General features: G+C 69.9%; 108 protein-coding genes and 4 tRNA genes (2 of these 112 running past the window's edge). 31 read left to right on the forward strand and 81 right to left on the reverse strand.

Annotated elements, in window-relative coordinates; genetic code table 11:
- From rplE to rpsL, 18 genes are all read right to left on the reverse strand, one after another.
- Window positions 1-43, reverse strand: partial view of a 50S ribosomal protein L5 gene (rplE, locus tag QIS99_RS05900; protein ID WP_053661885.1) — the 5' end (the start) only. The gene continues 515 nt to the left of window position 1, outside the view; the window shows 43 of its 558 coding nt (coding positions 1-43); the start codon lies at window positions 41-43; the stop codon falls past the left edge of the window.
- The gene (gene rplX / locus QIS99_RS05905) at window positions 43-366 is read right to left on the reverse strand and encodes a 50S ribosomal protein L24 (RefSeq protein ID WP_018543913.1); all 324 of its coding nucleotides are present in this window, start codon (window positions 364-366) and stop codon (window positions 43-45) included. Before rplX ends, rplE begins: the two co-directional genes overlap by 1 nt.
- A 2-nt stretch (window positions 367-368) precedes the next feature.
- The gene (gene rplN, locus QIS99_RS05910; protein ID WP_093613756.1) at window positions 369-737 is read right to left on the reverse strand and encodes a 50S ribosomal protein L14; all 369 of its coding nucleotides are present in this window, start codon (window positions 735-737) and stop codon (window positions 369-371) included.
- Between the two features lie 100 nt (window positions 738-837).
- Window positions 838-1,122 carry a 30S ribosomal protein S17 gene (rpsQ, locus tag QIS99_RS05915; protein WP_282511164.1) on the reverse strand — a complete coding sequence of 95 codons (285 nt, stop codon included), beginning with the start codon at window positions 1,120-1,122 and terminating at the stop codon, window positions 838-840.
- A complete protein-coding gene (gene rpmC / locus QIS99_RS05920) occupies window positions 1,122-1,346 on the reverse strand; it encodes a 50S ribosomal protein L29 (RefSeq protein ID WP_161692945.1) in 225 nt (74 codons plus the stop codon). Before rpmC ends, rpsQ begins: the two co-directional genes overlap by 1 nt.
- Window positions 1,346-1,765: a 50S ribosomal protein L16 gene (rplP, locus tag QIS99_RS05925; RefSeq protein WP_282511168.1), complete on the reverse strand. Its 420-nt coding sequence runs from the start codon at window positions 1,763-1,765 to the stop codon at window positions 1,346-1,348. Before rplP ends, rpmC begins: the two co-directional genes overlap by 1 nt.
- A 5-nt stretch (window positions 1,766-1,770) precedes the next feature.
- The gene (gene rpsC, locus QIS99_RS05930) at window positions 1,771-2,625 is read right to left on the reverse strand and encodes a 30S ribosomal protein S3 (protein ID WP_282511170.1); all 855 of its coding nucleotides are present in this window, start codon (window positions 2,623-2,625) and stop codon (window positions 1,771-1,773) included.
- On the reverse strand, window positions 2,625-2,972 hold the full coding sequence (gene rplV, locus QIS99_RS05935) for a 50S ribosomal protein L22 (protein WP_004571827.1): 348 nt from the start codon (window positions 2,970-2,972) through the stop codon (window positions 2,625-2,627). The genes rpsC and rplV overlap by 1 nt, the downstream gene beginning before the upstream one ends.
- Window positions 2,973-3,016: 44 nt before the next feature.
- Window positions 3,017-3,298, reverse strand: coding sequence for a 30S ribosomal protein S19 (rpsS, locus tag QIS99_RS05940; RefSeq protein WP_282511172.1), 282 nt, complete (start codon window positions 3,296-3,298; stop codon window positions 3,017-3,019).
- Window positions 3,299-3,310: 12 nt separating this feature from the next.
- Window positions 3,311-4,147, reverse strand: coding sequence for a 50S ribosomal protein L2 (gene rplB / locus QIS99_RS05945; RefSeq protein ID WP_161692948.1), 837 nt, complete (start codon window positions 4,145-4,147; stop codon window positions 3,311-3,313).
- 38 nt (window positions 4,148-4,185) lie between these two features.
- Window positions 4,186-4,506 (reverse strand): 50S ribosomal protein L23, encoded by a 321-nt coding sequence (rplW, locus tag QIS99_RS05950; protein WP_282511177.1) that lies wholly within the window; start codon window positions 4,504-4,506, stop codon window positions 4,186-4,188.
- The gene (rplD, locus tag QIS99_RS05955; protein WP_282511178.1) at window positions 4,506-5,156 is read right to left on the reverse strand and encodes a 50S ribosomal protein L4; all 651 of its coding nucleotides are present in this window, start codon (window positions 5,154-5,156) and stop codon (window positions 4,506-4,508) included. Before rplD ends, rplW begins: the two co-directional genes overlap by 1 nt.
- An 8-nt stretch (window positions 5,157-5,164) precedes the next feature.
- Window positions 5,165-5,809: a 50S ribosomal protein L3 gene (gene rplC, locus QIS99_RS05960; RefSeq protein WP_282511180.1), complete on the reverse strand. Its 645-nt coding sequence runs from the start codon at window positions 5,807-5,809 to the stop codon at window positions 5,165-5,167.
- 18 nt (window positions 5,810-5,827) lie between these two features.
- A complete protein-coding gene (gene rpsJ / locus QIS99_RS05965; protein ID WP_004571821.1) occupies window positions 5,828-6,136 on the reverse strand; it encodes a 30S ribosomal protein S10 in 309 nt (102 codons plus the stop codon).
- A 535-nt stretch (window positions 6,137-6,671) separates the two neighbouring features.
- Window positions 6,672-7,865 (reverse strand): elongation factor Tu, encoded by a 1,194-nt coding sequence (gene tuf / locus QIS99_RS05970; RefSeq protein ID WP_282511187.1) that lies wholly within the window; start codon window positions 7,863-7,865, stop codon window positions 6,672-6,674.
- 153 nt (window positions 7,866-8,018) lie between these two features.
- Entirely contained in the window at window positions 8,019-10,145 is a 2,127-nt protein-coding gene (fusA, locus tag QIS99_RS05975) for an elongation factor G (RefSeq protein WP_282511189.1), read from the reverse strand.
- A gap of 39 nt (window positions 10,146-10,184) precedes the next feature.
- Window positions 10,185-10,655, reverse strand: coding sequence for a 30S ribosomal protein S7 (rpsG, locus tag QIS99_RS05980; protein WP_282511190.1), 471 nt, complete (start codon window positions 10,653-10,655; stop codon window positions 10,185-10,187).
- A gap of 2 nt (window positions 10,656-10,657) precedes the next feature.
- Window positions 10,658-11,029: a 30S ribosomal protein S12 gene (gene rpsL / locus QIS99_RS05985; RefSeq protein WP_007265893.1), complete on the reverse strand. Its 372-nt coding sequence runs from the start codon at window positions 11,027-11,029 to the stop codon at window positions 10,658-10,660.
- Window positions 11,030-11,414: 385 nt separating this feature from the next.
- Here rpsL and QIS99_RS05990 point away from each other — a divergent pair, with 385 nt between their 5' ends.
- The 6 genes from QIS99_RS05990 (at window position 11,415) to QIS99_RS06015 (ending at window position 18,460) form a co-directional block, all read left to right on the forward strand.
- Window positions 11,415-12,119, forward strand: coding sequence for a Crp/Fnr family transcriptional regulator (locus QIS99_RS05990; protein WP_282511192.1), 705 nt, complete (start codon window positions 11,415-11,417; stop codon window positions 12,117-12,119).
- A gap of 113 nt (window positions 12,120-12,232) precedes the next feature.
- On the forward strand, window positions 12,233-13,072 hold the full coding sequence (locus tag QIS99_RS05995; RefSeq protein ID WP_282511193.1) for a hypothetical protein: 840 nt from the start codon (window positions 12,233-12,235) through the stop codon (window positions 13,070-13,072).
- Complete coding sequence (locus tag QIS99_RS06000; RefSeq protein ID WP_282511196.1) at window positions 13,069-15,384, forward strand: hypothetical protein; 2,316 nt, start codon at window positions 13,069-13,071, stop codon at window positions 15,382-15,384. The genes QIS99_RS05995 and QIS99_RS06000 overlap by 4 nt, the downstream gene beginning before the upstream one ends.
- A 6-nt stretch (window positions 15,385-15,390) precedes the next feature.
- Window positions 15,391-16,632, forward strand: coding sequence for a PE-PGRS family protein (locus QIS99_RS06005; protein ID WP_282511197.1), 1,242 nt, complete (start codon window positions 15,391-15,393; stop codon window positions 16,630-16,632).
- Window positions 16,629-17,174, forward strand: coding sequence for a Pycsar system effector family protein (locus QIS99_RS06010; RefSeq protein WP_408909490.1), 546 nt, complete (start codon window positions 16,629-16,631; stop codon window positions 17,172-17,174). Before QIS99_RS06005 ends, QIS99_RS06010 begins: the two co-directional genes overlap by 4 nt.
- A gap of 368 nt (window positions 17,175-17,542) precedes the next feature.
- Window positions 17,543-18,460: a M48 family metalloprotease gene (locus tag QIS99_RS06015; RefSeq protein ID WP_349017271.1), complete on the forward strand. Its 918-nt coding sequence runs from the start codon at window positions 17,543-17,545 to the stop codon at window positions 18,458-18,460.
- A 58-nt stretch (window positions 18,461-18,518) separates the two neighbouring features.
- On the opposite strand, the gene QIS99_RS06020 is transcribed toward QIS99_RS06015, so the two are convergent.
- From QIS99_RS06020 to QIS99_RS06065, 10 genes are all read right to left on the reverse strand, one after another.
- A complete protein-coding gene (locus QIS99_RS06020; RefSeq protein ID WP_282511199.1) occupies window positions 18,519-22,418 on the reverse strand; it encodes a DNA-directed RNA polymerase subunit beta' in 3,900 nt (1,299 codons plus the stop codon).
- Window positions 22,419-22,546: 128 nt separating this feature from the next.
- Window positions 22,547-26,029 carry a DNA-directed RNA polymerase subunit beta gene (gene rpoB / locus QIS99_RS06025; protein WP_282511200.1) on the reverse strand — a complete coding sequence of 1,161 codons (3,483 nt, stop codon included), beginning with the start codon at window positions 26,027-26,029 and terminating at the stop codon, window positions 22,547-22,549.
- A 592-nt stretch (window positions 26,030-26,621) separates the two neighbouring features.
- Complete coding sequence (rplL, locus tag QIS99_RS06030; RefSeq protein WP_282511202.1) at window positions 26,622-27,011, reverse strand: 50S ribosomal protein L7/L12; 390 nt, start codon at window positions 27,009-27,011, stop codon at window positions 26,622-26,624.
- 124 nt (window positions 27,012-27,135) lie between these two features.
- Window positions 27,136-27,663 carry a 50S ribosomal protein L10 gene (gene rplJ, locus QIS99_RS06035; RefSeq protein WP_282511204.1) on the reverse strand — a complete coding sequence of 176 codons (528 nt, stop codon included), beginning with the start codon at window positions 27,661-27,663 and terminating at the stop codon, window positions 27,136-27,138.
- A 350-nt stretch (window positions 27,664-28,013) separates the two neighbouring features.
- Window positions 28,014-28,928, reverse strand: a complete 915-nt coding sequence (locus QIS99_RS06040) for a hypothetical protein (protein WP_282511206.1) — start codon at window positions 28,926-28,928, stop codon at window positions 28,014-28,016.
- Window positions 28,929-29,073: 145 nt separating this feature from the next.
- On the reverse strand, window positions 29,074-29,796 hold the full coding sequence (gene rplA / locus QIS99_RS06045) for a 50S ribosomal protein L1 (RefSeq protein WP_282511208.1): 723 nt from the start codon (window positions 29,794-29,796) through the stop codon (window positions 29,074-29,076).
- An 80-nt stretch (window positions 29,797-29,876) separates the two neighbouring features.
- Window positions 29,877-30,311, reverse strand: a complete 435-nt coding sequence (gene rplK, locus QIS99_RS06050) for a 50S ribosomal protein L11 (protein ID WP_040252631.1) — start codon at window positions 30,309-30,311, stop codon at window positions 29,877-29,879.
- 166 nt (window positions 30,312-30,477) lie between these two features.
- On the reverse strand, window positions 30,478-31,362 hold the full coding sequence (gene nusG, locus QIS99_RS06055) for a transcription termination/antitermination protein NusG (protein WP_282511216.1): 885 nt from the start codon (window positions 31,360-31,362) through the stop codon (window positions 30,478-30,480).
- Between the two features lie 77 nt (window positions 31,363-31,439).
- Complete coding sequence (secE, locus tag QIS99_RS06060) at window positions 31,440-31,727, reverse strand: preprotein translocase subunit SecE (protein ID WP_282511218.1); 288 nt, start codon at window positions 31,725-31,727, stop codon at window positions 31,440-31,442.
- A gap of 108 nt (window positions 31,728-31,835) precedes the next feature.
- A tRNA-Trp gene (locus tag QIS99_RS06065) sits at window positions 31,836-31,908 on the reverse strand.
- Between the two features lie 184 nt (window positions 31,909-32,092).
- Between QIS99_RS06065 and QIS99_RS06070 the strand changes: the two genes are divergently transcribed.
- Both QIS99_RS06070 and QIS99_RS06075 read left to right on the forward strand, forming a co-directional pair.
- Window positions 32,093-33,316, forward strand: coding sequence for a pyridoxal phosphate-dependent aminotransferase (locus QIS99_RS06070; RefSeq protein WP_282511220.1), 1,224 nt, complete (start codon window positions 32,093-32,095; stop codon window positions 33,314-33,316).
- Window positions 33,317-33,510: 194 nt separating this feature from the next.
- A complete protein-coding gene (locus QIS99_RS06075; RefSeq protein WP_282511222.1) occupies window positions 33,511-34,527 on the forward strand; it encodes an adenosine deaminase in 1,017 nt (338 codons plus the stop codon).
- Window positions 34,528-34,536: 9 nt separating this feature from the next.
- On the opposite strand, the gene QIS99_RS06080 is transcribed toward QIS99_RS06075, so the two are convergent.
- The gene (locus tag QIS99_RS06080) at window positions 34,537-34,671 is read right to left on the reverse strand and encodes a hypothetical protein (protein WP_282511224.1); all 135 of its coding nucleotides are present in this window, start codon (window positions 34,669-34,671) and stop codon (window positions 34,537-34,539) included.
- 63 nt (window positions 34,672-34,734) lie between these two features.
- On the opposite strand from QIS99_RS06080, the gene QIS99_RS06085 reads away from it, so the two are divergent.
- A complete protein-coding gene (locus QIS99_RS06085; RefSeq protein ID WP_282511226.1) occupies window positions 34,735-34,890 on the forward strand; it encodes a hypothetical protein in 156 nt (51 codons plus the stop codon).
- 65 nt (window positions 34,891-34,955) lie between these two features.
- Here QIS99_RS06085 and QIS99_RS06090 read toward each other — a convergent pair whose 3' ends face one another.
- Window positions 34,956-35,570: a TetR/AcrR family transcriptional regulator gene (locus QIS99_RS06090; protein WP_282511228.1), complete on the reverse strand. Its 615-nt coding sequence runs from the start codon at window positions 35,568-35,570 to the stop codon at window positions 34,956-34,958.
- A gap of 88 nt (window positions 35,571-35,658) precedes the next feature.
- Between QIS99_RS06090 and QIS99_RS06095 the strand changes: the two genes are divergently transcribed.
- Window positions 35,659-36,300, forward strand: a complete 642-nt coding sequence (locus tag QIS99_RS06095) for an NAD(P)-dependent oxidoreductase (protein ID WP_282511230.1) — start codon at window positions 35,659-35,661, stop codon at window positions 36,298-36,300.
- Window positions 36,301-36,389: 89 nt separating this feature from the next.
- Here QIS99_RS06095 and QIS99_RS06100 read toward each other — a convergent pair whose 3' ends face one another.
- The 6 genes from QIS99_RS06100 to QIS99_RS06125 all read right to left on the reverse strand — a co-directional run bounded on the left by QIS99_RS06100 (window position 36,390) and on the right by QIS99_RS06125 (window position 39,053).
- On the reverse strand, window positions 36,390-37,445 hold the full coding sequence (locus QIS99_RS06100) for a UDP-N-acetylmuramate dehydrogenase (protein ID WP_282511232.1): 1,056 nt from the start codon (window positions 37,443-37,445) through the stop codon (window positions 36,390-36,392).
- Window positions 37,446-37,567: 122 nt separating this feature from the next.
- On the reverse strand, window positions 37,568-38,017 hold the full coding sequence (locus tag QIS99_RS06105; protein WP_282511233.1) for a MaoC family dehydratase: 450 nt from the start codon (window positions 38,015-38,017) through the stop codon (window positions 37,568-37,570).
- Between the two features lie 2 nt (window positions 38,018-38,019).
- A complete protein-coding gene (locus tag QIS99_RS06110; protein WP_282511234.1) occupies window positions 38,020-38,472 on the reverse strand; it encodes a MaoC family dehydratase N-terminal domain-containing protein in 453 nt (150 codons plus the stop codon).
- Window positions 38,473-38,601: 129 nt separating this feature from the next.
- A complete protein-coding gene (rpmG, locus tag QIS99_RS06115; RefSeq protein WP_003956487.1) occupies window positions 38,602-38,766 on the reverse strand; it encodes a 50S ribosomal protein L33 in 165 nt (54 codons plus the stop codon).
- A gap of 97 nt (window positions 38,767-38,863) precedes the next feature.
- Window positions 38,864-38,936 (reverse strand) — tRNA-Met (locus QIS99_RS06120).
- Window positions 38,937-38,980: 44 nt separating this feature from the next.
- Window positions 38,981-39,053: transfer RNA gene (locus tag QIS99_RS06125), tRNA-Thr, on the reverse strand.
- A 238-nt stretch (window positions 39,054-39,291) separates the two neighbouring features.
- Between QIS99_RS06125 and QIS99_RS06130 the strand changes: the two genes are divergently transcribed.
- A complete protein-coding gene (locus QIS99_RS06130; RefSeq protein WP_282511235.1) occupies window positions 39,292-40,545 on the forward strand; it encodes an amidohydrolase family protein in 1,254 nt (417 codons plus the stop codon).
- Window positions 40,546-40,635: 90 nt separating this feature from the next.
- On the opposite strand, the gene QIS99_RS06135 is transcribed toward QIS99_RS06130, so the two are convergent.
- A complete protein-coding gene (locus QIS99_RS06135) occupies window positions 40,636-41,682 on the reverse strand; it encodes a hypothetical protein (protein ID WP_282511236.1) in 1,047 nt (348 codons plus the stop codon).
- 92 nt (window positions 41,683-41,774) lie between these two features.
- Here QIS99_RS06135 and QIS99_RS06140 point away from each other — a divergent pair, with 92 nt between their 5' ends.
- Window positions 41,775-42,431: an SDR family oxidoreductase gene (locus tag QIS99_RS06140; protein ID WP_282511237.1), complete on the forward strand. Its 657-nt coding sequence runs from the start codon at window positions 41,775-41,777 to the stop codon at window positions 42,429-42,431.
- A gap of 66 nt (window positions 42,432-42,497) precedes the next feature.
- Here QIS99_RS06140 and QIS99_RS06145 read toward each other — a convergent pair.
- Window positions 42,498-42,579 (reverse strand) — tRNA-Tyr (locus QIS99_RS06145).
- A gap of 194 nt (window positions 42,580-42,773) precedes the next feature.
- Between QIS99_RS06145 and QIS99_RS06150 the strand changes: the two genes are divergently transcribed.
- The 3 genes from QIS99_RS06150 (at window position 42,774) to QIS99_RS06160 (ending at window position 45,131) form a co-directional block, all read left to right on the forward strand.
- Window positions 42,774-43,262, forward strand: a complete 489-nt coding sequence (locus tag QIS99_RS06150; RefSeq protein ID WP_282511238.1) for a YajQ family cyclic di-GMP-binding protein — start codon at window positions 42,774-42,776, stop codon at window positions 43,260-43,262.
- A gap of 337 nt (window positions 43,263-43,599) precedes the next feature.
- Window positions 43,600-43,938, forward strand: coding sequence for an ArsR/SmtB family transcription factor (locus QIS99_RS06155; RefSeq protein WP_282511239.1), 339 nt, complete (start codon window positions 43,600-43,602; stop codon window positions 43,936-43,938).
- Window positions 43,935-45,131: an MFS transporter gene (locus QIS99_RS06160; RefSeq protein ID WP_282511240.1), complete on the forward strand. Its 1,197-nt coding sequence runs from the start codon at window positions 43,935-43,937 to the stop codon at window positions 45,129-45,131. The genes QIS99_RS06155 and QIS99_RS06160 overlap by 4 nt, the downstream gene beginning before the upstream one ends.
- A 178-nt stretch (window positions 45,132-45,309) precedes the next feature.
- Here the strand turns inward: QIS99_RS06160 and QIS99_RS06165 are convergent, their stop codons facing one another.
- The 13 genes from QIS99_RS06165 to QIS99_RS06225 form a co-directional block, all read right to left on the reverse strand.
- On the reverse strand, window positions 45,310-45,579 hold the full coding sequence (locus QIS99_RS06165) for a GlsB/YeaQ/YmgE family stress response membrane protein (protein ID WP_282511241.1): 270 nt from the start codon (window positions 45,577-45,579) through the stop codon (window positions 45,310-45,312).
- A gap of 225 nt (window positions 45,580-45,804) precedes the next feature.
- Window positions 45,805-46,197 carry a YccF domain-containing protein gene (locus QIS99_RS06170; RefSeq protein WP_282511242.1) on the reverse strand — a complete coding sequence of 131 codons (393 nt, stop codon included), beginning with the start codon at window positions 46,195-46,197 and terminating at the stop codon, window positions 45,805-45,807.
- The gene (htpX, locus tag QIS99_RS06175) at window positions 46,194-47,054 is read right to left on the reverse strand and encodes a zinc metalloprotease HtpX (RefSeq protein ID WP_282511243.1); all 861 of its coding nucleotides are present in this window, start codon (window positions 47,052-47,054) and stop codon (window positions 46,194-46,196) included. The genes QIS99_RS06170 and htpX overlap by 4 nt, the downstream gene beginning before the upstream one ends.
- Window positions 47,055-47,221: 167 nt before the next feature.
- On the reverse strand, window positions 47,222-48,784 hold the full coding sequence (locus QIS99_RS06180) for an NADH-quinone oxidoreductase subunit N (protein WP_282511244.1): 1,563 nt from the start codon (window positions 48,782-48,784) through the stop codon (window positions 47,222-47,224).
- The gene (locus QIS99_RS06185) at window positions 48,781-50,358 is read right to left on the reverse strand and encodes an NADH-quinone oxidoreductase subunit M (RefSeq protein ID WP_282511245.1); all 1,578 of its coding nucleotides are present in this window, start codon (window positions 50,356-50,358) and stop codon (window positions 48,781-48,783) included. The genes QIS99_RS06180 and QIS99_RS06185 overlap by 4 nt, the downstream gene beginning before the upstream one ends.
- 3 nt (window positions 50,359-50,361) lie before the next feature.
- Window positions 50,362-52,473, reverse strand: coding sequence for an NADH-quinone oxidoreductase subunit 5 family protein (locus QIS99_RS06190; RefSeq protein ID WP_282511246.1), 2,112 nt, complete (start codon window positions 52,471-52,473; stop codon window positions 50,362-50,364).
- Window positions 52,470-52,874, reverse strand: a complete 405-nt coding sequence (gene nuoK / locus QIS99_RS06195; RefSeq protein ID WP_282511247.1) for an NADH-quinone oxidoreductase subunit NuoK — start codon at window positions 52,872-52,874, stop codon at window positions 52,470-52,472. Before nuoK (QIS99_RS06195) ends, QIS99_RS06190 begins: the two co-directional genes overlap by 4 nt.
- Entirely contained in the window at window positions 52,874-53,488 is a 615-nt protein-coding gene (locus tag QIS99_RS06200) for an NADH-quinone oxidoreductase subunit J family protein (protein WP_282511248.1), read from the reverse strand. Before QIS99_RS06200 ends, nuoK (QIS99_RS06195) begins: the two co-directional genes overlap by 1 nt.
- Window positions 53,485-54,096, reverse strand: a complete 612-nt coding sequence (locus QIS99_RS06205; RefSeq protein WP_282511249.1) for a NuoI/complex I 23 kDa subunit family protein — start codon at window positions 54,094-54,096, stop codon at window positions 53,485-53,487. Before QIS99_RS06205 ends, QIS99_RS06200 begins: the two co-directional genes overlap by 4 nt.
- On the reverse strand, window positions 54,096-55,064 hold the full coding sequence (locus tag QIS99_RS06210) for a complex I subunit 1/NuoH family protein (RefSeq protein ID WP_282511250.1): 969 nt from the start codon (window positions 55,062-55,064) through the stop codon (window positions 54,096-54,098). The genes QIS99_RS06205 and QIS99_RS06210 overlap by 1 nt, the downstream gene beginning before the upstream one ends.
- Window positions 55,061-56,131, reverse strand: a complete 1,071-nt coding sequence (locus QIS99_RS06215) for an NADH-quinone oxidoreductase subunit C (protein WP_282511251.1) — start codon at window positions 56,129-56,131, stop codon at window positions 55,061-55,063. Before QIS99_RS06215 ends, QIS99_RS06210 begins: the two co-directional genes overlap by 4 nt.
- A complete protein-coding gene (locus QIS99_RS06220) occupies window positions 56,128-56,793 on the reverse strand; it encodes an NADH-quinone oxidoreductase subunit B (RefSeq protein ID WP_282511252.1) in 666 nt (221 codons plus the stop codon). Before QIS99_RS06220 ends, QIS99_RS06215 begins: the two co-directional genes overlap by 4 nt.
- Window positions 56,784-57,206 carry an NADH-quinone oxidoreductase subunit A gene (locus QIS99_RS06225; RefSeq protein ID WP_282511427.1) on the reverse strand — a complete coding sequence of 141 codons (423 nt, stop codon included), beginning with the start codon at window positions 57,204-57,206 and terminating at the stop codon, window positions 56,784-56,786. Before QIS99_RS06225 ends, QIS99_RS06220 begins: the two co-directional genes overlap by 10 nt.
- A 307-nt stretch (window positions 57,207-57,513) precedes the next feature.
- Between QIS99_RS06225 and QIS99_RS06230 the strand changes: the two genes are divergently transcribed.
- The 5 genes from QIS99_RS06230 to QIS99_RS06250 all read left to right on the forward strand — a co-directional run bounded on the left by QIS99_RS06230 (window position 57,514) and on the right by QIS99_RS06250 (window position 64,403).
- Window positions 57,514-58,698, forward strand: a complete 1,185-nt coding sequence (locus QIS99_RS06230; RefSeq protein ID WP_282511253.1) for a sensor histidine kinase — start codon at window positions 57,514-57,516, stop codon at window positions 58,696-58,698.
- A 235-nt stretch (window positions 58,699-58,933) separates the two neighbouring features.
- Window positions 58,934-60,271, forward strand: a complete 1,338-nt coding sequence (locus tag QIS99_RS06235) for a sensor histidine kinase (protein WP_282511254.1) — start codon at window positions 58,934-58,936, stop codon at window positions 60,269-60,271.
- A gap of 262 nt (window positions 60,272-60,533) precedes the next feature.
- Window positions 60,534-61,193 (forward strand): response regulator transcription factor, encoded by a 660-nt coding sequence (locus tag QIS99_RS06240; protein ID WP_282511428.1) that lies wholly within the window; start codon window positions 60,534-60,536, stop codon window positions 61,191-61,193.
- A gap of 170 nt (window positions 61,194-61,363) precedes the next feature.
- Complete coding sequence (locus QIS99_RS06245; RefSeq protein ID WP_282511255.1) at window positions 61,364-63,301, forward strand: 2-oxoacid:acceptor oxidoreductase subunit alpha; 1,938 nt, start codon at window positions 61,364-61,366, stop codon at window positions 63,299-63,301.
- Window positions 63,294-64,403 (forward strand): 2-oxoacid:ferredoxin oxidoreductase subunit beta, encoded by a 1,110-nt coding sequence (locus QIS99_RS06250; RefSeq protein WP_282511256.1) that lies wholly within the window; start codon window positions 63,294-63,296, stop codon window positions 64,401-64,403. Before QIS99_RS06245 ends, QIS99_RS06250 begins: the two co-directional genes overlap by 8 nt.
- A gap of 78 nt (window positions 64,404-64,481) precedes the next feature.
- Here the strand turns inward: QIS99_RS06250 and QIS99_RS06255 are convergent, their stop codons facing one another.
- Window positions 64,482-64,841 (reverse strand): winged helix-turn-helix transcriptional regulator, encoded by a 360-nt coding sequence (locus QIS99_RS06255; protein ID WP_282511429.1) that lies wholly within the window; start codon window positions 64,839-64,841, stop codon window positions 64,482-64,484.
- A gap of 150 nt (window positions 64,842-64,991) precedes the next feature.
- Here QIS99_RS06255 and QIS99_RS06260 point away from each other — a divergent pair, with 150 nt between their 5' ends.
- Together QIS99_RS06260 and rarD are read left to right on the forward strand one after the other, a co-directional pair.
- Window positions 64,992-65,852, forward strand: coding sequence for an SDR family oxidoreductase (locus QIS99_RS06260; RefSeq protein ID WP_282511257.1), 861 nt, complete (start codon window positions 64,992-64,994; stop codon window positions 65,850-65,852).
- 171 nt (window positions 65,853-66,023) lie between these two features.
- Complete coding sequence (gene rarD / locus QIS99_RS06265) at window positions 66,024-67,034, forward strand: EamA family transporter RarD (protein ID WP_282511258.1); 1,011 nt, start codon at window positions 66,024-66,026, stop codon at window positions 67,032-67,034.
- A gap of 11 nt (window positions 67,035-67,045) precedes the next feature.
- Here rarD and QIS99_RS06270 read toward each other — a convergent pair whose 3' ends face one another.
- Window positions 67,046-67,600 carry a CGNR zinc finger domain-containing protein gene (locus QIS99_RS06270; protein WP_282511259.1) on the reverse strand — a complete coding sequence of 185 codons (555 nt, stop codon included), beginning with the start codon at window positions 67,598-67,600 and terminating at the stop codon, window positions 67,046-67,048.
- A gap of 203 nt (window positions 67,601-67,803) precedes the next feature.
- On the opposite strand from QIS99_RS06270, the gene QIS99_RS06275 reads away from it, so the two are divergent.
- The 3 genes from QIS99_RS06275 (at window position 67,804) to QIS99_RS06285 (ending at window position 71,078) form a co-directional block, all read left to right on the forward strand.
- The gene (locus QIS99_RS06275; RefSeq protein WP_282511260.1) at window positions 67,804-69,348 is read left to right on the forward strand and encodes a hypothetical protein; all 1,545 of its coding nucleotides are present in this window, start codon (window positions 67,804-67,806) and stop codon (window positions 69,346-69,348) included.
- A 106-nt stretch (window positions 69,349-69,454) separates the two neighbouring features.
- Window positions 69,455-69,904: a VOC family protein gene (locus QIS99_RS06280; RefSeq protein ID WP_282511261.1), complete on the forward strand. Its 450-nt coding sequence runs from the start codon at window positions 69,455-69,457 to the stop codon at window positions 69,902-69,904.
- Between the two features lie 211 nt (window positions 69,905-70,115).
- Entirely contained in the window at window positions 70,116-71,078 is a 963-nt protein-coding gene (locus tag QIS99_RS06285) for a M28 family metallopeptidase (protein WP_282511262.1), read from the forward strand.
- A gap of 61 nt (window positions 71,079-71,139) precedes the next feature.
- Here the strand turns inward: QIS99_RS06285 and QIS99_RS06290 are convergent, their stop codons facing one another.
- The 4 genes from QIS99_RS06290 to QIS99_RS06305 form a co-directional block, all read right to left on the reverse strand.
- Window positions 71,140-72,030 (reverse strand): ABC transporter permease, encoded by an 891-nt coding sequence (locus QIS99_RS06290; protein WP_282511263.1) that lies wholly within the window; start codon window positions 72,028-72,030, stop codon window positions 71,140-71,142.
- The gene (locus tag QIS99_RS06295) at window positions 72,017-72,958 is read right to left on the reverse strand and encodes an ABC transporter ATP-binding protein (RefSeq protein WP_282511264.1); all 942 of its coding nucleotides are present in this window, start codon (window positions 72,956-72,958) and stop codon (window positions 72,017-72,019) included. The genes QIS99_RS06290 and QIS99_RS06295 overlap by 14 nt, the downstream gene beginning before the upstream one ends.
- Window positions 72,959-73,123: 165 nt before the next feature.
- Window positions 73,124-74,383: a LolA family protein gene (locus QIS99_RS06300; RefSeq protein ID WP_282511265.1), complete on the reverse strand. Its 1,260-nt coding sequence runs from the start codon at window positions 74,381-74,383 to the stop codon at window positions 73,124-73,126.
- Window positions 74,384-74,789: 406 nt separating this feature from the next.
- Window positions 74,790-75,800: a polyprenyl synthetase family protein gene (locus tag QIS99_RS06305; protein ID WP_282511266.1), complete on the reverse strand. Its 1,011-nt coding sequence runs from the start codon at window positions 75,798-75,800 to the stop codon at window positions 74,790-74,792.
- 368 nt (window positions 75,801-76,168) lie between these two features.
- On the opposite strand from QIS99_RS06305, the gene QIS99_RS06310 reads away from it, so the two are divergent.
- Together QIS99_RS06310 and QIS99_RS06315 are read left to right on the forward strand one after the other, a co-directional pair.
- Window positions 76,169-77,671, forward strand: coding sequence for a peptide MFS transporter (locus QIS99_RS06310; RefSeq protein WP_282511267.1), 1,503 nt, complete (start codon window positions 76,169-76,171; stop codon window positions 77,669-77,671).
- A gap of 57 nt (window positions 77,672-77,728) precedes the next feature.
- A complete protein-coding gene (locus tag QIS99_RS06315; protein ID WP_282511268.1) occupies window positions 77,729-79,927 on the forward strand; it encodes a CocE/NonD family hydrolase in 2,199 nt (732 codons plus the stop codon).
- Window positions 79,928-80,157: 230 nt separating this feature from the next.
- Here QIS99_RS06315 and QIS99_RS06320 read toward each other — a convergent pair whose 3' ends face one another.
- Window positions 80,158-80,973, reverse strand: a complete 816-nt coding sequence (locus QIS99_RS06320) for an HAD family hydrolase (RefSeq protein WP_282511269.1) — start codon at window positions 80,971-80,973, stop codon at window positions 80,158-80,160.
- A gap of 132 nt (window positions 80,974-81,105) precedes the next feature.
- Here QIS99_RS06320 and fahA point away from each other — a divergent pair, with 132 nt between their 5' ends.
- Entirely contained in the window at window positions 81,106-82,362 is a 1,257-nt protein-coding gene (fahA, locus tag QIS99_RS06325; RefSeq protein WP_282511271.1) for a fumarylacetoacetase, read from the forward strand.
- 57 nt (window positions 82,363-82,419) lie between these two features.
- Here the strand turns inward: fahA and recQ are convergent, their stop codons facing one another.
- From recQ to QIS99_RS06400, 15 genes are all read right to left on the reverse strand, one after another.
- The gene (recQ, locus tag QIS99_RS06330) at window positions 82,420-84,345 is read right to left on the reverse strand and encodes a DNA helicase RecQ (RefSeq protein ID WP_282511273.1); all 1,926 of its coding nucleotides are present in this window, start codon (window positions 84,343-84,345) and stop codon (window positions 82,420-82,422) included.
- Between the two features lie 192 nt (window positions 84,346-84,537).
- Entirely contained in the window at window positions 84,538-86,184 is a 1,647-nt protein-coding gene (gene nuoN, locus QIS99_RS06335; RefSeq protein ID WP_282511275.1) for an NADH-quinone oxidoreductase subunit NuoN, read from the reverse strand.
- Window positions 86,181-87,779 carry an NADH-quinone oxidoreductase subunit M gene (locus QIS99_RS06340; protein ID WP_282511277.1) on the reverse strand — a complete coding sequence of 533 codons (1,599 nt, stop codon included), beginning with the start codon at window positions 87,777-87,779 and terminating at the stop codon, window positions 86,181-86,183. Before QIS99_RS06340 ends, nuoN begins: the two co-directional genes overlap by 4 nt.
- 5 nt (window positions 87,780-87,784) lie before the next feature.
- Entirely contained in the window at window positions 87,785-89,683 is a 1,899-nt protein-coding gene (nuoL, locus tag QIS99_RS06345; RefSeq protein ID WP_282511279.1) for an NADH-quinone oxidoreductase subunit L, read from the reverse strand.
- 15 nt (window positions 89,684-89,698) lie between these two features.
- Window positions 89,699-89,998 carry an NADH-quinone oxidoreductase subunit NuoK gene (gene nuoK, locus QIS99_RS06350; RefSeq protein ID WP_282511281.1) on the reverse strand — a complete coding sequence of 100 codons (300 nt, stop codon included), beginning with the start codon at window positions 89,996-89,998 and terminating at the stop codon, window positions 89,699-89,701.
- Entirely contained in the window at window positions 89,995-90,849 is an 855-nt protein-coding gene (locus QIS99_RS06355) for an NADH-quinone oxidoreductase subunit J (RefSeq protein WP_282511283.1), read from the reverse strand. The genes nuoK (QIS99_RS06350) and QIS99_RS06355 overlap by 4 nt, the downstream gene beginning before the upstream one ends.
- Entirely contained in the window at window positions 90,846-91,538 is a 693-nt protein-coding gene (gene nuoI / locus QIS99_RS06360) for an NADH-quinone oxidoreductase subunit NuoI (protein WP_282511430.1), read from the reverse strand. Before nuoI ends, QIS99_RS06355 begins: the two co-directional genes overlap by 4 nt.
- Before the next feature lies 1 nt (window position 91,539).
- Window positions 91,540-92,928 carry an NADH-quinone oxidoreductase subunit NuoH gene (gene nuoH, locus QIS99_RS06365; protein WP_282511285.1) on the reverse strand — a complete coding sequence of 463 codons (1,389 nt, stop codon included), beginning with the start codon at window positions 92,926-92,928 and terminating at the stop codon, window positions 91,540-91,542.
- Entirely contained in the window at window positions 92,925-95,453 is a 2,529-nt protein-coding gene (locus QIS99_RS06370; RefSeq protein ID WP_282511287.1) for an NADH-quinone oxidoreductase subunit G, read from the reverse strand. The genes nuoH and QIS99_RS06370 overlap by 4 nt, the downstream gene beginning before the upstream one ends.
- A complete protein-coding gene (gene nuoF, locus QIS99_RS06375; RefSeq protein ID WP_282511289.1) occupies window positions 95,450-96,823 on the reverse strand; it encodes an NADH-quinone oxidoreductase subunit NuoF in 1,374 nt (457 codons plus the stop codon). The genes QIS99_RS06370 and nuoF overlap by 4 nt, the downstream gene beginning before the upstream one ends.
- The gene (nuoE, locus tag QIS99_RS06380; RefSeq protein WP_282511431.1) at window positions 96,823-97,629 is read right to left on the reverse strand and encodes an NADH-quinone oxidoreductase subunit NuoE; all 807 of its coding nucleotides are present in this window, start codon (window positions 97,627-97,629) and stop codon (window positions 96,823-96,825) included. The genes nuoF and nuoE overlap by 1 nt, the downstream gene beginning before the upstream one ends.
- 17 nt (window positions 97,630-97,646) lie before the next feature.
- The gene (locus QIS99_RS06385) at window positions 97,647-98,981 is read right to left on the reverse strand and encodes an NADH-quinone oxidoreductase subunit D (protein WP_282511291.1); all 1,335 of its coding nucleotides are present in this window, start codon (window positions 98,979-98,981) and stop codon (window positions 97,647-97,649) included.
- Entirely contained in the window at window positions 98,981-99,697 is a 717-nt protein-coding gene (locus QIS99_RS06390; RefSeq protein ID WP_282511433.1) for an NADH-quinone oxidoreductase subunit C, read from the reverse strand. Before QIS99_RS06390 ends, QIS99_RS06385 begins: the two co-directional genes overlap by 1 nt.
- A 113-nt stretch (window positions 99,698-99,810) precedes the next feature.
- On the reverse strand, window positions 99,811-100,365 hold the full coding sequence (locus QIS99_RS06395; protein ID WP_016640165.1) for a NuoB/complex I 20 kDa subunit family protein: 555 nt from the start codon (window positions 100,363-100,365) through the stop codon (window positions 99,811-99,813).
- An 18-nt stretch (window positions 100,366-100,383) separates the two neighbouring features.
- Window positions 100,384-100,743, reverse strand: coding sequence for an NADH-quinone oxidoreductase subunit A (locus tag QIS99_RS06400; RefSeq protein WP_003974383.1), 360 nt, complete (start codon window positions 100,741-100,743; stop codon window positions 100,384-100,386).
- Between the two features lie 1,148 nt (window positions 100,744-101,891).
- Between QIS99_RS06400 and QIS99_RS06405 the strand changes: the two genes are divergently transcribed.
- Window positions 101,892-102,686, forward strand: a complete 795-nt coding sequence (locus QIS99_RS06405) for a C40 family peptidase (protein WP_282511297.1) — start codon at window positions 101,892-101,894, stop codon at window positions 102,684-102,686.
- Between the two features lie 76 nt (window positions 102,687-102,762).
- Here QIS99_RS06405 and QIS99_RS06410 read toward each other — a convergent pair whose 3' ends face one another.
- Entirely contained in the window at window positions 102,763-104,052 is a 1,290-nt protein-coding gene (locus QIS99_RS06410; RefSeq protein WP_282511298.1) for a geranylgeranyl reductase family protein, read from the reverse strand.
- 121 nt (window positions 104,053-104,173) lie between these two features.
- On the opposite strand from QIS99_RS06410, the gene QIS99_RS06415 reads away from it, so the two are divergent.
- Entirely contained in the window at window positions 104,174-104,698 is a 525-nt protein-coding gene (locus QIS99_RS06415; RefSeq protein ID WP_282511300.1) for a GNAT family N-acetyltransferase, read from the forward strand.
- Between the two features lie 65 nt (window positions 104,699-104,763).
- On the opposite strand, the gene QIS99_RS06420 is transcribed toward QIS99_RS06415, so the two are convergent.
- The 6 genes from QIS99_RS06420 to QIS99_RS06445 form a co-directional block, all read right to left on the reverse strand.
- A complete protein-coding gene (locus QIS99_RS06420; protein WP_282511302.1) occupies window positions 104,764-105,684 on the reverse strand; it encodes a glutaminase in 921 nt (306 codons plus the stop codon).
- 17 nt (window positions 105,685-105,701) lie between these two features.
- Window positions 105,702-106,397 (reverse strand): demethylmenaquinone methyltransferase, encoded by a 696-nt coding sequence (locus tag QIS99_RS06425; RefSeq protein WP_282511304.1) that lies wholly within the window; start codon window positions 106,395-106,397, stop codon window positions 105,702-105,704.
- An 81-nt stretch (window positions 106,398-106,478) separates the two neighbouring features.
- Complete coding sequence (locus QIS99_RS06430) at window positions 106,479-107,078, reverse strand: imidazolonepropionase-like domain-containing protein (RefSeq protein ID WP_282511306.1); 600 nt, start codon at window positions 107,076-107,078, stop codon at window positions 106,479-106,481.
- A 7-nt stretch (window positions 107,079-107,085) separates the two neighbouring features.
- Entirely contained in the window at window positions 107,086-108,285 is a 1,200-nt protein-coding gene (gene mqnC / locus QIS99_RS06435; RefSeq protein WP_282511308.1) for a cyclic dehypoxanthinyl futalosine synthase, read from the reverse strand.
- A 148-nt stretch (window positions 108,286-108,433) separates the two neighbouring features.
- Window positions 108,434-110,389 carry a serine/threonine-protein kinase gene (locus QIS99_RS06440; protein ID WP_282511310.1) on the reverse strand — a complete coding sequence of 652 codons (1,956 nt, stop codon included), beginning with the start codon at window positions 110,387-110,389 and terminating at the stop codon, window positions 108,434-108,436.
- Window positions 110,390-110,491: 102 nt separating this feature from the next.
- Entirely contained in the window at window positions 110,492-111,343 is an 852-nt protein-coding gene (locus tag QIS99_RS06445; RefSeq protein WP_282511312.1) for a menaquinone biosynthetic enzyme MqnA/MqnD family protein, read from the reverse strand.
- Window positions 111,344-111,658: 315 nt separating this feature from the next.
- On the opposite strand from QIS99_RS06445, the gene QIS99_RS06450 reads away from it, so the two are divergent.
- Window positions 111,659-111,862, forward strand: a complete 204-nt coding sequence (locus QIS99_RS06450; RefSeq protein WP_016645643.1) for a cold-shock protein — start codon at window positions 111,659-111,661, stop codon at window positions 111,860-111,862.
- Window positions 111,863-112,034: 172 nt separating this feature from the next.
- On the opposite strand, the gene QIS99_RS06455 is transcribed toward QIS99_RS06450, so the two are convergent.
- Window positions 112,035-112,593: the 3' end of an AMP-dependent synthetase/ligase gene (locus QIS99_RS06455; protein WP_282511324.1), read on the reverse strand. Its footprint extends 1,343 nt past the window's final position; 559 of the gene's 1,902 nt are visible here — the last part of the coding sequence; its start codon lies off the right edge, out of view; its stop codon occupies window positions 112,035-112,037.

The following is a 112,593-nucleotide window of genomic DNA, read 5'->3' on the forward strand; positions in this document are numbered from 1 at the left end:
CGCGGTACTTCGTCTTCAGACGCGGAGTGGTGGTGGTAGCCATCAGATGTCCTCACCCGTCCGCTTGGCAACGCGGATCTTGTTGCCCTCGTCGTCGAAGCGGTAACCGACGCGCGTGACGACCTTGTTGCCGTCCTTCTCCACGACCAGTTGGACGTTGGAGACGTGGATCGGGGCCTCGGTCGTGACGATGCCACCGGCCTGCGAGCCGGAGGCCGTGGGGCCGGCCTTGGTGTGCTTCTTGACCCGGTTGACACCCTCGACCAGGACACGCTCGTCGCGCGGGTAAGCGGCAATGACCTTGCCCTGCTTGCCCTTGTCCTTACCGGTGATGACCTGGACCAGGTCGCCCTTCTTGATCTTCATGCTTACAGCACCTCCGGCGCGAGCGAGATGATCTTCATGAACTTCTTCTCGCGCAGCTCACGGCCCACGGGGCCGAAGATACGGGTGCCGCGAGGGTCGCCGTCGTTCTTCAGAATGACGGCGGCGTTCTCGTCGAAGCGGATGTACGAGCCGTCCGGACGGCGGCGCTCCTTGACGGTGCGAACGATGACCGCCTTGACGACGTCACCCTTCTTCACGTTGCCACCGGGGATCGCGTCCTTGACGGTGGCGACGATGACGTCACCGATGCCCGCGTAGCGGCGACCCGAGCCACCGAGAACACGGATGCAAAGGATTTCCTTCGCACCAGTGTTGTCGGCGACCTTGAGTCGCGACTCCTGCTGGATCACGTCTATCTCCTGTTTGTCTGCCGGTTCCCCCGGGGCAGTTCAGCTGAACTGCCCCGGGAGCCTGGCGGAACGAACTCCGAGAGGGATGCCCCTCGGAGAATTACTTGGCCTTCTCGAGGATCTCGACGATGCGCCAGCGCTTGGTCGCCGACAGCGGACGCGTCTCCATCAGGAGGACGCGGTCGCCGACGCCGGCAGCGTTCTGCTCGTCGTGCGCCTTGAGCTTGTTGGTACGGCGGATGACCTTGCCGTACAGCGCGTGGGTCACACGGTCCTCGACAGCGACGACGACGGTCTTGTCCATCTTGTCGCTGACGACAAGGCCCTGACGGGTCTTGCGGAAGCCGCGCTCGGTCTTGGTCTCAGTCACGTTGCTCTCGCTCATCAGGCGTTCTCCACCGTCTCGATGCCGAGCTCACGCTCACGCATGAGGGTGTAGACCCGGGCGATGTCCTTGCGGACGGCCTTGAGCCGGCCGTGGTTTTCGAGCTGTCCCGTGGCCGCCTGGAAGCGGAGGTTGAACAGCTCTTCCTTGGCCTCGCGAAGCTTGGCGACAAGCTCCTCGTTACCCAGCTCGCGCAGCTCGGACGCCTTGGTTCCGGCCGACATCACACTTCACCTGCCTCGCGCTTGACGATCCTGCACTTCATCGGCAGCTTGTGGGCCGCACGAGTCAGCGCCTCGCGCGCGATCTTCTCGTTGGGGTACGACAGCTCGAACATGACGCGTCCGGGCTTGACGTTGGCGACCCACCACTCCGGCGAACCCTTACCGGAACCCATGCGGGTCTCGGCAGGCTTCTTGGTGAGGGGGCGGTCCGGGTAGATGTTGATCCAGACCTTGCCGCCACGCTTGATGTGACGGGTCATCGCGATACGAGCGGCCTCGATCTGACGGTTCGTCACGTACGCCGGGGAGAGCGCCTGGATGCCGTACTCGCCGAACGCAACCTGCGTGCCACCCTTGGACATACCGCTGCGCTTCGGGTGGTGCTGCTTGCGGTGCTTGACCCTACGGGGGATCAGCATGTCGGTCAGGCCTCCGTTCCGGTGCTCTCAGCAGCCGGAGCGGCAGCGGCGGGAGCGTCGGCCTTGGGGGCCTCGGCAGTCTGCTGCTGGCCCTGGGCCCCCTGCTGCTGCTGCGGCTTACGACCGCGGCCGCCACGCTCGCCACCGCGGCCACCGCGGGCCGGGCGGTCGGAACCGCCACGGGCCGGGCGGTTGCCGGCGCGGGCGGCGGCGTTCTCGGCGCGGACCTCGGCGATGTTCTTGACGTCGCCCTTGTAGATCCAGACCTTCACGCCGATACGGCCGAAGGTGGTCTTGGCCTCGAAGAAGCCGTAGTCGACGTTGGCGCGGAGCGTGTGCAGGGGCACACGGCCCTCGCGGTAGAACTCCGAGCGCGACATCTCGGCACCGCCGAGACGCCCGCCGCACTGGATCTTGATGCCCTTGGCGCCGGCCTTCATCGTGCCCTGCATGCTCTTGCGCATGGCGCGACGGAAGGAGACGCGGGAGGACAGCTGCTCGGCAACGGCCTGGGCCACGAGCTGCGCATCGGTCTCGGGGCTCTTGACCTCAAGGATGTTCAGCTGGACCTGCTTGCCGGTGAGCTTTTCGAGGTCGCCGCGGATGCGGTCGGCCTCGGCGCCACGGCGGCCGATGACGATGCCCGGACGGGCGGTGTGGATGTCCACGCGGACACGGTCACGGGTGCGCTCGATCTCCACCTTCGAGATGCCGGCGCGCTCCATGCCGGACGTCATCATCCGACGGATGGCGACGTCTTCCTTGACGTAGTCCTTGTACAGCTTGTCGGCGTACCAACGCGACTTGAAGTCGGTCGTGACACCGAGCCGGAACCCGTGCGGGTTTACCTTCTGGCCCATTACCGGGTTCCTTCCTTGCTGCTGACGACCACGGTGATGTGGCTGGTCCGCTTGCGGATCCGGTAGGCACGGCCCTGGGCACGCGGGCGGAACCGCTTCAGGGTCGGGCCCTCGTCGACGTACGCCTCGCTGATGACCAGCGAAGAGGCGTCGGTGTGGTCGTAGTTGTGCGCGGCGTTGGCGATGGCGCTGTCAAGCACCTTGCCGACCGGCACGGACGCGGCCTGCGGGGCGAAACGCAGGACCGCCTGGGCCTCCGTGGCATCCATGCCACGGATGAGGTCCACCACGCGGCGGGCCTTCATGGGCGTGACGCGGATGTACCGCGCCTGGGCCCTGGCTTCCATGGTTGTCCCTTCGGTGTTCTTCATCAGTCTCTGCACCCGCCTCGTCAGCGACGCTTCGACTTGCGGTCGTCCTTGACGTGGCCGCGGAAGGTGCGGGTCGGCGCAAACTCGCCGAGCTTGTGGCCGACCATCGACTCGGTGACGAACACCGGGATGTGGGTCTTGCCGTTGTGCACCGCGAGCGTGTGGCCGAGCATGGCCGGCACGATCATGGAGCGTCGGGACCAGGTCTTGATGACGTTCTTGGAACCGGCTTCGTTCTGTACGTCCACCTTCTTGATCAGGTGGTCGTCGACGAAGGGCCCCTTCTTCAGGCTACGAGGCATCTCAACCCGTCCTTAGCGCTTCTTGTTCGTCTTGCGGCGGCGGACGATGTACTTGTTCGACGCCTTCTTGGGCGAACGAGTACGGCCTTCCTTCTTGCCCCAGGGCGAGACCGGGTGGCGACCACCGGAGGTCTTGCCCTCACCACCACCGTGCGGGTGGTCAACCGGGTTCATCACGACACCACGAACGGTGGGTCGGACGCCCAGCCAGCGCTTACGGCCGGCCTTGCCCCAGTTGATGTTCGACTGCTCGGCGTTGCCGACCTCGCCAATGGTGGCGCGGCAGCGGACGTCGACCAGGCGGATCTCTCCGGACGGCATGCGGAGGTGGGCCATCGAGCCCTCCTTCGCGAGCAGCTGCACGGAGGCACCCGCGGAACGGGCGAACTTCGCGCCACCACCGGGACGGAGCTCGATCGCGTGGATCGTGGTACCGACCGGGATGTTGCGGAGCGCCAGGTTGTTACCGGGCTTGATGTCGGCGCCGGGGCCGTTCTCGATCCGGTCGCCCTGGTTCAGGCCACGCGGAGCGATGATGTAGCGCTTCTCGCCGTCTGCGTAGTGCAGCAGCGCGATGCGCGCGGTGCGGTTGGGGTCGTACTCGATGTGCGCGACCTTCGCCGGCACGCCGTCCTTGTCGTGACGACGGAAGTCGATCACTCGGTAGGCGCGCTTGTGGCCACCGCCCTGGTGGCGGACGGTCACACGACCGGAATTGTTACGGCCGCCCTTGCTGTGCAGGGGGCGGACCAGCGACTTCTCCGGCGTGGACCGCGTGACCTCGACGAAGTCGGCGACGGAGGAGCCACGGCGGCCCGGCGTCGTCGGCTTGTACTTGCGGATTCCCATTTCTCAGTCCTCGTCCGATATCGGACCAGGGCGCTCCGTTAGGAGGCCTGGCCGAAGATGTCGATACGGTCGCCCTCGGCGAGGGTCACGATGGCGCGCTTGGTGTCGGCGCGCTTGCCGAAACCGGTGCGGGTGCGCTTGCGCTTGCCCTGGCGGTTGATCGTGTTGACCCCGGTGACCTTGACCGAGAAGACCGCCTCGACGGCCTGCTTGATCTGGGTCTTGTTCGCACGCGGGTCGACGATGAACGTGTACTTGTTCTCGTCGAGGAGGGCGTAGCTCTTCTCCGACACGACCGGCTTGACGAGAACGTCGCGCGGGTCGGTGAAGGTCTTGCTGGTAACGGTGGCCTCAGACATCAGGCCTCGCTCCCTTCGGTCTCATTGGCCTTGGGGCCAGCGACGAAGGAGTCGAAGGCGGCCTTGGTGAAGACCACGTCGTCCGAGACGAGCACGTCGTACGTGTTCAGCTGGCCCGGCTCCAGGATGTGCACCTGGGGCAGGTTCCGAGCCGACAGCAGGGCCTTCTCGTCCTCGCGGGTGACGACCAGGAGCACGTTCTTGCGCTCGCTGACCTTGCCCAGGAGGGTCTTGGCGGCCTTGGTGGAGACGTCGCCCGAGACCACGTCGGACACGACGTGGATGCGGTTGTGACGGGCCCGGTCGGTGAGGGCACCGCGCAGGGCGGCGGCCTTCATCTTCTTCGGGGTCCGCTGCGAGTAGTCACGCGGCACGGGGCCGTGGACGATGCCACCGCCGGCGAACTGCGGCGCACGGGTCGAACCCTGGCGCGCGCGGCCGGTGCCCTTCTGGCGGTAAGGCTTCTTGCCACCACCACGGACTTCGCCGCGGGACTTGGTCTTGTGCGTGCCCTGACGGGCAGCGGCCAGCTGCGCGACAACGACCTGGTGGATCAGCGGAACGCTGACCTTGGCGTCGAAGATCTCCGTGGGGAGCTCGACGGACCCGGCCTTGTCGCCGACCGGCGAAAGGATGTCAATGGTGCTCATCGGTTACCTCAGGCCCCCTTGGCCGCGGTACGGACCAGGACGAGGCCGCCGTTCGGACCAGGAACCGCGCCCTTGATGAGCAGCAGACCCTTCTCCGCGTCAACGGCGTGGACGGTCAGGTTCTGGGTGGTGACGCGCTCGTTGCCCATACGACCGGCCATCCGCATGCCCTTGAAGACACGACCGGGGGTGGCGCAGCCACCGATGGAACCGGGCATACGGTGCACACGGTGGGCACCGTGGGAAGACTTGCCACCCTTGAAGTTGTGACGCTTCATGACACCGGCGAAGCCCTTGCCCTTGGTCTTGCCCGTGACGTCAACCTTGACGCCGGACTCGAAGACCTCGGCGGTGATCTCCTGGCCGAGCGTGTACTCGCTGGCGTCGGAGGTGCGGAGCTCCACCAGGTGGCGGCGCGGGGTCACGTCGGCCTTGGCGAAGTGGCCCTTGAGGGGCTTGTTCACCTTGCGCGGGTCGATCTCGCCGAAGGCGATCTGGACCGACTCGTAGCCGTCGGTGTCGTTCGTACGGACCTGGGTCACGACGTTCGGGCCGGCCTTGACGACGGTGACCGGAACAACACGGTTGTTCGCGTCCCACACCTGCGTCATGCCGAGCTTCTCGCCCAGGATGCCCTTGATCTGCTTAGCCATCTCTCAGATCACCGGCCCTCAGAGCTTGATCTCGATGTCGACACCGGCCGGGAGGTCGAGTCGCATCAGGGAGTCAACGGTCTTCGGCGTCGGGTCGAGGATGTCGATCAGGCGCTTGTGCGTGCGCATCTCGAAGTGCTCGCGCGAGTCCTTGTACTTGTGCGGCGACTTGATGACGCAGTACACGTTCTTCTCGGTGGGGAGCGGCACCGGGCCCGCGACCGACGCACCAGTACGGGTCACCGTCTCGACGATCTTCTTCGCCGAGGTGTCGATGACCTCGTGGTCGTAGGCCTTGAGCCGGATGCGGATCTTCTGTCCCGCCATGGCTACTTAGTAGTCCTGTCTCTCGTAACGCTCTGGAACCCGGTGGCCGTTCGTCCACTCTTCTCCGACCCACGCGGTCGGGCGTGTCGCAACCTCGCTGACACGGATCTCCCTAAGGGTTTCCCTGCCTGGGTGCGGGCCCGAAGACCACGGCCGAGGAAGACTGCGCTGTTCACAGCCCGGCCACCGGATGCCTGGCCAAGGCACCCCGCTGACGCTTCCCGGAAGATTCCCGTACGTCCGCCTCAGCGCTGCCGGAACGGCAGTTGGGGCGACGAGTACTGTGGGACTCGCTTCCGGTCCTCCCGGCGGGAGGCGCGCAGCATCGGCACTCAACCGAGCAACCTGGACAGTGTGCCATATGGGTCGCACCGGGCGCCAATCGGGGCCCGGAAGCGTACCCCGCGAGGGGGTCTTGTCAAACCCGGCACCCCGCCGAGCCGTTGAACAACGGCCGAAGCCCCCGTGCGCCAACAGGCGTACGGGGGCTTCGGCTTGAGCTGAGGCCCGAAGACCTACCAGGTCAGAGCAACAATTACTTGTTGATCTTGGTGACCTGGCCGGCGCCGACGGTCCGGCCACCCTCACGGATGGCGAACTTGAGGCCCTCTTCCATGGCGACGGGCTGGATGAGCTCGACGGTCATCTCGGTGTTGTCGCCCGGCATGACCATCTCGGTGCCCTCGGGGAGGGTCACGACGCCGGTCACGTCGGTGGTGCGGAAGTAGAACTGCGGGCGGTAGTTGTTGAAGAAGGGGGTGTGACGGCCACCCTCGTCCTTCGACAGGATGTACGCCTGCGCCTCGAACTCGGTGTGCGGGGTGACCGAGCCCGGCTTGATGATGACCTGGCCGCGCTCGACGTCCTCGCGCTTGATGCCACGGAGGAGCAGACCGACGTTCTCACCGGCCTGGCCCTCGTCGAGGAGCTTCCGGAACATCTCGATGCCGGTGACCGTGGTGGTGGTCTTCTCGTTCTTGATGCCGATGATGTCGACGGTCTCGTTGACCTTCAGGACACCACGCTCGATACGACCGGTGACGACGGTGCCACGACCGGTGATCGTGAAGACGTCCTCGATCGGCATGAGGAACGGCTTGTCGACGTCGCGCTCCGGCTCCGGAATCGCGGTGTCGACGGCGTTCATGAGCTCCAGGACGGAGTTGCCCCACTCCTTGTCGCCCTCAAGCGCCTTCAGAGCCGAGACCTTGACGACCGGAACGTCGTCGCCCGGGAACTCGTACTCGGAGAGGAGCTCACGGACCTCAAGCTCGACGAGCTCCAGGATCTCCTCGTCGTCCACCATGTCGGCCTTGTTCAGGGCGACGACGATGTACGGAACGCCGACCTGGCGGGCCAGGAGCACGTGCTCCTTGGTCTGCGGCATCGGGCCGTCGGTGGCGGCGACCACGAGGATGGCGCCGTCCATCTGCGCGGCACCCGTGATCATGTTCTTGATGTAGTCCGCGTGACCCGGGCAGTCGACGTGGGCGTAGTGACGCGCCTCGGTCTGGTACTCGACGTGCGCGATGGAGATGGTGATACCGCGCTGGCGCTCCTCGGGAGCCTTGTCGATCTGGTCGAAGGCCGAGGCCTCGTTCAGCTCGGGGTACGCGTCGTGCAGCACCTTGGTAATGGCGGCCGTGAGGGTCGTCTTACCGTGGTCAATGTGACCGATGGTGCCGATGTTGACGTGCGGCTTAGTCCGCTCGAACTTCGCCTTCGCCACTGGTTCCTCCTGTGGAGTGGTTCTGGTACGCCTTACTCATCGGCGCCAGGTGATCTTTGCTGGGATGCCGGGGCCCGGGGCACTCCGTCACGGAATCGGACGGAATGCCCCAGCAGGCTCCGGTGACAAGCCTAAAGCGTGAACTCGGGTGAGTTACTCGCCCTTGGCCTTCGCGATGATCTCCTCGGCGACGTTCCGGGGAACCTCGGCGTAGGAGTCGAACTGCATCGAGTAGCTTGCGCGACCCGAGGTCTTGCTGCGGAGGTCTCCGACGTAGCCGAACATCTCCGAAAGCGGCACGAGGCCCTTCACGAGACGGGCGCCGGCGCGCTCCTCCATGGCCTGGATGTTGCCACGGCGGGAGTTGATGTCGCCGATGACCTCACCCATGTAGTCCTCGGGCGTGGTGACCTCGACGGCCATCATCGGCTCAAGCAGCACAGGGCTGGCCTTGCGCGCGGCCTCCTTGAAGGCCTGCGAACCGGCGATCTTGAACGCCAGCTCGGAGGAGTCGACCTCGTGGTAGGCACCGTCGATGAGCGTGATGCGGACGCCCGTCATCTCGTAGCCCGCCAGGATGCCGAACTGCATGGCCTCCTGCGCACCCGCGTCCACCGAGGGGATGTACTCCTTGGGGATGCGGCCACCGGTGACCTTGTTGACGAACTCGTACGACGAGTCGCCGCCCTCGATCGGCTCGATCGCGATCTGGACCTTCGCGAACTGACCGGTACCACCGGTCTGCTTCTTGTGCGTGAAGTCCACGCGCTCGACGGCCTTGCGGATCGTCTCGCGGTACGCGACCTGCGGCTTGCCGACGTTGGCCTCGACCTTGAACTCCCGCTTCATGCGGTCGACCAGGACGTCGAGGTGGAGCTCGCCCATACCACCGATGATGGTCTGGCCGGTCTCCTCGTCCGAGTGCACCTGGAAGGAGGGGTCCTCCTCCGCGAGACGCTGGATGGCGACACCCAGCTTCTCCTGGTCACCCTTGGACTTGGGCTCGATGGCGACCTGGATCACCGGCGCCGGGAAGTCCATGGACTCCAGGATGACCGGGTTCTTGTCGTCGCACAGCGTCTCACCGGTGGTGGTCTGCTTCAGGCCCATGACGGCGACGATGTCACCGGCGCCCACCGACGCGATCTCCTCACGCTTGTTCGCGTGCATGCGGTAGATCTTGCCGATGCGCTCCTTCTTGCCCTTGACGGAGTTCAGCACCGCGGTGCCGGCCTCCAGGCGACCCGAGTAGACCCGGATGAAGGTGAGCTTGCCGAGGTGCGGGTCGCTCGCGATCTTGAACGCGAGGGCCGACAGCGGCTCGGAGTCGGACGGCTTGCGCGCGAGGACCTTCTCCGCGTCCTTGACGTCCTGGCCCTCGACGGCCTCGACGTCCAGCGGGGAAGGCAGGTAGCGCACGACCGCGTCGAGCAGGGGCTGAACGCCCTTGTTCTTGAACGCGGTACCGCAGAACACGGGGGTGACGGTCGTGTCGCCGCCCTTGCCGGAGGCGATGGTGATGCGGCGGATGGCCGCGTACAGCTGCTCCACGGTGGGCTCGGTGCCCTCCAGGTACAGCTCCATCATCTCTTCGTCGTTCTCGGCGACCGTCTCAAGGAGCTTGCCGCGCCACTCGTCGGCGGCCTCGGTGTGCGTCGCCGGGATGTCGATGGTGTCGTAGGCCTCGCCCTTGGCGGCCTCGGCCGACCAGACGTACGCCTTCATCGTCACCAGGTCGATGACGCCCTTGAAGTCAGCCTCCGCGCCGATGGGCAGCTGCATGACGATCGGGGTCGCACCCAGGCGGTCGACGATCATGTCGACGCAGCGGTGGAACTCGGCACCCGTGCGGTCGAGCTTGTTGACGAAGCAGATACGCGGCACGCCGTAGCGGTCCGCCTGACGCCAGACGGTCTCGGACTGGGGCTCGACGCCGGCCACACCGTCGAACACGGTCACAGCGCCATCGAGCACACGCAGGGAGCGCTCCACCTCGACGGTGAAGTCGACGTGCCCCGGGGTGTCGATGATGTTGATCGTGTGGTCGACGTTTTCGAGCGGCCAGTGACAGGTGGTGGCAGCGGAGGTGATGGTGATACCACGCTCCTGCTCCTGCTCCATCCAGTCCATCGTGGCAGCGCCGTCGTGGACCTCACCGATCTTGTACGAGACGCCGGTGTAGAACAGGATCCGCTCGGTGGTGGTCGTCTTGCCCGCGTCGATGTGGGCCATGATGCCGATGTTGCGCACCTTGGCCAGGTCAAGCGAAGTGGTAGCCATAAGGCTTCAGTCTTCTCTCGGTCTCGATGTGGGTTGCGACTACCAGCGGTAGTGCGCGAAGGCCTTGTTGGACTCGGCCATCTTGTGCGTGTCCTCGCGCTTCTTCACGGCTGCGCCGAGGCCGTTGGAGGCATCGAGCAGCTCGTTCATCAGACGCTCGGTCATCGTCTTCTCGCGGCGAGCGCGCGAGTAGCCGACGAGCCAGCGGAGCGCGAGGGTGTTGGCGCGGCCGGGCTTGACCTCGATCGGCACCTGGTAGGTCGCGCCACCGACACGGCGGGACTTGACCTCAAGGGTGGGCTTGATGTTCTCAAGCGCACGCTTCAGGGTGATGATCGGGTCGTTGCCGGTCTTGTCGCGCAGGCCCTCCATGGCGCCGTACACGATGCGCTCGGCGGTGGAGCGCTTGCCGTTCAGCAGCACCTTGTTGATGAGCGACGTCACCAGAGGAGAACCGTAGACCGGGTCGATGATGACCGGGCGCTTCGGGGCGGGGCCCTTACGAGGCATTCTTACTTCTCCTTCTTGGCGCCGTAGCGGCTGCGGGCCTGCTTGCGGTTCTTGACCGCCTGGGTGTCGAGCGCACCACGGATGATCTTGTAACGAACACCCGGCAGGTCCTTCACACGACCGCCACGCACGAGCACGATGGAGTGCTCCTGCAGGTTGTGCCCCTCACCCGGGATGTAGGCCGTGACCTCGATGCCCGAGGTCAGACGCACACGCGCGACCTTCCGCAGCGCCGAGTTCGGCTTCTTGGGGGTGGTGGTGAACACACGCGTGCAGACGCCACGACGCTGAGGCGAGGCCTCAAGAGCCGGCGTCTTCGTCTTTTCGACCTTGTCCTGCCGGCCCTTACGGACCAGCTGCTGGATCGTAGGCACTACTTCTCCGGTTTCTGTGTGCCGTATGAGTAAAGCTAACCTGGAACGTCGCCGACCCACGCGGTCGGGTGTGTCGAATCCCGCAGACTCCTGCCGCGAGGCGGGAGGGGCACGGATTGCGGTGGCCGTTCACGACATCCCCTGCGGCAGAAGACACGCAGGGGAGCCAGGGCACACCCCAGGCACAAGGTCTGAGCGTACCTACCTCATGGATCTGGGTCAAAACAAATGCGATGGGCCGCGACACGCCGGATTTGTCGCCTCGCCCGGCCGCCCCGACCAGCGTGGACCGGACGGTCGGGACAGTTCGCTCCGAGCACACACCTTTCCACCTGTGAACCGCTTTCGGTAGCTTGATCGATCCGCATTCACAAGGGGGGACCGAATGACGGCTGCGCACTTACCGGGCGACGGGGGACTCGACGACCGGGTGCCTTTCCTTGCCCGCCTCGAACGGGACGACCGGGCAGCCCTGCTCGCCCTCGGTCACACACTGCGGTACGCCCCACGCGCGGCGGTGATCCATCAGAACGAACCCTCCGCCCACGTCCTGCTGATCCTGCACGGCTGGACGAAGGTCACCGCCGCCGCGGCCAACGGCTACGAGGCGCTCCTGGCCCTGCGCGGCCCCGGTGACATCGTCGGCGAGTCAGCGGCGCTCACCGGGCGCAACCGCTCCGCCACCGTCACCGCGCTCGAACCCGTCGAGGCCGTCGCCGTGGAGCATGAACGGTTCACGGCATACCTGGGGACGTCCCCGCAGGTCTCCCTCAAACTGCTCGGCCTCACCGCCGACCGGACACGGGCAGCCGACCGACGCAGACTGGAGTTTGCCTCCCTGAGCGTGCGCGAACGCTTCGCGGCGTTGCTGCTCGACCTGGCCCGCACACACGGGCGCCGTACCAGCGAGGGCATCGAACTCTCCGTACCGCTGAGCAAACAGGAACTCGCCGGGTCCGTCGGCGCATCGCGGGAGATGGTGCAGCGGCTGCTCAAGGAATTACGGGAGCGCCAAGCCGTGGCCACCGGCCGGCGGGCGCTGGTGATCCTGCGACCGGACGTGCTGCGGCAGGTGCTGCGGTCGGGGTGAGCCGCTTCGAGGCGGGGCGGGCCCGCACGGTGGCCCGACTGTGCACACGGTCACAGTTCGAGTGCGTCATCTGCCCTCACACCTCTCGCCCGGCCGGCGCCACGCTGCTCCTCATGACCACAGACCCTGTGAACCGAACCATCCTGCTGCTCGACATCGAGCGCTTCAGCGACCGGGACGATGTCGAGCAGGCGTACCTGCGGCGCATGCTCTACGGGATCGCGGACCGGACGCTGGACGCGGCGGGGATCGACGAGACGCGGAGGCTGCGGGCCGACCGCGGCGACTCCGTCATGGAGCTGATCGACGCGAGCGCTCCGGTCACCTCGCTGCTGCGGGCGCTGCTCGGTGAACTGCCGGCCCAGCTGCACACGCAGAACAGGATGGCGTCGAGCACCGCGCAGATGCGGCTGCGGGCCGTGCTGGCCAGTGGGTACGTGGCCGTCGACGAGGACGGCGGCTGGGTCGGCTCCCACCTCAACCATGCCTGTCGGCTGCTGGACGCGGAGCTGCTGCGGGCCGCGCTCGCCGAGCGCGAGGCGGACGTGGCTCTGCTGGTGTCCGACCCTGTCCACCAGGGCATCGTGCGCCACGGACACCCGGGAATCCCGGCAGAGGACTTCCATGAGGTGACGGTGCAGAGCAAGAACGGACCGCTGGCCGCCTGGCTGCACGGCGCCCCGCCCACCGGCACCGGCGGGGCCAGGACGGGCGGCGATGCCGATACGGACACCGATGCCGCCGGTGCCGAAAGCGGCGCCGAAGGCGGGAACCGGACCGGCGGCGGACCGGCCGAGCCCCACGCGGCGGCGGGCGGCGTGAACATCGTCTTCAACGGCGGCGCCCCGAGCTTCGGCGGCAGCCTGGTCGGGGGCGACCAGCACGGCGTCTCCGGTGGCACGGTCCGCGGCGACGTCCACCTCGGCGATGCACGGCGAGGTGCGGGCTCATGACCGCCCACCGCGCTGAGGGCGCACAAGGCGCACAGGGCCCGCGGGGCGTACAGGACCCGCGGGGCGTACAGGACCCGCGGGGCGTACAGGACCCGCGGGGCGTACAGGGCGCAGCGGCGGCCGGCGTACCCGGCGGACCGGCGGCGCAGCCCCCCGCACCGCCCCCCGGTCCGCTCTCGGCCACCGCCGCCCCGCATCCGGAACAGGCCGGCCAGTCGGGCCGGCAGGGCCAGCCGGAACAGCCGGAACAGCCGGACGAACCGCAGGAAGCCCACGCCGCACGGCGCGAACTCATCGATCACGCACCGGAGTTCATCCTCGGGGCCTCGGCGGCCTTCGGCGGCTCCCTCGTGGGCGGAAGCCAGCACGGCGTGTCCGGCGGGCACGTCGCCGGAGACGTCTACCTCGGCGGCAAGACGGTGATCCACCAGCACGGCCCGGGAGGCGCCCGGCACTCCTCCGGCGCGATCCCCGGTGCCGAACTCGACGCGCTGGACGCGGTGTTCGTAGCGGAACCCGCCTTCGACGAGGCGCTGGAGCGGCTGCGCAACGAACGGGTCGTGGTCCTCACCGGGGCGCACTCGACCGGCCGCCGCGCCGCCGCCCTGATGCTGCTTCACCGCCTGGGCAACCGGGCGGTGCGCGCCCTCGACCCGGAGATCGCGCCGGGCGCCCTGCGCGACCAGCTGGGCGCAGGCGGACATGTCCTGTGCGACCTCGCTCTGAGCAGGGGCACGCCGTTGCGCGAGACCCATGTGCTCGCCGCGCTCGAACGCCTGGAGCAGACCGGCGGGCACCTGGTGATCACCGTCGAGCGCAGCGCCACGCTCCTGCAGGTGGACGGAATCCCCTGGGAGCCGCCGCCCGCCGAGAAGCTCCTGCGGGCCCACTTCGACGCCGCACAGCGCGAGCACGGCACGTGCCCCGGTCCGCTGAGCGCACTCGACGACGAGCTGCTCGCCCTCGAACCCGTGCGCGCCTTCCTCGGCCAGGAGCACTCGGTCACCGAGACCTCGGGCTTCGCCCGGCAGCTCGCCGCGTACGCACAGGGCAGCGCCTCCCTCGACGAGCTCGCCGCGTTCGGCCGCGCCCAGGTCGAGCGCCAGGTGCACGCGTGGCTGAGCGACAAGACGGCCGAGCTGAGGGAGAAGGCGTTCCTGATCTCGCTCGCGGTGTTCGACGAGGCGCCCTACACCCTGGCCGCCGAGTTCGCCGACCTGCTCTACGTGGAGCTGCAGCGCACCGAGCACGCCGAGACGGTCCCGGAGATTCCCGTGTTCGGGCGCTCACCCGCCGAACGGCTCCGGCTCGCGCGGGCCGGCAGCTTCGAGCAGCACGAGACGACCGAGTGGGGCCGCGTCCCCCAGCTGATGGCCGCGTACCACGACCCGGCGACGGCCCAGGTGCTGCTGACCGAGGTGTGGACCGGGCATCCGTCGGCGCGCCCCGCTCTCATCCGCTGGATCAAGCGCCTGGCGACCGACCGGCGGCCCGTCGTACGCACCCGGGCGGCCGCGGCCACCGCGATGCTCGCGCGTGCGGACCTGCCGTCCACCATGAACCACCTGATCGACGGCTGGGCCACGGCCCGGTTCTTCGCGCCCCGGCTCATCGCGGCGAACGCGCTGACGCTCGCCCATCTCCTCGGCGCTCCCGGCGTGCCGCGAATCCTCGGACAGTGGTGCACGGACCACCAGGAGGCCCGCCGCTGGACCGCCGTCCGCGGCTACGCGCTGCTCGCCCCGCTCAGCCCCGACCAGGCCGGGCCCGCCCTCGACGCCTTCGCCGAACGGGCCCGCTCGGCCCCCGGCAGCGTCTCCGAACACCGGCATCTGGCCGAGTCCGCGCAGTTGCTGCTCGTGGAGGGCGACCGTGCCGAGATGCTCGGCCGGCTGGCCGTGCTCGGCCGCCAGGACTCCGCCGCCGTACGTGACTTCGTGCTCTCCACCTTCGTCGCCGCCTGCGCGCACACCGACGAGGACGGGGTGCTCGCCTGGTACGTCCGCGAGGGGGAGCAGCACGCCGACGGCGCCCGCGACCTGGCCGCCCTGTGGCGGCTCGCCCTGAACGACCGCACGCACACCCGCCCCGCGCTCGGCTGCCTCCGCACCTGGCTGCACGCCGCCGAGCAGAGCGGTGACGCCGAGTCCGCGCTGGCCTCGCTGCTCCCCCGGCTGGCCATCGGCGGTGAGGACGTGGCCCGGCTCAGCCATCTGCTGCGCACCACGCCGGGGGCGGACGGCACATCCCCGTCCGGGGTCGCCGCCCGCCTCCTTCCCCTACTGAATTCCCCTGCAACATCGAGGAGTTGAGCATCCATGGCGGATTTCCGCCGGCCGCCCGAGTGGCAGCAGCAAGCCGACCGTCACACACAGCTGACCGACCCCGTGCTCACGGTCCGGTCGATCTCGCGCTTCGACCCGCGCCGCCCGGCCACGGGAGTCGACCACGCCCTGGTCTTCACCACAGCCAAGGGCGCGTACGACGCCTTCATCCCGCCGCACCGGCCGTCCCGCGGCGACACGACGGCCAAGCGGTACACCGCGGTGTACGAAGTCGACATGGGCCAGCACGCGGTCCACCTCGATCTGGAGCTGCCCAGCGACGACGACGCCTTCACGTTCACCGCCGGCGCGGACCTGAGCTGGCGCGTGGCCGACCCGGCCCAGTACGTCGCGAGCGGGGAGCGGGACGTACCGGCCCGTCTGCGCGGCGAGCTCGAACACCTCGCGCGTGCCGTGACGCGCGGCTTCCCCATCGAACGGAGCCCTGCCGCCGAGGCCGCGGTCCAGCGCGCCGTCGACTCGCTGCCCGGCGGGCTGGCCGCCGGCACCGGCCTCCGGGTCGGTGGCACCGTGCGGCTGAGCCTCGACGAGGGCACGCTCGCCCACCGTCGGCAGCTGCGCGACATCCGGTACGCGGGCGAGCTGCTCGACCCGCAGCACGAGCTGCGGATGCGGGCGCAGCACCAGCAGCACGAGCTGGAGCTCCTCCGCACCCAGCAGCTGCAGGAAATCAACGCCCAGAAGATCAACTTCTACCAGTACCACCTGCAGCAGGGCGGGGTCGCGGCCTGGGCCCTGCACCTGGCCCAGCACCCCGAGGACTCCCGGCTCGTGATGGAGAGCATGCGAGCCGACCAACTCGCCATGATCCAGAGTCAGTTGGGGGTCGCCGAGCAGCTCCTCAAGGGCGACGGCCTGGAGGACTACCAGAAGGAGGAGCCCCGGCGCCTCGCGCTCCAGGTGGTCAACGACATCCTCAATCAACGACTGCCCGGCGTCGCCCAGCAGCCTCCGCCCGCGGCTCCGGGAGCGGAGAGCGCACTGTCGGCCGGCGGGCCGGCGGACACCCACGGCCAGACGCCCGCGGACACCCACGGCCAGACGCCCGCGGACACCCACGGCCAGACGCCCGCGGACACCTACGGCCAGACCGGCGCCGTACCCCCGCCGGCGCATCCCCCCGCCCCATCGCCGTATGCCGCGACCGAGCCCGCGCCCGAGCCGGATCAGCAGCAGCCGCAGCCGCACTCCGCCCCGGGGGAAGGCACACCGTGACCGCCACAGCACCCACACCACCGACGACCTCCCCCGCCACGCCCACGCCCGCCGGCGCCAGCGCCACCGGCGAGCGGCTGCTCGCCGACCTCAGGGCCGAGATCGGACGCGCCGACAGCAAGGCGTCCGTCCTGGTCGCCGCACTCGGTCTGACCGTCGGCGTGTTCAGCGGGCGGCTGGCCGGGAGCGACTGGTCGCCGCGGGAGCTGAGCCTCCTCGGCGCCCTGCTCTGGTGGCCCGGAGTGCTCGCGCTCGCCCTGGCGCTGCTCGCCATGCTCCTCGCCGTACTGCCGCGCTACCGCCGCGGCTCCTGGACGCCGGGCAACCCCCTCACCTACTTCGGCGACATCCAACGCGCGGTACAGGCAGGCAAGTTGGCGGACGCCCTCGACGACACGACCCGGGCTCCGACCGCCGCGCTGCTGTCCGCCCTCGCCGACACCAGCCGGATCGCCGTGCGCAAGCACCACTGGATACGTACCGGACTCATCTCCTTCTGCGGTGGCACGGCACTCGTCCCCATCGCACTGCTCGTCGGCTGACCCCACTCGGCCCCACCGACCCAGGACCTCCCATGACCCAGCCCCCAGGCCCCCAGTACCCCGAGCCACCCGACGACGCGCCACCTCAGTACCCCGAGCCACCTCAGTACCCCGAACCTCCTCAGCACCCTGACCCACCCCAGTACCCCGACCCACCCGAGTACCCCGACCCACCCCAGTACCCACAGCAGCAGCCCACCGCCCACACACCGCCGGCGGCCCCGGCCCCTCCCCCGCACCCCGCACAACAGCCCCCGGCCTACCCGCCACCGATTCCCCCGCAGGCCCCACCCCCGCCATCCCCACCCCCACAGCCACAGCCACAGCCACAACCACACCCGCACGACCTCGACTTCGCCCAGCGCCGGGTGCATCTCGCGGACCGTCAGCGGCGGGCGGACGCCACGGCGGTGGGCGGACTGCTGTTGTACGTGCCGAACTTCCTCTGCAGCCTGCTGGTCGTCCTCATGTTCTCGCTGCTGTTCGGCGGACTCGGACTGCTGGTCGTCCTACTGTGGCTGGCCAGTGGCCTGCTCGTCTTCCACCGCCCCACCGAGGGGGTCATCGCCCGCCACCTGCTCCGGCTCCGCTACCCCACCCCGGAGGAGCGCGCCCGCCTTGAGCCGGTCTGGTACGAGGTCACCGCACGCGCGGGCATCGACGGCCGCACCTACGAGTTCTGGATCGAGGACAGCGACGAGCTCAACGCGGTCGCCGCCGCCGGCCATATCGTCGGCGTCACCCGCTTTGCCGTACAGCAACTGCCCACCGGGCAACTCGGCGCGGTACTCGCGCACGAGCTCGGCCACCACATCGGCGGGCACTCCTGGTCGTCCCTGCTCGGGTACTGGTACGCGCTGCCCGGCAGGATCGTATGGCGGGTGATCCGCGTCGGGGCCGCGCGCGTCCGGAGAGCGTCCGGTGGGATGTCCTGCTTCGTCGCCGGCCTGTTCCTGATGGTCTTCGGCGGCATCATCGCGAGCACCGTCCACACCCTCTACGGCCTGCCGCTGCTGCTGCTCGTCATGCCGTACGCCCTGGCGGCCATGGGCCGGCGCAGCGAACTCCGCGCCGACCAGCAGGCGGCCGCCCTCGGCTTCGCCCCGATGCTGGTCGAGGTCCTGACCCGGATGGAACACGACGCCCAGCAGGCCGAGCGGGCGGCGCTGCCCGCAGGCGCCGTGCCCGCGCCCCGGCAGGAGGGGCTGGCCAAGCTGCTGGCCTCGCACCCCGACTTCCACACGCGAATGCACCACCTGCAGCCGTATCTGCAGTCCCGCCGCTGACACACCAAAGGGCGGCCACCCCCGCAGGGGTGACCGCCCTTCAACTCAAGCGACTAGCTCACTGGTTGTACGGACCGTAGTCGTAGTCCTCCAGCGGGACGGCCTGGCCGGAGCCCGTGCCGAACGGCGAGTAGTCGATGTCGTCGTAGCCGACGGCCGAGTACATCGCGGCCTTGGCCTCCTCGGTCGGCTCGACCCGGATGTTGCGGTAGCGGGACAGGCCCGTACCGGCCGGGATGAGCTTACCGATGATGACGTTCTCCTTGAGGCCGATGAGCGAGTCGGACTTGGCGTTGATCGCCGCGTCCGTGAGGACTCGCGTCGTCTCCTGGAAGGACGCCGCCGACAGCCAGGACTCCGTGGCAAGCGAGGCCTTGGTGATACCCATGAGCTGCGGACGACCGGAGGCCGGGTGACCGCCCTCCTGGACCACACGACGGTTCTCGTGCTCGAACTTCGAGCGCTCGACCAGCTCGCCGGGCAGCAGCTCGGCGTCGCCGGACTCGATGATCGTCACGCGGCGGAGCATCTGCCGGATGATGATCTCGATGTGCTTGTCGTGGATCGACACACCCTGCGAGTTGTAGACCTTCTGGACCTCGCCGACCAGGTGGACCTGGACCGCGCGCTGACCGAGGATGCGCAGCACGTCGTGCGGGTTGGTGGCACCCACGGTGAGCTTCTGGCCCACCTCGACGTGGTCGCCCTCGGCCACCTGGACACGGGCGCGCTTCGAGATCGGGAACGCCGTCTCGTCGCTGCCGTCGTCCGGGGTGACGATGATCTTCTTGGTCTTCTCGGTCTCCTCGATGCGGACACGGCCCGCGGCCTCGGAGATCGGGGCGACACCCTTCGGCGTACGAGCCTCGAAGAGCTCGACCACACGGGGCAGACCCTGGGTGATGTCGTCACCGGCCACACCACCGGTGTGGAAGGTACGCATCGTCAGCTGCGTACCGGGCTCACCGATGGACTGGGCGGCGATGATGCCGACCGCCTCACCGATGTCGACCAGCTTGCCGGTGGCGAGCGAACGGCCGTAGCAGTACGCACACGTGCCGACCGCGGACTCACAGGTCAGGACCGAGCGGGTCTTGACCTCCTCCACACCGTGCGCGACCAGGGCGTCGATGAGCACGTCACCGAGGTCGACGTTGGCCGGCGCGATGACCTTGCCGTCGATGACGACGTCCTCGGCGAGCATGCGGGCGTACACCGAGGTCTCGACGTCCTCGGCCTTCCGCAGCACACCGTCGGCGCCCTTCGAGGCGATCCGCAGCTTCAGACCGCGGTCGGTGCCACAGTCCTCCTCGCGGATGATGACGTCCTGGGAGACGTCCACCAGACGACGGGTCAGGTAACCGGAGTCGGCGGTACGCAGGGCGGTGTCCGCCAGACCCTTACGGGCACCGTGCGTGGAGATGAAGTACTCCAGTACGGACAGGCCCTCACGGAACGACGCCTTAATGGGACGCGGGATCGTCTCGTTCTTGGCGTTGGACACCAGACCACGCATACCGGCGATCTGACGCATCTGCATCATGTTTCCGCGAGCACCCGAGTTCACCATCATGTAGATGGGGTTGGTCTTCGGGAAGTTCGCGTTCATCGCCTCGGCGACCTCGTTGGTCGCGCGGGTCCAGATGGTGATGAGCTCGTTGGTGCGCTCGTCCTTGGTGATGAGGCCGCGCTCGTACTGCTTCTGGACCTTCTCGTCCTGGGCCTCGTAGCCCGCGACGATCTCCTTCTTGGCCTCGGGGACCACGATGTCGGAGATGGCCACGGTGACGCCGGAACGGGTCGCCCAGTAGAAGCCGGCCGCCTTCAGGTTGTCGAGCGTCGCCGCCACGATGACCTTGGGGTAGCGCTCCGCCAGGTCGTTGACGATCTCGGAGAGCTGCTTCTTGCCCACCGAGTAGTCGACGAACGGGTAGTCCTCGGGCAGCAGCTCGTTGAAGAGCGCGCGGCCCAGAGTCGTACGCAGCCGGAAGCTGTCGCCCGTCTGGTACTCCGGCTCGCCCTCCTCGGCCACCGGCGGGGTCCAGCCGCGCGGCGGGATGGTGCCCACCGGGAAGCGGATGTCGACCTTCGCCTGCAGCGAGAGCTCACGGGCGTCGAACGCCATGACGGCCTCGGCCGTGGAGCCGAAGGAGCGGCCCTCACCGATGACCTTGATCTCTTCCTCGTCCGTGGTGAGGAAGAACAGACCGAGCACCATGTCCTGGGTCGGCATGGTGACCGGACGGCCGTCGGCCGGCTTGAGGATGTTGTTCGAGGACAGCATCAGGATGCGGGCCTCGGCCTGCGCCTCCGCGGACAGCGGCAGGTGCACGGCCATCTGGTCACCGTCGAAGTCCGCGTTGAACGCGGTGCAGACGAGCGGGTGGATCTGGATGGCCTTGCCCTCGACCAGCTGCGGCTCGAAGGCCTGGATGCCGAGGCGGTGCAGGGTGGGAGCACGGTTCAGCAGAACCGGGTGCTCGGCGATGACCTCTTCGAGGACGTCGTACACGACCGTGCGGCCGCGCTCCACCATGCGCTTGGCGCTCTTGATGTTCTGCGCGTGGTTCAGGTCGACCAGGCGCTTCATCACGAACGGCTTGAAGAGCTCCAGGGCCATGGCCTTCGGCAGACCGCACTGGTGCAGCTTCAGCTGCGGACCGACGACGATCACGGAACGCGCGGAGTAGTCCACACGCTTACCGAGCAGGTTCTGACGGAAGCGGCCCTGCTTGCCCTTGAGCATGTCGGACAGCGACTTCAGCGGACGGTTGCCGGGGCCCGTGACCGGGCGGCCGCGACGGCCGTTGTCGAAGAGCGCGTCGACGGCCTCCTGGAGCATGCGCTTCTCGTTGTTCACGATGATCTCGGGCGCACCGAGGTCGAGAAGGCGCTTCAGGCGGTTGTTGCGGTTGATGACGCGGCGGTACAGGTCGTTCAGGTCGGAGGTCGCGAAGCGGCCACCGTCCAGCTGCACCATCGGACGCAGGTCCGGCGGGATGACCGGCACGCAGTCGAGCACCATGCCCTTGGGGCTGTTGCTGGTCTGCAGGAACGCGGAGACGACCTTGAGGCGCTTGAGCGCACGGGTCTTCTTCTGGCCCTTGCCGGTGCGGATGATCTCGCGGAGGCGCTCGGCCTCCTCGTTGAGGTCGAAGGACTCCAGGCGCTTCTGCAGGGCAGCGGCACCCATCGAGCCGTCGAAGTACGTGCCGAAGCGGTCACGCAGCTCGCGGTAGAGCAGCTCGTCGCCCTCCAGGTCCTGGACCTTGAGGTTCTTGAAGCGGTTCCACACCTCGTCGAGACGGTCGATCTCGCGCTGCGCACGGTCGCGCAGCTGCTTCATCTCGCGCTCGGCGCCCTCGCGCACCTTGCGGCGCACATCGGCCTTGGCGCCCTCGGCCTCAAGCTCGGCCAGGTCGGTCTCAAGCTTCTTGGCGCGGGCCTCCAGGTCGGAGTCGCGACGGTTCTCGATCTGCTGACGCTCGACGGAGACGTGCGCCTCCAGGGACGGCAGGTCGCGCGTACGGCGCTCCTCGTCCACGAACGTGATCATGTACGCGGCGAAGTAGATGACCTTCTCAAGGTCCTTCGGCGCCAGGTCGAGCAGGTACCCGAGGCGCGACGGGACGCCCTTGAAGTACCAGATGTGGGTGACGGGAGCGGCCAGCTCGATGTGGCCCATCCGCTCACGACGCACCTTGGCGCGAGTGACCTCGACGCCGCAGCGCTCGCAGATGATGCCCTTGAACCGGACACGCTTGTACTTGCCGCAGTAGCACTCCCAGTCCCGGGTCGGACCGAAGATCTTCTCGCAGAAGAGTCCGTCCTTCTCGGGCTTCAGGGTGCGGTAGTTGATGGTCTCCGGCTTCTTGACCTCGCCGTGCGACCACTGTCGGATGTCGTCCGCGGTGGCCAGGCCGATCCGCAGCTCGTCGAAGAAGTTGACGTCGAGCACTTTGTCGTCAATCCCTCTTTCGGGGGTCGTGCCCCTCGCACTCAGTGAGCGAAAGGGCGCTAAATCATGGTCTGTACGGGTCCGGGGCGGGGCCGGGGCCTCTCAGGAAGAGGCCCCGACCAGACCCGTCAGACCTCTTCGACGCTGCTCGGCTCGCGCCGGGACAGGTCGATGCCGAGCTCCTCCGCGGCGCGGAAGACGTCCTCATCCGTGTCGCGCATCTCGATGGACATACCGTCGGACGACAGCACCTCCACATTCAGGCAGAGCGACTGCATCTCCTTGATGAGCACCTTGAAGGACTCGGGGATGCCCGGCTCTGGGATGTTCTCGCCCTTGACGATGGCCTCGTAGACCTTCACGCGGCCGGTGACGTCGTCGGACTTGATCGTCAGCAGCTCCTGGAGGGCGTAAGCGGCGCCGTACGCCTCCAGCGCCCACACCTCCATCTCACCGAAGCGCTGACCACCGAACTGGGCCTTACCACCGAGCGGCTGCTGGGTGATCATCGAGTACGGGCCGGTCGAGCGGGCGTGCAGCTTGTCGTCGACCAGGTGGTGCAGCTTGAGGATGTACATGTAGCCGACCGAGATCGGGTCCGGGAACGGCTCGCCGGAGCGGCCGTCGAACAGCTGCGCCTTGCCGGACGGCTGCACCATGCGCTCGCCGTCGCGGTTCGGGATCGTGTGCTCGAACAGACCGGAGATCTCGTCCTCGCGCGCGCCGTCGAAGACCGGCGTGGCGACGTTCGACCCGGCGGGGACCTCGTCGGCGCCGATGCGCTGCAGGCGCTGCATCCACTCCTCGGCGCCCTCGACCTTCCAGCCGCGGCTGGCGAGCCAGCCGAGGTGGATCTCCAGGACCTGTCCCGGGTTCATTCGGGACGGGACACCCAGCGGGTTGAGGATGATGTCGACCGGCGTGCCGTCCTCAAGGAACGGCATGTCCTCGACGGGCAGGATCTTCGAGATGACGCCCTTGTTGCCGTGACGGCCGGCGAGCTTGTCACCATCGGTGATCTTGCGCTTCTGCGCGACGTACACGCGAACCAGCTGGTTCACGCCCGGCGGCAGCTCGTCGCCCTCTTCGCGGTCGAAGACGCGGACGCCGATGACCTTGCCGGTCTCGCCGTGCGGCACCTTCAGGGAGGTGTCGCGGACCTCGCGGGCCTTCTCACCGAAGATCGCGCGGAGCAGGCGCTCCTCCGGCGTCAGCTCGGTCTCACCCTTGGGCGTGACCTTGCCGACGAGGATGTCGCCGGCGACGACCTCGGCACCGATCCGGATGATGCCGCGCTCGTCGAGGTCGGCGAGGACCTCCTCGGAGACGTTCGGGATGTCCCGGGTGATCTCCTCCGGGCCGAGCTTGGTGTCACGGGCGTCGACCTCGTGCTCCTCGATGTGGATCGAGGAGAGGACGTCGTCCTGCACGAGGCGCTGCGACAGGATGATCGCGTCCTCGTAGTTGTGGCCCTCCCACGGCATGAACGCCACGAGCAGGTTCTTGCCGAGCGCCATCTCGCCCTCGTCGGTCGAGGGACCGTCGGCGAGGACCTGGCCCTCGATGACGCGCGCGCCCTCGTTGACGACGACCTTCTGGTTGAAGGAGGTGCCCTGGTTGGAGCGGGAGAACTTCGCCACGCGGTACGTGGTGTAGGTGCCGTCGTCGTTGGCCACCGTCACGTAGTCGGCGGAGACCTCCTGGACGACACCGTCCTTCTCGGCCTTGATGACGTCACCGGCGTCGACCGCGCAGCGGTACTCCATGCCCGTACCGACCAGCGGGGCCTCCGCCTTGATCAGCGGCACGGCCTGGCGCATCATGTTCGATCCCATGAGCGCGCGGTTGGCGTCGTCGTGCTCCAGGAAGGGGATCATCGCGGTCGCGACGGACACCATCTGACGCGGCGAGACGTCCATGTAGTCGACGTCGTCACCGGGGATGTAGTCGATCTCGCCGCCACGGCGACGGACGAGCACACGCGCCTCGGCGAAGTGCAGGTCGTCGGTGAGCGGGGCGTTGGCCTGCGCGATGACGAAGCGGTCCTCTTCGTCGGCCGTCAGGTAGTCGACGTCGTCGGTGACGACACCGTCCACGACCTTGCGGTACGGCGTCTCGACGAAGCCGAACGCGTTGACCCGGCCGTACGAGGCGAGCGAACCGATCAGACCGATGTTCGGGCCTTCGGGCGTCTCGATCGGGCACATGCGGCCGTAGTGCGAAGGGTGCACGTCGCGGACCTCGAAGCCGGCCCGCTCACGGGACAGACCACCGGGGCCGAGCGCGGACAGACGACGCTTGTGGGTCAGGCCCGACAGCGGGTTCGTCTGGTCCATGAACTGCGACAGCTGGCTGGTGCCGAAGAACTCCTTGATGGAGGCGACGACCGGCCGGATGTTGATCAGCGTCTGCGGCGTGATCGCCTCGACGTCCTGCGTCGTCATGCGCTCACGGACGACACGCTCCATACGCGCCAGACCCGTACGGACCTGGTTCTGGATGAGCTCGCCGACGTTACGCAGACGACGGTTGCCGAAGTGGTCGATGTCGTCGGTCTCGACGACCACGGCCTGGCTGTTGTCACCGACGGTCTCGGTCTCACCGGCGTGCAGCTTCACCAGGTACTTGATCGTCGCGATGATGTCTTCGACGGTCAGGACGCCGGCGTCGAGCGGAGCGTCCGCACCGAGCTTCTTGTTGACCTTGTAGCGGCCGACCTTCGCGAGGTCGTAGCGCTTCGGGTTGAAGTAGAGGTTCTCAAGCAGCGTCTGCGCGGCCTCACGCGTGGGCGGCTCGCCCGGGCGCAGCTTGCGGTAGATGTCGAGCAGCGCGTCGTCCTGGCCCTGGGTGTGGTCCTTCTCCAGGGTGGCGCGCATGGACTCGTACTCGCCGAACTCCTCAAGGATCTGCTCGGTGGTCCAGCCGAGCGCCTTCAGGAGGACGGTGACGGACTGCTTGCGCTTGCGGTCGACGCGGACGCCGACCATGTCGCGCTTGTCGACCTCCATCTCCAGCCAGGCACCCCGGGACGGGATGATCTTGGCCGAGAAGATGTCCTTGTCGGACGTCTTGTCGATGGAGGAGTCGAAGTAGACACCCGGCGAGCGGACGAGCTGCGAAACGACGACACGCTCGGTGCCGTTGATGCAGAAAGTGCCCTTGTTCGTCATGAGCGGGAAGTCGCCCATGAAGACCGTCTGGGACTTGATCTCGCCGGTCTCGTTGTTGGTGAACTCGGCGGTGACGAAGAGCGGCGCCGCGTACGTGAAGTCGCGCTCCTTGCACTCGTCGATGGAGTTCTTCGGGGGCTCGAAGCGGTGGTCGCGGAAGGTCAGCGACATCGACCCGGAGAAGTCCTCGATCGGGGAGATCTCCTCGAAGATCTCCTCCAGACCGGACTTGGTGGGGACGTCCTGACCGGACTCCAGAGCCGCCTCGACCCGACTCTGCCAGGCGGTGTTGCCGAGCAGCCAGTCGAAGCTCTCGGTCTGCAGCGCGAGCAGGTTCGGAACCTCAAGGGGCTCCTTGATCTTTGCAAAGGAGATGCGCAGCGGGGCGGTGCTGGCGCCGTTGTTCGTATTGGCAGTCGAGGCGTTGCGCGAGGCGGCCAAGAGGGGGTCCTTCCGAGGGCTCGGACTCACTACGCGCGTGCCGGTCCCATACCGAGCGACGAATGAGAAATCCCAGGTCAGGGAGGTTCAATCGACTCTGCTCAGGTGCGGGCATGCCCCTGGTGACGGGCAGGAGGCAGCTAACAGGCAGCGCAAAGGGTCAGTGTAGCCACTCGGCCCACTGATGTCCAGAGCGGGTTTTTATTGAGACCCACGAACACCTCAGAGTCCTACTGTTGTCGGCACCAGCGGCAGACCCCTCGCCGCTGGGCGCATATCCACACTGCCCTGTTCGTCATCGATCCATGCCTCGGATTCGGATCGATGTGACGACGCGTCCTGAGAATTGCGCGCTGCGTGCGGTTCGTCAAGGCCCCCCTGCCGAAACCGGGCTGCCGCAAAGGTCACCACGGGGCACCGGAGGCACAACGAAGATCACCATACTCGGCCGTGCCGTCAGTGCAAGGCAGCCGTCACGGCGACTCCCGGGAACGCCGAAAGGCGACCACCCACATGGGTGATCGCCCTTCAGTGTGTGCGCGTTACAGCGCGCGAGCCGTCAAGGCCCGGAAGAGTCAGACGACTCGCGAGGTCACTTGACCTCGACGGAGGCGCCGGCGCCCTCAAGGGCCTCCTTGGCCTTGTCCGCGGCGTCCTTGGCGACCTTCTCAAGGACCGGCTTCGGGGTGCCGTCGACGAGGTCCTTGGCCTCCTTCAGACCCAGGGAGGTCAGCTCGCGCACGACCTTGATGACCTGGATCTTCTTGTCGCCGGCGCCGGTGAGGACGACGTCGAACTCGTCCTTCTCCTCGACGGCCTCGGCGGCGGCGCCACCAGCGGCACCACCGGCGACGACGACCGGCGCGGCAGCGGCGGCGGTGACGTCGAACTTCTCCTCGAAGGCCTTCACGAACTCGGAGAGCTCGATGAGGGTCATCTCCTCGAACTGGGCGAGCAGGTCGTCCTGGCTGAGCTTCGCCATGATGGCGGTCCTTCCACTAATTCGGCTGGTGCCGGATGTACATGTGAGGCGGGCGTACGTTCGGGCCCGCTGCGGCCACTTGTCTAGGCATGCCTAGACGGGAGCGGCCATGACGCGAGCCGAATTACTCGGCACCGCCCTGCTCGGCCTGCTTGGCACGAAGCGCCTCCGCGGTGCGGACGAACTTCTCGGGCAGCGCCTGGAAGACAGAGGCAGCCTGCGACTGCTTGCCCTTCATGGCACCGGCCAGCTTGCTGAGCAGAACCTCGCGGGACTCAAGGTCCGCAAGCTTCTTGATGTCGTCGGCGGACAGCGCCTTGCCGTCAAGGACACCGCCCTTGATGACGAGAGAGGGGTTGTCCTTGGAGAAGTCACGAAGACCCTTCGCCGCCTCGACCGGGTCACCGGTGACGAAGGCGACAGCCGTCGAGCCCTGGAGGTGCTCGTCCAGCTGGATCCCGGCCTCATTGGCCGCGATCTTGGTCAGCGTGTTCTTCACCACTCGGTACTGAGCGTTCTCGCCGAGAGAACGGCGGAGCTGCTTGAGCTGCGCCACGGTCAGTCCGGTGTAAGAGGTGACAACAGCCGCGTTGGAGTCGCGCAGCTTCTGCGTGATCTCCTCTACGGCTGCGACCTTGTCGGACGTCGCCATGTGCCTCGGCCTCCTTCCGGGGTGATGATCCTCGGCTGACCTCGCGATCAGCCGCGTACGCCGGACCGCCTGAATCAGGCACGTAGAAGGGGGCGTCTGCACAAAACGAAACGCCCCGGCATAGGTGCACGGGGCGTGAGCTCGACCGGACGGAATCCGTCCAGGAGCGCTTCCACAGTCACCTACGCGGGTCGTCCGCAGTCAGCGGATCCTTCGGCCACCGCACCCTCAGAACTGAGCGCACAGCAACGACCAGCGGTCTTTGGCTTCTGTAGGAGAGTACGCGAGCGGGGTCCCGGCGAGCAAATCCGCTCCCGGGACCCTGAGGCGGCGGTCCTTCCCGGGCCGCGTTACTGCTGCGGCTGCCGCTTCATCAGGTCCTTGACGTTGATGGTGTCGTCCGCCGGGGGCTGCTCGGTGGCCACGTCCACGCCGTAGTCGCTGTAGTAGACCGTCTGGGAGAACTCGCCGGTCTTCATCTTGGCCTCTTCGACCTTCTTCACCAGGAGGTCCTGGTCGTTGACCCAGATGTCGATCTTCTCCGTGGTCATGCCGGCCTCCTGGAGCTGCTTGCGCAGCGCCGCGGCGTCCTTCTCGTCCATGCCGGCGTTCTTGGCCGTGAGGTCGGCGACGTCGACGGTGCCGGAGTAGTGCGTGGTGTTGACGCCGCGGACCTTCTCCTCGCCGACGCGCTTCACGTCGCCGGAGGCGAGGAGCATCTTCACCGTCTGGTTGGGGGTGGAGCTCTGCATCTGGTTCTTGAGCGCCCGGCCGGACGCGCCGCCCATCTCGGCGAGCGTCTCGTAGTCGTACTCGATCCAGTGCTTGCCGCCCGAGGCTGCCGCGAACTTGTCCCCCATGTTCGCGTAGTAGCCGTTCTTGAGGTAGCGGTAGTCGATCGAGGTGTCGCCGGTCTGCTGCATCTGGTCGGCCATCGGGCCGTCGGTGAACTTGATGCGCAGGACGCCCGTGACGCCGTCCGCCCAGTCGAGGGCGCCCTTCATCTCCATGCTGCCCTGGGCGCCCATGGTGGTCGTGCCGTCGACCTTGGCGGAGTCGGCGTCCTCGGTCTTGTCGTCGACCGTACGCAGGGCCGTGAGCGGGTTGAACGAGCCCCCGCCTTCGCTGCGGTCCTTGCCGCCGCCCTTGCTCTCGCTCTTGCCCTCGCTCTTGCCCGCCGAGCCCCCGCCGCAGGCCGCGACGCCGGTCAGCGCGGCGGCCGCCGCGATCGAGACACAAACCCGCCGCACGGTCCTGGTGTTCATCTGCCCCACCCCTAGAAAGATTTGACGTTCGGCTGTGCACGTTAGCGCGTGGCACTGACAGACGCCGACGGGCCCCGCACCTCGGAAGGTGCGGGGCCCGTCTTCGACACGCGTACGCGACGCGGCTACCGGGGAGTCGGGTGACTCAGACGGCGGCCGGGTCCTCCTCGACGAGGAGGTTGCGGGTGCGGTTCGGGTCGAGCGGAATGCCGGGGCCCATCGTGGTGGTGAGCGCGGCCTTCTTGATGTAGCGGCCCTTGGCGGCGGAGGGCTTCAGACGAAGCACCTCCTCAAGGGCGGCGGCGTAGTTCTCCACCAGCTTGGTGTCGTCGAAGGACGACTTGCCGATGATGAAGTGGAGGTTCGCGTGCTTGTCGACGCGGAACTCGATCTTGCCGCCCTTGATGTCGTTGACAGCCTTGGTGACATCGGGGGTGACGGTGCCGGTCTTCGGGTTCGGCATCAGACCACGCGGACCGAGCACGCGGCCGAGGCGGCCGACCTTGCCCATGAGGTCCGGGGTGGCGACGACGGCGTCGAAGTCCAGGCGGCCCTTGGAGACCTCGTCGATCAGTTCGTCCGAGCCGACGATGTCGGCGCCGGCGGCTTCCGCGGCCGCAGCACGGTCACCGGTCGCGAAGACCAGGACCCGGGCGGTCTTACCGGTGCCGTGCGGGAGGTTCACGGTGCCACGGACCATCTGGTCGGCCTTGCGCGGGTCAACACCCAGGCGGAAGGCGACCTCGACGGTGCCGTCGAACTTGGTCGCGGAGGTCTCCTTGGCGAGACGGACGGCTTCGAGCGGGGCGTAGAGCTTGTCCCGGTCGATCTTGGCGTCCGCAGCGCGGAGAGTCTTGCTGCGCTTCACTTCTACTCCTGAGGTTCAGGTATGGAGTTCGTGGTCCGGGCCGCGCATGGCCCTGCCACTCAGGTCAAACGGGGGTGAGGTCAGCCCTCGACCGTGACGCCCATGGAGCGGGCGGTGCCGGCGATGATCTTGGACGCGGCGTCCAGGTCATTGGCGTTGAGGTCGGGCATCTTCGTGGTGGCGATCTCGCGGACCTGCGCCTCGGTGATCTTGGCGACCTTGGTCTTGTGCGGCTCGCCGGAGCCCTTCTCGACACCAGCGGCCTTGAGGATCATCTTCGCGGCCGGCGGGGTCTTGGTGATGAAGGTGAAGGAACGGTCCTCGTAGACCGTGATCTCCACCGGGATGACCCAACCGCGCTGCGACTCGGTCGCGGCGTTGTAGGCCTTGCAGAACTCCATGATGTTGACGCCGTGCTGACCCAGCGCGGGGCCGACCGGCGGAGCCGGGTTGGCGGCACCGGCCTGGATCTGGAGCTTGATGAGCCCCGTGACCTTCTTCTTCTTGGGAGGCATTGCTCTCTCCGGGTCCTAGTGAGAGTGATCCGCCTGCCATCCGATCATCCGGACGGAGGCATACCGCACAACGATAACGGGTATGGCTGTGCGGCTAAAAACCGAGCAGGTCAGACCGGCTTCAGCAGCCTGTCTGACCTGGTCGGAAGCGTGTGTTCCAGAGGAACTAGTTCTTCTGGATCTGGTCGAAGCTCAGCTCGACCGGGGTCTCGCGGCCGAAGATCTCGACGAGGCCCTTGACCTTCTTGGAGTCGGCGTTGATCTCGTTGATGGTCGCCTGCAGCGTGGCGAACGGGCCGTCGGTGACGGTGACCGAGTCGCCGACCTCGAAGTCCAGGACCTGGACCTCGACCTTGCGGGCCGGAGCCGGCTTGCCCTCGGCCTCGGCGGCCTCGCGGGCGGCCTTCTCCTCGGCCTCCGGGGCGAGCATCTTGACGATCTCGTCCAGGGTCAGCGGGTACGGGTCGTAGGCGTTGCCCACGAAGCCGGTGACGCCGGGGGTGTTGCGGACGACGCCCCAGGACTCGTTCGTCAGGTCCATGCGCACCAGGACGTAGCCGGGGAGCTTGTTCTGACGGATCGTCTTGCGCTCGCCGTTCTTGATCTGCGCGACCTCTTCCTGCGGCACCTCGGCCTGGAAGATGAAGTCCTCGACGTTGAGCGAGACGGCGCGCTGCTCAAGGTTGGTCTTCACGCGGTTCTCGTAACCGGCGTAGGTGTGGATCACGTACCACTCGCCGGGGAGCGTGCGCAGCTCCTCGCGCAGGGCGGCGATCGGGTCGACCGGCTCGGCGTCCTCGGCTTCCTCGGCCGCTTCTGCCTCTTCGACGGCCTCGGCTGCGGCCTCGTCCTCGGCGGTCTCCGCCACGGCCGCGGCCTCGTCCTCGATCTGCACCGCGGCCTCCTCGGCGGGCTCGCCCGCCGCGAGGTCGGCAGCCTCGGCCTCGTCCGGCTCCTCGGCGTCCGCCGCCTCGACGATGTCGAGCTGGTCCTCCACGGACTCCGCGGCTTCCGCCGACTCGATGGCGTCGTTCAGGTTCGGGTCAGACACGGTGGCTGCTTCTTCCTGGATACAGATGGGTGGAACGCGCGAAACGGGCGCCGGGAACGGCGCCCTCCGCTCGGCTGTCAGCCGAAGACGTACTTGACGGCCTGCGAGAAGCCATAGTCAAGCACGGTCACCAAGGCAATCATGATGACAACGAAGACAATCACCACTGTGGTGTATGTCGTGAGCTGGCTGCGACTGGGCCAGACGACCTTGCGGAGCTCCGCGACGATCTGACGGTAGAACAGCGCGAGACGGCCCAGGGGGCCTTTCTTGCCGCGCTTTCCGCCCTTGCGGGACTTCTTCTTCGAATCGGTCGCCTCGTCCGGGGCATCAGGCGTGTCGATGGAGCCCACGGCGTCCGTCACTCTTTCTCACCTGATTCCGGGTCGTGGCCGTGCCGCGCCCGGTGGAGCCGCACGGCGGTGCTTTGCAGTACGTACATGCGCACACATCCTGGCGAAAGGTGTGTGTAGCAGGGCCGGAGGGACTTGAACCCCCAACCGCTGGTTTTGGAGACCAGTGCTCTACCAATTGAGCTACGACCCTTTGGTTTTCCCCCAACGTACAGCATCCGTCCCGGTGCACGGAGTGCGCTCGGCGGGCGCCGGCTGTTGAAGGCCAACGAGCGACGAGTGTACGTGGTCCCGGGCCTTGCGTCGAACAGATAGGGCTGCACCCGTCGGTGAAACCTGTGCACCCCGGTTCCTGCCGGTCTGGAACGATGGGCCCCATGAGCGCTGCAACGTCACCCACCGAACGCCGCATCTCCGCCCGTATCGGCGCGATCTCCGAGTCCGCCACCCTCGCCGTCGACGCCAAGGCCAAGGCCCTCAAGGCCGCCGGACGTCCGGTGATCGGCTTCGGCGCGGGCGAGCCGGACTTCCCCACGCCCGACTACATCGTCGAGGCGGCCGTCGAGGCCTGCAAGAACCCGAAGTACCACCGCTACACCCCGGCCGGCGGCCTGCCCGAGCTGAAGGCCGCGATCGCCGCGAAGACGCTGCGCGACTCCGGCTACGAGGTCGAGGCCGCGAACGTCCTGGTGACCAACGGCGGCAAGCAGGCCATCTACGAGGCCTTCGCGACGATCCTCGACCCGGGCGACGAGGTCATCGTCCCGACCCCGTACTGGACCACGTACCCCGAGTCGATCCAGCTCGCGGGCGGTGTGCCGGTCTTCGTGACCGCCGACGAGACCACCGGGTACCGGGTGTCGGTCGCGCAGCTGGAGGCGGCCGTCACCGAGAACACCAAGGTGCTGCTCTTCGTCTCCCCGTCGAACCCGACCGGCGCCGTCTACTCGCGCGCGCAGGTCGAGGAGATCGGCCGCTGGGCCGCCGAGAAGGGCCTGTGGGTCCTGACCGACGAGATCTACGAGCACCTGGTGTACGGCGACGCGGAGTTCAGCTCGCTGCCGGTGGTGGTGCCCGAGCTGCGCGACAAGTGCATCATCGTCAACGGCGTCGCCAAGACGTACGCCATGACCGGCTGGCGCGTGGGCTGGGTGATCGGCCCGAAGGACGTCGTCAAGGCGGCGACGAACCTGCAGTCGCACGCCACGTCCAACGTGAGCAACGTGGCGCAGGCCGCCGCGATCGCCGCCGTCTCCGGTGATCTGACCGCCGTCGCCGAGATGCGCAAGGCCTTCGACCGGCGCCGGCAGACCATCGTCAGGATGCTCAACGACATCGAAGGCGTGCTGTGCCCGGAGCCGGAGGGCGCCTTCTACGCGTACCCGTCCGTGAAGGGCCTGCTCGGCAAGGAGATCCGCGGCAAGCGTCCCGTGACGACGGTCGAGCTGGCCGCGCTGATCCTGGACGAGGTCGAGGTCGCGGTGGTGCCGGGCGAGGCCTTCGGCACGCCGGGCTACCTGCGGCTTTCGTACGCCCTGGGTGACGAGGACCTGGTCGAGGGCGTGTCGCGGATCCAGAAGCTGCTGGCGGAGGCTCGCTGACAGCGACACTTTTCGCGCCGCTGTGGCGGTTTTCGTCACTCATTGGTGGCTGTTTTCGATACGGGCCTCCGGCTTCGGCCGGGGGCCCGTTCGTTCGTTCCTTCGCTCGTACCTTCGTTCGGGCAAGTGCTCTTTGGTGGTTCGGTGACGGAAAGCGGCTACCGGGACGGAGGTCCGTACGGCAGGATCTTCGGATGGAGCGTGTGCGTGACGTCAGCCTGTTGCCGAAAGCCCATCTGCACCTGCACTTCACCGGGTCCATGCGGCCCACGACGCTGCTGGAGCTGGCCGACAAGTACGGGGTCCACCTCCCCGAGGCCCTGACCACCGGGCAGCCGCCGAAGCTGCGCGCCACGGACGAGCGCGGCTGGTTCCGCTTCCAGCGGCTCTACGACATGGCGCGGTCCTGCCTGCGCGAGCCGGAGGACATCCAGCGCCTGGTCCGGGAGGCGGCGCAGGAGGACCTCGCGGACGGTTCCGGCTGGCTGGAGATCCAGGTCGACCCCACCTCGTACGCGCCCCGGCTCGGCGGTCTGATCCCGGCGCTTGAGATCATCCTGGACGCGGTCGACACCGCCTCGCGGGAGACCGGGCTCGGGATGCGGGTCCTTGTCGCGGCGAACCGCATGAAGCACCCGCTGGACGCCCGCACGCTGGCCCGCCTCGCGGTGCGGTACGCGGACCGGGGCATCGTCGGCTTCGGGCTCTCCAACGACGAACGGCGCGGCATGGCGCGGGACTTCGACCGGGCCTTCGCCATCGCGCGCGAGGGCGGGCTCCTCGCGGCGCCGCACGGCGGGGAGCTGACCGGCCCGGCCTCGGTGCGCGACTGCCTCGACGACCTGCACGCCGCGCGGATCGGGCACGGGGTGCGCGCGGCCGAGGACCCGCGGCTGCTGGAACGGCTCGCCGACCGCGGCGTCACCTGCGAGGTGTGCCCGGCGTCCAACGTGGCGCTCGGGGTGTACGAGAAGCCCGCGGACGTACCGCTGCGGACGCTGTACGACGCCGGGGTCCCGATGGCGCTCGGCGCCGACGACCCGCTGCTCTTCGGCTCGCGCCTGGCCGCGCAGTACGAGATCGCCCGGGAGCACCACGGCTTCGACGACGCGCAGCTGGCCGAGCTGGCGCGGCAGTCGGTGCGGGGGTCGGCCGCGCCGGCCGAGGTGCGGGAGAAGCTGCTGGCGGGGGTCGACGACTGGTTGGCGTGACGCCTGCCGTCAGGCGGCCGCGGCGTCGAGGTCCAGTACGGCCTTGCCGTGCAGGCGGCGGCCGAGGAGGGCGTCGGCGGCCTCTTCGGCTCGCTGCCGGCCGCCGCGCCAGGAGACGCCGGGGTCGAGCTCGCCCTCGGCCACCTGCCGCGCGAGCCGGCTGAGGTCGGGCGCGCAACCGGATGACGGAGGACGGCTGGGCCGGACGTGTGCTGCTCGGCCGCCGCCTCGCCGAGGGAGTGGACGGCACGGCCGGGCAGCCCCACGCGCGCGCAGCTGGCCGCAGGCCTGCACACCGCCGTCGCCGCGGTGCCGGACAGCCTGACTCCGGGGGTCGCGGCGCGCGGCCAGGCCGCACTCTGAACGCGCAAGGAGCGCGGCTGGGGGACGTCCCCCTTGGAACGTGCTGCGGCTAGAACGTGCTGCGGCTAGAACGTGCTGCGGCCGGACTCAGAGGTGATGCCCTGGAGGAGGGTGCGGACGAGAGCGGTTGCGAAGCCCTGTACGGGGGGCGGCGGTTGAGGGCCGTCCTCGTCGTACGCGAACGCGCGCTGCGCGCAGGCGCCGAGGAGCAGGGAGGCGGCGGCGAAGGTGTCGGCCTCGGGCGCGATGCGGCCCGCCCGCTGTTCGGCCCTGAGGTAGTCGTCGAGGCCCATGATGGGCATGTGCGGGCCGGTGCCCATCTCGCTGAGGGCCGCGACGTGCCGGTTGCGCAGCCGGGTCTCGGCGTACAGCGACGCGGCGATCGGGAAGCTCTGCTCGTAGAAGAGCGCGGCCGCGTGCGCGATCTGGACGAGGTTCTCCTCGACGGTGCGCTCGCCCGGTTCGGCGGCCAGGCGGTGGATCAGGGGAGCCAGTTGCGGCAGGCGCTCCTTGAGGACGCTGACGAACAGCTCTTCCTTGCTCGCGAAGTGCTTGTACAGCGCCGCTTCCGAGCAGCCGGCCGCCTTGGCGATCTCCTTGGTGGTGGTGCGGGCGAGGCCGATCGTGCGCATCAGGTGGTGCGCCGCGTCGAGGATCCGCTCTCGGGCCGGTTTCTGCACGTGCCCTCCGATCACGGTTGACGAGTGAGTGAACACTCACCCACTCTAGGGGGTGAGTGAATACTTACCCACACCGGGAGGACGCGACATGAAGCTCACCGTTTTCGGTGCCACCGGAGGGATCGGCCAGGAGATCGTCAAGCAGGCCCTCGGCGCCGGACACCAGGTCACGGCCGTGGTGCGCGATCCCGCCCGGCTGACGGTCACGGGCGCCGCCCTTGAGGTGTTCCGCGCGGATCTGCGGGACACCGAGGCGCTGCGCGGGGCGGTCGAAGGGCGGGACGCGGTGCTGTCCGGTCTCGGGGCCCGCTCGCCCAAGGACGCCCGTACGGGCATCGCGGCGGCCCTGACCCGGCCGGTCCTGCAGGCGCTCGACGCGACGGGCACGCGGCGCTTCCTCGCGGTGAGCGCGGCCCCGCTCGCCCCCGAGCCGGCCGACCAGAAGTTCCTGCACCGCCGCGTCGTGGTGCCGCTGATCGGCACGCTCCTGAAGCCGGTGTACGACGACCTCAAGGTCATGGAGGCGGAGGTCCGGCGCAGCGACACCGACTGGACGCTGGTGCGCCCGCCGAAACTGCTCGACCGGCCGGTCACCGGGACGTACCGCACGGCCCTGAACGTGAATCTGCGCGGCGGCGGCACCATCGCCCGCGCGGACGTGGCGCACGCGATGCTGGCGATGATCGACGATCCGGCGACGGTGCAGCAGGGCGTGAGCGTCGCGTACTGAGGTGTCGCGTACTGAGGTGTCGCGTACTGAGGTGTCACGTACTGAGGCGTCGCGTACTGAGGCGCCGCGTACTGAGGTGTCGCGTACGACTACAGGCTGACGCCCACCGTCACCGGCTCGTTGACCAAGGTGATCCCGAAGGCGTCGCGGACCCCGGCGACGACCTCGCGGGCCAGCGCCAGAAGGTCCTCGGTGGTGGCCTCGCCGCGGTTGGTGAGGGCGAGGGTGTGCTTGGTGGAGATGCGGGCCGGGCCCTCGCCGTACCCCTTCGTGAAGCCCGCCTTGTCGATCAGCCAGGCCGCCGAGGTCTTCACATGCCCGTCGCCGTCCGGGAAGGCGGGCGGCTGGACGTCCGGGCCGAGCCGGTCCCCCACGCGCGCGTGGAACGCGGTGAACTCCGCGTCCGTGAGGATCGGGTTGGTGAAGAACGAACCGGCCGACCAGGTGTCGTGGTCCTCCGGGTCGAGCACCATGCCTTTCCCCGACCGCAGCTTCAGGACCGTCTCGCGCGCGCTCGCCAGCGGCACGCGGTCCCCCGCCTCGACGCCGAGGGCCCGGGCGGTCTCGGCGTACTTCAGGGGGGCGCTCAGGCCGTCCGCGTCCTCAAGCTCGAAGCGGACGCGCAGCACCACGTAACGCTCCGGGTCGGCCTTGAAGCGGCTGTGGCGGTACGAGAACGCGCAGTCGGCGTTCGGCAGCGTGACGGTCTCTCCGGCCCTGCGGTCGTACGCCACGACCTCCGTGATCGTCGAGGAGACCTCCTGGCCGTACGCCCCGACGTTCTGGATCGGTGTCGCGCCGGCGGAGCCGGGGATTCCGGCGAGGCATTCGACGCCTGCGAGTCCGGCTTCGACCGTGCGCGCCACGGCGTCGGTCCAGACCTCGCCGGCGGCCAACTCCAGCTGTGTGCCGTGCAGTTCGAAGCCCTGGGTGGCGATGCGCAGGGCGGTGCCGGCGAAGCCCTTGTCGCCGATCACGAGGTTACTGCCGCCGCCGATGACGAGCAGGGGGGTGCCCGAGGCGTCGGCCTCGCGCACGGTGGCGATCACCTCGGCGTCGGTCGTCGCGGTGATCAGGCGGGTGGCGGGCCCGCCGAGCCGGAAGGTGGTCAGCGGGGCGAGCGGGGCGTCGTGGAGTTGCTGCACGCGCTCAAGGGTACGGTCCGGGACCGACAGCGCCGGTCCCGGACCGTGAGAGGTCCCGCGGTGCGCCTCAGGCGAGGCGCACGGCTTAAGGCGAGGCGTACGACTCAGGCGAGGCGTACGACTCAGGCGAGGCGTACGACGGCCCGGGACATGCCCAGGACCTTCTGTCCGGCGCTCATGGCGGTGAGGTCGACGCGGACGGTGCGGGCGTCGTCGTCGAGCTTGGCCGCGACCTTCGCACTGACCTCGATGACCGCGCCCTCGTCGTCGTTCGGGACGACGACCGGCTTGGTGAAGCGGACGCCGTACTCCGCGACCGCGGCCGGGTCGCCCACCCAGTCGGTGACGACGCGGATCGCCTCGGCCATGGTGAACATGCCGTGGGCGATGACGTCGGGCAGGCCGACCTCCTTGGCGAACTTCTCGTTCCAGTGGATCGGGTTGAAGTCGCCGGACGCGCCCGCGTAGCGCACCAGGGTGGCCCGGGTCACCGGGAAGGTCTGCGCGGGGAGTTCGGCACCGGCCTCGACGTCCTCGTACCGGATCTTCGCCGTCGTGCTGGGTGTGGTCATCGTCACGCCTCCTCTGCCGCGCGTGCGACGAGTTTGGTCCACGCGGTCACGACGTGTTCGCCGGCCTCGTCGTGCACCTCGCCGCGGATGTCCAGGATGTCGTTGCCCGCCATGGACTTGATCGCCTCGATGGTCGAGGTGACGCTGAGCCGGTCACCGGCGCGGACCGGGCGGGTGTACGCGAATTTCTGGTCGCCGTGCACCACGCGGCTGTAGTCGAGGCCGAGTTGGGGGTCCTCGATGACCTGTCCGGCGGCCTTGAACGTGATCGCGAAGACGAAAGTCGGCGGGGCGATCACATCGGGGTGGCCGTAGGCCTTGGCCGCCTCGGTGTCGGTGTACGCGGGATTCGCGTCACCGACCGCCTCCGCGAATTCACGGATCTTCTCGCGGCCGACCTCATAGGGGCCGGTGGGCGGGTAGGACCGCCCCACGAAGGACTGGTCGAGCGCCATGGACTCGGCACCTCCTGTGTTTTTCGCGGTATTCCGCAGTGTTCCTGCCTCACCCGCGTCGGCGATCACGGGCGGTAACGACACAAGGCCGCCCCCCGGAAAGGGGGCGGCCTTGCATGCGAGCCTGATTCAGCGCGTTTCGCGGTGCGCCGTGTGCGAGTTGCAGCGCGGGCAGTGCTTCTTCATCTCAAGACGGTCCGGGTTGTTGCGCCGGTTCTTCTTGGTGATGTAGTTCCGCTCCTTGCACTCCACGCAGGCCAGCGTGATCTTCGGGCGGACGTCTGTGGCAGCCACGTGAGTGCTCCTTGACGGACGGATGGACGAATGGAACGGATGAACGCATAAAAGAGTAGCCGACCGGAGGACCGACCCCACAATCGGCTACTGTCAGTAGCGGTGACCGGACTTGAACCGGTGACACAGCGATTATGAGCCGCTTGCTCTACCGACTGAGCTACACCGCTTTGATGCAAGGCCCTCACCCGAAGGTGAGGGTGCCGCACATCAGAGCCCCAATGCGGAATCGAACCGCAGACCTTCTCCTTACCATGGAGACGCTCTACCGACTGAGCTATTGGGGCGAGCGATGAAGACATTACACGGTCGGCTGCCGTTCGCCCAAATCCGTTTCGGAGCCCCCTGCACGACGATCACCGCGCCCGTCCCTGAGGCCCCTTCCCTGCTCATGCACCACACCGGTACGACTATTGCGCTCCTCCTCGAAGGGGCGTGATCGGCGTCCTAGGCTCGGCACACGCTGCGTGATCTTGATCGAACGCCGCGTGGTCCTGACCGCTCGAACCACGCCCCAGGAGCGCGATGCCCGACAGCCAGCCGCAGCCACCGCACCGTGACGGCGCCGCCGAGGACACGACCTCACTCCTGCTCTGCGGAGCCACGCTCGCCGACGGCAGGACCGTGGACGTACGGCTCGGCAGGGGGCGCATCGAGGCGGTCGGCACCGCGGGCAGCCTGACCGCGCACACCGCGCGTGTGGACCTGCACGGCTACCTGCTGCTGCCCGCCCCCGCCGAACCGCACGCGCACAGCGACACCGCGCTGACCGCGGACGGCGACGGCCCGGTCGGGTACGAGGTCCAGGACGTCCAGCGGCGCACCACGGAGGCCGCGCTGCTGCAACTCGGCCACGGGGCGACGACCTTGCGCAGTCATGTGCGGATCGGCGACGTGCAGGGGCTCGGCGCGATGGAGGCGGCGCTGCAGGCCCGCCGCTCGTTGCGCGGTCTCACGGACCTGACGACCGTCGCCGTTCCGCGGCTGCTCACCGGGGTCGCCGGCGCCGACGGCCTGTCGATGCTGCGGGACGCCGTGAAGATGGGCGCTTCTGTGGTGGGCGGCTGCCCCGACCTGGACCCGGACCCGACGGGGTACGTGGAGGCGGTCCTGGAGGTCGCCGCCGAGCACGGGTGCCCCGTGGACCTGCACACGGACGGCGCGGACCCGGCCCGGCTCGCGCGTCTCGCCGCCATGGCGGGCGGACTGCGGTCCGGTGTGACGGTCGGGCCGTGCGGCGGGCTCGGCCGGATGCCGGCGGCGGCGGCCGCGCGTACGGCCGAGGCGCTCGCCGCGGCCGGTGTCTCCGTCGTGTGCCTGCCGCAGGGCGACTGCGGGGGCCTGGAACAGCGGGGCCGCTCGGCGGCTCCCGTACGGCTGCTCAGGGCGGCCGGGGTGCGCGTGGCCGCGGGCAGCGGGGCGTTGCGCGACCTCGCCAACCCGGTGGGGCGCGGCGACCCGATGGAGGCCGCGTACCTGCTCGCCGCGCAGCACGGGCTCGACGCCGACGACGCGTACGCCGCGGTGAGTTCGGGCGCGCGGCAGGCGCTGGGGCTTCCGGAGGTGCGGGTGGAGGCCGGGTTCCCCGCCGAGCTGCTCGCGGTCCGCGGCACGCGGCTGTCGGGGGTGCTGTCGCTCGCGTACAGCAGGATCGTGGTGCACCGGGGGCGGGTGGTGGCGCGGACCAGTGCGGTACGGGAGTACTGCGACTCGGCCGTCGCCGTGGCGCTCGACCTGCCGCGGCAGGGGCGGGTGAAGGGCGCGGGAGGGACTGCTTGAGGGACTGCACGCGCGCGTAGTGCCGGTTTTCGGTGTCCCGGCGATCGCACGCGCGCGTGCAGGCTGTTTTCTGGCTGGGGTTCGGCCGGGTCAGCGGACGGCGGTCCGGGAGCCGGCGATGAACGCCAGGTCGGAGAGGGTCAGTTCGGTGGCGTCGGCCGGGCGCTCGATCTTCGGCGCCTTGCCGAACTTCACCGTCAGCGGCAGCTTGGTGCCCTTCTTCAAGCCGTCGGACCTGTCCGCGAGTTGAGCGAGATCGAACGTGATCTGCCGCAGCTTGCCGTCCTTCAGCAGGAAGTCGACCTTCACTTTCTTTTCGGGGACCGTCCTGAAGTCCTCGGCCGTCGGCAGGTCGGAGCCCGGCGGCAGATCGCCCGCTATGGGTTCCAGTTCCTCGGCGAGGCCCGTGAGGAGCGAGCGGGCGTTGGCCCGCGCGCTGATGCGGGAGGTGCCGCCCGAGCCGCCGTCGTCCTTGAAAGTGACCTCACGCGCGAGGACCTTGCGGATGCCCTTGAGCAGCTCGGCCTGCGCCTTGTCGTCGAGGGCGGGCTCGTCCCGCGCCGCTCCCGGCAGCATCCTTGGGTCGACCTCGACCCACTTGCCCTGGAGGGCGCTGCGCAGGGCGCCCGCCTCCTCGGGGAGGTCGGCGGCCGTGGGCATCGGGGTGTCCGCGAGCTTGCCGAAGGCGGCCAAGTCGGCGCGGTAGTACGTGTCTTCGCCCAGGGCGCGGTACTCGACCAGCGTTCCGTCGGCACCGGTGATCTTCATCGACGTACCGGAGAAGTCCTTCTCCTCGGCGTCGGCGAGCGGCTTCTCGGCCTGCAGGGAGAGCTGCACGCGGGCGTTGCCGAGGAAGGCGCCGAAGCCGGGCGGCGGGCCGTCGCCGCGCTGCGCTTCGTCGCTCTCCCGGATGAGCCTGTCGAGCGTGGCCGCATCGGCGTCCAGGCCGAACTCGACGGTGAGGGAACGCTGTTCGCCGAGCTGCTCGACGGCGTCGTCGACCTGGTGTGCTGCGGAGACGCTCTCGATCGGGTCGCAGGCGGTCGCGCCCGCGAGGACGGCGGCAGCGCAGCCGACGGCGATCAGTGTGTTGCGTATGGCGCTGATGACGGGCTCCTCTTGAAGATGAACATTCATGTGACACCCGGGACGCGTGACACCCGGGACGCGCCGAGGGTTGTACGGCGGTTGTACGGCGGCTTCGGCCGACGCGGCGTACGGTCGGAATCATGCGGATTGTCATCGCTGGTGGACACGGTCAGATCGCGCTGCGGCTGGAGCGACTGCTCGCCGCGCGCGGGTACGAGGTAGCGGGCCTGATCCGCAACCCCGGGCAGGGCGACGACCTGCGGGAGGCGGGCGCCGAGCCGGTGTTGTGCGACTTGGAGTCGGCGTCGGTGGAGGAGGTCGCCGCCCATCTGCAGGGCGCCGGCGCCGGGGTGTTCGCGGCGGGCGCGGGCCCGGGCAGCGGGGTGGGCCGCAAGGACACGGTGGACCGGGGCGCGGCGGTGCTGTTCGCCGAGGCGGCGGAGCGGGCCGGCGTGCGGCGGTATGTGGTGGTGTCGTCGATGGGCGCGGACCCGGCGCACGAGGGCGACGAGGTCTTCGACGCGTATCTGCGCGCCAAGGGCGAGGCGGACGCGTACGTGCGCGGGCGCGCGGCGCTGGACTGGACGATCCTGAAGCCCGGCACGCTCACGAACGACGCCGGTACGGGACAGGTCCGCCTGGAGGCGTCGACGGGCCGTGGGCCGGTCTCCCGCGACGACGTGGCGGCGGTCCTCGCGGAGCTGGTGGACACGCCGGGGACCGTGGGGCTGACCCTGGAGCTGGTGGGCGGGGCGACGCCGGTGTCGGTCGCGGTGAAGGATGTCGCCGGCAATTGAGCCCGAAGCACAGCGAAAGGCCCCGTGACCAACGTTCACGCTGGTCACGGGGCCTTTCCCCAAGTGTGGCGGCGCCAGGATTCGAACCTGGGAAGGCTGAGCCGGCAGATTTACAGTCTGCTCCCTTTGGCCGCTCGGGCACACCGCCTGGGATGCTGCGCGAAGCGGCCTTGCGGCTGCTCCGTGGCAACGACGTAAACGATACCTGATGCCCGGGGGTGCTTCGCCACCCGATAGATCGCCGCCGGTCGCGCGGGTGGTGACTAGGCTTGCGGGTGCGGTCCGGGACACCGGCCGTACCCCCTACGCACCCCGACACCCCGATACAAGGAGCCACAGGACATGGCCGACTCCAGTTTCGACATCGTCTCGAAGGTCGAGCGGCAGGAGGTCGACAACGCCCTCAACCAGGCCGCGAAGGAGATCTCTCAGCGCTACGACTTCAAGAACGTCGGTGCCTCGATCTCCTGGTCCGGCGAGAAGATCCTGATGCAGGCGAACGCCGAGGAACGGGTCAAGGCGATCCTCGACATCTTCCAGTCCAAGCTGGTGAAGCGGGGCATCTCGCTGAAGTCCCTGGACGCCGGTGAGCCGCAGCTCTCCGGTAAGGAGTACAAGCTCTTCGCCTCGATCGAGGAAGGCATCTCCCAGGACAATGCCAAGAAGGTCGCGAAGGTCATCCGTGACGAGGGCCCGAAGGGCGTGAAGGCCCAGGTGCAGGGTGACGAGCTGCGGGTGTCCTCGAAGAGCCGTGACGACCTGCAGTCCGTGATCGCGCTCCTCAAGGGCCAGGACTTCGACTTCGCGCTGCAGTTTGTGAACTACCGGTGACCGACTGGCCCGGCCTGCACGGACGTTGCTAGGCAGGCCACCCAGGCCACCCAGGCCACAGCAGGACACAGCAGGACACAGCAGGACACAGCAGGACACCACGGGTCATACAGGGCACAACCGGGCGCAACAGCCCGCGTTGTGCCCTTTGTCGTTCTGCACGGATGGCGTTCCGCACGGGTTGCCACCCCGCACGGACTTGACCACCGAGCGCGCCGCAACCAAGGCGTCACACGCCCGCCCCACCGGATTCGCCATGCACACAACCCGAGCTTGACCGTCCAAGAATTTTCGAACTATCTTCGTGCGAGATTTTTCGAACGGTTAGGGAGGGGCGATGACTCCTGCGAGGGTCTACCAGCATCCGGAAACGTCAGAGATCGCCATGCCCAAGGTCTTGTTCGCGCTGAGCGAGCCGCTGCGGCTGACCATGGTCCGCATGCTCGTCGAACGCGGCGAGGTCGACAGCATCGACCTCGGCCCGGACCTGCCGCGGTCGACGCTGACGCACCACACCAGCCTGCTGCGCGAGTCCGGGATAGTGTTCGTCCGCGCCGAGGGGCGCAAGTGCATGATCCGGCTCCGTGAGGACGATCTGGAGGCCCGGTTCCCCGGCCTGATCCGGACCGTTCTGAACGGTTACCCGGCAGGCGCGGGCAATGAGGGGGACGCGTGATCCGCAGGGTGTGGCCCCTGGTCGCCGCCGCCATCGCGCTCGGCATCGACGCCTACGTTGTCGCCGGCGTGCTGCCGTCGATCGCTGATTCACTGGCGACCACCGTCGCGGTGATCGGTCTCGGGGTGACCGCCTTCACCGCCGCCTATGCCGTGGCAGGACCGCTGCTCTCCGGAAGGCTCGCTCAAGGCAGTACCGCGCGCGCGTTGCTGATCGCGCTCGGCGTGTTCAATCTCGGAAACCTCATCACCGTCTTGGCTCCGGGAGTGGGGACCTTCCTCGCGTCTCGTGTCGTTGCGGGCGCGGGTGCGGGGATGCTCACCGCGATTGCGACGGCGACCGCTGCCTCGATGGTCACCGACCGGGAGCGCGGCCGGGCGATGGCGACGGTCACCTTCGGCCTGTCCACAGGAACGGTCGCAGGGGTGCCCCTGGGCATGCTGATCGGCGAGAGCTGGGGCTGGCGCTGGACCATGGCCCTGGTCGTCGCTGTCGGCGTACTCAGCATGACCGCCCTCGCCGCCCGCGCACACACGCTGCCGCCCTTGCCCATGACAGACGGAGCGCCCGCCTTCGCAGTGCTGCGCTCGGGCAAGACCTCCGCCGGGATCGTCGCCGCGTTCCTGCTCGGCGTGGCCAGCCTCGGCCTCTACACGTACCTGCTTCCCATGGCGGACTCCCGGGGCCTTCAGGACTGGGGTTTCGCCCTGGTGTGGGCGTGGGGCATCGGTGGTGTCGCCGGGGCCGCGCTGATCGGGAAGCCCTTGGACAGATACGGGCCGCGGGTGCTGCTTCTGGTCCTGCCCGCCGTACTCTCCGCGAGCTTCGCGACGGTCTGGCTCTCCTCCGCTCCCGCCTTGTGGTTGACCGCGGCGGCCACGTGGGGAGCTGCCGGCTGGGCGAGCGTGCCGACCCTGCAGCAGGCACTCACCCAGGACCGCCCCGCTCAGGCGATGCCGGTCATCGCTTTCCAGATGGCGGCGATGTACCTCGGCTCGGCCGCAGGAGCCGCCCTGGGAAGCAGTCTCCTGTCCGAGGGGGTCAACTCCGTTGACCTCGCCGGATTGGCGCTGCTCCCCGCAGGGCTCGCCACGATCCTGACCTGCTGGATCGGCGCCAAGGCACAGCCGGCCCGGACGCGGGAGACCGTTCGTGTCCAGGCCCGCGAACCTGCCGGATGCGCCTCGCGATAGGCGCGTTCGAGCGGTCACGAAAGGGCGGACACCGTCGTGGTGTCCGCCCTTGGCGTGCCGTCCCGGCGTTGGTCTGCCTTGGTCTGCCTTGGTCTGCCTTGGTCTGGGGCTTGGTCTGGGGCTTGGTCTGGGGCTTGGCCTGCCGTCCCGGTTGGCGTCGGCGCGGCGGCCGGTCCGGTCAGCGGGAGCGGGAGTGGCCGAAGAGGAGGCGGTACGCGATGAGCAGGACGAGGGAGCCGCCGATGGCCGCTATCCAGGTCGTGGCGTCGTAGAAGTCCTTCGCGATGGGGCGGTCGAAGAACTCGGCGGAGCCCCAGCCTCCGATGAAGGCGCCCGCGATGCCGATGAGGGTGGTTCCGATGAGGCCGCCCGGGTCGCGGCCGGGCAGCAGGACCTTGGCGACGGCTCCGGCGATGAGCCCCAGAACGATCCAGCTGATGATGCCCATACGGCCGCGACCTGCCTTTCCTTACATGTGTCCGCGGTACGTGTCCGCGGTACGTGTCCGCGGTGGGTGCGTCTCCAGTACGTGTGTCCGCGGTACGTGTACCCACCGTGCGTTGTCGTCGGGGAAGACGTCGGCCGGGGCGGGCGTGGTTGCGCTGAGCCGCGGCGTGCGGTGCAGGACACAGCGGCGGGCGTTGTTGGCGGGCGGGCCGGTCGGGAACCGGAGTCAGCGGGCGGCGAAAGGCTGGTCGGTGGGGACGATCTCGCGGCCCAGCGGCATCAGGGAGACCGGGATCAGCTTGAAGTTGGCGATGCCCAGCGGGATGCCGATGATCGTGATGCACTGCGCGATGCCCGTGGCGATGTGCGCGAGCGCGAGCCACCAGCCGGCGAGGACCAGCCACAGGACGTTGCCGACGCAGGACGGCGCGCCCGCGTCACGGCGCTCCACGACCGTGTACCCGAAGGGCCACAGGGCGTAGAGGCCGATGCGGAACGAGGCGATCCCGAAGGGGATGCCGATGATCGTGATGCACAGGAGCACGCCCGCGGCGAGGTACCCGAGGAACAGCCAGAAACCGCTCAGGACCAGCCAGATGAGGTTGAGGAGGGTTTTCACTGGTGACGTCCTGCCATCTGTTCGAGTCGGGCGATGCGCTCCGCCATCGGCGGGTGCGTGGAGAACATTCTCGCCATGCCCTGACCGGGGCGGAAGGGATTCGCGATCATCATGTGGCTGGCTGCTTCGATCTTCGGCTCGGGCGGCAGCGGCAACTGCTGGGCGCCGCGCTCCAGTTTGCGCAAGGCGCTGGCCAGGGCCAGTGGGTCACCGGTGAGTTGGGCCCCGGAGGCGTCCGCCTCGTACTCCCTGGAGCGGCTGATGGCGAGGCGGATGACCGAGGCGGCGATCGGACCCAGGAGCATGATCAGCAACATGCCGAAGATGCCGGGTCCTTCACGGTTGCTGTTGCCGCTGGGGATCAGCCAGGCGAAGTTGACCAGGAACATGATCACCGAGGCGAGCGCGCCGGCCACCGAGGAGATCAGGATGTCGCGGTTGTAGACATGGCTCAGTTCGTGACCGATGACCCCGCGCAGTTCGCGCTCGTCCAGGATGCGCAGGATCCCCTCGGTGCAGCACACGGCCGCGTTGCGCGGGTTGCGGCCGGTCGCGAAGGCGTTGGGGGCCTCGGTGGGTGAGATGTAGAGGCGGGGCATGGGCTGGCGGGCCTGGGTGGAGAGTTCGCGGACCATCCGGTACAGCTCGGGGGCCTCGAACTCGCTCACCGGGCGGGCGCGCATGGCTCGCAGTGCCAGCTTGTCGCTGTTCCAGTACGCGTACGCGTTGGTGCCGAGCGCCACGAAGAGGGCGACGATCAAGCCCGTACGTCCGAAGAAACTGCCGATGACAAGGATGAGCGCGGACAGTCCCCCGAGGAGCACGGCGGTCTTCAGACCGTTGTTGCGGCGGTGCACGGTACGCCCTCCTGGTGGTGCGGCAGGGGAGCCGTTGCTCACTGGCTTCCACATCCAGTGGACCCTCCCTACCTGGTCAACGCCAGGCGAAGGGTGCTGGTTCCCTGGTGCGCACGCAGCCGGGTTCGGCCGTACGGGTGCGGGGGCGGCGGCCCGAAAACCGGCTCTCAGAAGAGGACGGTCGCCGAGAAGCGCAGGACGAGCTGCGGCGCCCCGGACAGGGCGACGCCGATGACCGTGGTCAGCACGAGCGCCGCCGCCAGCGGGAACGGAACCGCGTGCTTCTTCTCGGGCTGCGCCGCTCCTTCAGGCGCCCGGACAGGTGCGCGTACAGGTGCGCGTACAGGCGCGCGGAAGAGGACCGCGGTCCACTGCAGGTAGTAGTAGAGGGCGATCACGACGTTGGCCGCCATGACGACGGCGAGCCAGCCGAGGCCCGCGTCGACGGCCGCCGCGAAGACCGTGACCTTCGCGAACAGGCCGATGATGCCCGGCGGCAGACCGGCCAGGCAGAGCAGGAAGAAGCCGAGGACGAGCGCCGCCAGCGGGCGGTTCGCGTACAGGCCGCGGTAGTCGCTGAGGCGGTTCAGGGGCCGGGTGCGGGCGACGAGCGCCGCGACGGCGAACGCGCCGAGGTTCACTGCCGCGTACATCAGGGCGTACGCGACGGTGGCGCCGATCGCCTTCTCCGTCTCGGCGGGGCTGTCCGCGTACGCGGCCGAGGCGATCGGCACCAGGAGGTAGCCGGCCTGCCCGACGGAGGACCAGGCCAGGAGGCGGATCGCGCTGTACGCGCGCGTGCCGACCTGCCGCAGGGCGGCGACGTTGCCGACCGTCATGGTGAGGGCGGCGAGGGCGGCGAGCACGGGGCCCCACACGTCGGCGTACGCGGGGAAGGCCACCACGGTGACCAGGATGAGGCCGGTGAAGCCGACCGCCTTGCCGACCACCGAGAGGTACGCGGCGACCGGCAGCGGGGCGCCGATGTACGTGTCGGGCACCCAGAAGTGGAAGGGCACCGCGGCCGTCTTGAAGGCGAAGCCGACCAGGGTGAGGGCCACACCGGTCTGCGCGAGGACGTGCAGCTGTCCGTCGGCCGCGCCGAGCCTGTCGGCCACCTCCGTGAGGTGCAGGGTGCCGGTGGCCGCGTACACGAAGCTGACGCCCATGAGGCTGACGGCGGTGGCGGTGACGGAGGACAGGAAGAACTTCAGCGCCGCCTCGGACGAGCGGCGGTCGCCGCGCTTGAGGCCGACGAGCGCGAAGGCCGGCAGGGAGGCGACTTCCAGGGCCACGATCAGCGTGGCGAGGTCGCGCGATGCGGGCAGCAGGGCGGCGCCCGCCACGGAGGCCAGCAGGAGAAACCAGAACTCCCCTTCGGGGAGTGCTTTGTTGTCCTTGAGGGGGCTCACGGAGAGCAGTGCGGTCAGCAGCGCGCCGGCGATGACCAGGAACTGGATGACGACGGTGAAGCGGTCCGCGGTGTAGCTGCACACGTCGCCGGCGCCGACGAGACAGAACGTCGCACGGTCGCCGTCGAGCAGCGGCAGCAGCGACAGGCCCGCGGCCACGAGACCGGCGAGGGAGATCCACGCCAGGAGCGTCTTGTTGCCCTCGCGCACGAACAGGTCGGCGACGAGGACGACCAGGGCGACGACGGCCGCGATGGTGGGCGGTGCGATCGCGACCCAGTCGACGTTCTGGACGAGGCTTGCGGCGGCTGCGGTCATGCGTTTCCTCCCGCGAGGAGCTGCTGCACGGCCGGGTCGGTGAGGCCGAGCAGCAGCGCGGGCCAGAGTCCGGCGAGGACGGTGAGGGCGACGAGCGGGGTCCAGGCGGCGAATTCGTACCCCTGGACGTCGGCGAGCTTCGGGGCGGCCGGGTCGGGGGCGGCGCCCATGCAGACGCGGCGTACGACGACGAGCAGGTACGCGGCGGTCAGAAGCGTGCCGAGGGCGCCGATCGCCATGAACGTGAGGAAGGCCGGACGGCTCAGCCCTTCGGCGGGGTCGAAGGCGCCGAACAGGGCGAGCATCTCGCCCCAGAATCCGGCGAGTCCGGGCAGTCCGAGCGAGGCGACGGCGCCGAAGGCGAGCAGTCCGCCGAGGCGGGGCGCGCGGCCGTAGAGGGCGGCGCCGGTCTGCTCGGCGAGGGCGTCGAGGTCGGTGCTGCCGGTGCGGTCCTTGAGCGCGCCGACGAGGAAGAACAGCAGGCCCGTGATGAGGCCGTGGGCGATGTTGGCGAACAGCGCGCCGTTCACGCCGGTCGGGGTCATCGAGGCGATGCCGAGCAGCACGAAGCCCATGTGGCCGACGGAGGAGTACGCGATGAGCCGCTTGAGGTCGCCCTTCGCGCCGCGCCTGGCGAGCGCGAGGCAGGCGAGGGAGCCGTAGATGATCCCGACGACCGCGAAGGCGGCGAGGTACGGCGCGAACTCCCGCATTCCGTCGGGGGTGATGGGGAGGAGGATTCGGACGAACCCGTACGTTCCCATCTTCAGCAGTACACCGGCGAGGAGGACCGAGCCGACGGTCGGGGCGGCCGTGTGGGCGTCCGGGAGCCAGCTGTGCAGCGGCCACATCGGGGTCTTGACGGCCAGTCCGATCCCGATCGCCAAAGCGGCGATGACCTGCACGGATGTGGTGAGCCCACGGCCGTTGTCAGTGGCGAGTGCCATCATGTCGAACGTGCCTGAGTCGAGGCCGACGAGGAGCAGTCCGAGCAGCATCACGACCGAACCGAGGAGGGTGAAGAGGATGAACTTCCAGGCGGCGGCGCGCTGTTGATCACCTCCCCACCGGGCGATCAGGAAGTACATCGGGATGAGGACCATCTCGAACGCGAGGAAGAACAGCAGCAGATCGAGGACGGCGAAGGTCGCGAGGGTGCCGGACTCAAGGACGAGCAGCAGCGCGACAAATGCCTTGGGAGACGGGCCCGTTGGCATGCGGAAGTAGCTGTAGAGCGCGCAGAGGAAGGTCAGCAGCGCGGTCAGGACGAGAAGGGGGAGCGAGATGCCGTCGATGCCGAGGTGGAGACGCACGTCGAGTGCGGGGATCCAGCTGATGTCGGTCGTGGCCTGCATACGCGCGGGCTCGTCGTGATCGAAGCCGGCGGCGAGGGCGAGCGCGGCGAGCAGCACGACTCCGGTGACGGTCACGCCGTGCCGCAGCACCGCCTGGTCCGGTGACCTGCCGCGCAGTCCGGGCGGGGCGGGCAGCAGGGCGGCGCCCGCGCCGAGAAGGGGAAGCACCACCACGAGGGCGAGGAGGTACTGCATGACGGTGTCGTTGATATCGATCACGGCTCAGGCTCCCGCTGCGACGAGTACGGCGGCGACGGCCAGGACGGCGGATCCGGCGAGCAGCACGCTCAGATAGGTCTGCACATTGCCGGTCTGGGCGCGGCGGGCGGCCGCGCCGAGCCAGCGGGGCAGGGTGCCCGCGCCGCGCACGTACGTGTCCACGACCTCGCGGTCGAGGAAGCGGACGACGCCGGCCAGGAACTGGGTGGGGCGGACGAACAGCGCGGAGTAGACCGCATCCACCCGGAAACCGGCGGCCGCGTGCCGGTGCAGCGGGCCGAGCAGCAGGCGGCCCGGGTCGGCCGGGTCCGGTGCGGAGGCGATCGACCCGTACGCGGGGGTGTGCGTGGCGATCGCCTCGGCCTCGGACACGGCGGGCTCGGCGCCGGGGTGGGCGGCGACGGCGCCCACCGGGACCCGGGCGGCCAGGGCGGTGGTGTGCCGCCAGGCGCCGTACGTGACGAGGCCGCCGACCAGGGTGAGGCCGGTGGCGAGGACGGAGGTGGTGAGGGTCGGCGTGAGCGGGCGGCCGTCGAACCAGTCGGGGAGTGATCCGACGGTGATGCCGAAAGCGAGGGAGGGAACGGCGAGAACCCACAGGACGACGTTCATGACGACCGGCTGCCTGCCGTGGTCCGGGGCCTCGACCACACCGGCGGCCGCCGACACGCCACGGGCTGCCTCCGACCCGGCAGGGGCTGCCTCCGACCCGGCGCCGGCGCCCGGTGCCCCGGCGGTGGGGTGGGGCGCGGTGACCGGCGGGCGGAAGGCGAGCAGCCAGAGGCGGGTCGCGTAGGCGGCGGTCAGGACGGCGGTGAGGAGGCCGGAGACGAGGACGATCCAGCCTGCCGAGCCGGGGACGGACTCGGTGTGGCCGGTGGCCGCGTGCTCGGCGGCGGCGAGGACGGCCTCCTTGGAGAAGAAGCCGCTGAAGGGCGGGATCGCGGCGAGCGCGAGCAGCGCCACGGTCATCGTCCAGAAGGCGTCCGGGATGCGGTCGCGCAGGCCCCTCATCCGGGACATCGCGGCCAGCGAGTTGGTGCCGGCGGCGTGGATGATCACGCCGGCGGCGAGGAAGAGCAGCGCCTTGAAGGCGCCGTGCGAAAGGAGGTGGAAGACGGCCGCGCCACGGTCGCCGACGGCCAGGGCGCCCGTCATGTAGCCGAGTTGGCCGACGGTCGAGTACGCGAGGACGCGCTTGATGTCGTCCTGGGCGAGGGCGGCGAGCGCCGAGCCGGCCATCGTGACGGCGGCCATCACGGCGAGGACGACCAGCGCGGCGGCGGACGCGGCGAAGACGGGAAGGAGACGGGCCACGAAGTACACACCGGCGGCGACCATCGTCGCGGCGTGGATCAGCGCGGAGACCGGGGTGGGGCCGGCCATCGCGTCCGGGAGCCAGGTGTGCAGCGGGAACTGCGCCGACTTGCCCGCCACGCCCGCGAGGAGCAGCAGGGCGATCACCGTGGGGTGGTCGAGGCCGCCGGTCGCGACGGCGTCGAGGACCTTCGTGATGCGGAAGGACCCGGTGTCGGCGGCGAGCGCGAACAGACCGATCAGGAAGGGGACGTCGCCGAGCTTGGTGACCAGGAAGGCCTTGAGGGAGGCGGCGCGCGCCTCGGGCGTCTCCCAGTAGTGGCCGACCAGGAAGTACGAGCAGATGCCCATGACTTCCCAGCCGACGAGCAGCACCATCAGGTCGCCGGAGTAGACGACCAGCAACATCGCGGAGGTGAACAGCGAGACGAGGGCGGCGTACGAGGGGTAGCGCGGGTCGTCGCGCAGGTAGCCGGTCGAGTAGAGCTGCACGCAGGAGGCGACCAGGCCGACCAGTACGGCGACGAGGACGGCGAAGCCGTCGAGGTGCAGGGCGAGTTCGATCGGCACGGAGCCGGTGGGCGTGAGCTCGGTGGCCGCGTCGACGGGGCGGACGCCGCCGCCGGTGCCGCCGCCCTGGCGTACGGCGATCAGTACGGCGATGACGGCCGACGCCAGCGTGGGCAGCACCGCGAGGGGGCGGACGAAGCCGGGGACCCTGCGGCCGAGGAGCAGGCCTGCGGCGGCGCCGAGGAACGGCAGGAGGGGGACGAGAACGGCGAGGGTCGGGGTGGTCACGCGGTGGCCTCTGCCTTCTGCGCGGCGGCGGTCGCGTCGGCGCCCTCAGGGGCCTCGGGTGCTTCGAGTGCTTCGGGGGCGTCGCCGGGCCCGGGGGTCTCGGCGGTGTCGCGGAGGCGGTCGACGTCGGACGTGCCGCGGTTGCGGTACACCATCAGCACGATCGACAGGCCGATGCCGATCTCGGCGGCGGCGATGGCGATGGTGAAGAGGGTGAGGGCCTGGCCGGCGTGCAGGGCGTCGCGGAGCCAGACGTCGAAGGCGACCAGGTTCAGGTTGACGGCGTTGAGCATCAGCTCGACGGACATCAGGACCAGGATCGCGTTGCGGCGGGCGAGCACTCCGTACAGGCCGGTGCAGAAGAGCAGGACGGCGAGCACTGCGGGATAGGCGAGATGCATCAGCGCTGCTCCTCGTCTGCGGTGCCGGGGGCGGTCTTCGCGCCCGGCTCGGGTCCGGTCTCGTCGGCCTCGTCGCCCTCGTCGGCCTTGCGGGAGAGGACGATCGCGCCGACGAGGGCGGCGAGGAGGAGGACGGAGAGGGCTTCGAAGGGCAGCACCCAGTGCTGGAAGAGCATCGCGCCGGTGACCGCGGTGGTGCCCTGCGGGGCGTCGAGGTCGATCCACTGGGTGCGGAACGCGTCCACGACCACCCAGACCAGGGTCGCCGCGGCGGCGACGGCCACGGTGAGCGCGGCCCAGCGGTTGCCCGAATCGGCGTCCGGGGAGCGGCCGATGGGCGCCTTGGTGAGCATCAGCCCGAAGAGGAGGAGGACGACGACGGAACCGACGTAGATCAGGACCTGCACCCAGGCGATGAACTCGGCGGTGAGCAGGAGGTATTCGACGGCGAGGCCGCCGAGCGCGACGACCAGCCACAGGGCGGCGTGCACGAGCTGCTTCGTGGTGACGGTGACGATCGCCGCGGCGAAGGTGACGAGGCCGACGAGGAGGAAGGCGATCTCGACCCCGGTGGGCGAGAGGAAGCCCTGCGGGGCGGGGGCGGCGAGGGTCACTGCTCGTCCTCCCCGGGCGCGGGCTGCTGCTCGGCGGCCTGCTGCTCGGCGGCTTGTTGGGCTGCGGCCTGCTGCTCGGCGGCTTGTTGGGCGGCGAGTTTGTCGGCCGCCTTGCGGGCCGCGGCGAGCTCCTTGGGCTCCTCCGCCGCCGCGTCGAGCGCGGGCGGGGCGGGGACGGTCCACATCCACTCGCGGAGCTTGTCGCGCTCGTGGGTGAGTTCGTGGATGTCGGTCTCCGCGTACTCGAACTCCGGGGACCAGAAGAGCGCGTCGAAGGGGCAGACCTCGATGCAGATACCGCAGTACATGCAGAGGGAGAAGTCGATGGCGAAGCGGTCGAGGACGTTGCGGCTGCGCTCGCGGCCGCCCGGGGTGGCGGCGGGGACCGTCTCCTTGTGGGAGTCGATGTAGATGCACCAGTCGGGGCACTCGCGGGCGCAGAGCATGCAGACCGTGCAGTTCTCCTCGAACAGGCCGATGACGCCGCGGGTGCGCGGCGGCAGTTCGGGCTGGACGTCCGGGTACTGCTGGGTGACGGTCTTCCGCGTCATCGTGCGGAGGGTGACGGCGAGGCCCTTGGCCAGGCCGGACCCGGGGATCGGAGGCATTACTGGATCGCCACCTTCACGATTCCGGTGAGCGCGATCTGCGCAAGGGCGAGCGGGACGAGCGTGGTCCAGGCGAGCTTCTGGAGCTGGTCCTCGCGGAGTCGGGGGTACGAGACGCGGAGCCAGATCACGAGGAAGGCGAGGATCGCCGTCTTGAGCAGGGTCCACAGCCAGCCGAGCCCGTCGGCACCCCACGGCCCCTGCCAGCCGCCCAGGAAGAGGACGGTGGTCAGGCCGCAGAGGACGACGATCCCGGCGTACTCGGCGAGGAGGAAGAGAGCGAAACGGAGGCCGGTGTACTCGGTGTACGCGCCGAAGATGATCTCCGAGTCGGCCACCGGCATGTCGAACGGCGGGCGTTGGAGTTCGGCGAGGCCGGCCACGAAGAAGACCAGGGCGCCGACGATCTGCCAGGGCAGCCACCACCACTCGAAGGCCGCGACGATGCCCGGCAGCGAGACGGTCCCGGCGGCCATCGCGACGGAGGCGGCGGCGAGCAGCATCGGCAGTTCGTAGGCGAGGAGTTGGGCGGCGGTACGCAGGCCGCCCAGGAGGGAGAACTTGTTGGCGGAGGCCCAGCCGGCCATGAGCGAGCCGAGTACGCCCACGCCCATGACGGCGAGTACGAAGAAGAGACCCGCGTCCACGACCTGGCCGACGGCGCCCTCGCCGGGGCCGATCGGGATGGCGACGAGGACCAGGAGGTAGGGCAGGAGGGCGACGGCCGGGGCGAGCTGGAAGATACGGCGGTCGGCACCCGCGGGTACGACGTCTTCCTTCTGGGCGAACTTGACGCCGTCGGCGACGAGTTGGGCCCAGCCGTGGAACCCGCCCGCGTACATGGGGCCGAGGCGGCCCTGCATGTGGGCCATCACCTTGTGCTCGGTCTGGCCGATGACCAGAGGGAGGACCAGGAAGACGGCGAAGACGACGAGGAGTCGCAGGGCGACGTCGAGGGCGTCGTTCATGCGGGGTCGCCTCCGGCGGGGGTGTCGCTGTCGGGGGTGCCCTCGTCCGGGGTTTCGGGCTTGTCGGACTTGGCCGGGGACTCGGACTTGGCCGGGGGCTCGGGCTCCTCGAACGTGGGCCGCGGGTTGTGCCACGGGGCGTCCGAGCTCTTGGGCGGCGCGGGCTTCTCGGACGGTTCCGGGGTGCCGGTGGCCTGCTCCTCCGCCGGTGCCGCCGGGGTCGCCGGTGCCGCCGGGGTCGCGGAGGTCTCGCGCGGCGTGGCCGGCGCTTCGCTCGCCGGTGCCTGGCTCGCCGACCCCTGCGAAGCGCTCCGCATCCGACGGGGCGGGGTCGCGGCGCCACCCTCGGCCGGAGCGGCCGCAGTCGTGTCGCCCGCGGCCTGGCTGGCCGAGCCCGCGCTCGCCGAGCGCGTACGCCGAGTCGGCCGCTCACCGGCACCGGCACCAGCACCCGCCGCACCCGCGCGAGCCCCCCGCGCCGGACGCGCCGGAGCCGGTGGCAGCTGGCCCTTCAGCGGGCCCCATTCGTTGGGGTCGGGCACGCCCGGCGGAAGCATCTGCCGCCGCTTCGGCCCGCCGTGCTCGGACTCCCCCGGCTCCTTGGCGCCGGGCCAGGCCTTCGCGACCCGCGCCGCGAGTACGAAGTCCTTGCGGAGCGGATGGCCTTCGAAGCTGTCGGGCAGCAGCAGGTGGTCGAGTCCCGGGTGGCCGGTGAAGTCGACGCCGAACATCTCGTGGGTCTCGCGCTCGTGCCAGGCGGCGCCCGCGTACACCTCGACGGCGGAGGCGAGCACCGGTGCCGAGTGCGGCACGGTCGTACGGACGAGGAGGCGGCGTACCGGATGCAGGGCCACCACGTGAGCGGAGACGCGGAAGCCGGTGCCCGGCTCGTCGACCGCGCTGAGCCAGTCGAAATACGTACAGCCGAGCCGGGCGCGGGCCGTGAGCAGGGCCGTCGTCCAGGAATCGGCGGGTACGTCGACCGTGAGCAGGTCGTACGACTCCTCGGCGGTCGCGTCCGGGCCGAAGAGTGCGGTGACCTCGTCGGGGAGCCAGCCGGTCGTCATCGCTCGCCCTCCACAGACCCCTGAGCCGAACCCGGAGTCGAACCCGGACCAGCCCCCTGAGCCGAACCCGGAGTCGAACCCGGAGCCGGAGGCTCGACCAAGCCGCTCTGCAGCGCCGCAGCCGAAGGGCGCCCCGCCGCCGAGTAACGCTCGCCGAGGGACTCCCGGGCGATCTTCTCCTGCAGCTTGAGGATGCCCTGGAGCAGCGCCTCGGGCCGCGGCGGGCAGCCGGGAACGTACACATCCACCGGGATGATCTGGTCGACGCCCTTCGTCACCGAGTACGAGTCCCAGTACGGGCCGCCGCAGTTGGAGCAGGCGCCGAAGGAGATCACGTACTTCGGCTCGGGCATCTGCTCGTACAGGCGCTTCACGGCGGGGGCCATCTTGTCGGTGACCGTTCCCGAGACCACCATCAGGTCGGCCTGGCGCGGGCCCGGGGCGAACGGGATGACGCCGAGCCGGATGAAGTCGTGGCGGGCCATGGACGCGGCGATGAACTCGATGGCGCAGCAGGCGAGTCCGAAGTTGAAGACCCACAGGCTGTAGCGGCGGCCCCAGTTGAGGACCACCTTCATGGGTTCGGGCGCGAGCCGGGCCAGCGGCCCGAGCCGGGAGGAGCCCTTGTCGGGACCAGGGTTGGGTTCGATGGTCACGTCCATGTCAGGACCCCCTTCTTGTACGCGTACAGCAGACCCACGGCCAGGAAGCCGAGGAAGACGAACATCTCCACCAGCGTCGTCGCGCCGTACTGCGGATCGGCGAAGACGGTGGCCCAGGGGAAGAGGAAGATCGAGTCGACGGCGAAGATCACGTACAGGAACGCATAGACGTAGTAGCGGACCTGGGTGTGCGCCCAGCCCTCGCCGACCGGGTCGACGCCGCACTCGTAGGTGAGCAGCTTCTCCGGGGTCGGCACGACGGGCCGGAGCAGTCGGCCCGCGCCGAAGGCGACGGCGACGAAGAGCACGCCGACGGTGGCGAGCAGTCCTACGACGGAGTAGCTCTGGAAGTAGTCCGCGGCGAGAACGGTCGGTCCCGGCACGTCGGCCCCTCGCTCCCTTATCTCTGCGATCTCTGCGATCTCTGCGATCTCTGCGACCTCTATCGCTGCGATCCCTGCGATCCCTGCGATCCCTGCGATCCCTGCGATCTCGTTGATCTCGTTGATCTCGTTGATCTCGTTGTGTTCCGGCGGTTCGGAAGAGTTCCGGCCGGTCAAGGGCGCGGTGGCCCTGTTCGACGATCTGTACGCACGGGAGTCTAGGCCCTGTTAAAGAACTGGTAAGCAGCCCCTTCGGGGTCGGGGTGGGGTTTTCCCCCGCCGGTCGCTGCGGCGGACCTCATGGCGCCCGGTCCGCGGGCCCGGCAGGCTGGCTGCCATGACCACCGGACAGCGCCCCCTGCCGCCCGCTCGGCTCGCGTTCGCGTTCGCGGGCCAGACGTGGCGGGAGGTCGCGCACCTGCTGCTCGACCTGCCGCTCGCACTGTTCACCTTCGGGTACGCGGTGATCGTCGTGGCCGTCGGCAGTGCGCTCGCGGTCACCGCGGTCGGCCTGCCGCTGCTCGCCCTCGGCCTGGCGGGCGCCCGGTGGCTCGGCAGGGTGGAGCGGGCCAGGGCGCGGCGGCTGCTCGGCACGTGGGTGGACGAGCCGAGTCCGCTGTCGGTCCGCGCGGGCGACGGTCTCCTCGCCCGGATGTGGACCCGGCTGAAGGACCCGGTGGGCTGGCGGAGCCTGCTGTACGGGTTCGTCCGGCTGCCGTGGGGCGTGCTGGCGTGCACGCTCACCCTGGTCTCGCTGCTCGTGCTCTGGCCGGTGCTGCCGTTCGTCGTACGGGGGCTGAGCAACGCGGACCGGGCGATGGTGCGCGGACTGCTCAGCCCGTCCGACGAGTTGGAGCGGCGGATCGCGGAGCTGGAGTCGGACCGCGGCACGGTCGTGGACACGGCCGCCGCCGACCTGCGCCGGATCGAGCGCGATCTGCACGACGGGGCGCAGGCCCGCCTGGTCAACCTGGCGATGGGGCTCGGCCTGGCCAAGGAGAAGCTGCGCGAAGGGCAGGCCGACGCGGCCGTGGCGGCGATGGTCGACGAGGCGCACGGCGAGGTGAAGCTGGCCCTGCAGGAGCTGCGCGACCTGGCCCGCGGCATCCACCCTGCCGTCCTCACCGACCGCGGCCTGGGCGCCGCCCTCTCCTCGCTCGCCGCGCGCTGCACGGTGCCGGTCCGGGTGACGGTCGCGCTGCCGGAGCGGCCCGCGCCGGCGATCGAGGGCATCGCGTACTTCACGGTCTCCGAGCTGCTGCAGAACGTCAGCAAGCACAGCGGGGCGCGCTCGGCCTCCGTCGAGGTGTGGCGCGCGGACCGGCGGCTGCTGCTGCGCGTCGAGGACGACGGGCGCGGGGGTGCCTCGCTCGACGGCGGCGGTACGGGCATGGCGGGGCTCGCGGACCGGCTCGGTGCGGTGGACGGCCTGTTCGTCGTGGACTCCCCGACGGGCGGCCCCACGACGGTCTCGGCCGAACTCCCCTGGCGCGACCGGTGGCGCGACCGGGCCGACAGCTGAAGGCCGCCGGAGCAGGGTGGGGAAAACCCCCGGTCGAAGACGGCGACGGTCCTCATGGCGCGCGGGTCGGCCGCGGCGGAGCCTGGACATACTGATCTGGACGTACCGATCCGGACGTACCGATCCGGACGTACCGATCCGGACGCACCGATCCGGACGCACCGATCCGGACGCACCGATCCGGACGCACCGAATCGCGCGGCTGTGGAGCCGCCCGGCAGAAACGGATGACCTCATGGCCACGGAGTACGGACAGCGCACCCGGCCGCCCGGGCACCCCGCGCGGCGCCCGCTGCTGCCCCCGGCGCTGGGCGCCCCGGTCGCCGGCCGGACATTCCGCGAGTTCGCGTATCTGCTGGTCAGCCTGCCGTTGAGCATCGTGACGTTCACGTACGCGGTGACGATGACCGCGCTCGGCGCGGGCCTGCTCGTCACGTTCCTCGGGGTGCCGGTGCTGGCCGCCGCGCTCGCCGGGTGCCGTGGTCTCGGCGTACTGGAGCGGGCGCGGGCGCGCGGGCTGCTCGGCCTCGACGTGGCGGAGCCGCAGCCGGTGCGGGCGGCGAAGAGCGGCGCGATGGCGTGGATCGGGGCGGTCCTGAAGAGCGGCACGTCCTGGCGGAGCCTGCTCTACGCGGTGCTGCACCTCCCGTGGGCGGTGTTCGCGTTCACGGTGTCGGTGACGTTCTGGTCGGTGGGCTGGTCGCTGCTCACGTATCCGCTGTGGCGGTGGGTGTTCCCGGCGTACCTGGGCGTGGACGGCATCCAGGTGTACGGCGAGGAGGGCGGGCAGGGCGGCATCTATCTGGACACGCCCTTCGAGATCGGCGCCACGGCCGCGCTCGGCCTCCTGGTCACGCTGGTGACGCCGTGGCTGATCCGGGCCCTGACGACCGTCGACCGGGTCCTGGTCGCCGGGCTGCTCGGCGCGTCCCGCCTGGACGCCCGGGTGGGCGAGCTGGAGTCGGACCGCGGGGCGGTCGTGGACACGGCCGCCGCCGACCTGCGCCGGATCGAGCGGGAGCTGCGCGACGGGGCGCAGGCCCGGCTCTCCGGCCTGGCCGCCGACCTGGGCCTGGCCAGAGAGAAGCTGCACGACGACCCGCGGGAGGCGGCCCGGCTCGTGGACGAGGCGCACGGCGAGGTGAAGGTCGCCCTGCGGGAGCTGCGCGACCTGGCCCGCGGCATCCACCCGGCCGTCCTCACGGACCGCGGCCTCGACGCCGCGCTCTCCGCCCTGGCCGCGCGCTGCCCGGTGCCGGTGCGGGTCGAGGTGGAGCTGCCGGAGCGGCCCGCGCAGGCCGTCGAGGGCATCGCGTACTTCACGGTCTCCGAGCTGCTGCAGAACGTGGGCAGGCACAGCGGCGCCGGTACCGCGTCGGTGGACGTGTGGCGGGTCGGGGACCGGCTGCTGCTGCAGGTCACGGACGACGGCCGCGGCGGCGCCGACCCGGCCGCGGGCACGGGCCTCGCGGGGCTCGCCGAACGGCTCGGCGCGGTCGACGGGGTCCTGGACGTGGACTCCCCCGCGGGCGGGCCCACCCGCGTGACGGCCGAACTGCCCTGGCGGGGCTGAGCGTTCCCGTACACCTCCGAATGCGCGATTCCGTACGCCTCCGAATGAGCGTTCCCGTACGCCTCCGAATAGATCCGCACGCCAACGAATATGCGTTCCCCTACGCCTCCGAATGGGATCCCGGCACTCGCCCGCGGCGCTGACCGAATGCTGGGATGCTGGTCCCGTCGTCGGGGCGGGACCAGGAGTGAGGGGCGTACGGATCGTGGGGGACGTCGGGGACGTCGGGGACGTGGAGGACGTGGAGGACGTGGAGGACACAGTGCGGGTGGTCATCGCGGAGGACTCGGTGCTGCTCAGGGAGGGCCTGACCCGGCTCCTCACCGACCGGGGCCACGAGGTCGTGGCGGGCGTGGGTGACGCGGACTCCCTGATCGGCACCGTCGAGGAGCTGGCCGGCCGGGGCGCGCTGCCGGACGTGGTGGTGGCGGACGTACGGATGCCGCCGACGCACACCGACGAAGGGGTGCGGGCCGCGGTCGCGCTGCGACACGCCCATCCGGGGCTCGGCGTGCTGGTCCTCTCGCAGTACGTGGAGGAGCAGTACGCGACCGAACTGCTCGCCGGGTCCGGCAGCGGCGTGGGGTACCTGCTCAAGGACCGGGTGGCGGAGGTGCGGGAGTTCGTCGACGCGGTGGTGCGGGTCGCCGGGGGCGGGACGGCCCTGGACCCCGAGGTGGTGGCCCAGCTGCTCGGGCGCAGCCGCAGGCAGGACGTCCTGGCGGGGCTGACCCCGCGCGAGCGCGAGGTGCTCGGCCTGATGGCGGAGGGGCGGACGAACTCGGCGGTCGCCCGGCAGCTGGTGGTGAGCGACGGGGCGGTCGAGAAGCACGTCGGCAACATCTTCATGAAGCTCGGACTGTCCCGGAGTGAGGGGGATCACCGTCGTGTTCTGGCGGTGCTCACCTACCTCAGATCCTAGTTTACTGACACCCTGTCAGCTATGACCGTTCACGCCGTCAGGGGCGTCTCAAAGACGCGTCCACGATGCGAGCGAGCCCAGGAAGGGCACCCTCACGGACGTAGGGTGGCCCTGGGAGGACCGGTGAGCCGGCGACTCCCGTGCCGCAGCCTCTAGGGAGGTCCAGTTCAGTGACCAGCCAGGTCAGTAGCCACGCCGAGCAGGCCGACTCGGCCGTCGTGGGTGGACAGCGGAAGCCGTCCGGCGACGGCGGGAAAGAAGTGCGCCGTCTGGACCGAGTGATCATCCGTTTCGCGGGTGACTCGGGGGACGGTATGCAGCTGACGGGTGACCGGTTCACGTCGGAGACGGCTTCGTTCGGCAATGACTTGTCGACGCTGCCGAATTTCCCGGCCGAGATCCGGGCGCCTGCCGGAACGCTGCCGGGCGTTTCGAGTTTCCAGCTGCATTTCGCGGACCATGACATTCTCACGCCCGGGGACGCGCCGAATGTGCTGGTGGCGATGAATCCGGCGGCGTTGAAGGCGAACATCGCCGATGTGCCGCGGGGCGCGGAGATCATCGTGAACACGGACGAGTTCACGAAGCGGGCGATGCAGAAGGTCGGGTACGCGTCGTCTCCGCTGGAGGACGGTTCGCTGGACGGCTTTCACGTGCATCCGGTGCCGCTGACGACGCTGACGGTGGAGGCGCTGAAGGAGTTCGAGCTGTCCCGCAAGGACGCGGGCAGGTCGAAGAACATGTTCGCGCTCGGCCTGCTGTCGTGGATGTACCACCGGCCCACGGAGGGCACCGAGAGTTTCCTGAAGTCGAAGTTCGCGAAGAAGCCGGATATCGCGGCGGCGAATATCACGGCGTTCCGGGCGGGCTGGAATTTCGGGGAGACGACGGAGGATTTCGCCGTCTCGTACGAGGTGGCACCGGCGGCGCAGGCGTTCCCGACGGGCACGTACCGCAATATCTCGGGGAATCTGGCCCTGTCGTACGGCCTGGTGGCCGCGTCCCGGCAGGCGGATCTGCCGCTGTATCTGGGTTCGTATCCGATCACTCCGGCCTCGGACATCCTGCATGAGCTGAGCAAGCACAAGAACTTCGGTGTGCGGACGTTCCAGGCCGAGGACGAGATCGCGGGGATCGGAGCGGCGCTCGGTGCCGCGTTCGGCGGCAGCCTCGCGGTGACGACGACGTCCGGGCCTGGAGTGGCGCTCAAGAGCGAGACGATCGGTCTTGCGGTCTCCCTTGAGCTGCCGTTGCTGGTGGTGGACATCCAGCGCGGCGGCCCGTCGACGGGGCTGCCCACCAAGACGGAGCAGGCGGATCTGCTGCAGGCGATGTACGGGCGCAACGGTGAGGCGCCGGTGCCGATCGTGGCGCCGAGGACGCCCGCGGACTGCTTCGACGCGGCGCTTGAGGCGGCCCGGATCGCGCTCACGTACCGGACGCCGGTGTTCCTGCTCTCCGACGGCTATCTGGCCAACGGCAGCGAGCCGTGGCGCATCCCCGAGGTGGACGAACTCCCGGATCTGCGGCCCCAGTTCGCGCACGGCCCGAACCACACCCTGGACGACGGCACCGAGGTGTTCTGGCCGTACAAGCGGGACCCCCGGACCCTCGCGCGGCCGTGGGCGGTGCCGGGCACGCCGGGCCTTGAGCACCGGATCGGCGGAATCGAGAAGCAGGACGGCACCGGCAACATCTCCTACGACCCGGCCAACCACGACCTGATGGTCCGCACCCGCCAGGCCAAGGTCGACGGCATCGACGTGCCCGACCTGGAGGTCGACGACGAGAGCGGCGCTGCCGAACTCCTCGTCCTCGGCTGGGGATCGACGTACGGGCCGATCACCGCGGCCGTGCGGCGGCTGCGGAACGCGGGGCAGCAGGTCGCGCAGGCCCATCTGCGGCATCTGAACCCGCTGCCGGGGAATCTGGGCGAGGTGTTGAAGCGTTACCCCCATGTGGTGGTTCCGGAGATGAACCTGGGCCAGCTCGCCACGCTGATCCGGGCCAAGTATCTGGTGGACGCCCGGAGTTACACGCAGGTCAACGGCATGCCGTTCAAGGCCGAGCAGCTCGCCACGGTTCTCAAGGAGGCGCTCGATGGCTGACACGACGACCACGCACAGCTCCGGGCAGACGCGCAGGGAGGCGCAGACCCCGGCTCGGACGCTGCTGTCCCTCGTCCCCAAGGCCGAAGCCAAGCAGTCCATGAAGGACTTCAAGTCCGATCAGGAAGTGCGCTGGTGCCCGGGGTGCGGTGACTACGCGATCCTGGCCGCCGTGCAGGGGTTCATGCCCGAGCTGGGTCTGGCCCGCGAGAACATCGTCTTCGTCTCCGGCATCGGCTGCAGCTCCCGTTTCCCGTACTACATGAACACGTACGGCATGCACTCCATCCACGGCCGCGCCCCCGCCATCGCGACCGGCCTGGCCTCCTCGCGCCGTGACCTGTCGGTGTGGGTCGTGACCGGTGACGGGGACGCGCTGTCCATCGGCGGCAACCACCTCATCCACGCGCTGCGGCGCAACGTCAACCTGAAGATCCTGCTGTTCAACAACCGGATCTACGGCCTCACCAAGGGCCAGTACTCCCCGACCTCCGAGGTCGGCAAGGTCACCAAGTCCACCCCCATGGGCTCCCTGGACGCACCGTTCAACCCGGTCTCGCTCGCCCTCGGCGCGGAGGCGAGCTTCGTGGCCCGGACCGTCGACTCCGACCGCAAGCACCTCACCGACGTGCTTCGGCAGGCCGCCGCGCACGACGGCACCGCGCTGGTCGAGATCTACCAGAACTGCAACATCTTCAACGACGGCGCCTTCGAGGCCCTGAAGGACAAGCAGCAGGCCGAGGAAGCCGTGATCCGCCTCGAACACGGGCAGCCCATCACCTTCGGCGTCGACCAGGCCAAGGGCGTCGTACGCGATCCGGCCACCGGGGACCTGCGCGTCGTGGACGTCACCGACGCCAACCGCGCGCAGATCCTGGTCCACGACGCGCGCTCCGCGTCCCCGACCACCGCCTTCGCCCTGTCCCGCCTCGCCGACCCGGACACCCTGCACCACACCCCGATCGGCGTGTTCCGCTCAGCCGAACGCCCGGTCTACGACACGCAGATGGCCGACCAGCTCGACACGGCCACGGAGCAGAACGGCAAGGGCGACCTCGGCGCCCTCCTCACCGGCAACGACACCTGGACCGTCGTCGGCTAGGCCCGTTGCCGAAGAAGGGCCGTTGCCGAGAAGGGCCGTCGGCCAGGACCTCGTCGGGGCCCGGTTCCGAGCAGCTGCTCAGGACCGGGCCTCGTCGTACATCTCACGGTTTTTGAGGACCTGCTCGGTGCGCCGCTCCGTCCACCGGCCTAGCGCCGCGACCTGCGTGGCCGCCTCCTCGCCGAGCTCCGTCAGGGAGTAGTCGACGCGCGGCGGGATCACCGGCTGCGCGTCGCGCAGCACGAAACCGTCGCGCTCCAGGGTCTGCAACGTCTGGGCCAGCATCTTCTCGCTCACCCCGCCGACGTGCCGACGCAGCTCGCTGAAGCGGTACGAGCGCTCGCGCAGGGCGATCAGGATCAGCACGCCCCAGCGGCTCGTGACGTGTTCGAGCACTCCGCGCGAGGGGCACATCGGGGCGTTGACGTCCATCTTCATGCCCGGCTGCCAGCCCGCGCCCGCGGCACCGGCCGCGCCCTCACTGCTTACTCTCATACCAGTACCTTACTTCAAAGTGGGTACTTCCCCATGGTTAGTGTCCAGTTTACGGTGAAGTCATCCCCCATCGGAACAGGACAGGAGTCCCCCATGATCGTCGTCACCGGAGCCACCGGACAGCTCGGCCGCCTCGTCGTGGAGCAGCTGCTCGACGCCCGGGTCCCGGCCGGCCGGATCGCCGCCGTCGTCCGCGACAAGGGCAAGGCCGCCGACCTCGCCGAGCGTGGGGTGGAGCTGCGGATCGCGGACTACTCGGTGCCCGAGACCCTCGCCGGGGCGTTCGGCGCCGGTGACCGGGTGCTGCTGATCTCCGGCAGCGAGGTCGGACAGCGGGTGGCGCAGCACCGGGCGGTGATCGACGCGGCGAAGGCGGCGGGCGTCGCGCTGCTCGCGTACACCGGGATCCTCGGCGGCCCCGAGGCCGACTTCCGGCTCGCGGACGAGCACAAGGCGACCGAGCGGGCGATCCTCGACTCCGGTCTGCCCTACACGTTCCTGCGCAACGGCTGGTACCACGAGAACCACACCGCGCACCTGGCCCCGGTCGTCGAGCACGGCGCGGTCCTGGCCAGTGCGGGCGAGGGGCGGACCGCCTCGGCGGCGCGCGCCGACTACGCCGCGGCCGCCGTCGCCGTGCTGACCGGCGAGGGGCACGAGAACCGTACGTACGAGCTGAGCGGCGACGAGGCGTGGAGCTTCGCGGAGTACGCGGCCGAGGTGGCGCGGCAGACCGGCCGGGAGATCGTGTACCGGAACCTGCCCGCGGCGGAACACCTCGCGGTGCTCACCGGGGCCGGGGTGCCCGCGCCGATGGCCGAGATCCTGGTCGGCGTGGACGCCGCCGTCGCGCGCGGGCGGCTCGCCGGGCGCAGCGGCGACCTGGCCCGGCTGATCGGGCGGCCGACGACGCCGGTGGCGGAGTCGATCGCGGCGGCGCTCAGGGCGAGCTGAGCGCCCCTCCGTACGGCGGGCCCGCCTGTCATGACCGTATGGGAATACGGGCATGACAGGCGGGCCTGTTCGGCGCTACCTTCGTGAGGTTGACGCGACACAGGAGAGTGCCGTCGCGCGGAGCAGAGTGGAGGGGCCTTGAAGCCGTCCGGTGAGGGTCGCGCAGGACTGATGAGCGGCTTTGCCGCCTACGGGCTCTGGGGCCTCGTCCCCCTCTTCTGGCCGCTCCTCAAACCGGCCGGCGCCGGCGAGATCCTGGCCCACCGGATGGTGTGGTCCCTGGTGCTCGTGGCGCTGGTGCTGCTCGTGGTGCGGCGCTGGGCGTGGGCGGGCGAACTCCTCAAGCAGCCGCGCCGGCTGGGGCTCGTGACGATCGCGGCGGCCGTGATCACCGTCAACTGGGGCATCTACATCTGGTCGGTGAACTCCGGGCACGTCGTCGAGGCCTCGCTGGGCTACTTCATCAACCCGCTCGTCACCATCGCGATGGGCGTGCTGCTCCTGAAGGAACGGCTGCGTCCGCTGCAGTGGACGGCGGTCGGCGTGGGCGCGGCGGCGGTGCTCGTCCTTGCCGTCGGGTACGGGCAGCCGCCGTGGATTTCGCTCACCCTCGCCTTCTCGTTCGCGACGTACGGACTGGTCAAGAAGAAGGTCAACCTCGGCGGGCTCGAATCGCTCGCCGCGGAGACGGCCATCCAGTTCCTGCCCGCGCTCGGCTATCTGGTCTGGCTCGGCGCCCAGGGCGAGTCCCACTTCGGGCCGCACGGCGTCGGGCACGCCTCGCTGCTCGCGGCGACCGGCCTGGTGACCGCGATCCCACTGATCCTCTTCGGGGCCGCGGCGATCCGCGTGCCGCTGTCCACGCTCGGGCTGCTGCAGTACCTGGCGCCGGTCTTCCAGTTCGTGCTCGGCATCGCGTACTTCCACGAGGCCATGCCGCCCGAGCGGTGGGCGGGCTTCGCCCTGGTGTGGCTGGCGCTCTCGCTGCTCACGTGGGACGCGCTGCGCAATGCCCGCCGGACACGGGCGGAGGCGGTTCGGCTGGCCGCGGAGCGGGCGGTGGCGGTGGCGGTGGCGCCGGACGCGGCGAAGGAGGGGGACGCGGCGAAGGCGGCGGGCGCGGCGAAGGCTCCGGACGCGGCGGAGGCGACCGAGCTGCCGTCCTCCAGGGCGACGCTCTGACGCCGGAGGGGCTATTTTCTCGCGCGGTGCGTGCGGACCTTGTTGCGGTTGCCGCAGCGTTCCATCGAGCACCAGCGGCGGCGGCCCGCGCGTGAGGTGTCCACGAAGAGCAGGGCGCAGCTGTCGGCGCCGCAGACCCGGATGCGGTCCGCGTACGGGCCCGTGAACAGGTCGATCGCGTCGCGCGCGACCGTCGAGAGCAGCGCGCTCGCCGTGGCGCCCGCGCTCCACGCGCGCGTGCCGTCCGGCAGCAGGCGGGAGGTCAGCGGCGGCGCGGCCGCGGCGGTGTTCACCACGGCCAGCGGCTCGGGAGCGAACGCGGTCTCGCGCGCCCGCGCCCCGGCCAGCGACCACAGCGCGGCGCGCAGGGCGTGCGCGGCAGCCAACTCCCGCTCCTCGACCGTGATTTCCAGGCCGGGCCCGAGCCTGCTCTCCGCGGCCCAGGCGCGCAGATCGGCCGGGTTGTGCAGCGACTCGAACTGCGGGTAGCGCACCGAGCCTCCGGTCGGCAGCAGCTCCAGGCACAGGGCGCCGGGGTCGAAGGGGAAGGGAAGGCCGTACGTCATGTAACCAGCGTATGCGGTTACGAGCCGTGCGGCGACGGCCCGCCTCTCTCGCGCCTCCCACGAACAAGCCACCCCTGCTCGCACGGAGAAGCCACCTCCGCGCCGCACGGAGAAGTCACCTCTGCTTCGCACGGACAAGTCGCCTTTGCTTCGCACGGACAAGTCGCCCCAAAACGGTATGAAACCTTCAGTACCGTGTGGCGATGCCGCCTCCGCGCATCTCGGTCCCGACGGCCCGTCAACCCGCACAAACCGCTCAACCCGCACAACGCGCCCACCGCGCGCTGCTCGCGGTATGCGCCGCCTTCGTGGTGCTGCCCGCGCTGCTCGTCCCGCTGAGCCTGCCGCTCGGCTGGGACGAGATCGTCTACGCCGGCCGCTTCGCCTCGTACGCCCAGGGCCTCGACGTCCCCTTCGAGGCGCCGCGCACCCGGGGCGTGCCCGTGCTGATGGCGCCGGTCGCGCTCTGGTCGGACGACGTGGTGCTGCTGCGGGCGTGGCTGGGCCTGCTCGCGGGGGTCGCGCTGTACGCCGGGTACGTGCCCTGGCTGCGGGTACTGCGCGCGCGGCCCTCCGTCGTGCCGCTCGCCGCGGCCGGGTACGCCAGCCTCTGGTTCACGCTGTTCTACGCCGGTTCCGCGATGCCCAACCACTACACGGCGATGGGGGCGACGGCGGGGGTCGGCTGGTTCCTGCGCCACCCCGGCACCTGGGCCAGGCGCGGGGAACCGCTGCGGGCCTCGGCCGGGCTCGCCTGCGGCCTCGGGCTGGCCACGCTGACGCGGCCCAACGACGCGGCCTGGATCGCCGCGCCGCTGGTCCTCGCCGCGCTGGCCCACCGGCCGTGGCGGCGGGCGGCTCCGCTCGCCGCGCTGACGGCCGGTGTCCTGGCAGGCGGTGTGCCATGGCTGGTGGAGTCCGAGCTGCGGTTCGGCGGCGTACGTGAGCGGCTAGCCCTGGCCACCGACCAACAGGGCGGTGTGCGACTGCAGTTCAACCTGCCCGCCGTGCTCAACGCCCTCGACGGCCCGCTGCTCTGCCGCCCCTGCGCGCCCGCGGCCCCGAACCTGCCGACGGCTCTGTGGTGGTACGCCCTGCCGGTCCTGGTGGCCGCGGGGGTGTGGCTCGTCCTGCGCGGGCCGGACCGCGGTGCTCCGGACCGCGCCGCGCCGAACCCCGGTGACCCGGACCGCGGTGGCCCGGACCGCGGTGGCCCGGACGCCTTGCCCGTCGCGGCCGTGGTGCTGCCGGTCCTCGTCGCCGGGTCCGCCTCCGTCACGTACCTCTTCCTGCTCGACTACTCCGCCGCCCGCTTCCTGCTCACCCCGTACGCGCTGCTCGCCCTGCCCGCCGCGCTCGCCGTGCGGGCCCTGTGGGGTGCGGCGCGACGGCACGGGCGGGTCGCCGTCGGGCTGCTGGGCCTCGTCCTCGCCGGGCAGCTCGCCGTGCAGCTGGCCGTGGCGCACGGGCATGCGGACATCCAGGCCGAGGCCCGCGCCGACTGGCACCGGATCACCGCCGTGCTGCGCGAGGCGGGCGTCGGCCGGGGCTGCGTCCTGGACGGCAACAGCATGGTGATCCCCGTGGCGTACACGGCGGGCTGCTTCCCCGCGGCGCAGCGTCCGGGGCGGCCGCCGGACGCGTGGGTGCTGCGCCGCGCCGAACCGCCGTCCACGCCGGGCGAGTTGCGGGTGATCCCGGTGCCCGGTACGTACAACGCAGGCTGGCGAGTGGCGATTCCCCGGTGACTCGTGGGCGACGGGCGCCGTCCTTGCCGGGCGTCATCCTTGTCGGGCGTCGCCTTACCGGGCGTCGCCTTGCCGCCCGCTCCATGTAACCGCTATAACCGGTTACATGCCTCTCCAGTGGAAAATCGTCGTCGACTCCGCCGACCCGCATGCGCAGGCCGACTTCTGGGCGGCCGCGCTCGGTTACTCGGTCGAGGACAACAGTGCGCTGATCGAGCAGCTCCTCGGCGCCGGCGCCGTGCCCGCCGAGCTGGTCACCGAGCACCACGGCCGGCACGCGTGGCGCGGGGCCGCGGCGGCACGGCACCCGGACGACCCGTACGACGAGTCGAGCGGCGCGGGGCTCGGGCGGCGGCTGCTGTTCAACGAGGTGCCGGAGCCGAAGACCGGCAAGAACCGGGTCCACCTCGACCTGCACGTCGGCGCCGAGCAGCGCGCGGACGAGGTGGCGCGCCTCGAAGGGCTCGGCGCGCGCGTGGTGCGCGCGGTGGACGAGCCGGGCGGCAGCTGGGTGATCATGCAGGACCCGGAGGGCAATGAATTCTGCGTGGCCTGACGGGAGTTGAGAACGCCTCTGCTCAGAGGCCGACGCCCGGTATACGGAACAGACGGACCGGCATGCGCTCTTGACGTCGCGTCAAAGTGCGCCCACCATCAGGGCGCACGCACCACGCGCTGCGCGCGTGCGCCACCAGCACCCTGCGCCCCGCGCGCCCCGCGTGTCTCGTACGCCCCTCTGTTCCCGTACGGACCTCGGAGCCCCCCACATGAAGCTCTCCGCCCCGATACGCACCTCCCTCCTCACCCTCACCACCGCCGCGCTCGTCACCTCGGGCCTGCTCGTGATGCCCGCGGCCACCGCGGCGCCCACGCCCGAGCAGCCCGCGGCCGCCGCGGCGCCCGACATACCCGTCGCCGACGTCCAGGCGCACCTCGGCGAGCTCCAGTCGATCGCCGAGGCCAACGGCGGCAACCGCGCCCACGGCCGGCCCGGCTACAAGGCGTCCATCGACTACCTCAAGGGCAAGCTGGACGCCGCCGGATTCACCACCTCCGTCAAGGAGTTCACCTCCGGCGGCGCCACCGGCTACAACCTGGTCGCCGACTGGCCCGGCGGCGACGAGAACCAGGTCCTGATGGCCGGCGCCCACCTCGACAGCGTCGCCTCCGGGCCCGGCATCAACGACAACGGCTCGGGCTCCGCCGCCGTGCTGGAGACCGCGCTCGCCGTCTCCCGCGAACAGCTGGCGCCCGCGAAGCATCTGCGCTTCGCGTGGTGGGGCGCCGAGGAGCGGGGCCTGGCCGGCTCCCGCACCTACGTCAACTCGCTGTCCCAGACGGACCGTTCAAAGATCAGCGGCTACCTCAACTTCGACATGATCGGCTCGCCGAACCCGGGCTACTTCGTGTACGACGACGACCCGGCCATCGAGAAGGTCTTCAAGGACTACTTCGCCGGTCTCGGCGTACCCACGGAGATCGAGACCGAGGGCGACGGCCGCTCGGACCACGCCTCGTTCCTGGACGCCGGGATACCGGTGGGCGGCCTGTTCACCGGGGCCGGGAACACCATGTCGGGCGAGCAGGCGCAGAAGTGGGGCGGCACGGCGGGCGAGCCCTTCGACCGCTGCTACCACTCGGCCTGCGACACGACCGAGAACATCGACGAGACCGCCCTCGACCGCAACAGCGACGCCATCGCGCACGCGATCTGGGAGCTGTCGTCATGACCTCGGCACCCGCCATGACCTCGGCACCCGCCCGCGCCTCGCTCACGCGCCCGCGCCTCGCTCACGCGCTGATGTCCCTGCCCGCGAACCGGGCCCAGGCCGCCGAGCCGAACAACAGGGCGTAGAAACCCTGGAGTCGGAGGTTGGCGTACAGGTTGTCCCAGAGGACCGGTTCGCGCATCAGGTCGGCGAAGGACAGCCAGTGGTACGAGAAGAGGTACGGATGCACCGCGTCCAACTGCGGGATCGTGTTCAGGATCTGCACCGTGACGAGCAGTCCCACGGCGCCGGCCATGGCCGCGATCCCGCTGTTGGTCAGGGTGGACACGAACAGCCCGAGCGCGGCGAAGCCGGCCAGTGACGCCGCGACGGCCAGCGCGATCAGCAGCGCCCGCCACAAGCCCTCGGAGTATTCGATCGTCGTGCCGGAGATCGTGGTGAGCTCCCCTGCCGGGAACAGCAGCGCCCCCGTGACCAGGCCCGACACCGCCACCGTGAGGGTCGCGGCGAGGCAGAACGCCAGCGTGGACGCGTACTTGACGAGCAGCAGCCGTGTCCGGCCGACGGGCGCGACCAGCAGATAGCGCAGCGTGCCGGCGCTCGCCTCGCCCGCGACCGCGTCCCCCGCGACGACGCCGACCGTCAGCGGCAGGAAGAACGGCAGGGTCGCCGCGAGCGCGGTGAACACCAGGAACAGGCCGTTGTTGCTGATCTGCGCCATGAACGCCGGACCGCCCCCGCCCGCCGCCCCGGGTCCTCCGGCCGGTGAGCCGTCCCCCGTCTCGATCCGCACGACGACGCCGATCAGTACGGGCACGGCCGCGAGCACGCCGAGCAGGACGAGGGTGCGCAGGCGGCGGAAGGTGAGGCCCAGCTCGGAGCGGAGGAGGCCGAGCGTCGCGGCGGCGCGCGCTCCCGGTGGCCCTGCGAACGTGATGTCACCCTGTGACATCGAATCCCTCCCCCGTCAGCGCCACGAACGCGTCCTCCAGAGTGCCCCGTTCGAGCCCGAACGCGCGGACGCGGACGCCCGCGTGCACGAGGGCCGCGGTCAGCTCCGCCGGGTCCCGGTCGCCGGGCGGCGGCTCGCCCGTGACCCGGTCCTCGGCGACCGTCAGGTCCGTGACCCCGTACTCCTTCAGGACCCGCGCCGCATCGCCCGGGTCCGGTGTGGTGACCGCGATGCGCCCCTGCGCGCGGGCCGCCAGCTCCGCGACCGGGCCCTGGACGACCAGCCGCCCGCGGGCCATCACGGCGGCGTGCGTGCAGACCTGCTCGATCTCGTCGAGCAGGTGCGAGGAGAGGAAGACGGTGCTGCCGTCCTGTGCCAACTCCCGGATCAGCGCTCTGATCTCGCGCATCCCCTGCGGGTCGAGGCCGTTGGTCGGCTCGTCGAGTACGAGCAGCCGTCGCGGCCTGAGCAGCGCGGCCGCCAGACCGAGCCGCTGTTTCATGCCGAGCGAGTACGCCTTGGCCTTCTTCCCCGCCGCCGCGCCCAGGCCGACCCGCTCCAGGGCGGCGTCGACGCGGGCGGCGCGGGTGCGCGGGTCGGCGGTCGGGTCGGCCGCGTCGTACCGCAGCAGGTTGTCCCGGCCGGTGCGGAAGCCGTACGGGGCGGGGCCCTCGATGAGCGCGCCGACGTGCGGGAGGACGGTCCGCGCGGCCCGGGGCATGCGTCGGCCGAGGACGTGCGCCGTGCCGGAGGTCGGCTCGATCAGGCCCATCAGCATGCGGATGGTGGTGGTCTTCCCGGAGCCGTTGGGCCCGAGGAAGCCGAAGACGGCGCCGGCCGGGACGGCGAGGTCCAGGTGGTCCACGGCCAGTTGGCCGCCGCGGAAGCGCTTGGTCAGCCCCCGGGTCTCCACGGCCGCGTCGTCCATGCCTCTCCTCCTTCCCCTCCGCTTCCTCTCCCGTACCGCCTGCGGCGCGTTCCGTCCCCCGTGGACCCGGTGGCCCACGGGGGCGGAACCTTGCGGGTGCCGGTGCCGGTGCCGGTGCCGGTGCTACTGCTACTGCTACTGCTACTGCTACTGCTACTGCTACTGCTACTGCTGCGAGTTGGCCGCCTTCAGCAGCGTCGCCTTGTCCACGGCGCCGACGTAGACCTTGCCGTCGTCCGTCATCAGCGCGTTGACCAGGCGGGTGGAGAAGACCGTGCCGGAGCCGAACTTCCCGGTCACCTTGTCGCCGAAGGAGTCGAGCAACTGCCCTGCCTCGGGCGGGAGTTCACCCGACTTCGAGGACGGCACGCCGTCCTTCGCGCCGGTGTCGATGACGGCGACGGAGCTCCAGCCCTCGCCGATCACCTTCACACCCTCGGCGTTCTTGCCGTCCTTGTGGAGCTTGCCGCCGAACGGGAGCGCGTCGCCCTTCGGGCCCTTGGGCGCCTGCTTCTCCAGCTCGTCCGCCTCCGTGACCTTCGTGCCCTTGCCGGGCTTGAACTCGAAGGTGGACGCGGCCGGCTTCGCGAAGTCGACCTTGGTGAACCCGGCGTCGACCACCGGCTTGCCGCCGCTGCTCGGGCTGAGCGTGAACTTCAGCGGCACGCCGTTCTCCGCGTCCACCGCGATCCGGATCGAACCGACCGTGGAACCGGGGCCCTTGGGCTCGACGAGCAGCTGGTACGCGTCCCGTCCGGCGACGCTCGCCGTGCCGTCGACCGTCACGGAGGTGGTCTCGTCGGCCGCCTTCAGGACCTCGTCGGCGAGCTCCTTCGGCGTGGTCGGCATGCCCTCCGGAGCCTTGCCCTCGGGCTTCTCGCCCTTGCCCGCGTGCCCGTCCTTGCCCGCGTGCCCGTCCTCGGCGTGGAAGGCCTCGTCCGACTTGCTGTCGTACGCCCACACGTCGGAGCCGTTGCGGATGATGCTGTACTCCGCCGCGTCGTCCAGGATCGACAGCTTCTGCTTGTCCGGACCGTCGGCGGCGACGCGCAGCGTGTGCGTGCCGGACACCAGCTCCATCAGCTTCTCGTCCGGCGCCGCGGCCGAACCGCCCTCCCCGTCAACACCCTTGGGCGCGAACGAGGCGGCCGCGCCGGCGAGCGACGGCAGGCCGAGGTCGGTGCTGATCTTCATCTGGCCGGAGAGCTGCTGCTGGTCCGACGCCGCGATCTTCTCGATGAGTTGCTGCGCACTGATCTTCGGCAGATCCGGGTCGCCGGAGTCCGCGAGCGCCGGGACGAGCCCGATGGTCAACGCCGCGACGCCGGCCACCGCGACCGGAACCGCATAACGCGTCACCCTGCGACGGCCCGCGGACCTGTCCTCGTCCCCCTCGGTGCGCTGTGCCGATTCGTACGGTGCCATGTGTGCCCTACCTCCGTGTTCGGCGGCGGTCTTCCCTCTGCACTCGTCCACCCCGCGCCGCCATTCTCACCCGAATTGGTCAGGAGTGGTGCTGTGTCGTCGAGTTCGCGCCTCTACGTCGACCTCGTGCACCTCTATACGACCAAATCGCCCGGCCGGAAGCGTCAGCCCCGGGATGCAACCTGATGTACGCCCAGGGGATGACATACGACGGCGGCGCCTCCCCCGTCCCGTAGGGGAAGCGCCGCCGTCGAAGGAAGGTTCGTCGGCCTCGGCAGCCCGGTCCGTGCGTCACCTCGTTCAAGCCTCGGCCCGCGCGGTGCACCACCGCGTTCAAGCCTCGGCCCGCGCGGTGCACCACCGCGTTCAAGCCTCAGCCCGCGCGGTGCACCACCGCGTTCAAGCCTCAGCCCGCGCGGTGCACCACCGCGTCGCACAGCTCCACCAGGGCCGCCTTCGCGCCGCACTCCGGGAGCGGGGCGAGCGTCGCGCGCGCGTCCTCCGCGTACCGGATCGTGTCCCGGCGGGCCTGCTCCAGGGCCGGGTGGGCGCGCAGTCCGGCCAGCGCCTCGGCGTGCCGGGCGTCGTCCGTGAGGTCGCCGTCGAGCAGCCGGCACAGCGCGACGTCCTCGGCCGCGCCGTCCCGGGCGGCCTGGGCGCGCAGGTGCAGCACCGGCAGCGTGGGGATGCCCTCGCGCAGGTCGGTGCCGGGGGTCTTGCCGGACTCGTGCGCGTCGGAGGCGATGTCGAGCACGTCGTCCGCCAGTTGGAAGGCGGTGCCGAGGCGTTCGCCGTACTGCGTCAGGACGTCCACGACCGTCTCGTCGGCGCCCGACATCATCGCGCCGAAGCGGCCCGCGACCGCGATCAGGGAGCCGGTCTTGCCGCTGATCACGTCGAGGTAGTGCTCGACCGGGTCACGGCCGTCGCGCGGGCCCGCGGTCTCCAGGATCTGGCCGGTGACCAGGCGCTCGAAGGCCTCGGCCTGGATCCGGACGGCCTCGGGGCCGAGGTCGGCGAGGATGTGCGAGGCGCGGGCGAACAGGAAGTCCCCGGTGAGGACCGCAACCGAGTTGCCCCAGCGGGCGTTGGCGCTGGCCACGCCGCGGCGCACGTCCGCCTCGTCCATCACGTCGTCGTGGTAGAGCGTCGCGAGGTGCGTGAGCTCCACGACCACCGCGGACGGCACCACGCCGGGTGCGTACGGGTCACCGAACTGGGCGGCGAGCATGCCGAGCAGCGGCCGGAACCGCTTGCCGCCCGCCCGCACCAGGTGCTGCGCGGCCTCCGTGATGAACGGGACCTCGCTCTTGGTGGCCTCGATGAGACCTTCCTCGACAGCAGCCAATCCGGCCTGGACATCGGCTTCCAGAGCCTGGTCCCGCACGCTCAGCCCGAACGGCCCGACGACGGTCACGAGGGGTTCTCCTGTCTGCTGACGATCACAAGTCGATCCACGGTCGATCCACAGTCGGTGCACGATCGATGCACGGTCGATCACACGCTCGGTGACACAGTTTGCCGATGTGTCGCTGCCATCACTCAAGTCAGCGTATCCGGTCGCGTTTCGATCACTGCGGGCCCCCGCCCGACCAGCACGCGATCCCCGCACTTCCCCGGACCCGTCCCAGCCACCCTGTGCGTCACACCCGGTCACGGTCCGGGTACGCGGCGCAGACCGGGCGAAGGTATGTTCGTGATCAAGCAGTTCAGTGATTTTCGGCCACTGGCCATTTTCCGTTGCCCTGCCCGTGTCCGACGCCCCCTACCCACGGAGTTCGCGCCTTGTCCCCCAACCCGCCGCAACGGACCGCGGACACCGAACCGCAGCCCGGCGACGACCGGGCCTTCTTCGGGCAGCCGCGCGGCCTGCTCACCCTCTCCGGCCTCGAAGTCTGGGAGCGGTTCTCGTTCCTCGGCATGCAGGCCATCCTCGTCCTGTACTTCGCCGACTCCGTGGCCGACGAGGGCCTCGGCATGGACCCCGGAACGGCCGCCTCCGTCTCCGCCGCGTACGGCACGCTCGTCTATCTCGTCTCGGTCGCCGGCGGCTGGCTCGCCGACCGGATCCTCGGCTCGTACCGCGCGGTCCTGTGGGGTGGCATCCTCATCGCCTGCGGCCACTACTCCATGGCCGTGCCCACCGCCACCATGACCTGGGTCGGGCTCGGCCTGATCAGCGCCGGCACGGGCCTGCTCAAGCCCAACGTCGCCAGCATGGTCGGCAAGCTGTACGGCACCGAGGACGACCGCCGCGACGCCGGCTTCGCCCTCTACTACATGGGCATCAACATCGGCGCCTTCCTCGGCCCGCTGATCACCGGCTGGCTCGGCGAGCACCAGGGCTGGCACTGGGGCTTCTCCGCCGCCGCGATCGGCATGACGCTCGGCCTGATCCAGTACGTGGCCGGCCGCCGCCATCTCGCCGGGCGCAGGGCCGCCGCGGAGTATGCCCTTCCGCCGCAGGCGATGCGGCGCGCGGTGCTTCTCATCGTGGTCGGCCTGGCCGGCTTCGCGCTGCTCGGGGGCGTCCTCTCGGCCGTCGGCTGGCTCACCATGGAGCGCTTCGTCGACCTGCTCACGCTGATCTCGGTGATCGCGCCGGTCGTCTACTTCGTATGGATGTTCCGCAGCCCCCGGGTCACCACCGAGGAACGCGGCCGACTCCGCCCGTACATCGTGCTGTTCCTCGCCTCGGTGGCGTTCAACTTCATCCTTTTCCAGGCGTACTCGACGATGATGCTGCTCGCGTCGACCAACGCCCGCACCGAGATCCTCGGCTTCCACTTCCCGGCCGGCTGGTACGCCTCCGCCCTCGGCGCCTTCGAGGTGGCGCTCGCGCCCGTCGTCGCGGCGGCCTGGGCGCGGATGGGCCACAAGCAGCCGCACGCCTCCAACAAGATCGCCTTCGGCGTGATCCTCGGCGGCCTCTCGTTCCTCCTGATGGTGCTGCCCACCTCCGGCCACGAGGACGACACGTACAGGATGGCCGCCTGGTGGATCGTCGGCTCCTACCTGCTGCTCGGCCTCGGCGACATCCTTCTGGAGACCTCCGGGATGTCGGCCACCACCAAGCTCGCCCCCAAGGCCTTCGCCAGCCAGACCATGGCCCTCTGGTTCCTCTCCCTGGCCCTCGCCAACGGCATCCAGGCGCAGGTCGTGAAGGTCTACGGGGAGGTCTCGAACCCCGTGTACTTCGGCCTCAACGGCGCCGTCGCCGTGGTCGTCGGCATCGCCGTCATCGCCGCCGCGCCCTGGCTGCGGCGCACCATGCACCCCGTCCACTGAGCCCTTCGAGCCCTGTTCCGAGCCCTGTGAGGGGCTCGCCCCCGAGGTTGATCCGCCATGCAGATCCGCACAGAGTTCCCGTACGAGACCATCCGCGAGGACATCCGCATCCCGTTGCCTGGGGGTACCGCCCACGCTATTGGCAGTGAGGGAGAGACTTGGCTGTACGCACGCGTGTGGCGGCCGGTCACCGACGAGCCCGTACCCGTGCTCCTTGAGTACCTGCCGTACCGCCTCAGTGACTGGACCGCGCCGCGCGACTGGCAGCGGCACCCCTGGTACGCGGGCCACGGCTACGCGTCCGTGCGCGTGGACGTGCGCGGGCACGGCAACTCGGAGGGGCTGCCCGGCGACGAGTACTCGGCGACCGAGCTCGCCGACGGCGTCGCCGTGGTCGAATGGCTCGCCGCACAGCCCTGGTCCACGGGCAAGGTCGGCATGTTCGGCATCTCCTGGGGCGGCTTCAACTCCCTGCAGATCGCGGCCCTCGCGCCCGAGCCGCTGAAGGCCATCGTCACGGTCTGCTCGACGGACGACCGCTACGACAACGACGTGCACTACATGGGTGGTTCCGTCCTCGCCGTCGACATGCACGCCTGGGCCTCGACCATGCTGGCCTTCGTCTCCCGCCCGCCGGACCCTCAGTTCGTCGGCGACGACTGGCGCGCGATGTGGCTGCGCCGCCTGGAGTCGGTGGATCCGTTCATCCACACCTGGCTGCACCACCAGACCCGCGACGCCTACTGGCAGCACGGCAGCGTCTGTGAGGACTACTCCTCGGTCAAGGCCGCCGTCCTCGCCGTCGGCGGCTGGCACGACCCGTACCGCGACACGGTCCTGCGCCTCGTCGAGCACCTGCCGGGCCCGGCGAAGGGGTTGATCGGCCCCTGGTCCCACCAGTACCCGGACCGCGGCCTGCCGCCGGGTCCCGCGATCGGGTTCCTGCAGGAGACGCTGCGGTGGTGGGACCACTGGCTCAAGGGGGCGCCTGAGCCTTCGGGGACGGGGACGGGGACGGGCGGTGCGGTGGGCGGTTCCGGTTCTGGGTCCGGGGCCGGTGCGGTGGGCGGTTCCGGGTCCGGTTCCGGTTCCGGGGCCGAGCCTGGTGCAGTGGGCAGTTCCGGTTCCGGTTCCGGTTCCGGTTCCGGCGCGGTGGGCGGTTCCGGTGGGGTCATGGACGAGCCGTTGCTGCGGGCCTGGATCAGCGAGTCGCATCCGCCGGCCACGGTGTACGAGGAGCTGCCGGGCCGCTGGGTGGGCGCGGCGCAGTGGCCGTCGCCGCAGGTCACACCCGTGACGTACACCTTCGCCGGTGACCCGCGGCCGGTTCGCTCGCCACAGCAGACCGGCCTCGACGCGGGCCGCTTCTTTCCCTTCGGCAACGACGCCGACCTGCCGCCCGACCAGCGGGACGAGGACGCGAAGTCGGTGTGCTTCGAGTTCGAGGTGCCCGAGCGGCTCGAAATCCTCGGCCGGGCACGGGTCAACCTCCGGCTGTCCCTCGACACCCCGCGCGGCCAGGCCGTCGCGCGGCTCTGCGACGTGGCGCCGGACGGCTCGTCCACGCTCGTCACCCGCGGGGTGCTCAACCTGTCGGCGCGGCACGGGCGGGACCGGATCGAGCCCTGGCAGCCCGGCACCACGCAGGACGTGACGTTCGAGCTCAACGGCATCGGGCACGCCTTCCCCGCCGGCCACCGGATCCGGCTCGCCGTCTCCTCCGCGTACTGGCCGTGGATCTGGCCGCAGCCCGGCTCCGAGGACGGCTTCACCCTCGACCCCTCGGGCAGCTCCCTCGAACTCCCCGTCTGGACGGGCGGCTTGAGTGAACCGCCGCACGTCTGCGACCAGCCCGAGCAGTCCGAGCCGCTCGGAGTCGTCCAGCCGGAGACCCTGGAGGAGCCGCGTCCGGAACGCCTCGTCGTACGCGATGTCGCCCGCGGCACCTGGCGCCTGGAGGTCGACCCTCGCTACGGCGGCACCCGGATCTACCCGGACGGCCTGGAGTTCAGCGAGGACGCCCTGGAGACGTACGAGATCGACGAGCGGGACCCGCTGAGCGCCCGCACCCACTCCGACTGGTCGATCCGCCTGCACCGGCCCGAACTCGGCTGGGACGCAAGGGTCGAGACCCACTCCACGATCAGCTGCGACGCGGACGACTTCCTCACGTCCAACGAGGTGATCTGCCGCGAGGGCGACGAGGTCGTCTTCCACCGCACCTGGGAGAAGCGCATCCCCCGAACGGCGGGGTGAGGCCGAGGGGGCCGGGGAGGCCGCGGTAGCCGAGGTGGCCACGGAGGCCGGGGAAGCCACGGAGGCCGCGGCAGCCGCCGAGGCCGGGGAAGCCACGGAGGCCGAGAGGGCCGCAGAGGCCGGGGAGAGCGACCGGTCCGGGGACAGCGGGGGTCGCGGGACCGGCGGCAAACACAGGACCAGCGGGGAGCACCGGGACGCCGGTCCCCACACTCCTGGGCCCCCGCTCCTCAGCCGTCCTGCCCGAACAGCCGCTCCAGAACGACCGCCACCCCGTCCTCCTCGTTCGACGACGTCACCTCGTCCGCCACCGCCTTCAACTCCTCGTGGGCGTTGGCCATCGCCACCCCGTGCCCGGACCAGCGGAACATCGGTAGGTCGTTGGGCATGTCCCCGAACGTGATCGTGGCCGCCGCCGGGACGCCCCACATCTCGGCGGCCAGGGCCAGCCCGGTCGCCTTCGTCACGCCGAGCGGCTGCAGCTCCACCGTCCCGGGCCCCGCCATCGTCATCGTCACCAGACCGTCCGTGACCTCCCGCGCCACCTGCACCAACTCGTCGTCGCCCAGCCAGGGATGGCGCACCAGGACCTTGTTGATCGGCTCGTCCCACAGCGCCGCCCGCAGGCCGACCCGGACAGCGGGCAGCGTCGGATGCGACGGCTCGTACCCCGGCTCCATGAGCATCAGGCCGTCCATGCCGTCCTGGTTGACCGCCGCGAAGACCTCGCCGACCTCCGCCTCGATCTTCCCAAGCGCCACCTCCGCGATCTCCCGGTCCAGCGTCAGCGCACTCACCAAGCGGCCCGCGCCCGCGTCGAAGACCTGCGCGCCCTGCCCGCAGACGGCAAGCCCGCGGTAGTCGATCTCCATCAGCAGGTGCCGGACCTGGGGCGCCGGGCGCCCGGTGACCACGACGTGCCGCGCACTGGCCGCGGAAACCCTCGTGAGCGCGGCCCGCGAACGCGCGGAGACGGTGTCGCCACGGCGCAACAGGGTGCCGTCGAGGTCGGTGGCGACCAGCGAGAAGGGGGGTGCGGAGAGCATGGCCACACAATAGAGAGACCCCAACAAACCACACAAAAGACGACGTTGACCTATCTTCATGCACTGCCGCCATGGGCATCCTCCGACGTAACGTGTGATCAACCCGATGCAGGAAAGTGAGGCACGCGACCCATGCCCGAGCAGAGCCCGCTCGACCTCCCCGAAGGCGACCCCTTCGGCCCGCACAACCTTCCGTACGGCGTCTTCTCCCTCCCCGGCTCCCTTGCCGGCTCCCCGGACAGCGGCGAGCACCGCAGGGTCGGTGTCCGCCTCGGCTCCCATGTGCTCGACGCCGGCGCCGCCGCGCACGCCCTGGGCTCTCCGTACGCCTCACTGCTCGGCAAGCCGACACTGAACCCGCTGCTCGCGGCCGGCCCGCAGGCCTGGAGCGATGTGCGCCGCGCGCTCACGGCCTGGGTGACGGTGCCCTCCCACCAGGAGGCCGTGCGCCCGTTCTTCCACCCCCTGGCGGACGTCACCCTGCACCTGCCGTTCGACGTCGCCGACTACGTCGACTTCTACGCCAGCGAGCACCACGCCACGAACCTCGGCCGCCTCTTCCGCCCCGACTCCGAGCCGCTGCTGCCCAACTGGAAGCATCTGCCGGTCGGTTACCACGGCCGGGCCGGTACCGTCGTGGTCTCCGGCACCGAGGTGATCCGCCCCAGCGGCCAGCGCAAGGCCCCCTCCGCCGCCGAACCGTCCTTCGGCCCTTCCGCCAAGCTCGACATCGAGGCCGAGGTCGGCTTCGTGGTGGGCGCACCCTCCGAGCTCGGCAGCGCCGTCCCGCTGTCCTCCTTCCGTGACCACGTCTTCGGCCTGTGCCTGCTCAACGACTGGTCCGCCCGTGACATCCAGCCCTGGGAGTACGTCCCCCTCGGCCCGTTCGTCGCGAAGTCCTTCGCCACCTCCGTCTCCGCCTGGATCACCCCCCTCGAAGCCCTGGACCACGCCCGCGTCGCCCCGCCCGCCCGCGACGTCGCCGTGCTGCCGTACCTGGACGACTCCGCGGAGGACGAGCCCGGCGGCTACGACCTGCGGATCACCGTCTCCCTCAACGGCGAGGTGATCTCCGAGCCGCCGTTCGCCTCGATGTACTGGACGGGCGCCCAGATGCTGACCCATATGACCGTCGGCGGCGCCTCCCTGCGCACCGGCGACCTCTACGGCTCCGGCACCATCAGCGGCACCGAGACCCACCAGCGGGGCTCCCTGATCGAGCTCACCTGGAACGGCGCCGAACCCCTCGAACTCCCCACCGGCAAGCGGACGTTCCTGGAGGACGGCGACGAGATCACCCTCACCGCCTGGGCCCCCGGCCCTGACGGCAGCCGTGTCGGCCTCGGCGAGGTGACCGGCCGCATCGCCCCGGCCCGCACCACGGACTGACCGCGCCTCGCATCCCGTGGGCCGGACCGCCACCCGGCGGGCCGGCCCACCGCGCGCTCACCCCTCGAAGCCCTCCAGGACTCCCAGCACGCCCTCACCCCAGGTGGCCAGCTTCTTCTCGCCCACTCCGCCGATGGCTGCCAGCTCCGTCACGGAGGCGGGCCGGGCCAGGGCGATCTCGCGCAGCGTCGCGTCGTGGAAGATCACATATGCGGGCACTCCCTGCTCCCTGGCCTGCTCGGCCCGCCAGGCACGCAGCGCCTCGAAGAGCGGCAGCGCCTCCTCCGGAAGGTCGACCGGGGCCTTGCTCTTCCGCTCGCCCTTGGCCCCGCCGGCCGAGCCACGCGCGGCGAGTTTCTTCGGCTCCTTGCGCAGCAGCACCTCCCGCTGTCTGCCGAGGACGGCGCCGCTGCCCTCGGTCAGCACCAGCGTGCTGTACTCCCCCTCCACCGCGAGCAGCCCCTGGGCCAGCAACTGCCGTACCACGCTCCGCCATTCGGCCTCCGACAGGTCCTCCCCGATCCCGAAGACCGACAGCTGGTCGTGGTCGAAGCGGATCACCTTGGCGGTCTTGCGGCCGAGCAGGATGTCGACGATCTGGCCCACGCCGAACTTCTGCCGCCGCTCCCGGTCGAGGCGCACGACCGCCGACAGCACCTTCTGGGCCGCGACCGTGCCGTCCCAGGTCTCCGGCGCCGTCAGGCATGTGTCGCAGTTGCCGCAGCCCTGGCCGTTCGGCTCCTGGCCGAAGTAGGCGAGGAGTTGGGCCCGTCGGCACTGGACGGTCTCGCAGAGCGCGAGCATCGAGTCCAGGTGCGCGGCCGCCCGGCGCCGGAACGCCTCGTCGCCCTCGCCGGACTGGATGAGCTTGCGCTGCTGCACCACGTCGTTGAGTCCGTATGCCATCCAGGCCGTGGAGGGCTGTCCGTCCCGGCCTGCGCGGCCCGTCTCCTGGTAGTACCCCTCCACCGACTTGGGCAGGTCGAGGTGGGCCACGAAGCGGACGTCCGGCTTGTCGATGCCCATGCCGAAGGCGATGGTCGCCACCACCACCAGGCCGTCCTCGCGCAAGAAACGGGCCTGGTGCGCCGCGCGCGTGCCGGCGTCGAGCCCCGCGTGGTACGGCACCGCCTCGATGCCGTTGCGGCAGAGGAATTCGGCGGTCTTCTCCACGGAGTTGCGCGAGAGGCAGTAGACGATGCCTGCGTCGGAGGGGTGCTCCTCGCGCAGGAAGCGCAGCAGCTGCTTCTTCGGCTCGTCCTTCGGGATGACGCGGTACTGGATGTTGGGCCGGTCGAAGCTGGCCTCGAAGTGGCGGGCCTGCGGCATGGCGAGGCGTTCGGTGATCTCGCGGTGGGTGGCCCGCGTCGCCGTGGCCGTCAACGCGATCCGGGGGACCTCGGGCCAGCGCTGCCCGAGCAGCGAGAGCGACAGGTAGTCGGGCCGGAAGTCGTGGCCCCACTGGGCGACGCAGTGCGCCTCGTCGATCGCGAAGACGGAGATCTTGGCGCGCTCGATCAGGTCGAGCGTGGCGTCCAGGCGCAGCCGCTCCGGCGCGAGATACAGCAGGTCGAGCTCGCCGGCCAGCAGCTCGGCCTCGACCAGGCGGCGCTCCTCGAAGTCCTGCGTGGAGTTGATGAACCCGGCCCGCACGCCGAGCGCCCGCAGCGCGTCCACCTGGTCCTGCATCAGAGCGATCAGCGGCGAGACCACGACGCCCGTGCCGGGCCTGACCAGGGCCGGGATCTGGTAGCAGAGCGACTTGCCGCCGCCCGTGGGCATGAGTACGACGGCGTCCCCACCGGCGACGACATGCTCGATGACCGCCTCCTGCTCGCCGCGGAAGCTGTCGTACCCGAAGACGCGGTGGAGCGTGCTCAGGGCGTCGCTCGGCGTCACACCGGCTCGGGTCTCTTCCCCGGCCAGGCCGGTCTCGGTCCGGCCTTGTTCCCCGGCCACGTCCATCACCACGGTCCCGTTCATCGTCTGTCCCCCCGTACGCCGTCCTTCGACCACGACAGCCACGATAGGCCGCCCCGCCGACAGTCCGGAAAAGTTATCCACAGGCTGGGGGTGCCGGTAGGAAGAGTTGGTGCCCGGTCCCTCCGAAGAGGTACCGGGCACCGCAAACCATCCGCCCCGCCCGGACACCTCGCCACCCGGACGGCCATCGGCTCAGCGGACGAAGACCCCCGCCTGACCGGCCAGGTCGAGGAAGTACTGCGGCGCCACGCCGAGCACCAGCGTGACCGCCACGCCCACCCCGATCGCCGTCGTCGTCAGCGGCGAGGGCACCGCGACCGTCGGCCCCTCGGGCTTCGGCTCGCTGAAGAACATGAGGACGATCACACGGATGTAGAAGAAGGCCGCGATCGCCGACGAGATCACACCGATCACGACGAGCGCGCCCGCCCCGCCCTCGGCCGCCGCCTTGAACACCGCGAACTTGCCGGAGAACCCGGAGGTCAGCGGAATGCCCGCGAAGGCGAGCAGGAACACCGCGAAGACCGCCGCGACCAGCGGCGAACGCCGTCCGAGGCCGGCCCACTTGGACAGGTGCGTGGCCTCGCCGCCGGCGTCCCGCACCAGCGTGACCACGGAGAAGGCGCCGATCGTCACGAAGGAGTACGCGCCCAGATAGAACAGCACCGAGGAGATACCGTCCGGCGTCGCCGCGATGACACCGGCGAGGATGAAGCCGGAGTGCGCGATCGACGAGTACGCGAGGAGCCGCTTGATGTCGGTCTGCGTGATCGCGACGATCGCGCCGATCAGCATCGTGACGATCGCGACGCCCCACATCACCGGCCGCCAGTCCCAGCGCAGGCCCGGAAGCACCACGTAGAGCAGCCGGAGCAGCGCGCCGAACGCCGCGACCTTGGTGGCGGCCGCCATGAAGCCGGTGACCGGGGTCGGAGCGCCCTGGTAGACGTCGGGCGTCCACATGTGGAACGGCACGGCGCCGACCTTGAAGAGCAGGCCCATGAGGATCATGGCGCCGCCGACGAGGAGCAGCGCGTCGTTCCCCATGGTGTCGGCGAGGGCCGGGTCGATGCTCTGCACGGTGCCGTCGACCACGTCGGCGATCCCGGCGTACGAGACGGTGCCCGCGTAGCCGTACAGGAGGGCGATGCCGAAGAGCAGGAACGCCGAGGAGAAGGCACCGAGCAGGAAGTACTTGACCGCGGCCTCCTGCGACATGAGGCGCTTGCGGCGGGCGAGCGCACACAGCAGGTAGAGCGGCAGCGAGAAGACCTCCAGGGCGATGAACAGCGTCAGGAGGTCGTTCGCCGCGGGGAAGACCAGCATGCCGCCGATCGCGAACAGTGCGAGCGGGAACACTTCGGTCGTGGTGAACCCGGCCTTGACGGCGGCCTTTTCACCGTCGCTGCCCGGCACCGACCCGGCCTGTGCCGTGAAGGAGTCGACGCGGTTTCCGTGCGCCTCGGGGTCGAGGCGGCGCTCGGCGAAGGTGAAGACGGCGACGAGCCCGGTGAGCAGGATCGTGCCCTGCAGGAACAGGGCCGGTCCGTCGACGGCGATCGCGCCCATGGCGGCGATCTGCGCCTCCGTGGAGGCGTGCCCGCCCGCCGCGAGCCCGATCACGGCGGCGAACGCGGCCACCAGGGCGACCACGGTCACGAACATCTGCGCGTAATAGCGGACTTTCCGGCCGACGAACGCTTCGACGACGATGCCCACCACGGCCGCGCCGATCACGATCAGCGTGGGCAGAAGCTGGGCGTACTCGATGGTCGGGGCGTCGATCTTCTGGATCGGCGCCGCCGTTGTCCACAGGCTGTGGACGGCTGATGCGCTCACTTGGCCGCCTCCACCTCGGGCTTGGGGTCCTTCTTCTGTACGTCGGACAGGGTGTGGCCGACCGCCGGGTTCACCAGGTCGGTGACCGGCTTCGGGTAGACACCGAGGAAGATCAGCAAGGCGATCAGCGGGGCGACTACGACGAGTTCACGCACCCGCAGGTCCGGCATCTTGGCGACTTCGAGCTTGACCGGGCCCGTCATCGTCCGCTGGTACAGGACGAGGGTGTAGAGCGCGGCGAGCACGATGCCGAAGGTGGCGATGATGCCGACCACCGGATAGCGCGTGAATGTGCCGACCAGGACCAGGAATTCACTCACGAAGGGCGCGAGTCCCGGCAGCGAGAGGGTGGCCAGCGAGCCGATCAGGAATGTCCCGGCGAGCACCGGCGCGACCTTCTGCACCCCGCCGAAGTCCGCGATGAGCCGCGAGCCGCGACGCGAGATCAGGAAGCCGGCCACCAGCATCAGCGCGGCGGTGGAAATGCCGTGGTTGATCATGTAGAGCGTCGCGCCGCTCTGACCCTGCGAGGTCATCGCGAAGATGCCCATGATGATGAAGCCGAAGTGCGAGATCGACGCGTACGCCACCAGACGCTTGATGTCGCGCTGGCCGACGGCGAGCAGCGCACCGTAGACGATCGAGATCAGCGCGAGCACCAGGATCACCGGCGTCGCCCACTTCGAGGCCTCCGGGAACAGCTGGAGGCAGAAGCGGAGCATCGCGAACGTGCCGACCTTGTCGACGACCGCGGTGATCAGCACGGCGACGGGGGCGGTGGCCTCACCCATGGCGTTGGGCAGCCAGGTGTGCAGCGGCCACAGCGGCGCCTTCACCGCGAAGGCGAAGAAGAAGCCGAGGAACAGCAGCCGCTCGGTGTTGGTCGCCATCTCCAGCTCGCCGCTCGCACGCGCGGCGGCGATCTCCTGGAGCGAGAAGTTCCCGGCGACCACATAGAGGCCGATGACCGCGGCCAGCATGATCAGGCCGCCGACCAGGTTGTAGAGCAGGAACTTCACTGCCGCGTAACTGCGTTGGGCGGCGGCCTTCTCGTCGCTGCCCCCCGCCGCGTCAGCGGCCGGTTGAGTAGCAGCTGCGCGGTCTCCGAAGCCGCCGATGAGGAAGTACATCGGGATGAGCATGGCTTCGAAGAGGACGTAGAAGAGGAAGACGTCGGTGGCCTCGAAGGAGAGGATCACCATCGCCTCGACCATCAGGATCAGGGCGAAGAAGCCCTGAGTCGGGCGCCACCTCTTGGAATCGGTTTCGTACGGGTCGGCGTCATGCCAGCCCGCAAGGATGATGAACGGGATCAGCAGCGCGGTCAGGCCGATCAGGGCGACACCGATGCCGTCGACCCCAAGTTCGTACCGCACGCCGAAGTCCGCGATCCACGCGTGCGACTCGGTGAGTTGGTAGCGGTCGCCGCCCGGGTCGAAGCGGGCGCCGACCACGCCCGCGAGGAGCAGCGTGGCGAGCGAGAAGAGCAGCGCCAGCCACTTGGCGGCGGTGCGCCGCGCGGAGGGCACGGCGGCGGTGACGATCGCACCGATCGCCGGCACCGCGGCCGTCGCTGTCAGCAGAGGAAAGGACATCGTGATCAGACCGCCCTCATCAGCAGGGTCGCGGCGATGAGGATCGCCGTACCGCCGAACATCGAGACCGCGTAGGAACGGGCGAAGCCGTTCTGCAGCTTGCGCATCCGGCCGGAGAGTCCGCCGAAGCCCGCCGCCGTGCCGTTGACGACGCCGTCGACCATGGTGTGGTCGACGTACACAAGGGAGCGGGTGAGGTGCTCGCCGCCGCGGACCAGGACCACATGGTTGAAGTCGTCCTGCAGCAGGTCACGGCGGGCCGCCCGGGTGAGCAGCGAGCCGCGCGGTGCGGTGACCGGGACCGGCTTGCGGCCGTACATCACGTACGCCAGGGCGGCGCCCAGGAGCAGCACCACGACCGTGGAGGCCGTGATCGCCGGGACGCTGATCACCGGGTGCGGGTGCTCGAACTGCGTGACCGGCTCCAGCCACTTCACGAACGACTCGTTGAGCGAGAAGAGCCCGCCCGCGAAGACCGAGCCGAAGGCGAGGACGATCATCGGGATCGTCATCGACTTGGGCGACTCGTGCGGATGCGGTTCGTTGCCGTCGGCGTCCGGCTGCCAGCGCTTCTCGCCGAAGAACGTCATGATCATCACGCGCGTCATGTAGAAGGCCGTGATGCCCGCTCCCAGGAGGGCGACGCCGCCGAAGATCCAGCCGCGGATCCCGTCGTCGTACGCGAACGCCGCCTCGATGATCTTGTCCTTGGACCAGAAGCCGGACAGACCCGGGAAGCCGATGATCGCGAGATAACCGAGACCGAACGTCACGAACGTGACCGGCATGTACTTGCGGAGGCCGCCGTACTTGCGCATGTCGACCTCGTCGTTCATGCCGTGCATGACCGAGCCGGCGCCGAGGAAGAGCCCGGCCTTGAAGAAGCCGTGCGTCACCAGGTGCATGATCGCGAAGGCGTACCCGATGGGGCCGAGGCCCGCCGCCAGGATCATGTAGCCGATCTGCGACATCGTCGAACCCGCGAGGGCCTTCTTGATGTCGTCCTTCGCGCAACCGACGATCGCACCGAACAGGAGCGTGACCGCGCCAACGATCACGACCGCCAACTGCGCGTCCGGGGCGGCGTTGAAGATCGCCCCCGACCGGGTGATGAGGTACACGCCCGCCGTGACCATCGTGGCCGCGTGGATCAGGGCCGAGACCGGAGTCGGGCCCTCCATCGCGTCACCGAGCCAGGACTGCAGCGGCACCTGGGCCGACTTTCCGCACGCGGCGAGCAGCAGCAGCAGGCCGATCGCGGTGAGCATCCCCTCGCTCGTGTCAGCGGTCGATTCGAGGACCGGGCCGAAGGCGAACGTGCCGAACGTCGTGAACATCAGCATGATCGCGATCGACAGGCCCATGTCACCGACGCGGTTGACCAGGAAGGCTTTCTTGGCCGCCGTGGCCGCGCTGGGCTTGTGCTGCCAGAACCCGATGAGCAGGTACGACGCCAGACCGACGCCCTCCCAACCCACGTAAAGCAGCAGGTAGTTGTCGGCGATGACGAGGAGCAGCATCGCCGCGAGGAACAGGTTCAGATAGCCGAAGAAGCGGCGCCTGCGCTCGTCGTGCTCCATGTACCCGATCGAGTAGACGTGGATCAGGGAGCCCACGCCGGTGATCAGGAGCACGAACGTCATCGACAGCTGGTCCAGCTGGAAGGCGACGTCCGCCTGGAAGCCCTCGACCGGGATCCAGCTGAACAGCGACTGGTGCAGGGCGCGGTGCTCCGCGTCCTTGCCCAGCATGTCGGTGAAGAGCAGCACACCGACGGCGAACGAGACGACCGCGAGCAGTGTGCCGATCCAGTGGCCGCCGCGGTCCAACCGCCGCCCGCCGCAGAGCAGTACGGCCGCTCCGAGCAGTGGCGCCGCGACGAGCAGCGCAATCAGGTTCTCCACGATTCCTCCTGCCCCTCAGAGCTTCATCAGGCTGGCGTCGTCGACCGAGGCCGAGTGGCGGGAACGGAACAGGGACACGATGATCGCGAGCCCGACCACGACCTCGGCGGCGGCGACGACCATCGTGAAGAACGCGATGATCTGGCCGTCGAGGTTGCCGTGCATCCGGGAGAACGTCACGAGCGCGAGGTTGCAGGCGTTGAGCATCAGCTCGATGCACATGAACACCACGATGGCGTTCCGCCTGATCAGCACGCCCGTGGAGCCGATCGCGAACAACAGGGCCGCTAGGTAGAGGTAGTTGACGGGACTCACTTCGCGGCCTCCTTCTTGTCGCCCGAGGCCGCGTCGTCGGTCGACGACGCGGCGCCGCCGCTCCTGCCGAGCCGCTCGTCGGAGCGCTGCTCCAGGGCCTGCAGATCGTTCAGGGCCTCGCTGGACACGTCCCGGATCTGGCCGCGGTCGCGCAGCGTCTTGCTGACCGTGAGCTCCGAGGGGGTGCCGTCCGGCAGCAGGCCCGCGATGTCCACGGCGTTGTGCCGCGCGTACACACCCGGGGCGGGCAGCGGCGGGAGGTGCTTGCCCTCGCGCACCCGCTCCTCCGCCAGCTCGCGCTGCGTCTTGGCGCGCTCGGTGCGCTCGCGGTGCGTGAGCACCATGGCGCCGACCGCTGCCGTGATGAGCAGCGCGCCGGTGATCTCGAAGGCGAAGACGTACTTGGTGAAGATGAGGGCCGCCAACCCCTCCACGTTCCCACCGGCGTTGGCCTGGGCCAGGCCGTTGAACTCCTTCAGGGAGGCGTTCCCGATGCCGCCGACGAGCAGCACCGCGAAGCCCAGACCACAGAGCGCGGCCAGCCAGCGCTGGCCCTTGATGGTCTCCTTCAGGGAGTCCGCGGCCGTCACGCCGACCAGCATGACCACGAAGAGGAACAGCATCATGATCGCGCCGGTGTAGACGACGACCTGCACGATGCCCAGGAAGTAGGCGCCGTTGGCCAGGTAGAAGACCGCCAGAATGATCATGGTGCCGGCCAGGCAGAGCGCGCTGTGCACGGCCTTCTTCATCAGGACGGTGCACAGGGCGCCGATCACCGCGACGGTGCCGAGGACCCAGAACTGGAACGCCTCGCCGGTGGAGGTGGCGTAGGCGGCGAGCGTGCTCATCGGCCGACCACCTTCTTCGACGCAGGCTCGTCGGGGCCGAAGGTCGACTCCGCCTCCTGCACCACCTCGCCCTTGGAGTGGGCGACTTGGGGCTCGGTGCCGGGCGCCGCCTCGGTGACCAGACCGCGGTAGTAGTCCTGCTCGTCCATGCCCGGGTAGATCGCGTGCGGGCTGTCGACCATGCCCTCCTCCAGGCCGGCGAGCAGCTGCTCCTTGGTGTAGATCAGGTTCTCGCGGCTGGAGTCGGCCAGCTCGAAGTCGTTCGTCATCGTCAACGCGCGCGTGGGGCATGCCTCGATGCACAGGCCGCACAGGATGCAGCGGGCGTAGTTGATCTGGTACACCCGCCCGTACCGCTCGCCCGGGGAGTAGCGCTCCTCGTCGGTGTTGTCCGCGCCCTCGACGTAGATCGCGTCCGCCGGACAGGCCCAGGCGCACAGCTCGCAGCCGACGCACTTCTCCAGGCCGTCCGGGTGCCTGTTCAGCTGGTGACGGCCGTGGAAGCGCGGGGCTGTGACCTTCTTCTGCTCCGGGTACTGCTCGGTCAGCCGCTTCTTGAACATGGCCTTGAAGGTCACGCCGAAGCCGGCCACGGGGTTGTGGAACCCCTGCGCCGTGTCCTTGCCCTCGCCCGACCCGGCGGGTGCGCCGGACGCGGGCGACTTCTCGGAACGGTCGTTCCTGGAGATCTCAGACACCGTCAGCCTCCTTTCCGTCACTGGCAGTATCGCCGCCACCACTGACAATCAACTCCCGCTCCTGGCGCGAGCGTCGACGCGGCACGGGCGGCAGGGTCTGTCCCGGAAGCGGCGGCACGGGATAACCGCCGGCCATCGGGTCGAACGCGGGCTCCCGCTCGACGGGAGCGGCCTGCGCCTCGGCCCTCTCCCGCTTGTCGCGGAAGATGTCGACGACGAAGGAGATCAGCAGCAGAGCCAGGACACCGCCGCCGACGTACAGCACGATCCCCGTGAAGGCGACGTTCTCGTTCCGCAGCGTGCGTACGGTCGCGACCAGCATCAGCCAGGCCACCGACACCGGGATGAGCACCTTCCAGCCGAGCTTCATCAGCTGGTCGTAGCGGACACGGGGCAGGGTTCCGCGCAGCCAGATGAAGAAGAACAGCAGCAGCTGCACCTTGAGGACGAACCAGAGCATCGGCCACCAGCCCTGGTTGGCGCCCTCCCAGAAGGTGCTGATCGGCCAGGGCGCGCGCCAGCCGCCGAGGAACAGCGTGGTGGCGACGGCAGAAACCGTCACCATGTTCACGTACTCGGCGAGCATGAAAAGCGCGAACTTGATGGAGCTGTATTCGGTGTTGAAACCGCCGACGAGGTCGCCCTCGGACTCCGGCATGTCGAACGGGGCGCGGTTGGTCTCGCCGACCATCGTGACCACGTACAGCAGGAACGACACCGGCAGCAGCAGGATGAACCACCGGTCGCCCTGCGCCTCCACGATCGCCGAGGTCGACATCGACCCCGAGTAGAGGAAGACGGAGGCGAACGCGGCGCCCATCGCGATCTCGTACGAGATCATCTGCGCGCACGAGCGCAGGCCGCCGAGGAGCGGGTACGTGGACCCGGAGGACCAGCCCGCGAGGACGATGCCGTAGATGCCGACGGAGGCGACCGCGAGGATGTAGAGCATCGCGATCGGCAGGTCCGTGAGCTGCATCGTGGTGCGCTGGCCGAAGATCGAGACCTGGTTGTCGGCCGGGCCGAAGGGGATCACCGCGATCGCCATGAAGGCCGGGATGGCGGCGACGATCGGCGCGAGGACGTACACCACCTTGTCGGCGCGCTTGACGACCACGTCCTCCTTGAGCATCAGTTTGATGCCGTCCGCGAGGGACTGGAGCATGCCCCAGGGGCCGTGCCGGTTGGGGCCGATGCGCAGCTGCATCCAGGCGACGACTTTGCGCTCCCAGACGATGGAGAACAAAACCGTCACCATGAGGAACGCGAAGCAGAACACCGCCTTGATCGCGACGAGCCACCAGGGGTCGCGCCCGAACATGGACAGGTCTTCCGCGGCGAGCGTGCTCATGGCGGCCGCTTCCATCAGTGCCTGACTCATGACCGCACCTCCTTGGCGTCCGAGGCGGCGGCCACGGCCGGGCCGATGCGGACGAGTTCACCGGGGCGCGCCCCTGTGTCCGAAGTGACGCCGCCGCCCGTCGAGTTGAGCGGGAGCCACACCACGCGGTCGGGCATCTCCGTGACCTGCAGCGGCAGTTCGACGCCGCCGTCTGGGCCGGTGACCGCGAGGACGTCGCCGTCCTTGACGCCCGCCTCGGCGGCGGTGGCCGCGGAGAGCCGGGCCACGGCCGCGTGCCGGGTCCCGGCCAGCGCCTCGTCGCCCTCCTGCAGGCGACCCCGGTCGAGCAGCAGCCGGTGCCCGGCGAGCACGGCCTCCCCGGCGCCGGGGCGCGGCAACTGCCCTGCACTCTCCTGGGGTTCGCCGGCGCGCGGGCCGTCCCAGGCGCCGAGCCGGTCCAGCTCGCGGCGGATGGTGCGCTGGTCCGGCAGGCCCAAGTGGACGTCCATCGCGTCGGCCAGCATGTGCAGCACGCGCGCGTCTGTGGGCGGCAGCTGCCGGGTCATCTGGTCCGGCTTCAGGGCGGCCTCGAACATCCGGGACCGGCCCTCCCAGTTGAGGAACGTGCCGGACTTCTCCGCGACGGCGGCGACCGGAAGGACGACGTCCGCCCGCTCGGTGACCTCGCCGGGCCGCAGCTCCAGACAGACCACAAAGGCCGCGTCGAGTGCGGCACGCGCGCGTGCCGGGTCCGGCAGGTCCCGGACCTCGACACCGGCGACGACCAGGGCGCCCAGCTCGCCGGTGGCGGCGGCCTCCACGATCTGCCCGGTGTCGCGGCCGTAGCGGTGCGGAAGTTCGGCCACGCCCCACACGGCGGCGACCTCGTCACGCGCGCGTGGATCGGTCGCGGGCCGCCCGCCGGGCAGCAGCGCCGGCAGCGCACCCGCCTCCAGGGCGCCGCGCTCACCGGCCCGGCGCGGGATCCACACCAGCTGGGCCCCGGTCGCGGTCGCCACGCGTACGGCGGCGGTGAGGCCACCGGCCACGGCCGCCAGCCGCTCGCCGACGACGATCACCGCGCCCTCGGCGCGCAGCGCCTCGGCGACCCTCGCACCGTCCTCGCCGAGCCCGACTCCGGAGGCGAGCGCGTCCAGCCACTCGGTCTCGGTGCCGGGCGCGGCGGGCAGCAGCGTGCCGCCCGCCTTCTCCAGGCCGCGGGTGGCGTACGGGGCGAGCGCGAAGGTCCGCTGGCCGTGCCCCCGCCAGGCCTTGCGCAGGCGCAGGAAGACGCCGGGCGCCTCCTCCTCGGCCTCGATCCCGGCGAGCAGCACCGCGGGCGCCTTCTCAAGGGCGGTGTACGTGACACCCTCGCCTCCCCCGGACTCCGTCCGGGAGGTGCCCCCGAGATCCCGGCCGCGCCCGGCGACCCGGGCGGCCAGGAAGTCGGCCTCCTCGGCGGAGTGCACGCGCGCGCGGAAGTCGATGTCGTTGCCGCCGAGCGCCACGCGCGCGAACTTGCTGTACGCGTACGCGTCCTCGACGGTCAGGCGTCCGCCCGCGAGCACACCCGCACGCGCGCGTGCCGCCCTGAGTCCCGCGGCCGCCGCCTCCAACGCCTCGGGCCAGCTGGCCGGTTCGAGCACACCGTCCTCGTTGCGGACGAGCGGGGTGGCGAGCCGGTCACGCTGCTGGGCGTAGCGGAAGCCGAAGCGGCCCTTGTCGCACATCCACTCCTCGTTGACCTCCGGGTCGTTCGCCGCGAGCCGCCGCATGACCTTGCCGCGCCGGTGGTCGGTACGGGTGGCACAGCCGCCGGAGCAGTGCTCGCAGACCGACGGCGAGGAGACGAGGTCGAAGGGCCGCGAGCGGAACCTGTAGGCGGCCGAAGTGAGCGCGCCCACCGGGCAGATCTGGATGGTGTTCCCGGAGAAGTACGACTCGAAGGGGTCGCCCTCACCGGTGCCGACCTGCTGCAGCGCGCCCCGCTCGATCAGCTCGATCATCGGGTCGCCCGCGATCTGGTTGGAGAACCGGGTGCAGCGCGCGCACAGCACACACCGCTCACGGTCGAGGAGCACCTGCGTGGAGAGCGCGACGGGCTTCTCGTACGTGCGCTTCTTGCCCTCGAAGCGGGAGTCCTCCTGGCCGTGCGAGACGGCCTGGTTCTGCAGCGGGCACTCGCCGCCCTTGTCGCAGACCGGGCAGTCCAGGGGGTGGTTGATGAGCAGAAGCTCCATCACGCCCTTCTGCGCCTTCTCCGCGACCGCCGACGTCAGCTGGGTCTTGACGACCATGCCGTCGGTGCAGGTGATGGTGCAGGACGCCATCGGCTTGCGCTGGCCCTCGACCTCGACGATGCATTGGCGGCAGGCGCCGGCCGGGTCGAGCAGCGGATGGTCGCAGAAGCGCGGGATCTCGATGCCGAGCTGTTCGGCGGCGCGGATGACGAGCGTGCCCTTGGGGACGCTGATGTCGATGCCGTCGATGGTCAGGGAGACCAGGTCCTCGGGCCCAGGAGCCGCCTCGCCGCCCCCGGAGGGAGCATTTGTCGTGACCGTCATGCGTTCACCTCCGTGTGCTTGTCGGCCCAGAGGGTCGACTTGGCCGGGTCGAAGGGGCAGCCCCTGCCGGTGATGTGCTCCTCGTACTCCTCGCGGAAGTACTTGAGGGAGGAGAAGATCGGCGAGGCGGCGCCGTCGCCGAGGGCGCAGAAGGACTTGCCGTTGATGTTGTCGGCGATGTCGTTCAGCTTGTCGAGGTCGGACATGGTGCCCTTGCCGTCCTCGATGTCGCGGAGCAACTGGACCAGCCAGTACGTGCCTTCGCGGCAGGGCGTGCACTTGCCGCAGGACTCGTGCGCGTAGAACTCGGTCCAGCGCGTGACCGCCCGTACGACGCAGGTGGTCTCGTCGAAGCACTGCAGGGCCTTGGTGCCGAGCATCGATCCGGCGGCGCCGACGCCCTCGTAGTCGAGCGGGACGTCCAGGTGCTCGTCGGTGAACATCGGGGTCGAACTGCCGCCCGGCGTCCAGAACTTGAGGCGGTGGCCGGGGCGCATGCCGCCGCTCATGTCGAGGAGCTGGCGCAGCGTGATGCCGAGCGGGGCCTCGTACTGGCCGGGGGAGGCGACGTGGCCGCTCAGCGAGTAGAGCGTGAAGCCCGGGGACTTCTCGCTGCCCATCGACCTGAACCAGTCTTTGCCCCGATTCAGGATCGCGGGAACCGACGCGATGGACTCGACGTTGTTCACGACAGTGGGGCAGGCGTACAGACCGGCGACAGCAGGGAAGGGGGGTCGCAGCCGGGGCTGGCCACGCCGTCCTTCGAGAGAGTCGAGCAGCGCGGTTTCCTCACCACAGATGTACGCCCCGGCGCCGGCATGCACGGTGAGTTCCAGATCGAGTCCTGAGCCCAGGACGTCATCCCCCAGATAACCCGCCTCGTACGCCTCTCGTACGGCCTCGTGCAAGCGGCGCAGCACGGGGACGACTTCACCCCGCAGGTAGATGAACGCGTGGTTCGACCGGATCGCGTAGCAGGCGATCACAATGCCCTCAATGAGGCTGTGCGGGTTCGCGTAGAGGAGCGGGATGTCCTTGCAGGTGCCCGGCTCCGATTCGTCGGCGTTGACAACTAGATAGTGCGGCTTTCCGTCCCCCTGCGGGATGAACTGCCACTTCATCCCGGTGGGGAATCCGGCGCCGCCGCGGCCGCGCAGACCGGAGTCCTTCACGTACGCGATGAGGTCGTCCGGGGACATCGCGAGCGCCTTGCGCAGGCCCTCGTACCCCTCGTGCCTGCGGTAGGTGTCCAGGGACCAGGGGCGGTCCTCGTCCCAGAACGCCGAGAGGACGGGGGCGAGCAGCTTCTCGGGCCCGTGCTCTCCTCCGGTGTCCGGCCGGGAGCCCCCGTAGGCGGTGGACACGGTCATCACTCCCCCTCCTCGGCGGTGGGACCGGCCGGGTGGTCCGGGTCCGATGCCGACGTCTGCTGCGGTGCGTCGTGCGAGCTGGGGTGTTCGGCGGGTGACTCGCCCTGCGGGGCCTCGCCGCGGGGGTGGACCACGCGCGCGGGAGGGGCCTCGCCCTTGGCCAGGCGGAGGCCGATCAGCGAGGCGGGCCCTGCGGCTCCGCCTGCTTCGACGGCGCCCTCGCGCTCGTCCGGGAACCCGGCGAGGATGCGGGCGGTCTCCTTGAAGGTGCAGACCGGGGCGCCGCGCGTGGGCTCGACGGGGCGGCCCGCGCGCAGGTCGTCCACGAGCTGCTTGGCCGAATCCGGGGTCTGGTTGTCGAAGAACTCCCAGTTGACCATCACCACGGGAGCGAAGTCGCAGGCGGCGTTGCACTCGATGTGTTCGAGGGTGACCTTGCCGTCGTCGGTCGTCTCGCTGTTGCCGACGCCGAGGTGCTGCTTCAGCTCGTCGAAGATGGCGTCGCCGCCCATGACGGCGCACAACGTGTTGGTGCAGACGCCCACCTGGTAGTCACCGCTCGGCTTGCGCCGGTACATCGTGTAGAAGGTGGCGACCGCGGTGACCTCGGCGGTGGTGAGGCCGAGGACGTCCGCGCAGAACTGCATTCCGGTGCGGGTGACGTGCCCTTCCTCGGACTGCACGAGGTGCAGCAGCGGAAGCAGCGCCGAGCGGGAGTCCGGGTAGCGGGCGATCACCTCGCGCGCGTCCGCTTCGAGCCGGGCGCGTACGTCGGCCGGGTAGTCGGGGGCGGGGAGTTGGGGCATCCCGAGCGATACATCGGTCACCGGTCGACGCCTCCCATCACGGGATCGATGGATGCGACGGCGACGATCACGTCGGCGACCTGGCCGCCTTCGCACATGGCCGCCATGGCCTGCAGGTTGGTGAACGACGGGTCACGGAAGTGCACCCGGTAGGGGCGGGTGCCGCCGTCCGAGACGACATGCACGCCGAGCTCGCCCTTGGGCGACTCCACCGCGGCGTACGCCTGGCCCGGCGGGACCCGGAAGCCCTCCGTCACCAGCTTGAAGTGGTGGATCAGGGCCTCCATCGAGGTCCCCATGATCTTCTTGATGTGGTCGAGCGAGTTGCCCAAGCCGTCCGGCCCGAGGGCCAGTTGGGCGGGCCAGGCGATCTTCTTGTCGCCGACCATGACCGGCCCAGGCTCCAGGCGGTCCAGGCACTGCTCGACGATCCGCAGCGACTGGCGCATCTCCTCCAGGCGGATGAGGAAGCGGCCGTAGGAGTCGCAGGTGTCGGCGGTGGGCACGTCGAAGTCGTACGTCTCGTACCCGCAGTACGGGTCGGTCTTGCGCAGGTCGTGCGGCAGGCCCGTGGAGCGCAGGATCGGTCCGGTGGCGCCGAGGGCCATGCAGCCGGCGAGGTCGAGATAGCCGACGTCCTGCATGCGGCCCTTGAAGATGGGGTTCCCGGTGGCGAGCTTGTCGTACTCGGTCAGGTTCTTCTGCATCTTCTTGACGAACTCGCGGATCTGGTCCACCGCACCGGGCGGCAGGTCCTGGGCGAGCCCGCCGGGGCGGATGTACGCGTGGTTCATCCGCAGGCCGGTGATCAACTCGAAGATGTCCAGGACCAGTTCGCGGTCCCGGAAGCCGTAGATCATGATCGTCGTCGCGCCGAGCTCCATGCCGCCGGTGGCGATGGCGACGAGGTGCGAGGACAACCGGTTCAGCTCCATCAGGAGCACGCGGATGACCGTCGCGCGGTCCGGGATCTCGTTCTCGATGCCGAGCAGCTTCTCCACGGCCAGGCAGTACGCCGTCTCGTTGTAGAACGGCGTCAGGTAATCCATGCGCGTGACGAAGGTGGTGCCCTGCGTCCAGGTCCGGTATTCGAGGTTCTTCTCGATGCCGGTGTGCAGATAGCCGATGCCGCAGCGGGCCTCGGTGACCGTCTCGCCGTCGATCTCCAGGATGAGGCGGAGCACTCCGTGCGTGGACGGGTGCTGCGGGCCCATGTTGACGATGATGCGCTCGTCGTCGGACTTCGCCGCCTGCTCGACGACCTCGTCCCAGTCGCCGCCGGTGACGGTGTAGACGGTGCCCTCGGTCGTCTCCCGACCGGACGCGTGGGACGTTGCGTTGGATGCTGACATCAGCTGTACGACCTCCGCTGGTCGGGAGCCGGGATCTGGGCGCCCTTGTACTCGACGGGAATGCCGCCGAGCGGGTAGTCCTTGCGCTGCGGGAAGCCCTGCCAGTCGTCCGGCATCATGATCCGGGTGAGGGCCGGGTGCCCGTCGAAGACCAGGCCGAAGAAGTCGTAGGTCTCGCGCTCGTGCCAGTCGTTGGTCGGGTAGACCGGGACGAGGGACGGCACGTGCCGGTCGTCGTCCGGGGCGCTGACCTCCAGGCGGATCACGCGGCCGTGGGTGAGCGAGCGCAGGTGGTAGACGGCGTGCAGCTCGCGGCCCTTGTCCTCCGGGTAGTGCACGCCGGAGACGCCGGTGCACAGCTCGAAGCGGAGCGCCGGGTCGTCGCGCAGGGTCCGCGCGACGCGGACGAGGTGTTCGCGGGCGATGTGGAAGGTGAGTTCGTCCCGGTCGACGACGGTCTTCTCGATGGCGCTCGCAGGGAGCAGGTCCTGCTCCTCCAGAGCGCCCTCCAGCTCGTCCGCGACCTCGTCGAACCAGCCGCCGTACGGCCGGGACGAGGCGCCGGGCAGGCGTACGGAGCGGACCAGGCCGCCGTAACCGGAAGTGTCGCCGCCGTTGTTGGCGCCGAACATGCCCCGCTGGACGCGGATCTCCTCGCCGTGGTCGCCGCGCTGGCCCGGCAGGTTCTGCGAACCGAGGTCCTTCTCGGGGTTCACGCCGTTGTCGCCGCCTGCGGCCTTGTTGCCGTTGTTGTTGCTTGCGCCGTTGTTGTTGCTCGCGCCGTTGTTGCTTGCGCCGTTGTTGCTCGCGCCGTTGTTGTTGCTCTCGCTCACCGCAGCAGCCCCTTCATCTCGATGGTGGGGAGCGCCTTGAGCGCCGCTTCCTCCGCCTCGCGGGCCGCCTCCTCGGCGTTCACGCCGAGCTTGGAGGTCTGGATCTTCTGGTGGAGCTTGAGGATCGCGTCCATCAGCATCTCCGGCCGGGGCGGGCACCCGGGCAGGTAGATGTCCACGGGGACGACGTGGTCGACGCCCTGGACAATTGCGTAGTTGTTGAACATTCCGCCCGACGACGCACAAACCCCCATGGAGATGACCCACTTGGGATTCGGCATCTGGTCGTAGACCTGTCGCAGGACGGGCGCCATCTTCTGGCTGACGCGGCCGGCCACGATCATCAGGTCGGCCTGGCGCGGCGATCCGCGGAAGACCTCCATGCCGAAGCGCGCGAGGTCGTACCGCCCCGCCCCGGTGGTCATCATCTCGATCGCGCAACAGGCGAGGCCGAAGGTCGCGGGGAAGACGGACGACTTGCGCACCCAGCCCGCGGCCTGTTCGACGGTGGTCAGCAGAAAGCCGCTCGGCAGCTTCTCTTCGAGTCCCATAGGTGCCCCCTCAGCCCCTCAGTCCCATTCCAGGCCGCCGCGCCGCCATACGTACGCGTAGGCCACGAAGACGGTGAGCACGAAGAGCAGCATCTCCACGAGCCCGAAAATCCCCAGGGCGTCGAAGGTGACGGCCCAGGGGTAGAGGAAGACGATCTCGATATCGAAAATGATGAAGAGCATCGCCGTCAGGTAGTACTTGATCGGGAAACGCCCTCCGCCGGCCGGCGTCGGCGTCGGCTCGATGCCGCATTCGTAGGCTTCGAGCTTGGCTCGGTTGTACCGCTTTGGACCGATGAGCGTGGCCATGACCACGGAGAAGATCGCAAAGCCGGCGCCTAGGGCTCCCAATACGAGGATGGGCGCATACGCGTTCACCGCTCCTCGCTCCTCTCAGTCGACATTGACTGCTTCGGCGGACGGACCGCCGGACCTGCGAGCCCCACGAAGATCGCGCTTATGTGAGGCAGTTCACAAGCCCAACTGCCTCGCATCCTATGCCCGGCGGTCTGTGATCTGCGACACGGGGTGCGTCAACGCCTTTGTGATCTCCACCACCTGACGAAGGATCATGAAGTCGGATGAGCGGTGATCTACATACGCGAAGCACCGAACTGATCACCATAGGTGACATCTGTACGCGTCATGCCTGGTCAAGAGGGGTGCGGCATTATCAAGCCATGACCATTGCAAGCAAATTGGTGCTGGACGGAAGCAGCTGATAACGCGCCCTGTCTCTCGATGCGCGCTACACCGACCAACGGCCGGAGGGCGAAGCCCGGGCCGAGCGAGCGGACCTCCGGGAGGGGATGGGAGCCGCGACGGACGTGAAGTCGTACGCGTACTTGTGAGGCGCGCGTGACGCACGGGGCGCATGGGGCGCGCGGGGCGCGAGAGGCGTCCGCACGGGCGCCCGCCGGAGGAATGCGTGCACGCGTTCACGAGCGGACGGCAACCACAGAACCGTCACATCCACGCCGCCACCCGACACCACCCCGACGGCACCCCGGCAGCACGCCACCGACACCCCGGCAGCCCCCCTCCCCCCCCCCCCGACGACACCACCCAGCACCCGACAGCGCCCCGGCCTCACCAGCCGCCCGCATCCGCGCACTTCACGCACACACCCAGGGCACCCAGCGGTCACGACCGGCGCGATGCGTTCACACGACATAGCGGATCGCATCGGACATTACTGAACGAACACCCCGTCAACTCCCCAGGGAAAGCCCCGACGTTCGCGCGCGGTTACCCGTTCCACCGGTGACCTTTCCGTGACCTGTGCCACGTCGCCGATCCGTCGCGAACGCCGGGCTTGGCCACCGACCGGATCCGGTGGTAAGCGAAGGGCAAATGGGACGTAACCCAGAAAACCAATGATCAAAGGCCCGATCCCTGGTGTCCACATTGCCCGTTACGGCGTCAATAAAGGCCGACACGCCCGGGATTCACGCCACGGGCACGCAACTGTGGCGCACCACACGTTTCTTGAAGGGAACCCGGAGGCTTTGATAGCCGTTGTCCTCATGTCCCACACCGCTCACATACCCAGCCACCGGAAGCCCCGCCCGCAGCGCACCAACAAGCTGCGCGCCGGAGTTGCCGGTGGCGTCCTCAGCACCCTCGCGGTGGCCGGCACCGCCGGTTCGGCGCACGCGGCCGAGCCGATGACCGAGACCATCGAGATGCCCACGCTCACCACTGAGCTGGCGACCAAGGTGGCCGCGAGCGCGGACGCCACCCAGCAGGCCGCGGACTCCTACAAGCTGCAGGCCGAGCAGGACGCCGCAGCCGCGAAGGCCGCCAAGGAGGCCAAGAAGGCCAAGGCCAAGGCGATCGCCAAGGCCAAGGCCGAGAAGGAGGCGAAGGAGCGCGCCGCCGAGGAGCGTGCCGCCCGCGCCGCCGAGCGCCAGACGCTCAGCGCCACCACCGCCTCCGACACCGTCGACTCCATCGCGCCCGCCACCGGCAGCATGGGTGCCGTCATCAGCTTCCTGCAGGCGCAGGTCGGCGACGCGTACGTGATGGGTGCCTCCGGCCCCAACGCCTGGGACTGCTCCAGCCTGGTGCAGGCCGCGTTCAAGCAGGCCGGTGTCGACCTGCCGCGCGTCTCCCAGGACCAGTCGATGGTCGGCACCGAGGTGGGCACCGGCAACCTCCAGGTCGGCGACATCCTGTACTGGGGCGGCAAGGGCTCCGCGTACCACGTGGGTGTGTACATCGGCAACGGCCAGTACCTCGACGCCGCGAACCCCAGCAAGGGCGTCGTCATCCAGGACCTGTCGGGCTACCCGGCCGACGGCGCGGTCCGCGTCATGTGACGGACCCCCACAGCGCACGAAAGGGCCGCCGCTCCGCGAGGGAGCGGCGGCCCTTTCGCCTTCGTCACCACGGCCGTCAGGCCTTCGGAGCCACCTTGGAGAGGCCGTTGATGATGCGGTCCATCGCGTCGCCGCCCGTGGGGTCGGTGAGGTTGGCCAGCATCTTCAGCGTGAACCGCATCAGGACGGGGTGCGTCAGGCCGCGCTCCGTGGCGATCTTCATGACCTTCGGGTTGCCGATGAGCTTCACGAAGGCGCGGCCCATCGAGTAGTAGCCGCCGTAGGTGTCCTTGAGGACCTTCGGGTAGCGCTGCAGGGCGAGTTCGCGCTGCGCGTCGGTGGCGCGGGCGTGCGCCTGCACGATCACGTCGGCCGCGAGCTGCCCCGACTCCATGGCGTACGCGATGCCCTCACCGTTGAACGGATTGACCAGGCCGCCCGCGTCACCCACGAGCAACAGGCCCTTGGTGTAGTGCGGTTGACGGTTGAACGCCATCGGCAGGGCGGCGCCGCGGATCGGCGTCGTCATGTTCTCCGGGGTGTACCCCCAGTCCTCCGGCATCGACGCGCACCACGCCTTCAGGACCTCGCGCCAGTCCAACTCCCGGAACGCCTTGGAGGAGTTGAGGATGCCGAGGCCGACGTTGGACGTGCCGTCGCCCATCCCGAAGATCCAGCCGTAGCCGGGAAGGAGCCGGTCCTGCGGGCCGCGCCGGTCCCACAGCTCCAGCCACGACTCCAGGTAGTCGTCGTCGTGGCGCGGGGACTCGAAGTACGTACGGACAGCGACGCCCATCGGGCGGTCCTCGCGGCGGTGCAGGCCCATCGCGAGGGAGAGCCGGGTCGAGTTGCCGTCGGCGGCGACCACCAGCGGGGCGTGGAAGGTCACCGCACGCTTGTCCTCGCCCAGCTTGGCGTGCACGCCCGTGACGCGGCCGGTCCGCGCGTCGAGGACCGGGGCGCCGACATTGCACCGCTCGTAGAGGCGGGCGCCCGCCTTCTGCGCCTGGCGGGCCAGCTGCTCGTCGAAGTCGTCGCGCTTGCGGACGAGTCCGTAGTCCGGATACGAGGCGAGGTCCGGCCAGTCGAGCTGGAGCCGCACCCCGCCGCCGATGATCCGCAGGCCCTTGTTGCGCAGCCAGCCCGCCTCCTGAGAGATGTCGATGCCCATCGACACGAGCTGCTTCGTGGCGCGCGGCGTGAGGCCGTCGCCGCAGACCTTCTCGCGCGGAAACGCCGTCTTCTCCAGGAGCAGGACGTCCAGTCCGGCCTTCGCGAGGTAGTACGCCGTCGTGGAACCGGCTGGCCCGGCCCCGACGACGATCACATCTGCGCTGTGTTCGGAGAGGGGCAGGGGCTCGGTCACGGCGGATCTCCCCGGGCTCGGAGGTATGGAGTTCGGCTGTCGGCAGATTCACGTGCCGAAGCGCACTGGACACGGGCAGTCTATGGGGGCGTACTGATCACGGACCGAAGGGCTGCCTCGTATGACGTCACCGACGCCGAGCTCCGCCGCACCCGCCCCCACCGTCAGGCTGCGCGTCCCCACGGAGGAGGACGCGTACGCCTGGCACCGGGTCTTCGACCACCCGGACGTCATGGAGTTCCACGGCGGCAGAACGGCCGAGCTGTCGGAGTACGAGGAGCTGACCGCCCGCCAGCGCCGGCACGACGCGGAGCTCGGCTTCTGCCTGTGGACCGTCCTCGACGAGCACGCTCGGGTGCTCGGCTTCACCGGGGCCCAGCCCTGGCCGTACGAGTGGGGCCCCAAGGGCGCGACAGAGATCGGCTGGCGCCTCGGCCGGGATGCCTGGGGGCGCGGGTACGCGACGGCCGCGGCGCGGACGACCCTGGAGCGGGTCCGGGCGGCCGGGGTGAGCGAGGTGGTGGCGATGGTCGCCGCTGGGAACGAGCGCTCGATCGCCGTGACCCGCCGCCTCGGCATGGAACTCGGGGAGACGTTCACGACGCCCACGGGACGGACGGGGTACTGCTTCCGCCTTGAGCTGTAGGCCGAGGAGCTGCAGGCCGAGAAGCTGCAGGCCGAGAAGCTGCAGGCCGAGCCGTACGGGCGAGTTCAGAAGACCGACAGCCCCGTCAGCGTCGTGAAGCGGTCGAGCGCGGCCACGCCCGCAACGGAGTTGCCGCGCTCGTCGAGCCCCGGGCTCCACACGCACAGCGTGCCCCGGCCCGGCACGACGGCCACGATCCCGCCGCCGACGCCGCTCTTGCCGGGCAGCCCGACGCGGTACGCGAACTCGCCCGCCGCGTCATAGGTCCCGCAGGTCATCATCACCGCGTTGATCTGCTTGGCCTCGCTGCGCGTGAGCAGCCGGGAGCCGTCCGCGCGCAGCCCGTGCCGGGCCAGGAAGCCCGCGGCCAGGGCGAGATCGGCGCAGCTCATCTCGATCGAGCACTGCCGGAAATAGTGCGCGAGGAGGGTCGGTACGGGCTGGCGGATGTTCCCGTACGAGGCCATGAAGTGGGCGAGGGCCGCGTTGCGGTCGCCGTGCGCGGTCTCGGAGGCGGCTACCTCCAGGTCGAAGCCGAGGTCCGGGTTGCCGCTCTCGGCGCGCAGGAAGTCGAGCAGGTCCTCGCCCGCGTCGCCGGTCAGGGACTGCAGCCGGTCGGTGACGACGAGGGCGCCCGCGTTGATGAACGGATTGCGCGGAATGCCGTTCTCGTACTCCAGCTGCACCAGGGAGTTGAACGGGTTGCCGGAGGGCTCACGGCCGACGCTCTCCCAGAGCCCGGTGCCGTCTTTCGCCAGGACCAGGGCGAGTGTGAACACCTTGGTGATCGACTGCGCGGAGAACGGAACCTGCCACTCCCCCACGCCGTGCACACGGCCGTCGAGGTCGGCGAAGGCCATCCCGAAGCGGTGCGGGTCGACGCCGGCGAGCGCGGGGATGTAGTCGGCGCTGTGGCCGCGCCCCGGCAGGGCGCCCACCTCGTCGGCGATCTGCTCCAGGACGGCCTGGAGGTCCACGTTCACCATCGGCTGACCTGCGCTCTTCAGACCTGCTTGAAGCCCCGGTGCAGGGCCACGATGCCGCCGGTGAGGTCGCGCCAGGCCACCTTCGACCAGCCCGCCGACTGCAGCCGCGAGGCGAGCGCGGGCTGGTCCGGCCACGCGCGGATCGACTCGGCGAGATAGACGTACGCGTCCGGGTTGGACGAGACCGCACGGGCCACGGGCGGCAGCGCGCGCATCAGGTACTCGGTGTACACCGTGCGGAACGGCGCCCAAGTCGGCTGGCTGAACTCGCAGATGACGACGCGTCCGCCGGGCTTCGTCACGCGGTACAGCTCGCGCAGCGCACGGTCCGTCTCCTGGACGTTGCGCAGCCCGAAGGAGATGGTCACCGCGTCGAAGGAGTCGTCCGCGAACGGCAGCCGGGTCGCGTCGCCCGCGGTGAACGGCATGTGCGGGTGGCGCTGCTTGCCGACACGGAGCATGCCGAGGGAGAAGTCGCAGGGCACGACGTACGCACCGGCCTGGGCGAACGGCTGCGAGGAGGTGGCGGTGCCGGCGGCGAGGTCGAGGATCTTCTGCGCGGGCCGCGCGTCGACGGCCTTCGCGACCTCCCGGCGCCAGAGGCGGGCCTGGCCGAGGGAGAGGACGTCGTTGGTGAGGTCGTACTTCTCGGCGACGTCGTCGAACATCTCGGCGACTTCGTGCGGCTGCTTGTCCAGGGATGCGCGGGTCACGTGGTCATTGTGGCAGGCGGCCCCCGAACTCCCGCCGACCGGGCCGCGTCCGCGTCCGCGTCCGGACGAACGCCGAACCCCTCAGCGGGCCCGGTAGACCAGCCGGCCGCCCACCACCGTCGCCACGCACGTAGCCGCGCCGCGGCGGACCAGCTCCGCGCGGTCCGGGACGTCGAACACCGCAAACCTGGCCGGGGCACCCGGCGACAAGGGCGGCAGCAGCACCAGCGGCGTCGGGGACAAGGACACCGGACCCGGCAGCCTCTCCGGGCGCCGGCCGACGGCGAGGCCCGCTCGCCGTACCGCGTCAAGGGCCGCGCGCGAGCGCAGCTCACCGGCGACCGCGACCGTGCCGTGCGCGAACAGCCGCTGCACCCCGCGCCGCGCGCTCGCGCCGAGCCGGGCGGGTTCGGCGCGGAACAGCTCGCGCGCCCGCTCCCCGCCGATCGGCGCGGTGCCGAACGTGTCGGCCTCGCGCGGGTCCGGGTGGTACGTCGACTCCAGGATCTCCGGCCCGTACGGGTTGAGGAGGCCCGGCGTGAGGATGCCGGGCCAGCGCCGCACCCGCGCCCCGGGGTGCGCGGCGGCCAGCTCCTCGTACGGGCCGACTGCGGCGATCGTGTCGCCGTCGACCAGGACGGCGGACTCGGGGGATGCCTCGGCGATGTGAAGGGTGAACACGTGCAGGTCAGTTGGCGGGGAGCAGCTTGAGCTCGGGGTGGGCCGTGCCGCCCTCGATCGCGACGGACGAGATGTGCGAGGCGACGCGCTCGTCGACCGGGTCGTTCGCCGGGTCGTCGTGCACCACCAGGTGCTCGTACGTCGTGGAGCGCTGGGCCGGGACCCGGTCCGCCTTGCGGATCATGTCGATGATCTCAAGGAGGTTCGAGCGGTGCTTGGCGCCCGCGGAGGACACCACGTTCTCCTCCAGCATCACCGAGCCCAGGTCGTCCGCGCCGTAGTGCAGCGAGAGCTGGCCGATCTCCTTGCCGGTGGTCAGCCAGGAGCCCTGGATGTGCGCGACGTTGTCGAGGAAGAGGCGGGCGATGGCGATCATCCGCAGGTACTCGAAGAGCGTCGCCTGCGTGCGGCCCTTGAGGTGGTTGTTCTCGGGCTGGTACGTGTACGGGATGAAGGCGCGGAAGCCGCCCGTCCGGTCCTGTACGTCGCGGATCATGCGCAGGTGCTCGATGCGCTCGGCGTTGGTCTCGCCGGTGCCCATCAGCATCGTGGAGGTGGACTCCACGCCCAGCTCGTGGGCCAGCTCCATGATCTCCAGCCAGCGCTCGCCGGACTCCTTGAGCGGCGCGATCGCCTTGCGCGGCCTGGCCGGGAGCAGTTCGGCGCCGGCGCCCGCGAAGGAGTCGAGACCGGCGGCGTGGATCCGGCGGATCGCGTCCTCCGCGCTGACTCCGGAGATCCGCGCCATGTGCTCGACCTCGGAGGCGCCGAGGGAGTGGATGACCAGCTGCGGGTAGGCCTTCTTGATCGCCGAGAAGTGCTCTTCGTAGTACTCGACGCCGAAGTCCGGGTGGTGGCCGCCCTGGAACATGACCTGCGTGCCGCCCAGTTCGACGGTCTCCGCGCAGCGGCGCAGGATGTCGTCGAGGTCGCGGGTCCAGCCCTTCTTGGTGTCCTTCGGGGCGGCGTAGAACGCGCAGAACTTGCACGCCGTCACGCAGACGTTCGTGTAGTTGATGTTCCGCTCGATGATGTACGTCGCGATGTGCTCCGTGCCCGCGTACTTCAGCTTGCGCGCGGCGTCGGCGGCGCGGCCGAGCGCGTGCAGCGGCGCGGAGCGGTAGAGGTCGAGGGCCTCTTCCGGGGTGATCCGCCCGCCCTCAGCGGCACGGTCGAGAACGGACTGGAGGGAGGCCTTCTCGGTCACCGGTGTCCCTTTCAGGCGGTTTCGGGAAATTTCAGGCGGCTTCAAGCGCTGTCGAGCGGTATCGAGCGGTATCAAGCGGTCTTACGCGCGGACTGATCCAGCGTACGCCAGGGGTCCGACACCGCCGCTGTGAGGCCCCGCGTGCGCCCTACCGCCGGGACAGCCGCGCCTGAGGGTTCCCGCCCTCCGGGTTCTCCGAGGTGTACTTCAGGTCGTCGCCGACCGGCGTGAGGCGGACCGGGTGGTCGTTGTCCGTGCAGCGGGCGTCGCCCTTCACCTTGGCGCGGCCGGTGGCGACGATCTCCTTCTCCGTGACCTTCTTCAGGATCAGGACGTCGGTGCAGGTGCTGAGGCCCAGCTCGTCCGTCATGCTCGCGGTGCCGAACTTCTCACCGGGGCGGGCCTGTTCGACGACGACCCGGACCGTGCCGGCCGGCAGGGTCCCGTCCAGGGCTTCGGCCTTGCCCTCCCAGGTGCCGAGGTAGCGCTTCGGGATGCTCTGCGCGGGCTTCGCGCCGGGGTCCTTCGCGCTGGGATCCGCCGCGCCGTCCGCCGGCGGCTTCTTCCCCGCGCCGGCGTTGTCGCGGTCCGCGGGCAGCAGCCCCGACATGAACACTCCGCCGACGGTCACCGCGGCGAGCGCCCCCGCGACCGCGAGCGCCACGGTGCAGCTCAGCCGCCGCCCCCGGCCGCCCTCGCCCGGCGTGCTGCCCGCGTCCACGGTCACGGCGAGCCGGCCGCGCGGCGGCGGTACGGCACCGGCGCCGCCCAGCCCGTCCGCCGAGGAGGCCGACGTGGCCGACGTGGCCGTGGCGTGCCGGGCGGCGTCCGCGGCGTACGCCGGATCCGGCGGCCCGAAACCGGGCACGCCGGGCGGCGGGGGCTGTGTGCTGTTCGGGTCGAAGTGCGAGGAGACGGGGGCACCGGCGCCCGCACCCGTGGCACCGGGACCTGTGCCCGCGGCACCGGGCCCCGCCGTGGAACCGGGCCCCGCCGTGGAACCGGCACCCGTGCCCGTAGAACCGGAACCCGCACCCATAGAACCGGAACCAGGCCCCGCACCCGCACCCGCACCCGCACCCGCACCATCCGCAGAAGTGCCCCCGGGCCCGGGTGGCCGGCCCACCGAGGGGCTGCTGAACTCCACGAGCCCCGAGGCCGGTTCGGGCTGTGCGGCCTCCAGGTCGAGGAGGCTGACCGCGCTGCGGCTGACCTGCTCGACCAGCGTCCCCGGCAGCCAGCCGGCGGCCGAGAGGGCCTGCGCACCCTCGGGCGCGAGCCGCCGGGCGACCTCCTCGGGCGTGGGCCGCGCGGCCGGGTCCTTGGCCAGGCAGTCGACGACGACCTCCCGCAACTCACCCTCGGGAAGCGTGAGTTCGGGCTCCTCGTGGACGACCTTGTAGAGCAGCGCGGCCGAGGAGTCACCGGCGAACGGGGCGCGACCCGTCGCCGCGTACGCGAGCACGGTGCCGAGCGAGAAGACGTCGGCGGCGCCGGTGACGCCCTTGCCGAGGATCTGCTCGGGCGCCATGTAGCCGGGCGAGCCCACGGAGACTCCGGTCGAGGTCAGCGAGGCCGTCCCTCCCCCGGACTCCGTCCCGGAGGTGCCCTCGGTCGCCCGGGCGATCCCGAAGTCGATCAGGCGCGGCCCGTCCAGGGTGAGCAGCACGTTGGACGGCTTCACGTCGCGGTGGACCAGGCCGAGGGCGTGCACCGCGGTGAGCGACTCGGCGAGGCCGGCGCCCAGGACCCGTACCGCCTGCTCGGGCAGCGAGGGCAGCACGCCGCGCTCGCCCACCGCACGGTTCAGCGGCGGCCCGGCGACGTACCCGGTGGCGACCCAGGGCACCGCGGCCTCCGGGTCGGCGTCGAGCACCGGCGCGGTCCAGGCGCCGCCGACCCGCCGCGCGGCGTCGACCTCGCGCCGGAAGCGGGCCCGGAACTCCTCGTCGAGCGCGAAGTGCGGATGGACGACCTTCACCGCGACGGTGCGGCCCCCCGCGCTGCGCCCCAGGTAGACCCGGCCCATGCCGCCCGCGCCGAGCCGGCCCAGCAGCCGGTACGGCCCGACGACGGTCGGCTCTCCGGCATCCAGCGGCTGCATGAGCCCCTCCCCCGTTGTCCCGCGTCGTCCCGCCCGTCCCCCGCCAGCGTACGGGCAGAGGGGGCCGGGCGGGCAGGGCGAACCGGGCAGGCGTGGGGCGGCTCAGGCCTGCAGCAGGTCGACCCGTACGTCCGCGCCGAAGCCGGTGCTCGGGCCGACTCTGCGGGCGAACTCGCGCACCCCCGCGAGCTGGTCGGGGCCGAAGCGGAAGTCGAGCGTCGTGAAGTAGCGCTCCAGGACGCCCGCGTCGAAGGACTCCCAGCGCGCGGCCTGCTCGGCGACCTTGGTGACCTCTTCAAGGGACACGTCCCGGGAGGCGAGGAACGCCTCGTGCACCTTGTGCACGACCTCCGGCTCACGTTCCAGGTAGTCGCGCCGGGCCGCCCACACCGCGAAGACGAACGGCAGCCCCGTCCAGTCCTTCCACATCCGGCCGAGGTCGTGGACCTGCAGGCCGAGCCGGGGCCCGTCGTGCAGGTTGGCGCGCAGCGCGGCGTCCCCGATGAGGACGGCGGCGTCCGCCTCCTGCATCATCAGGCCGAGGTCGGGCGGGCACGTGTAGTAGTCGGGCGTGACACCGACGGACTCGGCGAGCAGCAGCTGCGCGAGCCGTACCGACGTACGCGAGGTGGAGCCGAGCGCCACCCGGGCCCCGTCGAGCCGGTCGAGCGGGAGCTGGGAGACGATCACGCAGGACATCACGGGGCCGTCGCAGCCCACCGCGATGTCCGGCAGGGCGACGAGCCGGTCGGAGTTCTTGAGGAATTCCACGAGGGTGACCGGGCCGATGTCCAGATCACCGCGTACGAGCTGCTCGCTGAGCTTTTCCGGGGTGTCCTTCGTGAGCTCCAGGTCGAGCAGGGTTCCGGTCCGTGCGAGACCCCAATACAGGGGCAGGCAGTTCAGGAACTGGATGTGCCCGACGCGCGGGCGGTTGCGAGGAGAATTGTCCACATCGCGAGGCTAGCGCCCGGGCGATACGGCGCCTCGTCGGGGTCCGCCGGAAGAACGCCATGAGTCCCCAGGATGCACGGATGTCAACGAGTCCGTACGATTTCTCAGACATCCGGGTGACGTGATCTTGCCCTCTATCGCTTGCGGCTGCCTGCGTGCTAGGCTCGCCGCAAGTTGCAGTTTGGTTTCCCTTGCAGTACAGAGCCTGCGGAGCATGTGACCGCGGGCTCTCGTCGTTTTCAGACTTTTGCGGTTGTGTTTGACACGCGTGGGGTTCTGGGAGCAGGGACACCCTTCGGCCCATAGGAGGGCTTTATGGCTACCGGAACCGTGAAGTGGTTCAACGCTGAAAAGGGCTTTGGCTTCATCGCCCAGGAAGGCGGCGGCCCGGATGTCTTCGTCCACTACTCCGCGATCAACGCGTCTGGCTTCCGCTCCCTTGAGGAGAACCAGGCCGTGACCTTCGACGTCACGCAGGGCCCCAAGGGCCCGCAGGCCGAGAACGTCACCCCGGCCTAATCAGGCCAGGGACCTTTCGGTTCTGATCCGGTACGGATAGCAGTACCCAAGGAGCCTCGCCCCCGCTTCATGCGGCGGAGCGGGGCTCCTGCCTTTTGCGGAAAGGGAATGCGCGCCCCCGCCGCAGGAATAGTTCAAGAATTAACTGGGCGCGCAGTTCCCCACGCCCCCTTCAGCCCGTCCGACGCTGTGCGTACAACTCCTCGATCTCCCCCGCGAAGTCCGCCTCGATCGCCGCCCGCTTCAGCTTCAGGGACGGGGTGAGGTGGCCCGCCTCCTCCGTGAAGTCGACGGGAAGCACCGTGAAGCGGCGGATGGATTCCGCGCGGGAGACCAGTTTGTTGGCCTCGTCCACGGCCTTCTGCAGGGTCTCCAGGAGCTCCGGGTCGCGGACGAGCTCCGCCGGCGGCACGTCCTGCTTCTTCTTCATCTGCCGCCAGTGCGCGATGCCGTCCGCTTCCAGGGTGAGCAGCGCGGCCACATACGAACGGTTGTCGCCGACGACCATGCACTGGCCGACCAGCGGGTGCGCGCGCAGCCAGTCCTCCAGGGGCGCGGGCGCGACGTTCTTGCCGCCGGTGGTGATGAGGATGTCCTTCTTGCGGCCGGTGATGGAGAGGTAGCCGTCGGAGTCGAGGGCGCCCACGTCCCCGGTCCCGAACCACTTCTCGTACGCGGGAGCAGAAGCGCCCGACTGCCCGTCCCAGTAGCCGTGGAAGACCTGGCCGCCA

Source organism: Streptomyces solicavernae, from assembly GCF_029968095.1.
Lineage (GTDB): Bacteria > Actinomycetota > Actinomycetes > Streptomycetales > Streptomycetaceae > Streptomyces > Streptomyces solicavernae.

What these genes read in the sequence shown, in the direction of transcription:
- rplX (WP_018543913.1), bottom strand. Translation starts at nt 366, where the DNA reads ATGAAGATCAAGAAGGGCGACCTGGTCCAGGTCATCACCGGTAAGGAC.
- rpsQ (WP_282511164.1), bottom strand. Translation starts at nt 1,122, where the DNA reads ATGAGCGAGAGCAACGTGACTGAGACCAAGACCGAGCGCGGCTTCCGC.
- rpmC (WP_161692945.1), bottom strand. Translation starts at nt 1,346, where the DNA reads ATGTCGGCCGGAACCAAGGCGTCCGAGCTGCGCGAGCTGGGTAACGAG.
- rplP (WP_282511168.1), bottom strand. Translation starts at nt 1,765, where the DNA reads ATGCTGATCCCCCGTAGGGTCAAGCACCGCAAGCAGCACCACCCGAAG.
- rpsC (WP_282511170.1), bottom strand. Translation starts at nt 2,625, where the DNA reads ATGGGCCAGAAGGTAAACCCGCACGGGTTCCGGCTCGGTGTCACGACC.
- rplV (WP_004571827.1), bottom strand. Translation starts at nt 2,972, where the DNA reads ATGGAAGCCAGGGCCCAGGCGCGGTACATCCGCGTCACGCCCATGAAG.
- rpsS (WP_282511172.1), bottom strand. Translation starts at nt 3,298, where the DNA reads ATGCCTCGTAGCCTGAAGAAGGGGCCCTTCGTCGACGACCACCTGATC.
- rplB (WP_161692948.1), bottom strand. Translation starts at nt 4,147, where the DNA reads ATGGGAATCCGCAAGTACAAGCCGACGACGCCGGGCCGCCGTGGCTCC.
- rplW (WP_282511177.1), bottom strand. Translation starts at nt 4,506, where the DNA reads ATGTCTGAGGCCACCGTTACCAGCAAGACCTTCACCGACCCGCGCGAC.
- rplD (WP_282511178.1), bottom strand. Translation starts at nt 5,156, where the DNA reads ATGAGCACCATTGACATCCTTTCGCCGGTCGGCGACAAGGCCGGGTCC.
- rplC (WP_282511180.1), bottom strand. Translation starts at nt 5,809, where the DNA reads ATGGCTAAGCAGATCAAGGGCATCCTGGGCGAGAAGCTCGGCATGACG.
- rpsJ (WP_004571821.1), bottom strand. Translation starts at nt 6,136, where the DNA reads ATGGCGGGACAGAAGATCCGCATCCGGCTCAAGGCCTACGACCACGAG.
- fusA (WP_282511189.1), bottom strand. Translation starts at nt 10,145, where the DNA reads ATGGCTACCACTTCGCTTGACCTGGCCAAGGTGCGCAACATCGGCATC.
- rpsG (WP_282511190.1), bottom strand. Translation starts at nt 10,655, where the DNA reads ATGCCTCGTAAGGGCCCCGCCCCGAAGCGCCCGGTCATCATCGACCCG.
- QIS99_RS05990 (WP_282511192.1), top strand. Translation starts at nt 11,415, where the DNA reads ATGACGGCTGCGCACTTACCGGGCGACGGGGGACTCGACGACCGGGTG.
- QIS99_RS05995 (WP_282511193.1), top strand. Translation starts at nt 12,233, where the DNA reads ATGACCACAGACCCTGTGAACCGAACCATCCTGCTGCTCGACATCGAG.
- QIS99_RS06000 (WP_282511196.1), top strand. Translation starts at nt 13,069, where the DNA reads ATGACCGCCCACCGCGCTGAGGGCGCACAAGGCGCACAGGGCCCGCGG.
- QIS99_RS06005 (WP_282511197.1), top strand. Translation starts at nt 15,391, where the DNA reads ATGGCGGATTTCCGCCGGCCGCCCGAGTGGCAGCAGCAAGCCGACCGT.
- rplL (WP_282511202.1), bottom strand. Translation starts at nt 27,011, where the DNA reads ATGGCGAAGCTCAGCCAGGACGACCTGCTCGCCCAGTTCGAGGAGATG.
- rplJ (WP_282511204.1), bottom strand. Translation starts at nt 27,663, where the DNA reads ATGGCGACGTCCGACAAGGTCGCAGCCGTAGAGGAGATCACGCAGAAG.
- QIS99_RS06040 (WP_282511206.1), bottom strand. Translation starts at nt 28,928, where the DNA reads ATGAACACCAGGACCGTGCGGCGGGTTTGTGTCTCGATCGCGGCGGCC.
- rplK (WP_040252631.1), bottom strand. Translation starts at nt 30,311, where the DNA reads ATGCCTCCCAAGAAGAAGAAGGTCACGGGGCTCATCAAGCTCCAGATC.
- QIS99_RS06070 (WP_282511220.1), top strand. Translation starts at nt 32,093, where the DNA reads ATGAGCGCTGCAACGTCACCCACCGAACGCCGCATCTCCGCCCGTATC.
- QIS99_RS06075 (WP_282511222.1), top strand. Translation starts at nt 33,511, where the DNA reads ATGGAGCGTGTGCGTGACGTCAGCCTGTTGCCGAAAGCCCATCTGCAC.
- QIS99_RS06095 (WP_282511230.1), top strand. Translation starts at nt 35,659, where the DNA reads ATGAAGCTCACCGTTTTCGGTGCCACCGGAGGGATCGGCCAGGAGATC.
- QIS99_RS06105 (WP_282511233.1), bottom strand. Translation starts at nt 38,017, where the DNA reads ATGACCACACCCAGCACGACGGCGAAGATCCGGTACGAGGACGTCGAG.
- QIS99_RS06110 (WP_282511234.1), bottom strand. Translation starts at nt 38,472, where the DNA reads ATGGCGCTCGACCAGTCCTTCGTGGGGCGGTCCTACCCGCCCACCGGC.
- QIS99_RS06130 (WP_282511235.1), top strand. Translation starts at nt 39,292, where the DNA reads ATGCCCGACAGCCAGCCGCAGCCACCGCACCGTGACGGCGCCGCCGAG.
- QIS99_RS06135 (WP_282511236.1), bottom strand. Translation starts at nt 41,682, where the DNA reads ATGAATGTTCATCTTCAAGAGGAGCCCGTCATCAGCGCCATACGCAAC.
- QIS99_RS06140 (WP_282511237.1), top strand. Translation starts at nt 41,775, where the DNA reads ATGCGGATTGTCATCGCTGGTGGACACGGTCAGATCGCGCTGCGGCTG.
- QIS99_RS06150 (WP_282511238.1), top strand. Translation starts at nt 42,774, where the DNA reads ATGGCCGACTCCAGTTTCGACATCGTCTCGAAGGTCGAGCGGCAGGAG.
- QIS99_RS06155 (WP_282511239.1), top strand. Translation starts at nt 43,600, where the DNA reads ATGACTCCTGCGAGGGTCTACCAGCATCCGGAAACGTCAGAGATCGCC.
- QIS99_RS06165 (WP_282511241.1), bottom strand. Translation starts at nt 45,579, where the DNA reads ATGGGCATCATCAGCTGGATCGTTCTGGGGCTCATCGCCGGAGCCGTC.
- QIS99_RS06180 (WP_282511244.1), bottom strand. Translation starts at nt 48,784, where the DNA reads ATGACCGCAGCCGCCGCAAGCCTCGTCCAGAACGTCGACTGGGTCGCG.
- nuoK (WP_282511247.1), bottom strand. Translation starts at nt 52,874, where the DNA reads ATGCATCTCGCCTATCCCGCAGTGCTCGCCGTCCTGCTCTTCTGCACC.
- QIS99_RS06205 (WP_282511249.1), bottom strand. Translation starts at nt 54,096, where the DNA reads ATGCCTCCGATCCCCGGGTCCGGCCTGGCCAAGGGCCTCGCCGTCACC.
- QIS99_RS06210 (WP_282511250.1), bottom strand. Translation starts at nt 55,064, where the DNA reads ATGAACGACGCCCTCGACGTCGCCCTGCGACTCCTCGTCGTCTTCGCC.
- QIS99_RS06215 (WP_282511251.1), bottom strand. Translation starts at nt 56,131, where the DNA reads ATGACGACCGGCTGGCTCCCCGACGAGGTCACCGCACTCTTCGGCCCG.
- QIS99_RS06220 (WP_282511252.1), bottom strand. Translation starts at nt 56,793, where the DNA reads ATGGACGTGACCATCGAACCCAACCCTGGTCCCGACAAGGGCTCCTCC.
- QIS99_RS06230 (WP_282511253.1), top strand. Translation starts at nt 57,514, where the DNA reads ATGACCACCGGACAGCGCCCCCTGCCGCCCGCTCGGCTCGCGTTCGCG.
- QIS99_RS06235 (WP_282511254.1), top strand. Translation starts at nt 58,934, where the DNA reads ATGGCCACGGAGTACGGACAGCGCACCCGGCCGCCCGGGCACCCCGCG.
- QIS99_RS06250 (WP_282511256.1), top strand. Translation starts at nt 63,294, where the DNA reads ATGGCTGACACGACGACCACGCACAGCTCCGGGCAGACGCGCAGGGAG.
- QIS99_RS06255 (WP_282511429.1), bottom strand. Translation starts at nt 64,841, where the DNA reads ATGAAGATGGACGTCAACGCCCCGATGTGCCCCTCGCGCGGAGTGCTC.
- QIS99_RS06260 (WP_282511257.1), top strand. Translation starts at nt 64,992, where the DNA reads ATGATCGTCGTCACCGGAGCCACCGGACAGCTCGGCCGCCTCGTCGTG.
- rarD (WP_282511258.1), top strand. Translation starts at nt 66,024, where the DNA reads ATGAGCGGCTTTGCCGCCTACGGGCTCTGGGGCCTCGTCCCCCTCTTC.
- QIS99_RS06270 (WP_282511259.1), bottom strand. Translation starts at nt 67,600, where the DNA reads ATGACGTACGGCCTTCCCTTCCCCTTCGACCCCGGCGCCCTGTGCCTG.
- QIS99_RS06275 (WP_282511260.1), top strand. Translation starts at nt 67,804, where the DNA reads ATGCCGCCTCCGCGCATCTCGGTCCCGACGGCCCGTCAACCCGCACAA.
- QIS99_RS06280 (WP_282511261.1), top strand. Translation starts at nt 69,455, where the DNA reads ATGCCTCTCCAGTGGAAAATCGTCGTCGACTCCGCCGACCCGCATGCG.
- QIS99_RS06285 (WP_282511262.1), top strand. Translation starts at nt 70,116, where the DNA reads ATGAAGCTCTCCGCCCCGATACGCACCTCCCTCCTCACCCTCACCACC.
- QIS99_RS06290 (WP_282511263.1), bottom strand. Translation starts at nt 72,030, where the DNA reads ATGTCACAGGGTGACATCACGTTCGCAGGGCCACCGGGAGCGCGCGCC.
- QIS99_RS06295 (WP_282511264.1), bottom strand. Translation starts at nt 72,958, where the DNA reads ATGGACGACGCGGCCGTGGAGACCCGGGGGCTGACCAAGCGCTTCCGC.
- QIS99_RS06300 (WP_282511265.1), bottom strand. Translation starts at nt 74,383, where the DNA reads ATGGCACCGTACGAATCGGCACAGCGCACCGAGGGGGACGAGGACAGG.
- QIS99_RS06315 (WP_282511268.1), top strand. Translation starts at nt 77,729, where the DNA reads ATGCAGATCCGCACAGAGTTCCCGTACGAGACCATCCGCGAGGACATC.
- QIS99_RS06320 (WP_282511269.1), bottom strand. Translation starts at nt 80,973, where the DNA reads ATGCTCTCCGCACCCCCCTTCTCGCTGGTCGCCACCGACCTCGACGGC.
- fahA (WP_282511271.1), top strand. Translation starts at nt 81,106, where the DNA reads ATGCCCGAGCAGAGCCCGCTCGACCTCCCCGAAGGCGACCCCTTCGGC.
- recQ (WP_282511273.1), bottom strand. Translation starts at nt 84,345, where the DNA reads ATGAACGGGACCGTGGTGATGGACGTGGCCGGGGAACAAGGCCGGACC.
- QIS99_RS06340 (WP_282511277.1), bottom strand. Translation starts at nt 87,779, where the DNA reads ATGTCCTTTCCTCTGCTGACAGCGACGGCCGCGGTGCCGGCGATCGGT.
- QIS99_RS06355 (WP_282511283.1), bottom strand. Translation starts at nt 90,849, where the DNA reads ATGAGCACGCTCGCCGCCTACGCCACCTCCACCGGCGAGGCGTTCCAG.
- nuoH (WP_282511285.1), bottom strand. Translation starts at nt 92,928, where the DNA reads ATGAGTCAGGCACTGATGGAAGCGGCCGCCATGAGCACGCTCGCCGCG.
- QIS99_RS06370 (WP_282511287.1), bottom strand. Translation starts at nt 95,453, where the DNA reads ATGACGGTCACGACAAATGCTCCCTCCGGGGGCGGCGAGGCGGCTCCT.
- nuoF (WP_282511289.1), bottom strand. Translation starts at nt 96,823, where the DNA reads ATGACCGTGTCCACCGCCTACGGGGGCTCCCGGCCGGACACCGGAGGA.
- nuoE (WP_282511431.1), bottom strand. Translation starts at nt 97,629, where the DNA reads ATGCCCCAACTCCCCGCCCCCGACTACCCGGCCGACGTACGCGCCCGG.
- QIS99_RS06385 (WP_282511291.1), bottom strand. Translation starts at nt 98,981, where the DNA reads ATGTCAGCATCCAACGCAACGTCCCACGCGTCCGGTCGGGAGACGACC.
- QIS99_RS06395 (WP_016640165.1), bottom strand. Translation starts at nt 100,365, where the DNA reads ATGGGACTCGAAGAGAAGCTGCCGAGCGGCTTTCTGCTGACCACCGTC.
- QIS99_RS06405 (WP_282511297.1), top strand. Translation starts at nt 101,892, where the DNA reads ATGTCCCACACCGCTCACATACCCAGCCACCGGAAGCCCCGCCCGCAG.
- QIS99_RS06415 (WP_282511300.1), top strand. Translation starts at nt 104,174, where the DNA reads ATGACGTCACCGACGCCGAGCTCCGCCGCACCCGCCCCCACCGTCAGG.
- QIS99_RS06420 (WP_282511302.1), bottom strand. Translation starts at nt 105,684, where the DNA reads ATGGTGAACGTGGACCTCCAGGCCGTCCTGGAGCAGATCGCCGACGAG.
- QIS99_RS06440 (WP_282511310.1), bottom strand. Translation starts at nt 110,389, where the DNA reads ATGCAGCCGCTGGATGCCGGAGAGCCGACCGTCGTCGGGCCGTACCGG.
- QIS99_RS06450 (WP_016645643.1), top strand. Translation starts at nt 111,659, where the DNA reads ATGGCTACCGGAACCGTGAAGTGGTTCAACGCTGAAAAGGGCTTTGGC.